At 44.2% G+C, this 84,150-nt stretch carries 88 protein-coding genes, 1 tRNA gene and 1 pseudogene (1 of these 90 cut by a window edge); 34 read left to right on the top strand and 56 right to left on the bottom strand.

The window, feature by feature from the left end; all coding sequences use genetic code 11:
- The first annotated feature begins 210 nt into the window (after positions 1-210).
- The 3 genes from B3V51_RS00915 to B3V51_RS00905 all read left to right on the top strand — a co-directional run bounded on the left by B3V51_RS00915 (position 211) and on the right by B3V51_RS00905 (position 4,622).
- On the top strand, positions 211-1,344 hold the full coding sequence (locus B3V51_RS00915) for an extracellular solute-binding protein (protein ID WP_071003425.1): 1,134 nt from the start codon (positions 211-213) through the stop codon (positions 1,342-1,344).
- A 161-nt stretch (positions 1,345-1,505) separates the two neighbouring features.
- Positions 1,506-3,182: an ABC transporter permease gene (locus B3V51_RS00910; protein ID WP_286707810.1), complete on the top strand. Its 1,677-nt coding sequence runs from the start codon at positions 1,506-1,508 to the stop codon at positions 3,180-3,182.
- Between the two features lie 114 nt (positions 3,183-3,296).
- The gene (locus B3V51_RS00905) at positions 3,297-4,622 is read left to right on the top strand and encodes an ABC transporter ATP-binding protein (RefSeq protein WP_071003793.1); all 1,326 of its coding nucleotides are present in this window, start codon (positions 3,297-3,299) and stop codon (positions 4,620-4,622) included.
- A 33-nt stretch (positions 4,623-4,655) separates the two neighbouring features.
- Here B3V51_RS00905 and B3V51_RS00900 read toward each other — a convergent pair whose 3' ends face one another.
- Together B3V51_RS00900 and B3V51_RS00895 are read right to left on the bottom strand one after the other, a co-directional pair.
- Positions 4,656-5,507 (bottom strand): methyltransferase domain-containing protein, encoded by an 852-nt coding sequence (locus B3V51_RS00900; RefSeq protein WP_071003429.1) that lies wholly within the window; start codon positions 5,505-5,507, stop codon positions 4,656-4,658.
- A 56-nt stretch (positions 5,508-5,563) separates the two neighbouring features.
- Entirely contained in the window at positions 5,564-5,845 is a 282-nt protein-coding gene (locus tag B3V51_RS00895; protein WP_058025545.1) for a hypothetical protein, read from the bottom strand.
- A 572-nt stretch (positions 5,846-6,417) separates the two neighbouring features.
- Between B3V51_RS00895 and gyrA the strand changes: the two genes are divergently transcribed.
- From gyrA to B3V51_RS00865, 6 genes are all read left to right on the top strand, one after another.
- The gene (gene gyrA, locus B3V51_RS00890; RefSeq protein ID WP_212563737.1) at positions 6,418-9,159 is read left to right on the top strand and encodes a DNA gyrase subunit A; all 2,742 of its coding nucleotides are present in this window, start codon (positions 6,418-6,420) and stop codon (positions 9,157-9,159) included.
- 141 nt (positions 9,160-9,300) lie between these two features.
- On the top strand, positions 9,301-10,371 hold the full coding sequence (gene rarD / locus B3V51_RS00885; RefSeq protein ID WP_212563736.1) for an EamA family transporter RarD: 1,071 nt from the start codon (positions 9,301-9,303) through the stop codon (positions 10,369-10,371).
- Positions 10,372-10,608: 237 nt separating this feature from the next.
- Positions 10,609-11,235, top strand: coding sequence for a hypothetical protein (locus B3V51_RS00880; protein WP_212563735.1), 627 nt, complete (start codon positions 10,609-10,611; stop codon positions 11,233-11,235).
- Positions 11,236-11,436: 201 nt separating this feature from the next.
- Entirely contained in the window at positions 11,437-12,105 is a 669-nt protein-coding gene (locus tag B3V51_RS00875) for a glutathione S-transferase (RefSeq protein ID WP_212563734.1), read from the top strand.
- Positions 12,106-12,206: 101 nt separating this feature from the next.
- On the top strand, positions 12,207-12,479 hold the full coding sequence (locus B3V51_RS00870; RefSeq protein WP_075106295.1) for a hypothetical protein: 273 nt from the start codon (positions 12,207-12,209) through the stop codon (positions 12,477-12,479).
- 32 nt (positions 12,480-12,511) lie between these two features.
- Positions 12,512-13,651: a ribonuclease Z gene (locus tag B3V51_RS00865; RefSeq protein ID WP_212563733.1), complete on the top strand. Its 1,140-nt coding sequence runs from the start codon at positions 12,512-12,514 to the stop codon at positions 13,649-13,651.
- A gap of 59 nt (positions 13,652-13,710) precedes the next feature.
- On the opposite strand, the gene B3V51_RS00860 is transcribed toward B3V51_RS00865, so the two are convergent.
- Positions 13,711-14,655 carry an ATP-binding protein gene (locus B3V51_RS00860; RefSeq protein ID WP_058025551.1) on the bottom strand — a complete coding sequence of 315 codons (945 nt, stop codon included), beginning with the start codon at positions 14,653-14,655 and terminating at the stop codon, positions 13,711-13,713.
- A gap of 81 nt (positions 14,656-14,736) precedes the next feature.
- Between B3V51_RS00860 and B3V51_RS00855 the strand changes: the two genes are divergently transcribed.
- Positions 14,737-15,759, top strand: a complete 1,023-nt coding sequence (locus tag B3V51_RS00855; protein WP_228724611.1) for a serine/threonine-protein kinase — start codon at positions 14,737-14,739, stop codon at positions 15,757-15,759.
- Positions 15,760-16,391: 632 nt separating this feature from the next.
- Here the strand turns inward: B3V51_RS00855 and B3V51_RS00850 are convergent.
- The 13 genes from B3V51_RS00850 to B3V51_RS00790 form a co-directional block, all read right to left on the bottom strand.
- Positions 16,392-17,555: an Arm DNA-binding domain-containing protein gene (locus B3V51_RS00850; RefSeq protein WP_286707809.1), complete on the bottom strand. Its 1,164-nt coding sequence runs from the start codon at positions 17,553-17,555 to the stop codon at positions 16,392-16,394.
- Between the two features lie 483 nt (positions 17,556-18,038).
- Positions 18,039-18,236: a TraR/DksA C4-type zinc finger protein gene (locus B3V51_RS00845; protein ID WP_286707808.1), complete on the bottom strand. Its 198-nt coding sequence runs from the start codon at positions 18,234-18,236 to the stop codon at positions 18,039-18,041.
- Entirely contained in the window at positions 18,233-18,478 is a 246-nt protein-coding gene (locus B3V51_RS00840; RefSeq protein WP_286707807.1) for a hypothetical protein, read from the bottom strand. Before B3V51_RS00840 ends, B3V51_RS00845 begins: the two co-directional genes overlap by 4 nt.
- Complete coding sequence (locus tag B3V51_RS00835; RefSeq protein WP_286707806.1) at positions 18,475-18,753, bottom strand: hypothetical protein; 279 nt, start codon at positions 18,751-18,753, stop codon at positions 18,475-18,477. Before B3V51_RS00835 ends, B3V51_RS00840 begins: the two co-directional genes overlap by 4 nt.
- The gene (locus B3V51_RS00830) at positions 18,754-18,930 is read right to left on the bottom strand and encodes a hypothetical protein (RefSeq protein ID WP_286707805.1); all 177 of its coding nucleotides are present in this window, start codon (positions 18,928-18,930) and stop codon (positions 18,754-18,756) included.
- Complete coding sequence (locus tag B3V51_RS00825) at positions 18,927-19,193, bottom strand: hypothetical protein (protein ID WP_286707804.1); 267 nt, start codon at positions 19,191-19,193, stop codon at positions 18,927-18,929. Before B3V51_RS00825 ends, B3V51_RS00830 begins: the two co-directional genes overlap by 4 nt.
- A 26-nt stretch (positions 19,194-19,219) precedes the next feature.
- On the bottom strand, positions 19,220-19,495 hold the full coding sequence (locus B3V51_RS00820; RefSeq protein WP_286707803.1) for a hypothetical protein: 276 nt from the start codon (positions 19,493-19,495) through the stop codon (positions 19,220-19,222).
- A gap of 19 nt (positions 19,496-19,514) precedes the next feature.
- On the bottom strand, positions 19,515-22,262 hold the full coding sequence (locus B3V51_RS00815) for a toprim domain-containing protein (RefSeq protein WP_286707802.1): 2,748 nt from the start codon (positions 22,260-22,262) through the stop codon (positions 19,515-19,517).
- A 29-nt stretch (positions 22,263-22,291) separates the two neighbouring features.
- Positions 22,292-22,483: an ogr/Delta-like zinc finger family protein gene (locus B3V51_RS00810; protein WP_075106284.1), complete on the bottom strand. Its 192-nt coding sequence runs from the start codon at positions 22,481-22,483 to the stop codon at positions 22,292-22,294.
- A 12-nt stretch (positions 22,484-22,495) separates the two neighbouring features.
- The gene (locus tag B3V51_RS00805) at positions 22,496-22,657 is read right to left on the bottom strand and encodes a hypothetical protein (RefSeq protein ID WP_286707801.1); all 162 of its coding nucleotides are present in this window, start codon (positions 22,655-22,657) and stop codon (positions 22,496-22,498) included.
- Entirely contained in the window at positions 22,650-22,928 is a 279-nt protein-coding gene (locus B3V51_RS00800) for a hypothetical protein (RefSeq protein ID WP_286707800.1), read from the bottom strand. Before B3V51_RS00800 ends, B3V51_RS00805 begins: the two co-directional genes overlap by 8 nt.
- A 34-nt stretch (positions 22,929-22,962) precedes the next feature.
- On the bottom strand, positions 22,963-23,397 hold the full coding sequence (locus B3V51_RS00795) for a hypothetical protein (protein WP_286707799.1): 435 nt from the start codon (positions 23,395-23,397) through the stop codon (positions 22,963-22,965).
- A 24-nt stretch (positions 23,398-23,421) separates the two neighbouring features.
- A complete protein-coding gene (locus tag B3V51_RS00790; RefSeq protein WP_286707798.1) occupies positions 23,422-23,622 on the bottom strand; it encodes a hypothetical protein in 201 nt (66 codons plus the stop codon).
- Positions 23,623-23,751: 129 nt separating this feature from the next.
- Between B3V51_RS00790 and B3V51_RS00785 the strand changes: the two genes are divergently transcribed.
- Positions 23,752-24,204: a helix-turn-helix domain-containing protein gene (locus tag B3V51_RS00785; protein WP_286707797.1), complete on the top strand. Its 453-nt coding sequence runs from the start codon at positions 23,752-23,754 to the stop codon at positions 24,202-24,204.
- 56 nt (positions 24,205-24,260) lie between these two features.
- Here the strand turns inward: B3V51_RS00785 and B3V51_RS00780 are convergent, their stop codons facing one another.
- Positions 24,261-24,965, bottom strand: a complete 705-nt coding sequence (locus tag B3V51_RS00780) for a hypothetical protein (RefSeq protein ID WP_286707796.1) — start codon at positions 24,963-24,965, stop codon at positions 24,261-24,263.
- A 191-nt stretch (positions 24,966-25,156) separates the two neighbouring features.
- Positions 25,157-25,324, bottom strand: a complete 168-nt coding sequence (locus B3V51_RS00775; protein ID WP_286707795.1) for a hypothetical protein — start codon at positions 25,322-25,324, stop codon at positions 25,157-25,159.
- Between the two features lie 129 nt (positions 25,325-25,453).
- On the opposite strand from B3V51_RS00775, the gene B3V51_RS00770 reads away from it, so the two are divergent.
- The 5 genes from B3V51_RS00770 (at position 25,454) to B3V51_RS00750 (ending at position 28,670) form a co-directional block, all read left to right on the top strand.
- Positions 25,454-25,732: an Arc family DNA-binding protein gene (locus B3V51_RS00770; protein ID WP_286707794.1), complete on the top strand. Its 279-nt coding sequence runs from the start codon at positions 25,454-25,456 to the stop codon at positions 25,730-25,732.
- Positions 25,733-25,927: 195 nt separating this feature from the next.
- Positions 25,928-26,752 carry a hypothetical protein gene (locus tag B3V51_RS00765; protein WP_286707793.1) on the top strand — a complete coding sequence of 275 codons (825 nt, stop codon included), beginning with the start codon at positions 25,928-25,930 and terminating at the stop codon, positions 26,750-26,752.
- Between the two features lie 300 nt (positions 26,753-27,052).
- On the top strand, positions 27,053-27,907 hold the full coding sequence (locus B3V51_RS00760; RefSeq protein ID WP_201585241.1) for a hypothetical protein: 855 nt from the start codon (positions 27,053-27,055) through the stop codon (positions 27,905-27,907).
- Positions 27,885-28,334 (top strand): hypothetical protein, encoded by a 450-nt coding sequence (locus tag B3V51_RS00755; protein ID WP_286707792.1) that lies wholly within the window; start codon positions 27,885-27,887, stop codon positions 28,332-28,334. The genes B3V51_RS00760 and B3V51_RS00755 overlap by 23 nt, the downstream gene beginning before the upstream one ends.
- A 60-nt stretch (positions 28,335-28,394) precedes the next feature.
- Positions 28,395-28,670: a hypothetical protein gene (locus B3V51_RS00750; RefSeq protein WP_286707791.1), complete on the top strand. Its 276-nt coding sequence runs from the start codon at positions 28,395-28,397 to the stop codon at positions 28,668-28,670.
- Positions 28,671-28,689: 19 nt separating this feature from the next.
- Here B3V51_RS00750 and B3V51_RS00745 read toward each other — a convergent pair whose 3' ends face one another.
- The 27 genes from B3V51_RS00745 to B3V51_RS00615 form a co-directional block, all read right to left on the bottom strand.
- Positions 28,690-29,697 carry a contractile injection system protein, VgrG/Pvc8 family gene (locus B3V51_RS00745; RefSeq protein WP_286707790.1) on the bottom strand — a complete coding sequence of 336 codons (1,008 nt, stop codon included), beginning with the start codon at positions 29,695-29,697 and terminating at the stop codon, positions 28,690-28,692.
- The gene (locus B3V51_RS00740; protein ID WP_286707789.1) at positions 29,694-30,119 is read right to left on the bottom strand and encodes a phage tail protein; all 426 of its coding nucleotides are present in this window, start codon (positions 30,117-30,119) and stop codon (positions 29,694-29,696) included. Before B3V51_RS00740 ends, B3V51_RS00745 begins: the two co-directional genes overlap by 4 nt.
- Before the next feature lie 20 nt (positions 30,120-30,139).
- Positions 30,140-32,680 (bottom strand): phage tail tape measure protein, encoded by a 2,541-nt coding sequence (locus B3V51_RS00735; protein ID WP_286707788.1) that lies wholly within the window; start codon positions 32,678-32,680, stop codon positions 30,140-30,142.
- A gap of 79 nt (positions 32,681-32,759) precedes the next feature.
- Positions 32,760-32,876: a GpE family phage tail protein gene (locus B3V51_RS00730; RefSeq protein ID WP_286707787.1), complete on the bottom strand. Its 117-nt coding sequence runs from the start codon at positions 32,874-32,876 to the stop codon at positions 32,760-32,762.
- An 8-nt stretch (positions 32,877-32,884) separates the two neighbouring features.
- A complete protein-coding gene (locus B3V51_RS00725; RefSeq protein ID WP_286707786.1) occupies positions 32,885-33,211 on the bottom strand; it encodes a phage tail assembly protein in 327 nt (108 codons plus the stop codon).
- 82 nt (positions 33,212-33,293) lie between these two features.
- Entirely contained in the window at positions 33,294-33,821 is a 528-nt protein-coding gene (locus B3V51_RS00720; RefSeq protein WP_286707785.1) for a phage major tail tube protein, read from the bottom strand.
- Positions 33,822-33,859: 38 nt separating this feature from the next.
- Complete coding sequence (locus B3V51_RS00715; protein ID WP_286707784.1) at positions 33,860-34,459, bottom strand: phage tail sheath C-terminal domain-containing protein; 600 nt, start codon at positions 34,457-34,459, stop codon at positions 33,860-33,862.
- 12 nt (positions 34,460-34,471) lie between these two features.
- Positions 34,472-35,056: a hypothetical protein gene (locus B3V51_RS00710; RefSeq protein WP_286707783.1), complete on the bottom strand. Its 585-nt coding sequence runs from the start codon at positions 35,054-35,056 to the stop codon at positions 34,472-34,474.
- Positions 35,056-36,009 carry a hypothetical protein gene (locus B3V51_RS00705; protein WP_286707782.1) on the bottom strand — a complete coding sequence of 318 codons (954 nt, stop codon included), beginning with the start codon at positions 36,007-36,009 and terminating at the stop codon, positions 35,056-35,058. Before B3V51_RS00705 ends, B3V51_RS00710 begins: the two co-directional genes overlap by 1 nt.
- 3 nt (positions 36,010-36,012) lie before the next feature.
- Positions 36,013-36,450, bottom strand: coding sequence for a hypothetical protein (locus B3V51_RS00700; protein ID WP_286707781.1), 438 nt, complete (start codon positions 36,448-36,450; stop codon positions 36,013-36,015).
- Positions 36,426-36,980, bottom strand: a complete 555-nt coding sequence (locus B3V51_RS00695; protein WP_286707780.1) for a hypothetical protein — start codon at positions 36,978-36,980, stop codon at positions 36,426-36,428. Before B3V51_RS00695 ends, B3V51_RS00700 begins: the two co-directional genes overlap by 25 nt.
- 37 nt (positions 36,981-37,017) lie before the next feature.
- A complete protein-coding gene (locus tag B3V51_RS00690) occupies positions 37,018-38,007 on the bottom strand; it encodes a phage tail protein (RefSeq protein WP_286707779.1) in 990 nt (329 codons plus the stop codon).
- A 21-nt stretch (positions 38,008-38,028) separates the two neighbouring features.
- Positions 38,029-38,559, bottom strand: coding sequence for a phage tail protein I (locus B3V51_RS00685; RefSeq protein ID WP_093071400.1), 531 nt, complete (start codon positions 38,557-38,559; stop codon positions 38,029-38,031).
- Positions 38,552-39,442, bottom strand: a complete 891-nt coding sequence (locus B3V51_RS00680; RefSeq protein ID WP_093071401.1) for a baseplate assembly protein — start codon at positions 39,440-39,442, stop codon at positions 38,552-38,554. Before B3V51_RS00680 ends, B3V51_RS00685 begins: the two co-directional genes overlap by 8 nt.
- Positions 39,439-39,828: a GPW/gp25 family protein gene (locus B3V51_RS00675; RefSeq protein WP_286707778.1), complete on the bottom strand. Its 390-nt coding sequence runs from the start codon at positions 39,826-39,828 to the stop codon at positions 39,439-39,441. The genes B3V51_RS00680 and B3V51_RS00675 overlap by 4 nt, the downstream gene beginning before the upstream one ends.
- Positions 39,821-40,429 carry a phage baseplate assembly protein V gene (locus tag B3V51_RS00670; protein WP_286707777.1) on the bottom strand — a complete coding sequence of 203 codons (609 nt, stop codon included), beginning with the start codon at positions 40,427-40,429 and terminating at the stop codon, positions 39,821-39,823. Before B3V51_RS00670 ends, B3V51_RS00675 begins: the two co-directional genes overlap by 8 nt.
- An 84-nt stretch (positions 40,430-40,513) precedes the next feature.
- Positions 40,514-40,957: a phage virion morphogenesis protein gene (locus tag B3V51_RS00665; protein ID WP_286707776.1), complete on the bottom strand. Its 444-nt coding sequence runs from the start codon at positions 40,955-40,957 to the stop codon at positions 40,514-40,516.
- Positions 40,958-40,959: 2 nt separating this feature from the next.
- Positions 40,960-41,391 carry a phage tail protein gene (locus tag B3V51_RS00660; RefSeq protein ID WP_286707775.1) on the bottom strand — a complete coding sequence of 144 codons (432 nt, stop codon included), beginning with the start codon at positions 41,389-41,391 and terminating at the stop codon, positions 40,960-40,962.
- Entirely contained in the window at positions 41,388-42,014 is a 627-nt protein-coding gene (locus B3V51_RS00655; RefSeq protein ID WP_286707774.1) for an N-acetylmuramidase family protein, read from the bottom strand. Before B3V51_RS00655 ends, B3V51_RS00660 begins: the two co-directional genes overlap by 4 nt.
- The gene (locus B3V51_RS00650) at positions 42,011-42,322 is read right to left on the bottom strand and encodes a hypothetical protein (RefSeq protein WP_075106257.1); all 312 of its coding nucleotides are present in this window, start codon (positions 42,320-42,322) and stop codon (positions 42,011-42,013) included. Before B3V51_RS00650 ends, B3V51_RS00655 begins: the two co-directional genes overlap by 4 nt.
- Positions 42,309-42,716, bottom strand: coding sequence for a hypothetical protein (locus B3V51_RS00645; RefSeq protein WP_240365226.1), 408 nt, complete (start codon positions 42,714-42,716; stop codon positions 42,309-42,311). The genes B3V51_RS00650 and B3V51_RS00645 overlap by 14 nt, the downstream gene beginning before the upstream one ends.
- On the bottom strand, positions 42,707-42,913 hold the full coding sequence (locus B3V51_RS00640; protein WP_093071408.1) for a tail protein X: 207 nt from the start codon (positions 42,911-42,913) through the stop codon (positions 42,707-42,709). Before B3V51_RS00640 ends, B3V51_RS00645 begins: the two co-directional genes overlap by 10 nt.
- Positions 42,913-43,365 carry a head completion/stabilization protein gene (locus B3V51_RS00635; protein ID WP_240365225.1) on the bottom strand — a complete coding sequence of 151 codons (453 nt, stop codon included), beginning with the start codon at positions 43,363-43,365 and terminating at the stop codon, positions 42,913-42,915. The genes B3V51_RS00640 and B3V51_RS00635 overlap by 1 nt, the downstream gene beginning before the upstream one ends.
- 106 nt (positions 43,366-43,471) lie before the next feature.
- The gene (locus B3V51_RS00630) at positions 43,472-43,768 is read right to left on the bottom strand and encodes a Gp49 family protein (protein WP_093071410.1); all 297 of its coding nucleotides are present in this window, start codon (positions 43,766-43,768) and stop codon (positions 43,472-43,474) included.
- Between the two features lie 2 nt (positions 43,769-43,770).
- Positions 43,771-44,532, bottom strand: a complete 762-nt coding sequence (gene gpM, locus B3V51_RS00625; RefSeq protein WP_286707773.1) for a phage terminase small subunit — start codon at positions 44,530-44,532, stop codon at positions 43,771-43,773.
- 45 nt (positions 44,533-44,577) lie between these two features.
- The gene (locus B3V51_RS00620) at positions 44,578-45,597 is read right to left on the bottom strand and encodes a phage major capsid protein, P2 family (RefSeq protein ID WP_286707772.1); all 1,020 of its coding nucleotides are present in this window, start codon (positions 45,595-45,597) and stop codon (positions 44,578-44,580) included.
- 42 nt (positions 45,598-45,639) lie between these two features.
- The gene (locus tag B3V51_RS00615; protein ID WP_286707771.1) at positions 45,640-46,476 is read right to left on the bottom strand and encodes a GPO family capsid scaffolding protein; all 837 of its coding nucleotides are present in this window, start codon (positions 46,474-46,476) and stop codon (positions 45,640-45,642) included.
- Between the two features lie 173 nt (positions 46,477-46,649).
- Here B3V51_RS00615 and B3V51_RS00610 point away from each other — a divergent pair, with 173 nt between their 5' ends.
- Both B3V51_RS00610 and B3V51_RS00605 read left to right on the top strand, forming a co-directional pair.
- Positions 46,650-48,437, top strand: a complete 1,788-nt coding sequence (locus B3V51_RS00610; RefSeq protein ID WP_201587894.1) for a terminase large subunit domain-containing protein — start codon at positions 46,650-46,652, stop codon at positions 48,435-48,437.
- A complete protein-coding gene (locus tag B3V51_RS00605; protein WP_240365220.1) occupies positions 48,434-49,447 on the top strand; it encodes a phage portal protein in 1,014 nt (337 codons plus the stop codon). The genes B3V51_RS00610 and B3V51_RS00605 overlap by 4 nt, the downstream gene beginning before the upstream one ends.
- Positions 49,448-49,854: 407 nt before the next feature.
- On the opposite strand, the gene B3V51_RS00600 is transcribed toward B3V51_RS00605, so the two are convergent.
- The 3 genes from B3V51_RS00600 to B3V51_RS00590 all read right to left on the bottom strand — a co-directional run bounded on the left by B3V51_RS00600 (position 49,855) and on the right by B3V51_RS00590 (position 53,372).
- Positions 49,855-49,939, bottom strand: a tRNA-Leu gene (locus B3V51_RS00600).
- 219 nt (positions 49,940-50,158) lie between these two features.
- Positions 50,159-51,919, bottom strand: a complete 1,761-nt coding sequence (locus B3V51_RS00595; RefSeq protein ID WP_212563732.1) for a sigma 54-interacting transcriptional regulator — start codon at positions 51,917-51,919, stop codon at positions 50,159-50,161.
- A gap of 82 nt (positions 51,920-52,001) precedes the next feature.
- Positions 52,002-53,372 (bottom strand): two-component system sensor histidine kinase NtrB, encoded by a 1,371-nt coding sequence (locus B3V51_RS00590; protein WP_212563731.1) that lies wholly within the window; start codon positions 53,370-53,372, stop codon positions 52,002-52,004.
- 135 nt (positions 53,373-53,507) lie between these two features.
- Between B3V51_RS00590 and rimO the strand changes: the two genes are divergently transcribed.
- From rimO to B3V51_RS00530, 12 genes are all read left to right on the top strand, one after another.
- Positions 53,508-55,103, top strand: a complete 1,596-nt coding sequence (gene rimO, locus B3V51_RS00585) for a 30S ribosomal protein S12 methylthiotransferase RimO (RefSeq protein ID WP_212563730.1) — start codon at positions 53,508-53,510, stop codon at positions 55,101-55,103.
- Between the two features lie 172 nt (positions 55,104-55,275).
- The gene (pyrH, locus tag B3V51_RS00580; RefSeq protein WP_071003450.1) at positions 55,276-56,001 is read left to right on the top strand and encodes a UMP kinase; all 726 of its coding nucleotides are present in this window, start codon (positions 55,276-55,278) and stop codon (positions 55,999-56,001) included.
- 111 nt (positions 56,002-56,112) lie between these two features.
- Positions 56,113-56,667 carry a ribosome recycling factor gene (gene frr, locus B3V51_RS00575; RefSeq protein ID WP_075106244.1) on the top strand — a complete coding sequence of 185 codons (555 nt, stop codon included), beginning with the start codon at positions 56,113-56,115 and terminating at the stop codon, positions 56,665-56,667.
- 273 nt (positions 56,668-56,940) lie between these two features.
- A complete protein-coding gene (gene uppS / locus B3V51_RS00570) occupies positions 56,941-57,699 on the top strand; it encodes a polyprenyl diphosphate synthase (protein WP_071003453.1) in 759 nt (252 codons plus the stop codon).
- Between the two features lie 176 nt (positions 57,700-57,875).
- Entirely contained in the window at positions 57,876-58,685 is an 810-nt protein-coding gene (locus tag B3V51_RS00565) for a phosphatidate cytidylyltransferase (RefSeq protein WP_071003455.1), read from the top strand.
- 189 nt (positions 58,686-58,874) lie between these two features.
- Entirely contained in the window at positions 58,875-60,083 is a 1,209-nt protein-coding gene (gene ispC / locus B3V51_RS00560; RefSeq protein ID WP_212563729.1) for a 1-deoxy-D-xylulose-5-phosphate reductoisomerase, read from the top strand.
- A gap of 117 nt (positions 60,084-60,200) precedes the next feature.
- On the top strand, positions 60,201-61,577 hold the full coding sequence (gene rseP / locus B3V51_RS00555; protein ID WP_093068839.1) for an RIP metalloprotease RseP: 1,377 nt from the start codon (positions 60,201-60,203) through the stop codon (positions 61,575-61,577).
- 262 nt (positions 61,578-61,839) lie between these two features.
- Positions 61,840-64,254: an outer membrane protein assembly factor BamA gene (gene bamA, locus B3V51_RS00550; RefSeq protein ID WP_286707770.1), complete on the top strand. Its 2,415-nt coding sequence runs from the start codon at positions 61,840-61,842 to the stop codon at positions 64,252-64,254.
- A gap of 146 nt (positions 64,255-64,400) precedes the next feature.
- On the top strand, positions 64,401-65,417 hold the full coding sequence (gene lpxD, locus B3V51_RS00545) for a UDP-3-O-(3-hydroxymyristoyl)glucosamine N-acyltransferase (protein WP_058023666.1): 1,017 nt from the start codon (positions 64,401-64,403) through the stop codon (positions 65,415-65,417).
- A gap of 52 nt (positions 65,418-65,469) precedes the next feature.
- Entirely contained in the window at positions 65,470-66,006 is a 537-nt protein-coding gene (gene fabZ / locus B3V51_RS00540) for a 3-hydroxyacyl-ACP dehydratase FabZ (RefSeq protein ID WP_058023665.1), read from the top strand.
- A 173-nt stretch (positions 66,007-66,179) separates the two neighbouring features.
- Entirely contained in the window at positions 66,180-66,959 is a 780-nt protein-coding gene (lpxA, locus tag B3V51_RS00535) for an acyl-ACP--UDP-N-acetylglucosamine O-acyltransferase (RefSeq protein WP_212563727.1), read from the top strand.
- 317 nt (positions 66,960-67,276) lie between these two features.
- The gene (locus B3V51_RS00530) at positions 67,277-68,629 is read left to right on the top strand and encodes a sodium-dependent transporter (RefSeq protein WP_071003465.1); all 1,353 of its coding nucleotides are present in this window, start codon (positions 67,277-67,279) and stop codon (positions 68,627-68,629) included.
- 124 nt (positions 68,630-68,753) lie between these two features.
- Here the strand turns inward: B3V51_RS00530 and tgt are convergent, their stop codons facing one another.
- Positions 68,754-69,905 carry a tRNA guanosine(34) transglycosylase Tgt gene (gene tgt / locus B3V51_RS00525; protein WP_212563726.1) on the bottom strand — a complete coding sequence of 384 codons (1,152 nt, stop codon included), beginning with the start codon at positions 69,903-69,905 and terminating at the stop codon, positions 68,754-68,756.
- Positions 69,906-70,004: 99 nt separating this feature from the next.
- Between tgt and B3V51_RS00520 the strand changes: the two are divergent.
- Positions 70,005-70,316: pseudogene (locus B3V51_RS00520) on the top strand (SOUL family heme-binding protein).
- Positions 70,317-70,425: 109 nt separating this feature from the next.
- Here B3V51_RS00520 and asd read toward each other — a convergent pair.
- The gene (gene asd, locus B3V51_RS00515; RefSeq protein ID WP_286707769.1) at positions 70,426-71,559 is read right to left on the bottom strand and encodes an aspartate-semialdehyde dehydrogenase; all 1,134 of its coding nucleotides are present in this window, start codon (positions 71,557-71,559) and stop codon (positions 70,426-70,428) included.
- A 455-nt stretch (positions 71,560-72,014) separates the two neighbouring features.
- On the opposite strand from asd, the gene B3V51_RS00510 reads away from it, so the two are divergent.
- Entirely contained in the window at positions 72,015-73,145 is a 1,131-nt protein-coding gene (locus tag B3V51_RS00510) for an endonuclease/exonuclease/phosphatase family protein (RefSeq protein WP_212563724.1), read from the top strand.
- A gap of 534 nt (positions 73,146-73,679) precedes the next feature.
- Here the strand turns inward: B3V51_RS00510 and B3V51_RS00505 are convergent.
- Entirely contained in the window at positions 73,680-75,074 is a 1,395-nt protein-coding gene (locus B3V51_RS00505; RefSeq protein WP_212563723.1) for a peptidylprolyl isomerase, read from the bottom strand.
- 156 nt (positions 75,075-75,230) lie between these two features.
- A complete protein-coding gene (locus tag B3V51_RS00500) occupies positions 75,231-78,275 on the bottom strand; it encodes an LPS-assembly protein LptD (protein ID WP_212563722.1) in 3,045 nt (1,014 codons plus the stop codon).
- Between the two features lie 379 nt (positions 78,276-78,654).
- On the opposite strand from B3V51_RS00500, the gene B3V51_RS00495 reads away from it, so the two are divergent.
- Together B3V51_RS00495 and murU are read left to right on the top strand one after the other, a co-directional pair.
- Positions 78,655-79,770 (top strand): aminoglycoside phosphotransferase family protein, encoded by a 1,116-nt coding sequence (locus tag B3V51_RS00495; RefSeq protein WP_414706357.1) that lies wholly within the window; start codon positions 78,655-78,657, stop codon positions 79,768-79,770.
- A 49-nt stretch (positions 79,771-79,819) separates the two neighbouring features.
- On the top strand, positions 79,820-80,563 hold the full coding sequence (gene murU, locus B3V51_RS00490) for an N-acetylmuramate alpha-1-phosphate uridylyltransferase MurU (RefSeq protein WP_212563720.1): 744 nt from the start codon (positions 79,820-79,822) through the stop codon (positions 80,561-80,563).
- Positions 80,564-80,757: 194 nt separating this feature from the next.
- Here the strand turns inward: murU and B3V51_RS00485 are convergent, their stop codons facing one another.
- The 4 genes from B3V51_RS00485 to B3V51_RS00470 all read right to left on the bottom strand — a co-directional run.
- Positions 80,758-80,907 (bottom strand): hypothetical protein, encoded by a 150-nt coding sequence (locus B3V51_RS00485; protein WP_156770998.1) that lies wholly within the window; start codon positions 80,905-80,907, stop codon positions 80,758-80,760.
- Positions 80,908-80,999: 92 nt separating this feature from the next.
- Positions 81,000-82,016: a cytochrome d ubiquinol oxidase subunit II gene (gene cydB / locus B3V51_RS00480; protein ID WP_212563719.1), complete on the bottom strand. Its 1,017-nt coding sequence runs from the start codon at positions 82,014-82,016 to the stop codon at positions 81,000-81,002.
- Positions 82,016-83,494: a cytochrome ubiquinol oxidase subunit I gene (locus B3V51_RS00475; protein ID WP_212564536.1), complete on the bottom strand. Its 1,479-nt coding sequence runs from the start codon at positions 83,492-83,494 to the stop codon at positions 82,016-82,018. Before B3V51_RS00475 ends, cydB begins: the two co-directional genes overlap by 1 nt.
- 467 nt (positions 83,495-83,961) lie before the next feature.
- Positions 83,962-84,150: the final stretch of an esterase/lipase family protein gene (locus tag B3V51_RS00470; protein ID WP_212563718.1), read on the bottom strand. It continues 2,283 nt past the right edge of the window; only the last 189 of its 2,472 coding nucleotides appear in the window; its start codon lies beyond the right edge, outside the window — the gene reads right to left on this strand; the stop codon is at positions 83,962-83,964.

Genomic DNA, 84,150 nt, shown 5'->3' with positions numbered 1-84,150 from the left:
GTCAGTGCCATGGTCGAATGTTCAACACGCCCTAATAAGCCAAATAATTTCAGCATCTTGGGTTAGATAAATGTATTGATAGTTAATCTCATTTCTATTAGTATGTTGTTTCCATGATTATGGTCCAACGAATCCCAACAAATAGGGGCTTTGACCATTTTATCTCACTATTTGCCGTCTCTTTTTTATCGCATTACTATGGGGAAAACCATGCCACTGAACACCATCCGCACTAATCTATTCACCACCAAGCCTGTATTGTCTGCTGCCATATTTGGCCTGATGTTGGGAATGGTTGGCTGTAGCAATTCTTCTACAACCGAAGACAGCGTGGAGACAGAGACAACAGAGGCTGGTACTGAAACTGAACAGCAAGCAGCTAATGATGACGGTGCGACCAGTGCAGATGGTCAAACAATTACTATTTATTCTTCACGTAATGAGCAGCTGATTAAACCATTGCTAGATCGCTATACTGAACAGACTGGTGTCAAGATTGAACTTGTCACAGACAAAACTGGCCCACTGATGGCGCGCTTGCAAGCGGAAGGTCAAAACACTCCAGCTGACATGCTACTGACGGTGGACGCGGGTAACTTATGGCAAGCGGCTCAGCAAGGGTTGCTACAGCCAGTAGCGTCGTCTGTGCTAGAGGCCAATGTCCCTGCAAAGTATCGCGATCCAAAAGGTCAGTGGACAGGTCTATCACTGCGCGCGCGTACGATTTTTTATGACCCAAGCAAAGTTAGCGCCGATCAATTATCGACTTATGCAGATTTGGCGGATCCAAAATGGAAAGGCAAACTATGCTTGCGTACTTCTAAAAAGGTATACAACCAGTCACTTGTGGCCAGCATGATAGAGCATTTGGGTGAAGAAAAAACAGAAGCTGTCATCCGTGGTTGGGTTGATAATCTTGCCACTGACGTGTTCAGTGATGATACCGCCATGCTAGAGGCGATTGCTGCTGGTCAGTGTGAAGTTGGTATCGCCAACAGTTACTACTATGGCCGCCTATTAGACGAAAAACCAAACTTCCCTGTGAAAATATTCTGGGCAAACCAAGGCACCACTGGTACACATGTAAACGTTTCAGGCGCGGGCGTGGTTACAGGGTCAGATAATCCAGACGGTACGCTTAAACTGATTGAGTGGTTGTCATCTGATGAGGCGCAAGGCCTTTACGCCAGCTCAGACAAAGAATTCCCAGTCAAAGAAGGGGTGGATGAGTCAGAAATGCTCAGATCTTGGGGCGAGTTCAAAAAAGACGATATCAACGTACAGAAATTTGGTGAGCTACAAACTCAAGCCATTCAAATGATGGACAAAGCGGGTTATAAATAAAAGACTGCCAGTCATCGTGATACCAAGCTCAACATCATCTTTTTTAAAGACAATTTGCTAAAATCTGATGATGAAATGTTTAGTCATGAAACAATGAACGTTTTGAGTTTGGTAGGCGCTTAAAAAGTCTCGATGAGTGAGTATGACACGGTAATGATACTATGATCACAACGCCAGATGCGTCTGTTAGCGAGCAAGATCCAATCAGTAGCAGAGCTGATGACAATCAGACGGTCAGTCAAGACCATGCCCTTCGTAAACGTATTATCTCGAAATCAGTCTTAGGGCTGATTTCGTTGTTTATGCTGGTGCCGATTTTGATCGTGTTGTTGTCGTGGACGCAACCAGTCGCAGACATTTGGACGCATATGGCAGAGTATGTCCTGCCGCAAGTGCTCAAAAATACGGCGATTCTACTGTTTATGGTGACGGTTATATCGGGCACTATCGGTACCGTTCTCGCTTGGGTAACCAGCATGTACCGCTTCCCTGGTCAGCGGTTTTTTTCGTGGGCGCTCATGTTGCCGCTTGCCATACCGGCTTACGTATTGGCGTTTGTCACCATTGGTATTGTGGATTTTAGTGGGCCGTTACAGACAGGACTGCGCGATTTTGGTATCACGACAGCGATTCCCTCAATACGCAATGTATGGGGCGCTGGCTTAATTTTATCGTTGGCATTTTATCCCTATGTGTATTTGCTGGCGCGTCAGGCGTTTTTGTCACAAGGTCGACGGGCTATTGAAGCAGGGCAGATGCTAGGTTTGAGCCGTAGCCGCGTGTTTTTTCGGTTGGCATTACCGCAAGCACTGCCTTGGATTATCGGTGGCTTATTGCTGGCAAGTATGGAGACATTGGCAGATTTTGGCGCGGTTTCGGTATTCAATGTCGATACGTTTACCACCGCTATTTATAAGGCGTGGTTTGGCTTTTTTAGTTTGACCACAGCGGCTCAGTTAGCAGCCTTGCTCATCGGTGTGATCTTTATCGTAGTACTGTTTGAGCAGTATTGGCAGGCCAAGCGCGGCAACTCGATTACGCAAGGCAGCAACCAGCGTTTCGACGCCAGTACTCCTGCCAAAATAGGGATGAGCTTGCTATGTACGTTTGTATTTTTGCTGGCTTTTCTAATACCGTTCTTGCAGCTGATTTATTGGACTGCACTGAATTTTCGCCAAGATTTTGATGCGCGCTATATTGATTTTGTGACTAACAGCCTCATGATTGCTAGTATGACCACAGTTTTTATTGCCTTTTTGGCAGTGATTATTGCGTGGATCAAGCGGCAATATCCTGATAAATCGACTAAACTGATGACCACGCTCGCTAATTTAGGCTACGTCGTGCCAGGTACAGTATTGGCAGTGGGTATTTTTATTCCTATTGCGTGGCTAGACAATCAAATGATTGCTTTTGGTATCACCTCGCAGCAGGTGCTCTCAGGCAGTGTGATCGTTATGCTATTGGCATTGTCGACGCGTTTTATGACGGTGAGTTTTCAGCCAGTGGATCGGCAGTTACAACGATTGACCGTCAATCAAGAGGCCGCAGCGAAACTGCTTAGTGACAGTGCGTACCAGCGTTGGCGTCATGTGATGCTACCTGTGCTTAGCCCTGGGGTACTAACGGCATTGTTAATGGGATTTGTCGAAGTGATGAAAGAGATGCCGATCACATTGATGACACGCAGGCAGGGCTGGGATACACTGGCGGTGCGCGTGTTTGAGATGACAAGCGAAGGCATGTGGGGGCGGGCAGCATTACCAAGTTTATTGATTGTACTGGTCGGATTGCTTCCTGTTTGGATACTATTGCGTCAAAGTGACAAACACAGCTAACCGCCATTGCTGCTTATAAATGTGTCATGTTTAATGGTGCTTGATCCAACTTATATTATCATTTTTACTGCTTTATCCAACATTGTATTTACTAATAGCGAACTGGGATTGTCTATGTACACTGATTCAATGAACGACTCGTCAGACGCTCAGTCAGTAAAGACTGGAGCACGTAGTACTCCTGTCAAAAAATCACCAGTCGTGCAAACTCGGACAACCCAGTCTCAATGTAGCAAGCCTGTAGAACAAGCCGATACTGCGCGCCAAGATACTGAGAGCACTATCGCGACCAATCCATATTTTAGTGTACAAAACCTAATTGTCGGCTATGACGATACTATTGTAGTTAATGGCATGTCGTTGATGCTTGAGCAAGGAGAGATTGGTTGCTTCTTGGGCTATAGTGGCTGCGGCAAGACCACGGCATTGCGAGCGATTGCAGGACTGGAGCAAAGCCGCGGCGGTACTATCCATTTAAACAATCAACGTCTAACGGAAAAAACAGCTCGGGACTCTTTTGCCGTGGCACCAGCCAAGCGCGGCATGGGGATGGTGTTTCAAGATTATGCGCTTTTTGGTCATTTGAGCGTGGCAAAAAACATTGCCTTTGGCCTCAATAAATGGTCAGCGGCTGACAAAAAAGCTCGTGTGGCTGAGATGCTAAGCCTGGTCGAACTGACGGAGCATGCGGATAAACGTCCAAATGAGCTGTCCGGTGGTCAGCAGCAGCGTGTGGCACTTGCAAGGGCGCTTGCACCGAAGCCTAAATTACTACTACTTGATGAGCCATTTTCTAATCTGGACGTGGTATTACGTGAATCCTTGGCAATGAATGTCCGTGACATTCTCAAACGTACCAATACTACGGCAATCTTGGTCACTCATGACCAAAACGAAGCGTTTGCGTTAGCAGATAAAGTCGGGGTAATGGATAAGGGCAGATTGGTACAGTGGGCAACACCAAGCGAGCTGTATCATGAGCCTGTCAGTCCTTTTGTCGCTGAGTTCGTCGGCGAAGGCGCGATGATAGACGGTATCATCAAAGAAGGTCGTGTAGAGACGGCGCTTGGCAATATCTATCGCCGCATGGAAGTCTATGATCAATCAGGACAACCACAGTACTGCGAATATGATTATCCAAATGGTACCCCAATCAAGGTACTCGTGCGCCCTGATGACATCATTCATGATGATGATAGTACGCAGACAGCCTTGGTGATTGGGCGAGTGTTCCGCGGTGCCAACTATTTGTACCGTCTACAGTTAGATGACGGACAGTCCATATTATCACTGGTTGCTAGCCATCATAATCATGAAATTGGTTCACATATTGGTATCTTGCCGTTATTGGAGCATGTGGTCGTGTTTGACGAAAAAGAGGTCAATGCCACCACTTGGTCAGAATATGACAGATCATCGAGAGTTGATGAAGACGTTTAGCAGCCTTCACAGCTTTTGAGCGGTTGTCTAAGTTTACCGTTTAGCCAGAATATGCAAATACCGTCCAAGCCATTTGTATGGCTCTAATTGTGAGTAGCGCAGCTCCATCCTTATCACCGCCTCTGGATCGTTATGCCCGCCACGCTTGAGCGGTGCATAGTCATGAAATACCCGTAGACCACTGCTACGTACCGTCTGATAGTCATGCGCCTTCAACCAAGACTCCACTTCTTCTTTAGCAACGGGATGATTGGGTGTGAGGCTTTTCTTATTGTCCGCCTTATAGTCCGTATTATCGAGTAAATTAAAATTTCCCATGATGAGGTTGCGATAATCAAAGCTTGCAGGGTTATAAAAGCACAAAGATAGCGCGCCATCATCGGTTAGATATTGATCAAAGAAGTCCATGACGGCAGCAGGCTCTGCCAACCATTCAAGTAGCGCGTGCGATAGGATCAAATCAAACTTATCGTTTTCTTCTTTACCTAGCGTTTCTTCAAGTGTTTGGTATGGACAGACGTACCATGTGATATCCAGCGCTTGATCGATTTGTTCAGCGTTTGCTTTTGCCTTCTCAAGCATATTTGCTGAGATATCGTTGATGACGACGCTATGACCTTGAGTAGCAAGCTCTATGGCAATTTGTGCAAGCCCTGCACCCACATCTAAGATACGCAGCGGTCGTCCAAGCGCTTCACTCATTTGTGTACTATATTCAACAATATCACGGCGTAATACCGCCAATCGGATTTCACCTTTTAAACCGCCATAGACCTTTTTTTCAAAATGATCGGCAATGGTATCGAAGCTACGATCTGCTCGTGTGTCTTCTGGTGCGGTGGCTTGGTTTAGGCCAAGTTGGTTGTTTTGATGTTCAGTGGTCATAAGGCGTTCAGATCAATAGCGGAGAGGTTGAGAGCAACAAAAATATTCAGTATAGCTTAGCGTTTCAAACGTCTATTAATGACCCATTTAAAGACGATCTTGGCTAAAACAATAATGACAAATACGACGATAACAAATACCCACATACCGTTGCCTTGTAGGTTTTCTTGATAGGCTTTTGCTAAATATGCTGACAAAGCCATGGCGACTAAAAGTGCTCCCCAACGGACATAGGGTACAGCGCGATTGTTATGGTTAGGAAAACTAGCAACATAATCGCTCGAAAAGCTATATAGCACCATTGCTAAAATCCAAACAATCGCAAGAATGATATCCATAATAAAAGTAGCCTGTTAGGTCGTTATTCGAGTTCTATAAAAGATGAGTTAGTGTAACGCTTAGGATTTTTTTGTCCAGCGTCACTAAAAAAATAGCCTCATTGACCTAATTTAAATCATCATATACTTATGAAACCCATTAGCTCATGTTAGAACAATTGGTAGGCTCTGTTCAGCTAAGATGGACGGAGTATCTCTTTGCTCAGCAGGTTGTAAGTTCGTCTGTAAAAATGGCAAAATCAGCCAATCAAAAAAAACCTGTCATTAGAATTATTTTAGAGTGTATGGGTAATTCAAAATATCACTGCAAATGAACCGCCTAGCTTGATTTTAATGGTGGTCAGAACCCCCTAAATCAGCAAATTTGTGCTAAAATAGCTTCTTTTATTAAACATTGTTTTTAACAAAAACCGTATCACTATTTTCCTATTGTTTTGCATGTGTAGCAGTGTTTTTTTATGGTATGTATTTTGATCATGACTGCCCATTTATGTGGCAGTATTTTTATATGATCTGTGGGTGCCATAAGCGATGTGTCAACGTTAGAAAAAAATGTGAGTGAAGGAGTGTATATGAGCGAATCGGTCAGTCCTATTGGCATCGTAGATGAACTAAAGCAATCCTATCTGGATTATGCGATGAGCGTGATCGTCTCGCGTGCGCTGCCTGATGTGCGTGATGGGTTCAAACCTGTACACCGCCGTGTGATGTATGCCATGCACGTGTTATCAAACGACTATAATAAGCCGTACAAAAAGTCTGCCCGTGTGGTTGGTGATGTGATCGGTAAGTACCATCCACATGGCGATAGTGCTGTCTATGATGCCATCGTCCGTATGGCGCAGGATTTTAGCTTGCGCTACCCAATGGTTGATGGTCAAGGTAACTTTGGTTCGATCGATGATGATCCTCCGGCAGCGATGCGTTATACCGAAGTACGTATGACCAAGCTGACTCATCAGATGCTGGCAGATTTGGACAAAGATACGGTCGATTGGGAAGACAACTACGACGGCTCTGAGCGCATGCCAAGCGTGATGCCAGCGCGTATCCCTAACCTATTGGTCAATGGCGCGACAGGTATTGCTGTTGGTATGGCGACCAATATGGCACCGCATAACTTGACCGAAGTGATCAATGCTTGTTTGGCGTATGCCGAAAACCCACAAGTTTCAGCCGAAGAGCTGATGTCACATATTTCAGGTCCTGATTTCCCTACAGGCGGTATTATCTATGGCCGTGCAGGTATCTTAGATGCTTACCGCACGGGTAAAGGCCGTTTGCATATTCGTGGTCGTTATCATATTGAGCCGATGAGCAATACTGGCGTCAACCGCGATCGTGAGCGCATCGTATTTACCGAAATCCCTTATCAGGCGAATAAAGCCAAATTGATTGAGCGTATCGCAGAGCTTGTTCGTGATAAAAAAATCGAGGGCATCAGTGAGATTCGTGATGAGTCTGACAAAGACGGTATGCGTATCGCTATTGACTTGCGTCGCGGCGAGACTGCCGAAGTTATTGTCAATAACTTGTTCTTGCAGACGCCGCTTGAGTCTAGCTTTAGCATCAATATGGTCGCGCTAGACAATGGTCAGCCAAAGCTATTGACCTTGCGTCAGCTTATCGCTGCATTTGTCCGTCATCGTCAAGAAGTGGTGACGCGCCGTACGATTTATGAATTGAACAAAGCCCGCGTTCGTGGTCATTTGCTAGAAGGTTTAACGGTTGCATTAGCCAACATCGATGAGATTATTGCGACGATTAAAGCGTCTGCAAACCGTGGACTCGCACGCGAAAGCTTGTTGAATAATACATGGGGTTCAGGTAGTGTCGTTGCGATGCTCACGGCTGCTGGCAGTCAATCAGTACGTCCTGAGTTTATCGAAGGCGAAGATCCTAAAGCGCCGTTTGGTCTGATCGAAGGCGAAGAGCGTTATCGCTTGTCACTTGAGCAGGTCAATGCGATTTTAGACATGCAATTACATCGTTTGACGGGTCTTGAGCAAGATAAATTGACCGAAGAATACCAAGACTTACTACGCGAAATCACTCATTTAGAGTCTATTCTGGGTGATTTTGATAAGCTTATGAGCATTATCTCTAATGAGATGATTGAGATTCGTGATAACTTTGGTGATGAGCGTCGCACCGACATCATCGATTCACGTATGGATTTCAGCCGTGAAGACCTGATTCCTGAGCAAACCGTTGTGATGACGGTGTCGCGTACTGGCTATGCCAAGACTCAGCCAATTGATGACTACGTCGCACAAAAACGTGGCGGCAAAGGTAAGTCTGCAACGGCAATGAAAGAAGATGATGTGATTGATCATCTGGTCGTGACCTCAACGCACTCTACGGTATTGTGCTTCACTGACAGTGGCCGCGTCTTTAGCTTACGTGGGTTTGAAGTGCCGATTGCCAGCCGCGGTGCTCGTGGTCGTCCGTTGGTCAATCTAATTGGTTTAAATAGCGACGAAACCGTTACGACGATATTGCCGATTCCGCAAATGTCTGAGGAAGTTAGCGGCCGCTTTGTCTTCTTTGCAACCGCCAATGGCACAGTCAAACGTGTTGAGCTTGAACAGTTCGCCAACATTCGCTCAAACGGCCTAATTGCAGTGGGTTTAGAAGAGGGTGACAAATTGGTCAGCGCTCGTATTACCAACGGCAATCAAGAAGTGATGCTATTTGCCTCTAGTGGTAAAGCGATTCGTTTTGATGAGAATGATGCTCGTGCGATGGGCCGTACAGCGAAAGGCGTCCGCGGTATGCGTTTGGCTACTGATGAATTTATCAAATCATTGGTCGTGATCGAAGATGATGTACATGAAATCCTAATTGCTTGTGAAAACGGTTTTGGTAAGCGTACCCTTATCGAAGAGTTTAATACGCAAAACCGTGGCGGTGGTGGTGTCATCGCCATTAAGACCAGTGAGCGTAATGGCGCATTGGTGCGAGCGACTAAGGTTGACGCTACCGATGATATTATTTTAATCTCTGACAAAGGAACGCTAGTACGTACGCCAGTTGAGCATGTCGCGAGCTCTGGTCGTAACACCCAAGGTGTCACGCTCATTCGTCTGCCAAAAGATGAAAAATTGGTCGCTATGGCGCGTGTTGAGCACGAAGAGGGTGATGATGAATTAGTCGATGCGATGAAAGAAGATGGCACGTTTGAGGTGGAAGGTCAGGAGCAGATAGATATCGATACCGCAACTGACAATACTGCTTTGAGCGATGCCAACGACGCTATCGATATTGCCAACGATTACACATTGGATAATGATGCAGTAGACGATGACGAGTAATAGTCTTGGTAGTTAGCTTTTCAGTCTAGTTTCTGATCATTGTCCTAGAAAAAAGCCTCTGACGTTGTCGTCGGAGGCTTTTATTTTTTATTCACTTTTTCTTAATAATGTACACAGGGTTTTACTTTTAAGGCTGTTGTTATGCTTACGACCAATCAAACTTTTCAGGGAACTGTCGCAGCGGTATCGTCGAGTTTTTTATTCTCGATGATGTTTTTGTTTGGACTGTTTATGCTGCCCTTAACGGGGACACAGGTAGCCTCATGGCGCGTGCTGATGATGTTGTTAAGTTTGGTCATCTTGCTCAGTTTGACCAAGCAATGGCAGCATGTCTTTGATTATATAAAGACGCTTAAGACCTTGAAAGAATGGCTGATATTTATATTGCCTGCTCCGATTTTGGGCGGCCAGATTTGGTTGTTTATGTGGGCACCTGTGAATGGATTTGGACTGGATGTCACCTTGGGCTATTTTTTATTGCCACTTGTGATGATTGTGCTTGGTCGGTTTTTTTATCGTGAGGATATGAGTGTCTTGCAGTATGCGGCAGCAATACTGGCAGCGCTCGGTATTGGCTACGACATTTTTCAATATGGTTCGGTGTCTTGGGTGACGCTATTTGTATGTTTGGGCTATCCGCCGTATTATCTATTGCGCCGCACACTTGCTGTACCGCCCGTTACTGGCTTGTTGTTTGATTTGACATTGCTGACGCCAGTGGTATTGATCATGCTTTATTTCACTGGTGGTTTTAGTGTGGCGGCACAAAATATGAAGTTTTGGTACCTACTGCCATTGCTGGGTGCCTTTAGTGCACTGGCAATGTCGCTAACGATGATTGCGAGTAGCAAGTTGCCGGTCTCGCTATTTGGGGCGCTGAGCTACATAGAGCCGCTACTGTTATTTGTGTTGTCCATTACCGTTCTGAGTCAAAGTCTTGATGAAGGTGGCTCGCTCTTTATGTACGGCATGATTACACTTGCCCTAGTGGTCATGATAATCGATAGTGTGATAGGCTATCTCGTTCGTCAGCGTAATAACCGCTTGCATGGCTATAGAGAGCCGCAGGTCGGCGGCTTTCCGCCGCGCCGTCATTTTATCAATCAGCGTATTGATGGTGTGCTAAAAGCGCATCGCTTTCGCAAAATCCGTCGCTATCAAAAAAAGATGGATAAGATACAGCAAAAACTCGAACAACTTGATGCAAAATAAGCACTTATATACATTAAATTTACTGGATGTAGAAATTAATGCACTAGATGCACAGTAGCATTGCTTATCTATTCCGACTTTGACATCATGCCGCCCATAATGTAGCAAGATACATTAAAAGCGTTTATCTTAGATTGTGCGACGACCTTATATGCAAAGGCCTCAGACGTTATCGTCTGAGGCTTTTGTTTTTTTAAAATTGCAAAGGATGTGCCCCAATCTCTAAAGGCTGTTGTGATGTTGACTACTAACCAAACTTCTCAGGGTGCGATCACGGCTGTGGCTGCAAACTTTTTATACTCATTGCTGTTCCTATTTGGCTTGCTGCTGCAACCGCTATCAGGAACACAAGTGGCTTCGTGGCGCGTGCTCACGATGTTTTTTGGTCTGGTGCTGCTGGTGGGTGTGCTAAAACAGTGGCAGCATATTTTTGATTATCTAAAAACCTTAAAAAATGCCAAAGAGTGGTTTTTATTCATACTACCCACACCGATTTTGGGGGCGCAAATCTGGATGTTTATGTGGGCGCCAGTCAATGGTTTGGGTCTTGAGGTGACGTTGGGCTACTTCTTATACCCGATGATCATGATCGTGGTCGGTCGCTTTCTTTATAATGAAGATATGAGCTTGCTACAGTGGGCGGCCATTATATGCGCAGGTCTCGGTATCGCTTACGATATCTTTGAATATGGTGCGATCTCTTGGGCGACTTTGTTTGTCTGTTTGGGCTATCCGCCGCGCCGCCGTCTCAAAAATCGCCATATCAAAGGCGTGCTAATTGCGCACCGCTTTCGCCAAATCAAAAAATATCAGCAAAAGATCGATAAGATGACGCGCAAGATTGAAGCACTACATGTAGAATAATGCGGATGATGACCGTGTCCTAGATATATGTAGAGCTGACTTGTCAGGCCGTACTTTCGTCACAGTTCTACAAAGTTGCAGTGTCAAAGGGGCAAAAATTACGCTATTATCGAGAACAGTGGTGTCATGTTTAATTCAAAACGTGGCGCCATATTTAAGAGATTATGGCTGATTTAAAACAATATATCACTAGGACGGTTTATGTTAACTCTGCATCATTTAAACAATTCGCGCTCGTTTCGTATTTTATGGCTACTAGAAGAGTTGGAGCTGGATTATGAGCTGACAACCTATGAGCGTACGAAGGCCTATCTTGCACCTGAGAGCTTAAAAAAAGTGCATCCGTTGGGACACACGCCGGTGCTTGAAGTCGGCGATCGCGCTTTGGCTGAGTCCGGTTTTATCATTGAATATTTGCTCAGACACTATGATAAAGAACATCAATTTAAGCCTACTGATGATAATGAAGCGGCATGGGAAGATTATACTTTTTGGTTGCATTTTGCCGAAGCCACGGCGATGCCACAATTAGTCATGCGTCTGGTATTTAGTAAAGTCGTTGAACGATCGCCTATGCTCATCAAGCCGATCAGTAAAGGTATTCGCAAACAAGTTGAAGATGGCATGATCAACAATAATATTATCAACAACCTAAATCTGATGGAGCAGCATCTCCAAGACAGTCATTGGTTTGCAGGGGAGACGTTTAGTGCCGCTGATATTCAAATGTATATTGTGGTAGCCGCCTCTAATGCGCGTGCAGGTATGGATCAATCTAAATACGCCAATCTATTAAATTGGCTCAAACGCTGTCAAGAACGCCCCGCTTTTAAGCGTGCTGAGGCAAAGGGCGGAACACCGCAGTTTTAAAAGATACTTGTATAAACACTTAAACACCTCTCAATACTTGAGGTGATATTAGATAAAAGGTTTTGTTTATTTATAAGCAAAGCCTTTTTTAGGATAAAATAATGACAGACTTGAATACATCGCATCATGCAAAAACAAAGAAAGACACAGATGCTAAGCAGTCGCTAGATCATAACTTGCAAAATAGGCAACTGGTTGATAATCAGCAAGTATCTATCAAATCTTGGTCACAGAAGCTGCTGGTTGTGATTCTGTGCGCCGCTAGTTTTTATGGTGGCTGGAAATCTTATGAATCTAATATGGTTAATGAATGTACAGCCAATGGTGGACAAATGGTTGACGGTCAAAAAACCATGATATGCCAACGGTCCTAACCCGTGCCTCTAATAAATAAAAGACATGACCTATGCTGAAATTAACCTTTTTGGGCACCTCCGCAGGCGTGCCAACTAAGCAGCGTAATGTAACGGCATTGGCAATCGAGTGCTTGAATCCTCATGCGTCTGGTTCATCAAAAGGCAACCAGCCGCATAGCAACAGTCAAAATAAAAAGTCGCGCCCGTGGCTACTCATCGATTGTGGCGAAGGCACACAGCAGCAATTACTGCATACCAAGCTCTCCTTACGTCAATTGACGGCTATTTGTATTACCCACGTCCATGGCGACCACTGTTATGGCCTGCCAGGGCTGCTGGCGAGTGCCGCGATGTCAGGTCGCCGTGAGCCATTGACGCTCATTGCACCAAAAGCCATCTCGGCGCTGCTTGATGCCTTTATCCTACATACTGAACTATATCTGCCATTTACCCTCAACTTTGTGTCGATAGAGGATCTGTTGTCGCAAGAAGTTAATAAAGGTAAAGTAAAAATCGACTTGGATAATCAACATCAGCTGATGATAGAGGTTTATCCGTTATCGCACCGCGTGCCATCTCATGGGTTTGGTATCACGCAGACCATTATCCGTCGCACGCTCAATACAGGTAAACTCATAGCGGATGGTGTTCCAGCAAGTGCGCTGTGGGGCAAGCTACAACAAGGCAAAAATGTCATCACTGAGGATGGTCAGCACTTACATTCGGCAGACTATGTTCATGATGATGTGCAGCGGACAAAAGTAGTAATAGCAGGGGACAATGACACGCCAGAGTGTTTGAGTGAAGCAGTTATGGATGCGGATTTGTTGGTGCATGAGGCCACTTATACGCATGAGGTCATGATGGCCATTCAAGCCCGCAACCCTGACTTTGATCCTATGCATAGTAGCGCGCACATAGTGGGCACATTCGCGCAAAAGATGAGCTTGAAAAACATCATTTTGACTCACTTTAGCGCTCGTTATCAGAGCTTTGATAATCCAGATAGCGAAACGCCAAATATGGCCTATATTCGCTTAGATGCGCAAAGTGTCTACCAAGGCAATATATGGCTGGCAGAAGATTTTGCTCAATATAGCGTCAATGGGGCTACCGACTTGGTAGACAATCAAGCGGGTAGTCAAAAGGAGAGTCGCGTGCAGTATGTAGGCTCTGCACGCAGCAATTAGGCATAACTGTAAAGAGATAGTTTCAAAGATATGGCTTAGCGGCTGATATGGCTTAGCAGCTATGATTTACGGTCTTCAATAGCCAATTGTGTTTTGCCACTCCAATAACGGCTGAATTGATAAGCCACCCGACCTGAGCGTCCACCGCGTTCAGATGCCCAGCGCAAGGCGTCCATTCTGATTTTGTCAGGTAGATTTTCACCGTCCACATCCATTTCAATATCAGTATCAATGCGAGCTGAAATTTTCCGTTGCTCTAAATTTAGATAATGCTGCACAATCTGTAAGTATGTCTGCTGATCCATAGGATGAAAGGTCAAGGATAAGCCAAATCGATCTGATAACGACACGGTCTCGTCAATGGTCTCGTAAGGATTGACTTCATCCGTCTGCCCATTATAAATATCAAGATTGTCCTTCATCATTTGTGGTAGCAAGCGACGGCGATTACTGGTGGCATAGACCAGTAGCTTGTCTTGCTCAGAGTCTAGCGCGCCATCAAGCACGCTTTTTAGCGCCCGATAACTCTCATCTTGACCGTTAAATGCCAAATCATCACAGTAGACGATATAGCGACAAGCGCAGTCCGCTGGCAGCGCATTAATCGCGGCACGAATCTTGTCTAGCACCTGTAGATCATCACGCGCAATCTCGATAATGCGTAACCCTTCACTGTGATAGGCTTGTAGTAATGCGCGAATCAGCGAGGATTTGCCGGCACCACGTGTCCCTGTCATCAGGACGTGATTGGCAGGATAGCCTTTGAGAAACTGGCGGGTGTTTTGTACCAGCTTTGCTTTTTGCACATCAATACCTTGCAAATCATCCAAACTCAAAAATAAATTGACAGACAAAGGCTGTAGGTGACCAGTACGTCCACCGACCCAGCGATACGCAAGCTGGCTTGGGTCAATCTCAATGGTTGGTGTGACGTGCTCTTGCAGATACTGGCTAAGCAATGCTAATAAAGGGGCGGGCAGGGCATAATTGTTAGACTGTGACATAATGACTCTAGCGGTAAAGTGGCGGTTGGGTAAAACGATAGTGCGCGATTGCGACTCTATAATATGATGAGAGATAACACTGTGAAAAATAGTGCCAGTAATTTGCCTATTAAACAAGCCTTGCAAGCGCAATCTGGACAACTATTGCCAATCATTACCCAAGTATTGTCAGAGTTACAATATGCCCAAATAGTGCATCAGCGTATCAGTCAACAACTCAGAGAGGGAAGCACAGAGCAAACCCAAGAGAGCAAAACGCAAATTACCAAACAACGCAGCAAGCAAAGCTGCTATCAAGGTATAACGCGTGCACGCCATGTAGAGTATGGTAGCGTGATAATTAAATGGGAGCTATGTGCCACTTCAGTTAGACTCCAAAGTGTCTCAGATTTAACTCATGAAATAAGCGTGTTGCAAGCGTTATATAATTCGCAGAAAATCCAAGTTAGCTCTATTACGCCACCTCTATTGGCCTATCACAATGTAGAGGTCGACACATTAGAACAGAGCCAGCAGTTAACGGTATTGGTCATGCCTTATTATGAAAGCGGCAGCTTAGCCAAGCTGTTGAATCACCATGTGTCATTAACAGACAAGCAAAAACATGATTTGATTAAAGAGTCTGCTCATTTAGTCTGCAACCTACACAACGCTGGCTGGCTTCATAATGATATTAAACCTAGTAATATTTTGCTCAGTGATAATCTAACAAGTTACGCCGATAGTGATTGTATAGTGCCTGACTTACTATTGACAGATTTTGCATTAGCCCAAAGAAATGATCGACCAAACGCAATAAATTTTTCTGGCGGAACACCAGCATATTTGGCACCTGAGCGTTGGCAAGGACAAAGAGCAACGAGACAAAGTGACATCTATGCCTTCGGTATCATGATGGTTGAGATATTGGTAGGGAAGCGACCATTTATTATAGACCCTCAAAGTAATCAGTCCATGACAGATTGGGCCATTCAGCACTGCCAGCAGCCTATTCCAAAATTACCGTTAGGGTATGTTCGCTATCAAAGTATTGTTGATAAAGCATTGGCAAAGCGAATAGAGAAAAGGTATCAGAGTATGGATGAGGTGATAGCAAATTTATAAAGGTTATAACTAGAAATGCTAAATGACAGACACAAAAAAACCTGCTAAAAAGCAGGCTTTAATATTTGGTCTAAGATGTACTATCCGAAAATGGTGGGGCTGGAGAGACTCGAAACCTCTATGATTATTAATTGCAGGGTTTTGGGGTTGCTAAGTACATGATATTGTTAGAATGTAGTGTTGGGCTAGGCAGGAAGAGCTATCCCATAGGAATCCCACGTAAGATATAAGCAGATCCTGAGCGTGCCCAGCGCACCATCTTATTTTGATGTTTTTAAATTTTTGGGGGTGGTATGCAAACTAGGTAATATAGGTAATCATATTGATTTTATTAGGTTTTTTATGTAATTTAGAGGTAATTATTAAGTAATCCAATACACAGCTAAAAGGTATTAATCAAGAAACTATAAAATGTATATAAATCATATACTTATACTATAGATGTAATAATAATTACTTTTGATTACTATATTGAGGTATTTATAAATAATAATAATATCAAATACTTATATCTGATTTATTAAGCTATTACTATGATTACCTCATATTGCTACCCCTGTGGTATTTTATTACTTAAACCTATAAATGAGGTATAAAAAAAGCCCTATATTTAGGGCTTTTTGCTGATTGCATTATTGGCTGTTGTCTAGTGCATTGGCTAAGTTGCGGATGATATGGCGCGTGTCACTGGGAATGAATTTGCCATAGTGTTTGTGGATCATGTCTGTATTTACGTGGCCCAGTTGGTTGGCTAACCATTCGGCGCTAATAATGCCTGTTGATAATACTTGGCTTGCATAAGTATGACGACCATTATTTAAAGCGCGATAGGGTATGTCGCATTTATCAAGGTGGCGTTTCCAGCGTTTTTCAAGCTGTGGGTATGTGTAATGGCTACCGGTGCGCGGGTTGTACCAAAGCCACGTTAGATACTGTTCTTCATAGGTGTGGTTGTCTCGCTCAAGTACTTTGACTGCGTGTGGGGTTTTATCAGTTAGTAATTGGCGTTGATTGTCCAAGGCATTTGCTACGATCGGTAGTAGTTCAATTTGCCGTTTACGTCGCCGGTTCTTAGTCGCCTTATGAATGCCTTTCACAAAGCCACGTCTGATATATGCTGTTGCCTGATCAAAATCAATATCTTCTATGGCCAGTGGCATGAGCTCATGACTGGATAGACCTGACCATAACATGACCGTCCATAAGTTCCGAAAGGTCGTGTCCGTTTCGGTATTGATGATTAATGCGATTTCTTCACGAGAGAATGGCTCAATGTCTTTGGGATCTTTTGCGTTAAGCTTAATGTACTGGCTTGGATCGTTAGGGTTTTTTTGATGACGTGCCCAATAACTCCATATTGATCGCCATAAACCTAGTATATCGACAATCGTTTTCGGTGATAGATTGATTCTAAGCACTTTGTATACCCAATATTCGACGTCTTCAGCACTGATTTTGCTTATTTGCTTATTTTGCCAATATGGCGTGATGTGGTTGGCCACTTTGCTGGTGTAGGTCGTCCAAGTCGTTGGGGAGACTGTGCTTTGCTCGGCATTCTCCCAAACTGGGATGTAATAGCCAAAATATGATGCTTGTCGCTTTGGTGATGATGGGAATACGGTGTCACGGTTAAATATACCCATTTGTATCTGTTGCTCAACCATATCCGCTATTTTTTGGGCGTTAGCCTTGTTTGCTGCGGTTGGTGGCGTGTTCAGTAAGGTTTCGCTGTCCTTTTTGCCGTCGATGTACCAGATAATACGGATACTGGTTTTTAGGGGTTCAATACTTGCCATTATGTCGTTAATCCTTGCGCTTACATGCTGTTTAATAGGCTTAAACACCTGATATACCTAGCTTTTACAACATTTTTGCGCTATAATAAAGGTCTGGTTTGGTAACTATGGAGCCACTGAAAAGTTCTTGGTTTGGGGCTTTTGGCTCTAACTGTTTGATAAAACAGCCTTCACAATGGTGAGGGCTGTTTTTTTTATACCGATTGTACTGCTTTCATTTGATAAACCTGTCATCAATAATTATTGAAAAAGGGTTGTCTATGTTGAGTTTCATTGTCTTGGCTTTTTTGTGCGCTAGTCTGGTCAGTTCGTCTATGCCATAGGGTTTATTGTTATGTAAGATGACGCTACCCTCTGGCAGTTTTTTGATGGGTGATTTTCTGCCCATGCGATCACGGTTTAGATGCTCATTGACCATACTTTCATCAGTTGCTATGCAAACTTTGTCACGACAACGATATAAGTTTAATGGTAGAGGCATGACTACCTCCGCCGCTCAATGACACTTTGGCAATCAATGCAGCGGGTGACGCCTCCCAAACGCCGACGGCGCTCGGGAATATCTTCACCGCATTCGACGCATTCAGCTAGTGATGGCGTATCAAAGCGTTGTGCCTTGGCTAGGTTTCTATTTAACTCTTCTTGCGCCTGGTCGTTGGCGCGGTCGATAATGTCGCTCATTGGTCTTTTCCTATTTTTATTTCAGTAAGTGATTCAAATTTACGCTCTTTAAAAATTTCGACTTCACAGCGCATTTCAATCTTGTCTTTGTTGATGCTGTAATGCTTGCGTTGATAAAGCTCGCGCTGCTTGTGCGTTGGGTGCATTGAGCAGTCGATCATCTGACCGCTCACAGTGTCGAACGTCAGCCAATGTAAAGGGCTTTCACGGTTGTAAGGGAATAGGGCGCGGACTAGGTTCATCGACTTGTCTCCGTTTTAATTGCCATATCAATAACTATATTTTTTGCATTACCCATCAGCTCAAGGAATATCTCTTCTTGCTCGTCATCAAGATAGCCGGCGTTGTCGATGACTTCTTTCATGGACAGAGATAATTCGTGCTCACGCTGGACTGGTGGAATGGTTCGGATAAAGGTTAAAGCCAATAGTTCAAAAACTGCGTCAAGTTGGAGCTTCGATGCTTCTTGCTGCTGGTGATGTTCTATCGCCATTTGCATTAATTTATTTAAGTCCATTTATTTGGTTTCCTTATGCGTAAAGTGGCCAACTGGAGCAGGGCACTCTTCATTGATAATTTCTAGTTCATAACAGTGACCGCATAAATCCGCATGAGGTGCTTCGCTTTGACCAAGCCAAAGCTCGCAGCCACATTCATCGCAATCACCGTCACTACCTTTAAAATCGTATGTCATGTTCTTAATCCTTTTTTCATGTAATAGTGATGCCCGTCTTCTCTTAGAGTTGCTATTTCAATCAGACCTTCTTCGTAAAGTCGCTTCGCATAAAATCTAATGATTGTTAAATTTAAATGAACCTTCGCAACGATTTGCTCAGGGCATAAAGGTTCGTTACTAGCATTGATAATTCGCATAATGAACAACAACTCGTTAGCACCTAACGCCTGCATAGAATTAAATTCTTTTGAATTTTCAATATTTTTAAAATCGCATGTCATGGTTTGGGTTCCTTTTTGGTTTGGTGTCAAAGACTGGCTTTCTCTAGGGATAAGGGGATTAGATCCACAGGTACAGCAAACTCCCATTTATTGCCGTCCTTACAGACAAACATGCCGTCTTCATCTTCTTTAATAATGAGCGTCACTCCTGCAGGACTGTTTACATAGGTGCACCAGTTAAGAGCAGCTTCATCACTCTCATCTGATATGACGCAATGAACTCCGCCACCTTCATATTTCTTAAGCATTGCTCTAGTCAGATCACTGCCTTTAATTTCGTTTTTTGAAGTTTGTAATGTCATGATGTTTATTCCTTTGTAATTAAGTGAGACTTAGGTTTTTAGGCATTTCAAACACCCAGCAACGAATGCTACGGCCCGTGATTTGAGACGCTACCGTCTTGTTTGCTGCCACAAACTTGAACTGCCTAGACTGGCGCAGCGCGTGATGCATATCGGATTGTGGCGGTAGGTCATAGCGGTACTCATTCGCAAGCTGATAGATCTCTGGCATACTGATCGCTAATAGATCTGGGTTTTTGCTGTGGTTGATATGCAAGCGGCGGATATGATGACCAGCACCTTCGATTGTGTTGGGCGCTGCATTCAATCGTTCGAGCACATCAAAGAACTGGATATTGAGCGGATGCTCGGTATCAAGCGTCTGATCGCGTTCGGTTGCCATGTTAAATACTTCCTGCTTGACGGCCCCGTCCAAACGTTGCAAGTCTGGCAATACCAGTTTCATCGCATCAAACATGGCGAGTATCTGCGCGTGGCAATGAGCAACACGAAAAGCTTTGACACCGCTGTCTTTTAACCAATTCTCATGCGCTATTTTGGTATCAAAAAATACCTGCAGTATCTTGTCTTCCATCTTGAGGATATCGACTAAAAAATGACTGACATCTTCGGTCTGTAGTGCCTCAATGCGTCTGGCTGCTGCTTCAGAATCTCGGGTCTGGTTGTCCAATCCAAAGAATAGGTGGCAAATACGGCTTAGCACTGCCTTGGACGCCACCACGGGCAAATTTTGACTGATGACGATAGTGCCGCGAAACGGTGGCTCGTAGACTTCATTGCCTGCAGACTTGACGCCGCGTGTACCAATCGTGCCGCCGTCGTATAGGTTTTTAAGTTCGTCCCAATTGAACTGGCTATTACGTCCTGTACCAGCCCCATCGCGGTCTGACTCGATAAAGACGCTGGGCATGTTTGAAGTCTGTGACAGTGAGCGCAGGCGACCGGCCTTAGTGGTTTTGTTGGGATCGATACCCTCGTAGCCATCACGACCTATCAAACGCCAAAAAAAGCTAAGTAGGGTTGATTTACCAGTCCCAGGCTCGCCCACAATCTCCATAAATGGATAGGATTTTTGACGCTCGCGGATCTGCTGAGCAAACAGGCTACCCATAAAACCCACTAGACTAATGACTCCTTGGACGCCCCAACCAGTTATGATGTCCGCTAGCCAATTTGCAGGTTCTTTGGGTTTGTCGCCTATGCGAATATTTGGACTGGCCGCTAATGTCTTTAGGCTTTTATTATTGGGCAGGTCAAAATAGTCGTCTTTATTGAGCGCGTAAGTCACACCATGACGGATTGCGATATCGTTAAAAATGTAAGTCTGATGGTCTTTGCTATAACCAATAAAGTCGATGGTCTCAACGGTTTTGATGCCGTTAATCATGCGTCCTAACATAATGTCGAGCTGCTTTGAATTGCCTTGATAAATGACGCCAGGCGCGACTGATAATAGGCGCTTTTTAAACTCACCAGCGGCCGACAGTTGGCTACCGGTAAAGGTATTTTTAGTGTCGCCTTGTGATGTGCGAATACGAAAGAAGTACCAGCTCTCATCTGTCACTAAGTTTTGCTGATAATAGAGTGCTTGCGGCTGACAGTTCATGATTTGGGTGACAGTCATGCAAGACTGCATCAAGTCGTCATGCCAAAGCTGTACGGCTTCTTTTAACTCTTCTTCAGTATTGAATAAATCTTCTGTCGGTTCGCTGTCTGCGTCCATTTGCTTGGCTTTATCAAAGCTTTCGCTGTCTACTTTTACCCAGTAGGTGCAACTGTTGAAAAACATATAAAAGCTAGTGGTGCCATACTGGTTGTACGTCAGTAGCGCCTTGTCCTTTGCTGTCTCAGCAATAAGCAGCTCACCATAAAAGCGGTAGCGTTCAAGGTCTGTCTTGGTGAGTTTTCCCGCTTTGTGTAGGTCGTTCCAGTCTGCTCCGTCGCTGTACTCACTTGACTGCGCGGCGGTGACATCCCAGCCGTTTTGGCGTGCGGTGGCCACCAGTTTGTCAGTGGCTTTGCGTCCAGCGTGGTCGCTATCGAGTGCGATGATAAGCTTGGGCAGTGGCTTACCAAGCTCTGCCATTCGCGCTTTTATTTGTGCTAAGGTGTGCGCTGGGAAGTTACCCGCGGTGATGTTGCTGATAGCATGTAAGCCGTTCTCAGTCAGTGCCATGGCGTCAAAGATGCCCTCTACTATCCATAGCTCTTTTACATATGACCAGACGCCTTGCTGTAGGTGTAGCTTTGGCGGTAACCAAGCATGACCTTTAAATTTAAAGCCTGTTTGTACACGGGCCTTTTTTATATTTGCGGCGGGTTCTATCAGCCGTTCCCAATAGCCGATGGCTTGGCCATCGCTTGTGATGTTGAAGCGCACGCTGGGGCAGGTGAAGTCGGAATAAAAGTCTTTGAATACTTCTTGGGTATAGCTGCCTTGCCATTTGACAATATCAAAGCCACGTCCCGACTGAAGATAAGCGTCAGCCGTGGCATTTGGGTTGCTGGGTGTTGGTGGGTTTTTCTTCGTCCAATTGGCGAATATGTCTGGGTAAATATCGCGAGTAGATGCTTGGTAATTGCATTTATTAGAGCGGCCACACTGGATCGTCCACGGCGCATCAGCACCGGTGAACAACTCCTTTTTGCCGCATGATGGGCAGCGACCATAACGCAAAAACTGATGGTCGCTTGAGAATTTGAGACCATAATCTTGCACGAGGCGAGTGATTAGCTCGCTACGGGTATCATCTTGCATGGTTTGCATAATATTGCTCGTCTGGTTTGGTAGTTTGGTTAGGCATTTGCGCTGATTGGTTTGTCTTTCTGCACGTCTGGCTTGACTATCGAGCGTACATACTCTTGCTGAGTGACGAATATGTGTCCGCACTCATCGTTTTTGCAGCGGTGCTCTATATCGCGTAAGTAATCAGTAATAACGCGGGTACGCAGGATTAAACAGTTGGAATGACAAGCTGGACAGCGCATATATGACCTCTTTTAGTGTTTGATGATGAGTTGTAGCTCTTTATCTGTTTCAGCGAGTGCTTGTCTCAGTGCCCAAGCGACAAACTCATCGACGCTTACTCCATACTCGGCAGCCTTACGTTCAAGTAAGCGCTGCTCTGCAGAGGTTGGGTGGATATAGACATCGTTAGGCATGGCTGGTGACTCCTGAGGTACTGACTGGTGCCGCCGTCATCGCCCAAAAGTGACCTAATGGCATCTCGACTGTGTTTTGTGATGGCAGTATCATGGCGATAGGTTGTTCGCGGAACATCAAGTCATGGATCTTGCTCATTGCTAACTGGCGGACGAGGGTGGCGAGCTCCACACCTGAGCGTTCGGCATGGGCCAGTAAGATTTGATAGTCATAATGATCGACACTGACTTTGATGGCGTTATCGCGTAGTTTTTTGGTGTTTGGGTTCATGGTTTGGTTTCCTTCTGGGTTTGGTCTTAGTCAATTAGCTTATAAATCTTTTAAAACGGCTTTTGCTTGAATCTTGTTTTAGCAGACCGTCAATCTGTTGAGACACTAAAAGTTTATGCTCTGTGTTTTTTAACTTGTTTTGAACATCAGCAAAAATCTTTAATTGTCTTGCTTCAGCTTCATTTAACTGCTTTTGCGGATTGGTAATAGGTTTTATTCCATTCTTAATTGATGATGATTGGTTACCAATTAGGATAAACGTAATATCAAAACCTAGATGCCATAGGTTGACCAGTAAAGAAGAAGGGATGTCGCGCTTTCCTTCCTCGTAGTTCTTATAAGTCGTTTGAACAATGTCTAGTGATTCATAAACGGTAACTGCTTTTAGACCTAAACGTTCACGCTCTATTTTTAAACGTTCGCCTATGCCTCTTATGTTTTCTTCAGGTGGTTTGGTATCAGTTGTCATGATTTGGTTTCCTTTTAAGTTTGATTATTGATTCTGTTCGGCTAGTTCTATTTCACGACCTTTTAGGTAGCGTCGGAGAACAACAAAGCCCATTGAGCGCTGTTCTTTGTCAGCAGCTTCTTTCAGATCAGCATGAAGGTCTGTTTCTAAGCGTAAAGTCACGCCAGTACGCTTTGATTTATTCAAGTGTCCTTTTTGGGTCGGCTTTAATGTGGTTTGTTTCATTTTGGTGGTATCCTATTGTTATAATGCGCTTACACTTAAAGCGCATCAACCGAATGAGTATATTATTATACTCACAAATGATTGATAGTCAATATTATATTAACGATTGATAGTATAAAAGGGGTTTTTATGATTATTGAAGACATTGGTAAGCGATTAGAAGAAGAGCGTCAGCGTCTAGGGATTAAGGCTGTTGACGTTTATTCTGAATTGGATATTCATCAGAATACTTACAAAAACTATGAGATGGGTAGAAGGGAAATGCCATCATCACTGCTGGTCACTCTTTGGAATATGGGGTTTGACGTGATTTATATATTGACGGGGCAGAGAATAGGTGATATCGCAACAGATGTGATAAACAACGGTGAAAGCTACGTCCCAAGCTATCATCAGCGTCTAATTCATTTACCTGAAATTATGGACTTGGATAATCCATCGGATAGGCTGTTGGGTGCGATGTATCACGCAGAGGAAGCGTTGGTACAAGCCGGAGCAAATGCCAATGAAGACTATGACTATAAAACACTGGCAACATTGGGACTGGGGTTAATCGATACAGTTAAACGAGGCAATCCATAAGAAGCAGGCACAAAAAACCAGTCCGCTAAGACTGGTTTTTTACTGCTATTAAATTATTAGAATGCATTATCCGACATATCTTTTTGACTGTGTACCAAGTCCAGCAGGTCACTACTGGTGACACTGATACGGGCATTCGGGTCTGCTACGTGCAGTGTCTCTGCCATCTCAATGATGATACTACGCAGTGATTGAATGGTGTCTCGATCAATGGTCTGCTGTTCATGTAGCTTTAATGCTTTGTTTTTCCAAGCTTTGGCATCTGTCTCCCACTTGCCAGGCTTGACTGGTGCCTCTGCAAAGGTTACTTGGGATAGTTCGAGCGCAATCTCGTCTGTCTCAGATTTTTCTATTGGAATTGCCTTGTTAGAATGACCATACTCTAAACGTATTGCATCAATTCTCTTACCATCCAACTCAGAATTAAAAACGATAGTGGAAGGCTGTAGCAGCTTTGGTTCTTCCAAATCGTAGAGAGCGTCAATAATCTCCATATGCGTGATAAGTTTGCCACAGTGTGACTGTATGAGCTGCTGTACCTGATAGATATCCAGTGTCATCATTGTTGGATGAGTAGGTGTATGGTCGGTTTTGATACTGTGCTGACGTTCGCTAACAAATAGCGCATTAAATAAATTGCGTATTATGCTTTCATGGTTTGCGCTAGTATCGCCTTTCATTATGTAGTCACCGCGATTGTTAGCTTTGGTGAGTGTTTTAGCTTTAGCGGTAGTTTCTTGTGCTGTGTTATACTTTGACATACTGATTAACTCCATGAGTTATTTGGTTAAAGGAATTAACTTTAGTTAGGTTGATTTCTTTGGTGTTAAAGGCAGACCGGTTACTTTGGCGAGTGCGGTTTGCCTTTTTTATGCGCTGACATAATTGCAGGTGGCGATATAGCAACTGCTGACTGCGGATATAAGTGTTGATCTGCTGGGTGGTATTCGGTCTATTTAGCATTATCTTTTTCCTTTTGTGCGGCTTTACATGCTTTGTCCAGATGCATCGTAATTTCGGCTGATAGCGTGCGGTAGTTTTCGGCGGCGTGGACTTTTAGCCAGTGGTGCAGCTCAGGGTCTAGCTTGAGCTTATAATCAACGGTTTTTTTTGCTGCCATTTTGATTTCCTTTTAATCGTGGTAATATTAAACCTTATAGGTTTATAAAAGTACCTAGTAGGTACGTTTGTAACTTTATTCCTTTATACTTGTGTTGTCAACACCTAGTAGGTACGTAAGGCTAAATAAATGACTCTACAAACTGAACCCCAGTACAAATTAAGGCTTCCAGAAGAGCTAAGGGACAAAATCAAAGAATCAGCAAAAGAACATGTCCGTTCAATGAATGCAGACATTGTGGCGCGTCTTGAAGCCAGTTTTGCCACTGAAGAGTCACCGCCAAAGCCCATCAGCGTACCGTTCGATGATAGTTTTCTTAAAGATGCTGGGCTGACTCGTGAGCAGTTTGGGGCGTTTGTGCGGAAAAGTATTTCGGATAGTCTAAAAGAGGACAAAGGGAGCGATTAAGTATGGCTACAGACTATATGACACTATGGATTGAGCACTTCTTGCAACATGCTACGTTGGTTACAGACTTGCCATTTGGGTGGAGTGTCTATCGTGAAGCGGTAGACTGGGACTGACAAAAGTTAAATATTTATTGTGATAAACGCTATGGTTTGATAGATTGCTAATTTATTACACAATTGTAAGGAAGTTGGCATGGGCATGTTCTTAATCAGTTTGGTTGCCTTTTTATTATTACCAGCGTTGTTGATTTATTCTCTGATAAAACCTGCTAAATTTAATATTCGTACTAAGAAAAACCCTAATGGCAAGTGGTCGCGAGGCAAGTTCTCTGCTGCCATACTAGCGGTATGGGTTGTCTCTATTGGTATTGGCATTGCTATTACTCCCGACCAAAATACAGCTATAGATGTCGATGAAGTCGTTGCCGAAGTAGGCATTGAACCTGATGATTATGAAGTAAAAGATAATGGTGCGATTGAGGTAAAGTCACAAGCCGACGATACGCTTGAAGCTAAAGAAATTGAACCTTTCGAGCCTGTTTATGTAGAAAAATCTACTGACAAAACTTTTGGTATTACTCCGCTCGAGTTTAGTCGTCAATTTAGCGCTGAGGCTAAAGAGGTTGGATTTGGTGAAGTGCCTTATGGGGATTTTGAGACAATCAAAGGCGCTGTAAACGATACCTTTTCAACAATGTTGAGCGAAGCTATAGCAATGAATGGCACTGTTGATAAGAATGGAGAGCTAAAAGGTATCACCTTTATTATGGGTAAAACACAAAATGGTGATAGAGAGGGTTTGAATATGGCAATGATGGCAGGGCTCTCTGCTCGTGCTATCAGTCCTGATGTGCCTAAAGAAGAGAGCGCTGGAACAGTAATGAAGGTGCTTGCAGAAGCTCTTAATGGGTATGAAGAAAACGGCGAAGGGGAAGCCAGTAAAGTAGTAGATGACGTTAAATACACTGCTCTTGCAAGTAAGACTATAGGTATATGGATCACAATTGAACCTGCTTAAACTTTAACCTCGCATTCAGTCCTAGTCTGATAGCCACTGCCTGATAGGTAGTGGCTATTTTTTGTTGTATTAGATAAGACGCCTTAAACATCCACTGCCATATTTAAAAAAGGAAATATTTAGATTGACAAAAGTCAAATAGTTATTGCTGAAAGTGTTGCACGGTGATACGCTTTAGCTAATATCAATCTATTATGAGTCAGTTGATACAGGCTCATTTTTTTAGTGCTGTAAGCGACAGGGAGTGACGAGTCTTAGCACCTGTCCTATTGATGCTCAACCCCATACACAGGATAATAAATGTCTACCACAGTCGAATTTTACCAAGTAAATTTTTTTGAACAGCCTGAACCAGATGAACAGGGAAATACTGTAACTGTCAGTGGTTGCTTTGAAACATTGTTGACTGGTAACTATAGTTTTAAAGATAGCTATGAACGCGACTTATATAAGTTTCAAAAAATTGATAACCAATATGTATGTGGTGTTTTTCGCAAAGTAAGGACAGGTGAGCCTATTAAGGTTGGTAAAGCGTGTACTGATGGCTGGGATGTTGCTATGGCTGATGATGAAGGAAAGTTTGAAACCAATCATCTAATTTATATTCCTAATAAACGAATACTTGCTTATATCAGAAACCAACATGGTAATCATTACAAAAGACTTGAGGACTGTCTGACTCAAGCGTTTGGTATTAGAGTAGAGTTGTCACCTCTATTAACGAAAGGCACATTGGAAACTTTATTGAGTAATAAGTCTGTTACTAAACTACAGGCTAATATTCCTGTAAAACATGACTTAATACCTGAGTATGCTGATGACTGGAGTAATGAAACCATTCAAGCTGCGAGCAAGTCTGGAGCTGAAACGGTAAGAATAGAAACAAATATTAGTTTGAAAACTCAGACACCAGGCTCTATCAATCATCCCTTAAAAGCTATAAAAAACTTTTTGGGTTTTGGAGCAACTACTGCTAGAGTGCAAGTACTAAATATAGACGGTAAAAAAGACTGGATCGACCTAATTGAAGATAAGATTAAATATACTTTTAAAGACTATAAATATTTGAAAGAGACTTTACCTGATAAGAGTATATACGAGAAAATAATTTCTGCTTACTTGGATAAACTTGATGAAATTAATGAAGCATATTAAACCTTATAGCTGGCTACTGTATGGCGCAGTATTTGGTAGTGTTGTATGTTATTTTTTCAAAGAGTTTTTACTATCCCAAGATTCTATTTTTATTAATGATATATTTAAAGTATTGATTCCGCTTTATGGAATACTGCTAGGTTTTTTGTTGACTCTTATAGCTATAGTGGTAAGTTTGGCAGGAACAAGGTTGGTCTCAAATTTAATTAGAACCAACCATTACAGTAACTTATTAACAAACAGCAAATTACTTGCACTGCTTTACTTTATTACTCTGATTATCTCTGTTATTGGTTTATTTGTTCGAGATAATCAATCTCTTGTTTTTATCACAGTTATTTTTCTATCTATTGTATTGGTTTTTTACTCTTTGCGAACCGCATATAAGTTTTTTCAGATATTTCATAATATAAAGCCTGAAGTATGAATGAAAAATTAATTATTTTGAAGTATGTATGTTGGTTTTTATTAAGGATTTAAATTAGAAATGAAAGAATTTATTTTAGGTGTATGGTATTCCATTATACATTGCTCAATGTATTCAGTTCGAGGAGTGACTCGCGCTTCGATTATATTATTAGCAACTATTTTTATTGCTAGTATGATGCCTAAAGATATAGCTATTTTCACTCAGCACATTTCGTTAGAGTCATATCATTTTGCAGTATATGCAATTGGTATGGTTTTAGCTTTAGAGGTTTTAGTTACAACATGGATCAGGGACTATAAACGTGACTATATTCCTCGATGGCTATTGAGTTAAGCTGACCTTGCTACTATTTTTACCCAGCCTCACACTTAACCCTAGTTTGATAGCCACTACCTGATAAATCATGGCTGATTTCAATGACTGTCCAAGCGTGAGCATCAATATACGGTCTGAAGCCACTGACCGTCACTGGGCTGTCAGCGATGATATCAGGACGCGCAGTTGCTAACGTCAGTTCAAAGCTCGCCATCTGGCGGGCTTTTTTATTGGCACTTGATTTTGCCTTAGAGACTGCCTCTGATTTGCTCTTAGCGGGTTTAGTCAGTACATGAGACTTGTCATTGGGTAGGGCGTCCAGTGGTTTGGACTTACCGTCTTTGACACTGATATGCTTGGTCTTACCAGTTTTATCATCATGATAGCTTGCTGTCGTCTCGTCATAGTCGCTGGTACGATCGGCGCGACTATAGCGATGGCTGTCCCCAGACTGACGAGTGATGGTGACTGCTCCCAATGCCGCCCCTGAAGGTGATCTTGCATTGGCAATCGGTTTGATAATCAACCGTCCAGCCTTAATCGTACACATCAAATCATGGTCCTCACAAAGCCTGGTCAGTAAATTGATATCACTCTCACGGTGCTGATCGATATGATCAATCATCGTCGCTGCTACCGTAGCATCAATGGCCAATATCAAGTCATGACGTTTGGCCACACTCGATGCTATTTCCCCAAGCTTGTGCTGATGATAGCTGTCACTGCGCTTTACCTTCAGAGATGACTTGAAATCGGCTGACTTGGCGCGTATCTGCAGCTGGTCAGGTGTGCCACTGTGCTCAGCTTGATCAATGGTAAATGTGCCTTTGTCTATCATATCGCCAGTATCAGGCATCGCGAGCCATAGCCTTATCTCATTGCCATTGGTAGGTAAGGGCAGCGCCGCGTCATGATCAGATAGCGTCAGTGATAGCTCATCCGCTTCAGTACCACGCTTGTCTGTCATTGAGAGACTAATCAGACGCTTCTCAACCTGCGCGGTACGATCAATACCTTCGATTGTGAGCTTGAATAAGTTAGTCATACGTCTGCTCGATCCTGATCTAAGATGGCTACTTGCTCACGCTCGCTATCATCTGCCAGTTTTAGTGCTAAGCTAAAGCTAATTTTGCGAGCAGTGCCATCTGACAATAAGTGTGATTGAGTCTCACTGATGTCAGTGATGTAGCACATGCCATAGTAGTAACCATTGCCATTCATGAGCGCGTAGGTCTTACCAGTGGCGGCCATATCACGTAATTCATCTAACGACACAATACCGTTGGTGATTTCTGGGTATAGTGTGCCTGATAGCGATATGTCGTCGTTATCTTGGCCGATATACTGCATATGTGGTCTGGTACCGACCGCGTTGCCGGTGCCAAAACGATAACCAGACTTGCGCGATATCTCATTAAATGCCGCGCTGGTGGTCTCAAATACGAACAATCCTAAACTGGCTAACATAACTTAATCCTTATATGCCCTTAATCAATATCAGATAAGCGGCTACGCTGACGTGCCATTTGATTGCGTTGTTCTGCTGCCAATGCGCGCTGAACTTCACGCGCTACGGCTTGCGGATCGGTTGCGCCATGGATATTGATGGTAATATTGCCACTACTCATACCGCCCATCATTGCCATACTAGACTGGCCGCGAGGCGGTAAGATAGATTTTCGGCTGTCAATTTGCATGGGGATATAATCAGATACTTTGCTGACAACTGACCCAACCATCTGTCCAGGCGCTGAATTACGAATACGACCAGTAACGTTTTTTACCGCATTGATTGCTCGATTTGCATTGGCTAATACACCATCGCCTAAACCTTCCATCATGAAGCCACCATAGCGGGTAAATACACGGCTCGGACTGTGAATGTCCATTCCTTTTGAACCCGTAAATGCTCCTTTGATACGCCCTACGACACTACTAATAGAATTAATAACCGCTTGCGCTCTGCCTAAGATGCCGTTTTTTAGCCCTTCGAGCATATTGACGCCGTACTGCCTGAAGGTCGCACCCAGTCCAGCCAAGTAACCCCAAACTGTAGCGAATGCCGTCATGAATGATGCGACTGGATTGAAATTAGATATAAAAGATTTAAGCGCCTGAATACCCGTATTGAATATGGCTTTGATACGTTCCCACAGCGCCGCAAACATCGGCCCTAGGGTGTCCCAGTTCTTATAAATGGTAAAGGCCAGTACTGCCAGTGCTAAGCAGAGTGCCAAAATAGGGTTTGCCATTAGCGTCAGCGTCAATGCTCTGACAGCACCGCCAATCATGCCAAATGATTTAGCCAACATTGATAATGGCGTTAGAGTTGTGGGTAGCCCTAGCGTAACCAATGATGCTCTCAATAGTGCCATAGGGCCTAAAATAGTTAGCATGACTGCGCCTAAGCCGCCAATGATGACCGCACCAATGGCCAAAATAGCAAATAGTTGACCTAGGACAGCCATTAACTGCGGATTCGCATTAGCGAACGCGGTCAAACGTTGGGTCATGATAGTGATCGTCTGAATGAACTCACGTAGCGCACCGCCGTTTGCATCAAAAATAGAGGTTCTAAGGGCATCAATGGCTGAGGTCATTGACTTAAAGTCACCAACGGTATTGTCGCTCATGGTTTTCGCTAAGTTACCAGCTTCGCCTTGGGCGTTTTGTAACTCACCAATGAGATTTTGTAGCGCACCGCTACCAGCTTGATCTACGAGAATGGCTAAAGCACCACCGGCTTCTTCTCCTGCAATGCCTTTGAACAACTCTGATTGTTCTGCATTACCCAAATTTTTACTTTTATCGTGAATCTCTTTTAATATATCTGGCATTTGGCGCAAGTTGCCATTTGCATCAGAGGTCTTGACACCTAACCTATCAAGTGCCTCTATCGTTGCTTTTGGGCCAGCGGCCATACGCGACATAATCGCACGCATCGCTGTACCGGCCATACTCGCTTGGATACCTGCATCGCCCAACTTACCAGCCATTGCTGCTGATTGCTCAAGTGATACACCTAGTAGTGCCGCGCCTGGTGCGGCGTACTTCATGGTTTCGCCAAGCATTTCAATATTTGTGTTAGAACGGGTGAAAGTACCTGCCAATACATCACTAAGATTGCTCATTTTAGAGGGGTCGATCTTCATGCCTGAGAGAATATTTGACGCGATATCAGCTGTTCGGTCTAACTCCATGCCACCAGCTAAAGCAAGATCAAGCATCCCCGGCATAGCAGCTTTCACAGACTCAGGTGTAAAACCAGCCATCGCTAAGAACGTCTGTCCAGCCGCGGCATCGGCTGAAGTGAACTGAGTCGACGCGCCTAGCTCTTTAGCTTGTGCAACAAGCGCTTTATACTGTGGACTGTTTTTATCCAGACGGGTGACTGCTTGAACTTTACTCAGGTTCTGCTCTAGGTCTAAGCCTGGTTGAATGAACCGTGCACCAGCATAGGTTGCTGCTGCACCGCCTACGGCCAGTCCTAGGGCTTTGTTCCGCATATCACCCATTTGCTGTGATTGACGTTCAAGCTGTCGAACCTCGTTCATCCGCCGCCGCTGCTCTGCCAGCTGCTGATTGGTGCGCTCGATATTACGCGCAAGCTCACGCTCATGATCAGATAGATTATTGGTGCTAATACCTGCATCTGATAAACGACCGCGTAGCTGCTGTAAATGCTGCCGTTGACTATCAAGGCGAGCATTCAAGCGCTGTGATTCACGTCCTGCAGCCTCAAATTGACGAATCAATGTGGCGCTAGGATTGGCCGTATCGCGCATTTGCTGCTCTAACTGCTGTAGTCGGGCACGGCTACGAACAGCGGCCTCTGAGGTTTCGGCTAGCGCTTGTTTTTGTTGTCTGAAACTGTTGATCAAGCCTTGCTGTGACTGAAGTTTACGCGCTGCTTGTGCTGTCTCACCAAACTGACGACCTAAGCGATCGGCTTGGCTACTGAGTGAGCGCATGGGTGCAGTCATGCGGTCGATAAGTTCTATCTGTGCTCGAAAGCTTAGGTCTGCCATGTATTTGCGCCCACTTTATTGTTGATATCAATGATGCTGATGTTGTCCTGGTTCCCTCATTCGTGAGGGAACCAAGTTATCATTCATCAGGGTTGTTACGGATACGCGCTCGTTCGCGCCAATCAGCAAGCTCTTCGATCGTCATGTGATACATCGCCTCTGGTGTCCAGCCGAACACCAAGGCGATGTCTGCCATGCAGTCTTCTACGCGGTTGGGATAGCTGCGGTTTCTGCTTGCAACTGATGTTTCGCCTTGGTAAAAAAACTGGCAATAGTTAACCCCACGTCCATCAAATCAGCGGCATCCATGTTTTTGACTTCATGCTCATGGATAACTGGGTTGCTGATGCGAGGGAGTACTACTGCTAGGGCATCGACTTTGGCCATTGAAATGTCAATGAGTGACTGGCCACGCAAATCGCCACCCATCGGACGACGCAGGGTAAACTCTTTAATCTCTTTGGCCTTATCGCCAGTACCGCGAATGATAGGGTAGTCTAGTTCGATAGTTGGCATATCATTGTTGTTCATGGTGTATCCTTAATCAGTAATTTTTAGTCGATGTTTTAATCAAATAGGTGTCTGGTTTGGTCACTTGATTTGCATGATCGGTTTAGACGGTGGTAAACATTCCCATGGCTTCACGGATCTCTTTTAGGCGGTCTTCACCATTGACGATACACTTCATCGCCATGGCATCAATTTCAATGATGTCTTCACCGTCTACGACCAGCCTGTAATACGCCAATGAGTACTTGAACGACTCTTCTGTGTCGTCGCCTAACTTGGCGCTACCAGGGTCAATTTCCTCTAAGCGACCACGGCAATAGATATCGACAGCTGCCACACTACAATCATCATCGCGTTGATAGGCACCTGAATAAGACAATACGACCTTGTCAATACCAGCACGCGCAAAGTCGCGGTACAAATCTGCTTCGTGACCACCGCATTTGATGGTCATTTCCATCGCTTCTTGGCCCAAGTCAACCTTGACCGGCATATCCATACCACCAGCGCGATACTCTTCGAGCACGCGAGTCAGTTTGGGCAGCTCAATCTCTGGGATCTGACCTTGGTAGCGCTTTTGGTTACCAAGGCCTTTGTAAGCCATGAAGTTCTTTAATTTACGAGGTAACATAGGGGTTCCTTTTTAGTAATAGGGTCGTCAGGTGGCTATTAGGCCGCTGCTGCTACCAAGTCGGCAAAGTTGACCAGGTATGTATCTGTGATCGTCTGATTTAGGTTAAGGTTCTCTAGGTTAGGCACTGGGGTAAAGTCATAATCTAGATACAGCTTGCCTTGCATGAGCAGCGTTTCGCTGTTTAGCTCGGTGTTGTACCAGCATTTCGCACCGATTAAATAACCGAAGTTAACCATCTCCTGCAGCTTGGCATTGATGGCACGAATGATGTCACGGACAGTCGTTGGTGATAGTGGCTGATCAATGAACTGAAAGCAGCCATTGATGATCGTGTCCAGCAAAAACTGCGAGGTACGCACGACCGGCTCAAACATATACTCAGGCTGATCAGAGCAGGTATGACTGCCCCAAAAGCGAAAGCCGTTGTGTTGAATGAGGCTGGTCACGTCATTCGCGTTTAGGTAGCCGACCTCAGTATCAGGATCTTCTAGATCCCAGGTACGTGGATATTTGATACCACTAACAGTATCAATGGCAACGTTGGACAGCGACTTGACGAAGCTATACTGGTGCGTCTTGTCTAAGTGGGCGCGTAAAGCTGCGGCCACGGCGATGATTGGGGTTGTTTGGGTCATAATTTTCCCTTATTAATTGGTTAGGAATAAAAATCGATTTGCAGTACTCATACCGATTACGTTCAGCTTTAAAGGTTCATCATCTGACTTTGTTGTGTCAGTTACAAGTACATGCTCAGCACCATAACGCTCGCGCTGTAAGCGGTAGCACAGACGATTGTGATCAGTCACATAAGCAAAAATAATGTCGCTATTACCGATGTTAAACTTGCGCTTATCATCAAGTGACAAGCGCGGATTGGTGATATTCGGGTATAGTGTCAGCACGTTTTTAGCCACGCTTGCGTCATACCAATACAGTTTGGCCACGCCGTTTTCGACGTATGCGATTGTTGGGCGCATGTTTTGATCAAAGCTAAAACTCATCTCAGTGACATCACCTGCAAACGCTAAGACTGCGACTGGCTCAGCACCGCTACGCTGTAGATAGATACCTTTACCTTTGACATAGCCATACCAGTAGTACTGCATAGGCTCACTGGTATCAGATAGGGCGATGCCACCAAGCTCCCAACACTTTGTCGCTGTCTGCGACTTATTGCGTGGTGGTAAAAACGAGGCACTATCAAGTTCAGTAAGCGTATTGTCGGGCAACATTACAATTCACCCTCATAGCGTCCCCAACTTACTTCAAATGGGATAGATAACGTATCTTTATTTGTTTTGGTTAATGGTGCATCGTCAGACACCCGCCCAAAGCGCATTTGAAAAGGGAAAAAGGAAAAGTATGATGGGCTGCTAGTGAAAACTGTTCTTATAGCAACATTGGCAACGGTTAGACCAAAAGACAGCAACCCTTTTCTTTTATTAGTTAACGAGGTATAAGTATCTAAAGAAAAAACACCTTCTTCAACACTTCCGCCAGTGGGGTAATGTTCTTTAGCACCTAAGTCGGCGGTGCTATACGCAAAGCGACCGCCCGCCACGGTAGATATAGCAGCCGAAACATTATGGGTGCTTGTCCCAACTCTAGCCGGACGTACTACCACGTTATACGGTACGCTACCACCGGCACCATCTTTTACATCAACCACAAACGATTTGTCGTTAATGTCTATAACTTTATGGATTCGATAAACTATTTCTAAGGTTTCTCCAGCCTTTATGCTTATAGTCGTGGGATTTCCTAAGGCATCTTTTATTAATGCTCTTGTGGTTAAGTAGTAATTAGTTAACGTACCCTCACTTGCTAAACCTACTTCGGAAATATTCACATCGGATAATCCAGTGAAACGATATGCACGCTGCTCCCATATTTTATAAAGCCCATCGCCTGAATCGTTAAAGGCATATTCGTTAGCATTTGCTGGCGATTGAGTTATCGACTCTATGGCTACAGCAGTATCTAATGATATTTGCGTAATTGCAGGGCTACTATTACCGCTACCGATAAGGCATTTACTATTAAAATACCCACCTTTACTCCCCCCAAAAAATTCTAGGCCCTGGTTTAATACAAGGTTTCTTACAAAACCCGTGTCTATCTTTACCGAACCGTCAGCGCGGGTAACTACTGCACGAAATTCACCGGCTATGCCTAAATTTAGCATTGTCTATGTTCCTTTATTTAACGTTATATCTAATGGCGTGACTGTCGACTGATAAGCATCATCTTCACCCGTGTACTGCTGAACTAAAACTCTCTTGAGCGTTAGATCTAATGGCTTAACCGACGGTTTATAAGCATCACCATCAATATTCTTACTCATGAGTAGCGACTTCAGCGTAATATCAAGCGGCTTGACTGACGGCTGATAAGCGTCGCCGTCATCAATATTTTTATTCATAAGCAGTGAGCGTAATGTAATATCGAGAGGCTTAACGCTTGGCTGGTACGCATCACTGTCAATCGTTGTGTCTTTTAATATCCGTCTCATCGTGATGTTTAACGGCTTAACTGTGGGCTGGTAAGCATCGTCTTTTTCCACAAGTACGGGGTATGGCTTACTTGCCCATAGTCGCCGTGTTACTTTCCCGCTGGAACGCCCCATTCGCCTTCAATCAGCATCAACTCACGCGCGGCGAACGTATCGCGATAAGCGGCAATATCTTCTTTGACCGTAATCAACGTACCGTCTTCTGCTCGTGGGGACGCATACACAAACGCACGGCGTTTCTTGGCGATCTCAATCAGCTTACGTGTCATATCTGGGGTATCAATTTCAGGCGCAATCAAAATCTTGGGCGTCACACCAAGGCGTGATTGAGAGCTAAGCAAGGTATCAACGGTAGCGATATCTACTGGCTCAGACAGTCGCAACACGACCACACTGGTATTCTGGATAGATTTGATTGTCTGCAAGCATTGGCTGAGCAAAGAATCTTTAGCGCCAGCTTTGGTGACATCATCTGTCGTGATGCCTGTCAGCAATACAGGGGTATCAAGCGGGTATTTAGCATCATCAGCATCAATACTGGTGCTCACCAGTGCAATGGTGCTCATACTGACCGATTTGATAATCGGTGTGATATTACTGGTCTCAGTAGCAGTGACGCCGTGATGGTAAGTAGTTAATGCCATGGTCTAGATCCTTTTTTTGTCTAAAATAAATAGTGTTTTAAGCAGTACGTAACCACTTGCCAACCACTTTTGATGGCTGAATGTTGTTGTGCGGTTCACCGCCGCCTACAGCGTTAGTCTTGATATTTGCAGCGCTGGAACTGGTGTTCTGAGTACCAGCGCGAGTACCACCATCAATACTGCCACTATGCATATCAACGGTATGATCATGATTTGGAATCTGTGCAAGCGTCAGAGTTTCCTCATTTTCACCAAACTCATTACCGATAGTTTTATAGTCAGATGGATCATCAGTTTTGGTTGATAGGCCTACTAGCGTGCGACCTTCTGCGAATCGCTCCCACGTACCATAGCCATGATGAGCCGCCACCGCAGACGCATCCAAATGATTGATGGTTGTCTGATAAATATCGCCAACTTTATATGGCTGCAAATCTAAAAGCCCCGCGATGCCTTTCTCTATATCGTCTATACGATTTGACAGTAATTGAAACTGGGTAGCCATAAGCTCATCCTGTAATTGATTGATAATATCGTGTAGTTCACTCACTAAAGATTTCAAAGCAAAACGGTCGGCAACCCAATCGCGAGTAGCGATGACCACGTTGCTGTCCGTTTCAATGACAACAGTCGCAAGGTTGTCTGCAGTAATCGTAAATATAAGCTCCATATCACCGCCAGCGCCCTCGGTCAGCGTTGGGCGATAACCGCCGTGAAAGTTACCCACGTAGACAAGCTTGCCACTACTATCGGTAATTCCCACTTCATGCAGGTTAAAGCCGCCTACATTGGACGGTACAACTGCAGATACTTCAGCTGTCGTGTCATTGACGATCTTGATAGAGGTTACGGCTACTTTTGCTCTTTGATTCACCAGGCTAGTCTGAGTCAAACGCGAATCAGGCAGATATGGCTGATCGTTTGCATCACCCAACACCACATGCGTCAATGCAAGTTGTGAGTTCGCTTGTGCATTTGCAATAAAAGATTTGCCGTGGTCAGTGAGTAATACATAGTAGTTGGCCATTATTGTTACCTAAATAGTTACCTAAGCGTTTGGAGTTGATAGATAAGTGACATTGCCAGTCCGACAAGCGCCGGCAACATAAAATTGAGAGCCATTCACGACACTGGCATCAATAGAGAACTGATCACGGGCAGATTTAACACTGTCTAGCGCGGTATAGATCTCTTGTTGCTGCTGCACACTCACACGACCGCTAGTGATTTTTACTGTAAAGGTATAAGGCGTGCCTTTTGGATATAGCTCATGCCATGCAAGCAAACTATGACCTATGCCCAGGTTTTCCATTGCTTGTGCGAGTGTGTTTTTAGTGCCGCGCTGCGCGTTAAAATCTCTTGCACCTTTCACCACATCACGCTTTTTTGCTTCTGGCCATTGACCGTCCCAATATTCGACACGGCGTGACCAAGCAAGCCACGGTAAAAAAGCTTCAGGGCAGCTATCAGCATCAATCAAACGAGCAAAGGTAACAGGTAACGCATCAATACGCTGCGTCTGCTCATCCAATGCTTTTTCCAGCTTGGTGCTGTTTTTCGGTAGTAGCCCCTTAGACATCGCGGTACTCCACAGCACTGATCGTCACGTCGACACAGTTAGCATATTTGCCATCTGGCAAACTGATATCAGCAGTAGGTTGTAAGAGGCTGACACGTTGGACACCCGCTTGATGTAAGGCGTGATATAAACCAGATAGCGTAACGTCATAACCCAAGTAGCGTACTTGCTCGATATATTTATCAAGCTGTGCACGGGCTGCAGCAATCACCACGTCTTTATCTGGGCCCGGATAGAGTGTCAGTTCCGCTTGTAGGCTCCAATCCTCTGGCTGACCAGCCGCAATACGCACGCTATCGGTAAAAGGCCGGCGCTCATCAGTATCAACGGCCAGTCTTACTTGTTCACGTAGTGCATCGCTAGCGATCGCATCATTATGGCTTTGAACATAGACAGTCACGCGACCAGGGGAGGCTGTGACAACACTTGCATCACGAACATCACCATCAGCGGATAGCGCCCAAAATAAGTAAGCGCCTTTGCTACCTGCAGAGGCGCGTTCAGGTTCTAATTGGACACGGCGACGTAAGGCAGTGTCAGATTCCATGACATCCGGGATCGGCGGGACAGCATTGGGATTGCCAGGCTTAACCAATAGACGAGTCACACCAACGCCAGCGGCAAGATGATCAAGCGTTGTGCCAGTGGTATAAGCAAGCAGCATTGATTTGGCTGTTTGGTTGATATGATTGGTCTTAGACATCAGACGGTAAGCAAACAGTTCAAGGATCTTGGTCAATGGCTCGCTTTCAAGCGTCAATGCAGCAGCAAGTTGTGGATCTTTGGCTATCAATTCAGCTTTAAGGTCGGCAAGCTCTGCTTCAAAATCTAAAGGCGTTAAAATATCAGGGGCAGGTAGCCCAGATAGATCAATACGACTCATAGCGCACCGCCTAATGACAGATAAGTACGTTCAATCTTTTTACTAATCACATAACGATATTCAATCATCAAACTGGCCACGCCTTGTGAGGCACTGTCGTCAGTCATCAGCTCAATGCGAGTTGGTGTGACACGAGTTTCCCAGCGCATTAATGCATGAATGACGGAGGCACGAAGCTGCATAATGAAATAGGCATTAATAGGCGAATCAATTAAGAATGGTAGCAATGAGCCGTAATCGCGGCGCATGACACGACTACCGATAGGCGTCATCAATATATCGCGGACGCTTTGTAAGATATGATTGGTTTGGTCAATACGCTGACCAGTACTGCGTGACATGCCTTTGACATTGATCACAGTGACGTTGTTATCTTGATTAAGCATTAACGCCCCCAGAGACAGATGATCCGTTCTCAACGTTTTTATGGCCATGTTCTAAATATGGTTGGTCATTAATAATTAATTTTCCGTTTTGATTGATGGTTTGACCGTTCAAGGTATAAGACTGGCAACCAATAGAATAGGACTCGCAATTAACATCAAAGTTATTACAATCAAAACTGACATCGCGAGCAGATATTTGCACGCGGTTGGAAATAAGCGTAGTAGTAGAATCATCAAGTAAAGTAACCTCTAGGTTATGTGTCGCGTGGTTATAGATAAATGTCGCGCCATCATCACAATGAAGCTCAAACGTATCGGCATTGGCAGACGGCATTGGCTGATCATCATAATCAAACGATGTCGTTACCAGTCCAGTCGACAGCTCACCAGTCTCGCTAATAACTAAGACTTGCTCACCAACACACGGTGGATTCCAGATTTTGACCTTGCCGATGCGAGCTGCTGAAAACTTTAGCCAGTCGGTCTCTAACCCATCTATCTGTACTCGGCAACGAGCATTAGCATGATCAACGTCTGTGACAATGCCTCGATTGATAAAACTTTGGAGCCGGCGCTCGTTTTCGATAGGGGATGTATTCATGACGTTATCGTCACTCATTGCGATTTTTGATACAAAACAAAAAAGCGTGGATTGAGTAAATACACGCAAAAAAGAGCAGGGCATCTAATCAGCGGTTAATGACTCGCGTAGTACTCGAATAATGATATGTCTGTCAGCACGAGAGATACCGATCAGCTCGCGTTTGGGGTAGGGGAATTTCTTAGAACTATCAGGACGGACAGTACTGCGTTGGCCCTCGTGATGTATGCGTGCGATCTTAGCGGCGCTACCTTTGAAACCAATTTGGGCATAGCGGCTGGTTGCATTAAATTTAAGATGACGCGCTTTGGTCAGCTCGCGAAACATGGGGTTGTTAGAAGCTTTCAATGGATCTACAAAATCGCTACCATCAGGATCGGTTTGTGCGCGGATACGCTCTCGATTGACCGCTCGCAATTCCATAGCGAGAGTGCGATTGACTTTTTTTAACTGTTTATTATCTAGCTGACTCGTTATTGCGGTCGCCCATTCAGGTAATGCAGTGGCCAGTTCAGTTAAATCGCTCATGATTATAGGTTTGGATTATGTAAAGGTTTTGGCAGGTGTAGGATTGGACGTGGACAAGCATTAAACACGTAGTTACCAGTGTCATCAGTAGATACCTGGACAACTTCTTCGACTTTGATAGTAAAGACTACGGTGGTCGTATAGTTGCTCAATATATAGGATTCAAATTCAATCGGTGATGGCCCGTTTGGTGGGACTGGATCTTGATTCTCTTGATACCATGCCAAAATAGCGACAATGACTAAATTGGCGTCAATGCTCTCGGGGAACTCATCAATCTCGACTAGCAATTGATAGTGTTGACGGTGGCTCAATGATTGACCAGTCCATTTCAGTGAGCCCTTTTCCACGCTAATGATTAACTGGTCAGGGTTCTGGGCAAAGAACTCGACTTTATCGGTTAAGAATTTGCGTAGGCTGTCGTCAAATATCATTTCGCCAACTCTTTATCCCAGTATTTGGCACGGTCACGCATTTTAGTGTCATATTTATTCTTCTTATAATCGCGGCCGTTATATATCTCTGCAAACATGGCCCAGTCACGGCTACGAATGGCATTGAGCAAGCGTTTATCTGTCTCGATAAAGCGACAAAATGCCTCTAACTGCTCAGGCTCGCCTTTGGATAGCGTTAGCACAAAATCAACAGCTGACTTATAGCCAAGACGCTCCCAGTGAAAGCCCATAAGCTGAAACATGCCCCAACTTGCTGACTCTAAACCTAAGTCTTTATCAATGCGACGGGCTTTAGCAAGTCGATCATGTTCAGCAGTACCGCCACTATAGCCACCCGTACGAGTATTGACCACATCAGGGCTAGTACGAACATGATCAAGCGCTTTGTCACGGCCAAACTTTTTGTCTAGCAATCGATACATAATATGGCGCTCAAACAGTATTTTAATACGCCATTGGTTGTCATCTTTGTCGAATAAGAACCCATCGCCGCGCGACTCAACATCACTGACCGCGCGGATAGCAGCTTCATCACAGCGCAGTCGGCGAGCAGCGACTTTATAATCACAGTCAATCAGTGTCATCGGTTGGGTAGGGCTCATACAAGATTATCCTTTTTTGATTGATTAATAGCGCTAATGAACACGCCATAACGCGCCCAAAAGGCTCTTAATTTAAAATAAGTAGTAGCGGTTGCAGCAGCGGCAAGCATACGAAATATGGGTAGGGCCCATACACCGTCCCGACCAGTGGTCTCATCAAATGCCAAGCCGACACAGCTCAGCGCGAAAAATAAAATAGTGAGCGTAACCAGTGAGCCAAGCTCGCGATGATATTTAATGATTGTCATAGCACAAACGATGGCAATGACAATGATAGATAAAGTCGATAACGTCTCAAGAATGATCATGATTGTCCGCCTCGTTGGCTGGTTTATCTTTGAATAAAAAAGGGAAAAAATGACGCAAAGCAGACATTAGAAGGGGTCGTACATTGTCATTCACAAAGTCATAAAATGTGACAAACAATTCTCGTCCGACCATGCCATAAATGACTGCGTAGCCAGTGGCATAGTTGCCACCCGTCAATAGTTTTGCAGTAATATCCGACAGCATCACTGCAAGCAATACACCCGCAGTCGCATTTTGAGATCGCATCCGAAAAGGCTCGGCGCGGATCAACAATAGACGAATGCAAGCGCCACCAGCAGCAGCCCAGATAACAGGCAAAGTAATCAACAACCATTGCAGATGGTTACTCATAACATCATCAATCGTTAATACCTGAATTTGAGTTACGTCCATAATTGAATGACCTGCTTTTGTGTACGTTCGGGCGCGTCTGGCAATTGGATATCAACGCCGGTAGGCAATACAAGATCGTAACCAACCAGATGCGGATTGAGATCCATAACTTGTTCAGTAACGCCGCCAGTGAAGCTGAAATAGCGTAAGCAGATCAAATCTACTGTGTCGCCTTGCAATGTCGATACAACACGCATCAGATAAGCTCAATGGTTGAATGCGGCTCATCTTTGATATCAGCAATTGCATTGCGTGCATTGCGATAGCAGCTATCGATAGTTGGTGTTAACTCTTTGCTGCGTGAGGTTGCATCACGACCAGTGTCATAATCACGGTAGTGTTCAGTGAGTTTTGCTTTAGCAAAGTTATAGACAGCTTTTTTAAAGCTGAAGCACTTATCTGTGTCTTGAGCCAAGTCATATTCTGCTAGAGTCAGGACGCCATGTTCATGTAGAGCGTTGGCAGTCCAACCCTTCAGCTCACGACAGACGTCATTTGCAGCGTCAGTTAACGCATATTTCATTCGTGCTGGTGTTACCGTACCGTCAAGCTTCATCGCTTCGCTAAAAACACGTACTGACAGATTAGGCATAAATGGCGGAGTAGTGACAACATCATCACTGACTGGATTGACAGCACTAAAACCCATAACAACTCCAAATATTGATAAGAAAAATAAAATAGGGTGAGGCGGTGGTCATAATTGTCATGTGCAGTATCAACTGAATGCAGTTATGAGCCGCCTCGGCTCGCGGCTACGAGTTGTTGTCGCCTAGTAGTTCAGGCGAATCTGGATTGTTCTTGTCATGCAAAACTTTTGAAAGCCAAAGTCCGTAAGGCTCCCACATCTTGTCGAGTGCATTTTGATAAGCGATCTTTTCACCCATTGCTTGGTTATATCGAGAAGGATCTACACAGGCGCTTTCACCTGTAAAGACGAACCCAGACTTAGTTTCAATCTGGCAGTGAGTAAGCTTTGCGCCTAGTCGAGTAAACGTAACACCATTAGGTACAATTTCAGACGTTAAAAACTCAACAGTGATAACTTGCATAATTATGATTCCTTTAGTACTTCAGACGAATCGGATTGAATAGCCTCAATCGTTGGTGGATCTAGTACTATTTCTTGAACTGCAGGTGCTTCATCTTTAGGTTTGAGCTCAGCATCTTTTAGCTGTTTTTCAAGACGTTTGATAGAGCCTTTTACACCACTATTTTCGTCAAACTTCAGCGCATTTTGAAAGTTATCTAATGCAAATACTGGATTGACAGCCTCAGTCAACTCACCTACTTGACGTGCGAGTTTTGCACGTACCTGATCAGGCATGTCTTCTTCAGCTGTTATGGTTGATGCTCGCAATACTTGCGCGATTTGCTCATCAGTGATCTCACCACTGGCAGCCAGTTTTTTGGCAGTGTCAGCAATCTCTTCAGCGACTACCGTTGCAAGCGTGCGCTGGTGTGCGTCGGGCATTTTGAGCTTATGAGTCATCGCATAGTCAGCGATATCAAGCGCACGCTCAAAGCTACCGATATCGATATGCCAAAGCATAAGCGTGGTCAATAGATTGTCTTGATCGCCTTTGCCAGATGCCAAGCTTGCGTTGATCCATTCGTCGTAGTGTCCGACCAATTCGCGTTTTAGCTCAATCTTGGCTTGGATTGACTGCTTAGATTTGAGCAGCTGCTTGTCTTCACGTAGTTTTAATTGCAATAAGCGGTAGGCGCTATTAGGGCCCACCGTGATATTCACTACTTCTTTTTGTGCCAGCGCGGCCTGGCGATGTCGCTGCGCTGGGGTCATGTTGTCGCTCATAATTCCCATCCTTCGTTAATTTTCATCCGTCCCATCCTTCAGTCATTAGACAAGCTCAACATTTTCAATCAAGCAGCCAGCTTTGTAGTTTTCAACCACATACGCTTCGTTGTCTGATTCGTAAAAGGCGACGCGGTCATACTCTGGCTCATCTTTATGATTGCGGCGGCGGCTGCCTTCTTGATAGTAAATTGATAGATTATCTAAAGGTGTGATCAAAATGCCGTCAGCAGGGAAATTTGGCGGAGTTGGTTCAATCGTAATACCACCCACTTTATCGAGCATTAATAAGCTATTGACCGCGATAACCTCGCTTGGCGTGTTGTTGTCATTGACCATGTTGAAATCACGGCTTTGCTTGAGGTTACGACCCAAAATCACGCGCAAATCACTATCATCACGGACGATAGGATCAATCAGCTGATCAACACAGTCTTTAACCAGAGCATCAAGGTTTTTATAGCTAGTGGCAGACGCGCCAACAGAGACTTTGCTGGTACCCACTTCTGATTCAGTCATTACTGACTCAGGTGCGTTATCACGGTATTTCTGCAACCAGCCGATATTGACATCTTGCAACAACGGATTGACATCAATGTCAGTATCAGCGGCGACATGAGTGCCGTTAAAACCGACAGTGATACGATCGAGCGCTTGCTGTTTTAGTACCGCGTCACGAATTTTCTCTTGGAACTTTGGGTCACGCGCCCAGCTGTCTAGCTTGTTGTAAGGGATAGCAGTATCAAAGTCTGTCTTTTCACATACATAAGTGTAAATAGGGCCCACTTCACCAACGTTTTTCGGTTCACGGCGCTTACCGTTTTTGGTGTTGGTACGGCTTGCGATACCGCCACTAATACCAAGCCCAAGCGCTTCACCTTTTTGATCGGTAACAGGGATGACGTTAATCTTTTTCAAAAACTCGCTTGATTCTTGAACTCGGGTTTCAACTTTTTGTTGTACTGATGGCTCGACCGTGTATTGCTCGGTAGCGCTTGGTACGCCATTTAGCTCTGCTTGATTTGCAAGATAGCCATTAAACTGCTGACGGGTAGTATTTTTCATATTGTGTTTGTCCTAGATAATTGATTTTAGTTGCCGTTTAGCCTAACAGTCAGACTTGACATAATCAGATGAACCGGTGGCAGCCGGACGCTGGGTATAATTGTCTTCAGGCGTATTATCAAGATTGTCTTGCACGCTCTTTAAAGACGTTTCAACTTCGTTTTGCTTTTCAGCAAAATCAGATACCGTGGTGTTCAAATGACCAATAGAGGCGTTGATCGTGTCAATAGAACTTGCCATTGTTTGCATAACATCTTGGAAGCTTTTGATGGTTGCCGGCAGTTCAGCAAAAGCTTGTGCGGTGGCCAGCTCTTTGTCTTTATCTGTTTTAGGTGTGACAGGTGCGGCAAACATATCTTTGACGGTTGCAAAGACTGATTTTGGCTCTTCTTTATACTCCCAAGCGCTTTCGGCAGTGGAAATGTAGGTGTCAGGGTTTTGTTTGCGAGCAGATAAGGGGCTATCGTCGGGGTTCTGTTGGCAAAACTTCATATAGCTGGTGCCAAGTGAGGCAGGACTATCGGTACAAGCTAAACCAACCATATAAGCTTCTTTGGTATCAGCAAATTCTGGATAGAACTCAATAGAGAAATAAACCTTTTGCTTCGACTTGGCGAGCGCGATCAATTCAGGCGTTGGATCAACTTCTGCCAATAGATATAAATGATCATCAACTTCTTCAGTCGATAGCGATATCACATCGCCATAACAGCGAAAGTCAGAATTTGGGAACATTGCACGGTAATGTTCTAAATTTACCCGTGCACCGTATACTTCTGGATTATAGCCGGCGGCCATTTGGGTGATCTGTTCGCGAGTGATTTCACGGCCGTCCGTAGTCTGTCCGGCGCGTGCAACTCGAAAAGTTTTGGTAGTCATAGACGGTCCATGAGTTAGATAAAAGGGAAGTCATTTTTAAAGCTTTACTTTGACCTATTGCGATATGCAAAAACAAAACAAAAAAGCGTGGATTGAGCAAATACACGCAAAACAAGCATGATATAGAGAGGCTGATAAACCAAAGTAGCGTCATACCCTTATGAGCTGCGTTAATGTCTGCCCTTATCACCCTACCGACTGGAGAGAACCCCAAAACCGTTGCCCGTGGTCTCTATTGGCAAGGTTGGAGTATCAGCGCGATTGCAGAAATGATCAGTACGCCGCGCACGACCGTAGATGGATGGAAAAAATCAGACGGTTGGGATGAAGCAAAGCCTCTAGATCGAGTAGAGTCCACGCTCGAAGCGCGATTGGTACAGCTGATTAACAAGGACGATAAGACTGGTAAAGACTTCAAAGAGATTGATCTGCTTGGTCGTCAAGTAGAGAGAATGGCCAAGATCCATAAATATAAAGAGTCTGGCAAACAGTCGGATCTCAATCCCAACCTATCCAACCGTGGGCGCAAAGCAGGACAAAAAAACCCTTCAAACGTCATACAAATAGATGATATCGATAAGTTCAAAGATTCATTCAGAGATTGCTTATTTGATTATCAAAAAGTCTGGTACAGCGCAGGTCTCACTAATCGTATCCGTAACCTATTAAAGTCACGCCAAATTGGCGCAACTTGGTACTTTGCGCGTGAAGCTTTTCTTGATGCCATTGAGACTGGCCGTAATCAAATATTTTTATCCGCATCCAAGGCTCAGGCGCGTGTATTCCGCGAATACATCATTGCATGGGCGATGGAAACTGCAGGGATCGAGCTGACCGGTGATCCAATCACGCTAAACATAGAAGGCCCAGAAAAGGACTACAGCGCAAGCCTGTATTTTTTGGGTACAAACAGCCGTACCGCGCAGTCGTATCACGGCAACGTATACATGGACGAATATTTTTGGATTCATAAGTTTATTGAATTCAGAAAAGTTGCATCAGGTATGGCCATGCACAAAAAATGGCGTCAGACATACATATCAACGCCATCATCTAAGCAGCACCAAGCATATAAGTTTTGGACTGGCCAACTGTATAACCGTGGCCGTAAAGGTGATGACCGAATCGAAATAGATGTGACGCCGCATAACCTAAAAAATGGCAAGTTGTGCGGTGATAAACAATGGCGGCAAGTCGTCAATGTCTATGACGCTATGAACGGTGGTTGTGACCTGTTCGACATTGATGACTTGCGGATGGAATACAGCGAGGACGAGTTCAATAACTTGCTGATGTGTGAATTTATTGATGACACGTTATCCGCTTTTAGTGTCAGCGAACTACAGTCATGCATGGTCGATACGTTAGAGATATGGGATGACTGGAAGCCTTATACGCCAAGGCCACTTGGTAATCAGCCAGTATGGCTTGGCTATGATCCGTCATTGAGCCGTGATAGCGCTGGACTTGTGATATTAGCAGCACCAAGTACACCAAACGGCATGATACGCGGCATTGAGCGTTTGCAGTTTAAAAACCCAGACTTCGAAGCACAAGCAAACGTCATCAGAGAAATGACAGAAAAGTATAACGTTGAATATATAGCTATTGACGTGACCGGCCTTGGCATTGGTGTTTATCAGTCAGTGATTAAGTTTTATCCGCAAGCTGTCAAGCTGCATTACAGCCCAGAGTTGAAGCAGCAATTTGTCCTAAAGACAAAGGACGTTATCAAAAAAGGCCGCTTAACTTTTGACCACGAATGGACGGATGTAGTAGGCGCGTTTACTTCGATACACAAAACAATCACTAGCAGCGAAAAAGCGGTCACTTATAAAGCCGACCGCAATGAAGATACTGGCCATGCGGATCTAGCATGGGCATTAATGCACGCACTACATAGAGAGCCTTTGGCAATTGCTCAAGGTGAAGACGAATCCGCACTGGAGATATTTGAATGAATGAAACAGAAAATCATGCAGTGGTAGAAATGCCGGGCATGGAGGCTTTTACCTTCGGCGATCCCATCCCAGTGATGGAACAATGGCAAACTTTGTATTGGGGTGAATGTCACAATCATCAACTATGGTATGCGCCGCCATATGATCCAGATGCTTTGTCTAAGACGATGAGAGCATCACCACATCATAGTAGTGCTATCTTTGTTAAGCGCAATATCTTGGCCAGTACTTTTATACCGCATCCTCTACTATCACATCGTGATTTCAGTAAGCTTGCACTAGATCATTTGACGTTTGGCAACGCATACGTTGAGCGAGTACAGTCACGATCAAAAAAAACTATGAAGCTAAACGTGCCATTGGGTAAATACATGCGCGTCGGCGTCAATGGTGACAAATATTATTTTGCCACGCACAGCTGGGCAGAGCCACATGAATATAAAGCAGAAAACATCTGCCATATAATTGAGCCTGATGTTAATCAAGAAGTGTATGGTGCGCCTGAATATTTGTCCGCATTGAATGCAGCATGGCTTGATGAGTCAGCGACCTTATTCAGACGTAAGTATTATTTAAATGGCAGCCACGCTGGGTACATCTTATACATCAATGACCCAGCAACGAACAAAGAAGACATCGATGCAATCCGTAAAGCTTTGAAAGATAGCAAAGGCCCTGGTAACTTCCGCAATCTTTTTATGTATTCGCCAAACGGTAAAAAGGATGGAATCCAAATCTTACCGATCAGTGAAGTCAGTGCCAATGATGACTTCTTTAAAATCAAAGAAGCGAGTCGAATAGATATTGCAGCTGCTCATCGAGTACCACCTCAACTGATGGGAGCATCACCAACTAATGCGGCGGGCTTTGGTGACCTAATCAAAGCGGCCAGAGTTTTCGCAGTCAATGAGCTTATGCCTTTACAACAGACCATGCTACAGATTAATGATTGGCTAGGTGAGGAAGTCATCAGATTCAAAGACTACTCGCTACTCAAAGATGAAGATTAAATAACCAATTTTAAGATCAATATATCCGCTCTAAATCGAGCGGATTTTTTTGGCTTTCAAAAAACGCAATCGAAGCCCCGCCTCGCCCACGATAAAAAAACATGGTTTTCGACGACCATGACGATCATGGCGGTGGCTTTGCCGTAACTAGGGAAAGGGCAGATAACCAGCTGTTTGAAATGACGAGATATGACGGATATTTATACTCAATCCCACGCTAAAATATCTGGGATGTAGAAGTTAAGGCGCTGTACGTGAATAAAAACAAGGTTTGCGGGTGATAGGTCAGTTCTGTGCAATCCCACGATCTATCCCATCGTGGGATTAGACTCAAATTGCAGACATAAAAAAACCTGCTCGAAAGCAGGTCTAGTATAGGTTTGAGAACTTTTATCACTATCCGAAAATGGTGGGGCTGGAGAGACTCGAACTCTCACACCTTGCGGCGCCAGAACCTAAATCTGGTGCGTCTACCAATTCCGCCACAGCCCCATTTTCCGTTACTCTATCATCAAAAGCGATTAAATTCAAACGCTATCTAGACAGTTAACTGATTCGGTAGTGCGTCTCAGTGGTTGGCTATTATATAGAGTTTGAATTTTTGGTCAACCCCTATTTGCGATTATTTTTAGTTATTTTGCATTTATTTTTACCTGATTTTATAAATAATTGATATTAATGGCTTTTTAATATTGCGTTTTAAGCCTTTATTTACTCTTTAGACGGCACTCTGGGTGCAGAGATATCTAACTGCTGTAATTTACGGGTTAGGGTATTGCGACCCCAACCAAGTAAGCTTGCTGCTTCTATCTTTTTGCCACCACTATGGTTGAGTGCTGCTGTTAGCAAGACCCGCTCAAACTCAGGCGTGGCCGTTTGTAGAATATCAGTTTCGCCTGTATTGAGAGACTGCTCAGCCCAGATAGCAAGAGCTTTTTGCCAATTTGGACTGGCAGGAGTGTGAGTGACTTGATTATTTTGGCTGTGATTATTCAAGTCATCGTTATTTTGCAGCTGAGGGTTTTCTGCATTTGCTTGTGGTGACGAGTCGTGTTCTTGGTCTAGCTCTGAGTCTAGAGGCGTGTTTTCTAATAGCTCTGGTGGCAAATCTGTCGCCATCACGGTGTCGCCCGTGGCCATCACTGTCAGCCATAGGCAGACATTCTCAAGTTGACGCACATTGCCGCGCCAGTCAAAGGTCTGCATCATCTGTAAGGCCGCAGGATGCAAATGTTTCGGTGTTGTGTTCATTTGCTCAGCTGCCGACTGCATAAAGTAGGTCGCTAATGCAGGAATGTCTTCGGGGCGTTTACGCAGTGGTGGCAGCGGTAGACGAATGACATTGAGACGATAAAACAAATCTTCACGGAAACGATTTTGTTTGACTAATTCTTCTAAGTTCTGGTGAGTAGCGGCGATGATACGGACATCTACTTGGATCGGCTGCTGTCCACCAACGCGATAAAACTCGCCATTGGCCAGTACGCGTAACAGACGTGTTTGGGTACTAAAGGGCATGTCGCCAATTTCGTCCAAAAATAACGTACCGCCATTAGCCTGCTCAAAACGTCCTTGACGAGTTGTCGTTGCACCAGTGAACGCGCCTTTTTCGTGACCAAATAATTCAGACTCAATCAAATCATGTGGTATGGCTGCCATATTAAGTGCGATAAATGGTTGCTGTTTGCGCGGTGAGTGCTGATGCAAGGCACTGGCAACCAACTCTTTACCTGTTCCTGACTCTCCAGTAATTAAGACTGAGATGGGGGACTGCGCCAATCTACCAATGGCACGAAACACAGTTTGCATGGCTTGTGACTGACCGATGATACCGCTCGGATTGCTATTAGCTTTAGAGGCAGTTGTCACCTCAGCTTTATTTTTGCTGTGTTTAGAGTGTGTACTGGTAGGTGCTTCAGGTGTTATCTCACTGTCAGCGAGCGCGTCAGTCGCGATATGGGTATCAGACTCATTCGAATAATGGGCTATCGCCATATTTGGCTGGTAGTTGATCGCTTTATAGATAGTGGCAACAGCATCATCTAGGTCAAAGGGCTTTGGCAAGTATTCAAACGCACCGGTCTGATAGCTATTAATCGCAGAGGTGAGGTCTGAGTGCGCTGTCATAATGACAATCGGCATGTCCGGAAAGTGCTGGTGTACCCAGTCACTAAATGACAATCCATCCATCATTGGCATACGAATATCAGTCAATATTACGTCTGGCAGCTGTGTGGCTGATTCTTGCTGTTTTAGCGCATCATTGAGCCGAGTCCATGCTGCCTGCGCTTGGGTAAAACTGATAACGGTCAATCCAGCATCTTCAAACGTATCGGCCAATACCATACGCAGCGCTGCATCATCGTCGATTAACCAGAGCGTTGCAGGCTGATCGCTGGGTGCATTATTGACGGTGACTATTGGAGAGTGTGCATCGCTTTTAGGGTTTTGGTTGTCACTGTATTGGGTCATGTATCGGGCCTAATGAGCAATTGTTATTGTCGGTTTGGGATTGGATGCCTTACAATTTAGCAGTTTTATGCCGCCATGTGTTCTATGATTCAGTGACGGGCTGGGTAAAAGGCAGATATAGTGTAAAGCGTGTTTGCTTGCCGTTCGCCTCCTCTGTAGAGCTCACATCAATCATACCATGATGATGGCTGATAATATCTTGTACGATAGATAAGCCAAGGCCAGTACCTGCTGCACGGCTGGTCACCATCGGAAAAAATATTTGTCCGATAAGTGCCGGATCAATGCCCGAACCATTGTCAGTGATAGTGATTTGCAGCACTTGCTTGTGCTGCTGCCCAACAATCGTATGCTGAAAGGCAACGCGCGTTTGAATGTGCAAGGTTGGCTGATAAGCAGTCTCTCTATCGGTCTGCACATCGGTTAATGGTAACTCCTTAGACGCAGAGAGCTTGTTCTGCTGTAGCGTTTGCTCAAACTCAGTCATAGACTCACACGCATTATTCATAATATTTAAAAATACCTGAATCAATTGGTCTTTGTCAGCACACAACTCAGGCAATGACAAATCATAATCCCTCTGTATCGTCACTTGTGGGTATTGACTGACTACCAAGGTCAAAACATGCTCTAGTGGTTCATGGACATTCAGCGTTTGCCAGTTTGGCAGCTGATTTGAGCCAAGCAGTTGAGCAATCAGATGTGTCAAACGGTCAGTTTCTGAGATGATAATATCGGTATAGTTACGCAGCTTTTGATTCATTTTTTGCAAATCATCGTTTGTGCCAGCGCTAGTGTCCTGTGAGATACTGAGCGCGTTAGAGTGACTGTTAGCCGCCGTCGTATTCGCATCACTGAATTTAATAAACTGTCGCTGTAATAACTGCGCTGCACCCCGAATGCCCGCAAGTGGGTTTTTGATTTCATGCGCGACCGACCGTAGCATGTGACGAGCAACCGCATATTGCTGCTGCTGGCGCTGCTCCTCTGAGATGCGACTTTGGCGGTCTTTGCCCCACATCTCGATAATAAAATACGACTGCTGCTCGTAGATAACAGGCGTCACGCTATAATCGACCGAAAGTAGTAGGTTGCCATTCAAAGGCGTCTGGATGACGTGATCATGGTCAATGAAAGGCTGTTGGTAGTTTTGTGCTTGATTGAACCGCTCTGTCAAAGAATAGAGGGGTTCATCCAGAGGTTTGTTTTCATTATCATCACTGACATTGTCGATAGAAGCATTTTCTTTTAGTTTTAATTCATCGGGTGCCAATAGCGTCAAGATAGACTGGTTAATTAACCTCCCACTACTAATAGCCAGTAATTGCTCCGCTTGAGCATTTAAACGGGTTATCGATAACTGATCATTGACCCACAAAATAGCGGTGAATAGATGCTGTGATACGAATGCTAAATCAGGGGTGGTTTTGGTGGTGATAAAATCAGCAGTCATGGATATTGCCCAGAAAAATAGGATGTTTGAATCAATATTTAACCATAAATCAAGACTATAGAGAGGCAAAACTGGTGATTTTTGCAAAAAAAACGTACAATGCGCTCAGCCAATTTATCTCTAGCAAGGTCAGCCATGTCCAAAACTTCTACCGAGTCAGTGAACACGACAACGACAGCCCCTACGTCAGCCGTAAAAGACACTGCCACTATCTTTAATCCTGCAAAGCCATCAATACCGCAAGAGCAGAGTCAGACAGATGTCAGTCAAACACATACTGACCAGCCTTATCATCATAAAGCCAACCACAATCAAAACCGCAGCATTACTCAAAGCAGCCACGCTACTTCAGCCTCGACGGCTAATGCAACTGCCACGATGCCAGTGAGTGCAGCGCCAAAGATTGGGTTTGTGTCACTAGGTTGCCCCAAGGCCTTGGTCGATAGTGAGCGTATCATCACTGAGCTTAGCCGTGATGGCTATCAAGTTGCAAGCGACTATGACGGTGCAGATTTGGTCGTGGTCAACACCTGCGGCTTTATTGAGTCAGCGGTGCAAGAGTCACTTGATGCGATCGGCGAGGCCATTAGCAAAAACGGTAAAGTAATTGTCACCGGTTGCCTGGGCAAAGAGGCGGACAAAATCCGTGAAATGCATCCCGCTGTACTCGCAGTGACAGGCGCGCATGCCTATGATGAAGTGATTACAGCCGTTGCACAACACGTGCCAAAGCCAAATCGCAGCTTGGATGCCAATTACGACCCAAAAATAGACTTGATCAATGAAGCGGGGGTCAAACTGACGCCCAGTCATTATGCGTATCTAAAAATCTCAGAAGGCTGTAACCACCGCTGTACGTTCTGTATTATCCCAAGTTTGCGCGGTGATCTCGTGTCGCGCCCGATCGATAATGTCATGAACGAAGCCATGGCGCTCAAAAAAGCGGGCGTGAAAGAGTTGCTTATCATCTCGCAAGACACCTCAGCGTATGGGCTGGACCTCAAATATAAGACCAGCTTTTGGAATGGCATGCCGCTCAAGTCTAAGTTTTATGATTTATGCCAAGCCTTGAATGATCTAGGCATTTGGGTGCGTCTGCATTATGTTTATCCATACCCACATGTAGACAAAGTCGTTGAGCTAATGGGCGAAAAGAAACTGCTGCCTTATCTCGATATTCCGTTTCAGCATGCCAGTCATCGTATTCTAAAAGCAATGAAACGTCCTGCACACAGCGAAAACACCTTGGCTCGTATCAAAGCATGGCGTGATATCTGCCCTGATATCGTGATTCGTTCAACCTTTGTGGTTGGCTTCCCGGGTGAGACTGAAGAAGATTTTCAGTGCTTGCTTGATTGGCTAGTAGAAGCGCGACTTGACCGCGTGGGTGCATTTACGTATTCAGAAGTAGAAGGTGCTGTCGCCAATGATTTGCCAAACCATGTGCCTGAAGACGTCAAGCAATCTCGCTACGAGCGTTTGATGGCGCTGCAACAAGAGATCTCAGCGCAAAAACTACAAGAAAAAGTCGGCAAAACCTTAATGGTATTGGTTGATGAGATTGATAGTGATGAGAATATCGCTATTTGCCGCAGTTATGCTGATGCGCCTGAAATTGATGGGCATGTCTATGTTGATGATATTACTGCTCAAGTCAAAGTTGGGCAGTTCCTGACCGTGACGATTGATGATGCCAGCGAATATGATCTATTTGCCAGTTATCAAGGTTAAGTGTTCGACAAGATATACGAGTGAAAATTGCCCAATGGCGGGCAGTTTTTGCTACAATTAGCGCAATTTAGCCTGTTTAATACGCTTGTCCTTAAGTGCAGCGTTACGGGCAAACTTGATTTGTGTTTTACCCATAATTTTCTTTATAATTTCATGATAATAAGGTGACCTCATGTCTGACAAAAACCCGCGTTACGCCCGTATCTTGCTAAAACTCTCTGGTGAAGCCTTGGCTGGTAGCAAAGACATGGGTATTGATACCGAAGTGCTCGATAAAATGAGCTTGTCTATCGCTCATTTGCGTGGACTAGGTGTTCAGGTTGGTATCGTGGTTGGCGGTGGCAACTTATATCGCGGCGCACAATTACAAAAAGAAGGTTTGGTTGGCCGTGTGACGGGTGATCAGATGGGTATGCTAGCCACTGTCATGAATGGTCTGGCGATGCGTGATGCGCTTGAGCGTCGTAATATCAAAACGCGTTTGATGTCTGCATTGCCAATTGGTGAGGTCACCGAAAGCTATAGCAGTCGTAATGCGATTCGCTATCTCAAAAATGGTGAAGTGTGTATCTTTGTTGCTGGAACAGGCAACCCATTCTTCACCACTGATACGGCTGCTTGTTTGCGTGGTATCGAGATTGAAGCCGGCTTGATTTTGAAAGCGACTAAGGTTGATGGCGTTTATGACAAAGACCCAAGCCTCCATACTGATGCCAAAAAATACGACGGGCTCACCTTTGATGAAGTGTTAGAGCAGAAACTTGGCGTGATGGATTTGACGGCTATCGCGCTATGCCGCGAGCATAACGTACCGCTACAAGTGTTTGATATGACCAAACCTAATGCATTGCTAAATGTCATCATGGGTGAAAACGAAGGCACACGCGTTTTTCATTAATTAATTCCCTGAATTGATGTAGCGTTGATCGGTCACTTCAGAGAGTAGCTAATAACAAATATCCCAATAGCAAATAAAAAATTTGTCGATAGCGATAAATAAGGACACACAATGATTAAAGAGATTAAGCAAGACGGCGAAGCACGCATGCAAAAAACGTTGGAAGCGCTTGAGAGCACTTTCAGTAAAGTTCGCACTGGACGTGCACACCCAGGTATGTTGTCAGGCGTGATGGTCAGCTACTACGGTGCACCAACCCCCCTAAACCAAGTCGCCAGCGTCAACGTTGAAGACTCACGTACGTTATTGGTTCAACCGTTTGACCGTACGATGGTACAAGCAGTAGACAAAGCCATTCGCGAAGCAGATTTGGGCCTAAACCCAATGACAGCGGATGTGATTCGTGTGCCCATGCCAGCGTTGACCGAAGACACCCGACGCGATATGCAAAAACTTGCTCGCGGAGAAGCAGAGAGCAGCCGTGTGTCTATCCGTAATATTCGCCGTGATATGATGAATGACATCAAAGATCTAGCAAAAGAGAAAGAAATCTCAGAAGATGATGAGCGCCGTGCTAACGATGACATTCAAAAAATCACTGACAAGTACATTGAAACTATCGATAGCCGCCTCAGCAAAAAAGAAAGCGATTTGATGGAAGTTTAATACTGATCCATTTGGTATTTATAGCAAGAATCAATTCGGTAGATTATCTGTAATTTAGCAGCCAATACCTTGTAGTTATTGGCTGTTTATTATGACATGGATAATATGATTTATTAATGTGAGTGCAGTTTACTGATATTTCTCAAATATATTGTAAGCTATAAAAATTTTCATCGCTAAATTATGATAAATTTGTGAATTATTTACATGGCGCTTTTAATCGTCACTGCACACGTTATTATTATTTTACCTTAACAATAAGCAAGTTTGCCTATGTCCACTTCAGCCGTTACGGCTCCTAACATTCTTCCTCGTCATATCGCTATTATCATGGATGGTAATAACAGATATGGCAAAGCCAATAACCTGGGTAAAGGTCAAGGTCACATAGCTGGTAAAACTGCTTTAGACCCTATCGTAGAATATTGTGTCGAGACCGGTATTGAAGTACTGACTGTTTTTGCTTTCTCTAGCGAAAATTGGCAGCGACCACCTAGTGAAGTTGCACTATTAATGCAGTTGTTGGCATCGACCATTGATGAGCAAATGCCGCGTATGAAAAAATACTGTATTCGCTTACGTTTTATCGGTGATCGCAGTCAGCTTAGTGAAGAATTACAAGCGTTAATGGCGGATGCCGAAGCAGAAACTGCAAGCTTTGATGCCATGACATTAGTCATTGCGATTAGCTACGGTGGACAATGGGATATTGCTCATGCAGCAAAACAGCTGGCACAACAAGTGCAGGCAGGTGAGTTGAGGGCTGAAGATATTAGTGCAGAAATGCTCGGTGAGCAAGTACAACTGGCAGACGCTCCAGCAGTAGACATGCTGGTTCGTACCGGTGGTGATTATCGAATATCGAATTTTTTATTATGGCAAGCGGCCTATGCAGAGTTGTTTTTCACGCCAACTTTATGGCCAGATTTTGTTCCAGAAGAGCTGGCTTCGATGATGGCTGAGTTTGCACAGCGTCAACGCCGTTTTGGTAAAACCAGCGAGCAGGTAGGGATAGAGCAGCATAGTCGCTGATGCAATAGTAGCCATAAAAATTCAGACAGTATTCTCTAGGTCGCTAATACCGCTTGCTTACGAGATGATAAACCGTTTTAATGAGGGTCAATGCTATTAATGGGCACAGGTCTATCAACTGTTATAATGCATTTTTTTTGACTGTACCTTCTTCATTATTATAAGGCTCGATAAGTATGTGGCAACGAATTAGAACGGCAATAGTTCTCGTTATTATCGTTGGTATTGCAATGTTTGCGAGCCAAACCCCTATTTTATTCGCACCGCTTTTAGCCGTTGGCGTCATTATCGCAGCTCATGAGTGGGCGAAGTTGATGCCGAAGTGGCGTCAACCTATTGTCTTTGTGCTATTAGTTTTAGTGATAACTGTCGTATCGCTTATGTTGAAGGTGACTTGGTTATTCTGGTGGACGGCCTCGCTTGTCATATGGCTGATGGCATTGTCTTGGGTACGTGCATTCCCAACACAGACAAAATGGTACGGAAAACATCTAGCGTTGTTGGGTGTGGTTATTTTGACAGCCTCTATTACTGCGATTTTTTACCTCTGGCAGCTATCAGCATGGTGGCTACTTTATGTGTTTTTATTGGTCTGGTGTGCTGATAGCGGTGCTTATTTTGTTGGTCGTAAGCTTGGCCGTCGAAAAATGGCACCCAATGTCTCACCCAATAAGAGTATGGAAGGATTGGCCGGTGGTTTGATTACAGGTCTACTGGTAGTCGTTGCGATCAGTGTGTTTAAGCTACAACTGACGGGCGCATCGCTAGTCGCCTTTGTGGCACTATCGGCGCTAACGATTCTGGCTTCTGTGCTTGGTGATCTTTTTGAATCAATGCTCAAGCGCCGCGCTGATGTCAAAGACTCTGGTACCATCTTACCAGGACATGGTGGTGTACTTGATCGTATTGATTCATTGCTATCTGCAACTCCGATATTTGCACTTGGCTTTTGGGCGATACAGCAGCTAGGTTTGATTGTGGTATAAGACTTTGATTGTGGTATAAAACAAAGTCACTTAGCTGATTTTATGATGTGATAAGTAAGCGAAGTGACCGTTTTGATTAGTCTTTTACAACGGTCTTATTTGTTACTACATAGTCTTATTATCCTTTATATTTTTTAAACCTCATTTATTCTTTTCTCCTTCTCTAAATATTAAATATCATAGGCATTAATGGTTATGACGCAACGCATCGCCGTACTAGGCGCGACAGGCTCGATTGGCGATAGCACGTTAGCAATATTAGCGGCGCAACCGCAACATTATGAAGTTTACGCATTGTCAGGCTACCACCGTTTAGATAAGCTGTTTGCGCTTTGTCAGCAGTTTTTGCCTAAGCGTGTCAGCGTGCCAACAGCCGCTGTGGATGATTTTGCCAAAAAGCTTAAAGCAGCAGGGGTTGATAGTGATGTAGTAGGGGGCGAGGAAGGTCTAGTAGATATAGCCACTGATTCACAAACTGATACGGTCGTTGCTGCCATCGTAGGCGCAGCAGGACTGCCTTCTACCTTAGCCGCAGCACGCGCAGGTAAGCGTATTTTGCTCGCCAATAAAGAAGCGCTGGTGATGGCAGGGCAGGTCATGATCAATGCGGTCAAAACACATAATGCTACGTTGTTACCCCTCGACTCTGAGCACAATGCTATTTTTCAGTGCTTACCACTCGCTATTCAGCAAGACAACACCCAAATTCATCAGCCAAATCATGGTGTACGCAAACTGTGGTTGACGGCTTCAGGTGGCCCATTTTTGCAGCAGTCTTTTGAGCAGATGCAGCAAGCAACTGTCGCAGAGGCAGTCAAGCACCCTAACTGGTCAATGGGCCAGAAGATATCTGTCGACTCAGCCACAATGATGAATAAAGGGCTTGAGTTGATCGAGGCTTGTCATTTGTTTGATCTGCCTGAAAATAAGATAAATGTGGTCATTCATCCACAAAGTATCATTCACTCAATGGTAGAATATAGCGATGGTAGCTTTTTGGCACAGCTTGGCAGTCCAGATATGAAAACCCCAATTGCCCATGCGCTCAGTTACCCGAGCCGTATTGATAGTGGCTCACAGCCATTAGATTTATATGCACTTAGTGGTTTGGAGCTCATTGAGCCTGATCTGCAAAAATTTGCCTGTCTACGCCTTGCTCGTCAAGCAATGCAAGCAGGTACGCAGGCGACTATTGTACTAAATGCAGCCAATGAAATTGCAGTGGCGGCTTTTTTGGATGGACAAATTCGTTTAACTGACATTGCTGATATCAATGAGCGTGCCTTAAACGATATACAGCTGCCACCATTAAACGAAACGGCTGACATAGAAGATATATTGGCCATTGACAAGATAGCGCGTCACCTTACTGATAAGCTTGTGGCAAAATTGGCATAATCGTAGCAATCATTAGCCATGAATAGCCTCTTGGTTAAAAAATGGTACTAATAAACGATATCAGTGAAGATGTTGATGTTGATAAAAGATACTAAGCAACAATACTGAGAAAAGATCATGACGTTTTTATTAACGCTTCTTGCGGCAATATTTGTCTTAGGTCCACTCATTGCCTTACATGAGTGGGGGCACTATATTGTGGCACGGATGTGCGGCGTCAAAGTATTAACATACTCTATCGGTTTTGGCCCTAAACTATTTGGTTGGACCAGCAAAAAAAGTGGCATCGATTATCGTATCTCAGCATTGCCACTCGGCGGCTATGTCAAAATGCTTGATGAGCGTGAAGGCAATGTCGCAAAAGATGAACAGCATCTTGCGTTTAATTATCAGCATCCGCTCAAGAAGATTGCGATTGTCGCCGCTGGGCCTATCATGAATTTCATCATTGCTATTGCGCTCTTTTGGGTGTTGTTTATGACGCCGTCTGAGCAATTGGCTACCAAAATTGGGCAAGTACTGCCAGATACCCCAGCTGCGATGGCGCAGTTACCTGTCGGTGATAAGATTGTTGCGATTGATGGGCACGATGTACAGACGTGGGAAGGTATCAATTATCGCCTTGCAGGACGGATGGGTGAGACAGACAATGTGAGTATTACACTACAGTCAGATGCTCAAACCAATCAGTCGATCAAAACCTATCAAGCACCAGTCACACAATTTATGCAGGGTGATGCACAAGGTAAAGATGCATTGACCAGCTTTGGTATGTTACCGTGGCAGCCACAGATTGCCCCGATTGTCGGTGAATTGGCGCCTGATGGTGCAGCTAGCCGTCAAGGTCTACAGGTGGGCGATCGTATTACCGCCATCAATAATCAAAACATTGACGATTGGATTAGCGCCACGCGTATTATTCGTGATAATCCCGAGGTGTTACTTGATTTTACCGTATTGCGTGATGACAAAACGGTGCAATTGCAAATTATGCCGCAAGGTAAAAAAGACAATTTGGGTAATAATTACGGTCAAATTGGCGCCATGGTTGATCAGACTGAGATTGTTATTCCTGATGCCTACAAAACCACCGTGGTTTATGGCCCTGGCGAGTCATTGGTCAAGTCGTTCGAGAAGACTGAGCAGCTAGCCGTGATGACGGTAAGCTCGATGGGAAAAATGCTCTCAGGTATGATTGGTCTGGATAACTTGTCAGGTCCGATTACCATTGCCAAAGTCGCCAAGCAAAGCTTTGATATCAGTTGGCAGATGGTATTATCGACGGCTGCATTGATTAGCCTGAGTCTTGCTGTATTGAACCTGTTACCGATTCCAGTATTGGATGGTGGTCATATCGTTTATCATTTTATCGAACTGATTCGCGGTAAACCGCTCTCTGAAGGGGTGCAAATGGTGGGGTTAAATATCGGTTTACTCTTACTGGCAGGTTTCATGGTGTTAGCAATTGGTAATGACATCAGTAGGCTGTTTTGATCGGTTAATGAGTAATATAATCAATAAAGCACAATATACTAATGGTTTAATAGCTCTTACGCTTTGATTGTTGCTATTATACGCAAGATACTTTGTGTCATAGCCTCTGTACTAATCGTAATTTTTAGTTTATTTTGTGATTCTTTTTATATAAAGTGTTCTGAGTCAGCCATGCATGGAGTTGCGACTTTGTGCAAATGGGCTGGACAACATATGCTTTTTAACTTAACTTTAGCAAGTTTTTTATTGACGGATAGTGTTTATGCGTACGCCTTTATTTATGAGCGCGGCTGGGTTGCCGTTAGTTGTAGCGATGATGAGTATGCCGGTACAGGCTGCAGAATTTGTAGTGACTGACATCGGTTTCAATGGCTTACAACGCCTAACCCCTGATAGCCTCTATCCGGTTCTACCTATTACGGTAGGAGATACGGTCAATGACAGTAGCTTAGCGGCCAGTATCAAGGCACTGTATGCCACTGAAAACTTTGCTGATATTCAAAGCCGTGTCGAAGGTGGCAATCTAAGGTTTGATGTTATTGAACGTCCGACTATTGCCGAAGTGAATTTTGAAGGTAATAAGCTCATTCCCAAAGAAGGGCTTGAGCAAGGACTTGGGAATGCTGGACTGTCTGTCGGTAATGTACTGAAGCAATCGACCCTGCAAGGCGTTGCTAATGAGCTGCAACAGCAGTATATCAGCCAAGGTTACTACAACAGTAATATTGAAGTAGATCAGACGGTACTTGATGGTAACCGCGTCAAACTTGATGTGCGCTTCATCGAAGGTAAGCCTGCCAAAGTTGTTGATATTAATGTCATTGGTAATAAGCACTTTAGCGATGAAGAGATCAAAGATGTCTTTGCGGTAAAAGAGTCTTCATGGACACGCTTGCTATCAAAATCTGATCGATATGCACAAGAAAAACTGGCCGCCAGTTTAGATAATTTAAAAGCATTGTATCAAAACGATGGTTATGTGCGTTTCGCAGTAGATAACGCGGTACTCAATATTAGTGAAGATAAACGTAGTGTGTTCATCGAAGTCAGTTTGAGTGAAGGTGAGCAGTATCAGTTTGGTGACGTCAATTTCTTAGGTAAGCCTACTTTTTATAACGACGAACTAAAAGAGTTGGTGACTTTTGCGCCTAATGAAAAATATTCACAGGCCAAACTGGATGACACCACAGCTGCGCTCAAAAGACGCTATGGTAACGAAGGGTATTATCTAGCTCAAGTTAGACCCGTACCACGCATTAATGACGACACCAAAATGGTTGACGTGGATTATTATATCGATCCTGCACGTCCTATTTATGTTCGCCGTATCAACTTCACAGGCAATCTCAAAACTCAAGATGAAGTATTGCGCCGTGAGATGCGTCAGTTAGAAGGCTCTCTTGCCTCTAGCGAAAAAATCCAGCTTTCACGTACACGTCTTATGCGTACCGGTTTCTTTAAAGCTGTTAACGTTGATGTAAAACCAGTACCCAATCAGCCAGATCAAGTAGATGTCAACTATACAGTAGAAGAGCAACCTTCTGGTAGTTCAACGATTGCAGCAGGTTACTCGCAGAGCGGCGGTGTTACTTTTCAGTTGGATTTGACCCAAAATAACTTTATGGGCACTGGTAACCGCGTTAAAGCCGCACTATCACGTTCAGAGACACGTGATTCGTATAGCTTAGGATATACCGATCCATACTTTACAGAAAATGGCGTCTCACAAGGGGTGAGTGCTTATTATCGCGAAACCAAATACGACGACAGAAACGTTAGTAAATATGTCACCGACGCTTATGGTGCCACGCTGAACTACAGCTATCCTGTTGATGAAACCAAGCGTGTCAGTGCTGGTCTAAATGTCGACAACACGACAGTACGTGGTGGTCGTTTCCTCGGCATATCAAACGCACAAGAAATCATCGATGATGGCGGTACTGTTGAAGACTTCACTGGAGATTTCGAAGGTCGTACTGGCTTTAAAAATGATTATCAGACCTACAACTTATTACTGGGCTGGGATTATAGCACCTTAGATCGCCCTGTATTTCCAAATAAAGGCATGAGCCATACGGTCGATGCGACCATTGGTCTTGGTGATGCCAGTTATCAGAAACTGGTTTATCGCGGCAATATCTACTATCCGATTTATAAAGATTGGGTGGCGCGTGGTTATACCAAGCTTGGCTATGGTAATGATTTGCCATTCTATGAAAACTTCTATGCTGGTGGTTATGGTTCGGTTCGTGGTTATAAATCATCAAGATTGGGTCCTAAGTCGCAAAGCTATAATGATGCCATCAATGATAGTGTTCGTTATAAGGACGAAAAAGTAGGTGGTAATGCGTTAGTTACTTTTGGTACCGAATTGATTTTACCGATGCCGTTTAAAGGCGATTGGGCAGACCAAGTACGTCCAGTACTATTTGCTGAAGGTGGTCAGGTATTCGATACAAGTGACAAAGAAGACCGTACCTTCGTTAATCCTGGCACTGGTGAGGATACAGGTGTACCACTATTGACCCAAGACAACGAATTCCGCTTTAGTGCAGGTGCAGGTGTGACATGGTATACACCAATTGGTCCAATTTCACTCAGTTATGCCGTACCTTTTGGTGATAAAGAAGGCGACGAAACTGAAAAGGTCCAGTTCCAGATTGGTAATACATTCTAGATCGCTAATATTATCTAAATATATCTAATCGTTCTCAAATATTTGTCTAAGTAAGTTAGAATGTCATTAGTTTCCAGTAGGTCGTCAAAACACATTGTTATTTTGACGACCGTTTTATATATAACAATAGTCTATTAATAGTCATTATGATAACGATTGAGCAACTTATCACTCGGATTGAGCAGCGTCAGCCCATTATCAATAAGGCTGATATTAGTGCTGAGCAGTTACGTCACCCATTCAACAGTGTTGGAAGTTTAACTACTGCTGACCAAAAGCAGCTAAGCTTTTTGGCAGACCCTCACTATATCTCTAGTTTGTCCGGTAGCCAAGCAGGTGCAGTATTGGTCACCCAAGCGTATCGTGACCAAGTACCTGAGTCGGCCTTAGCGTTGGTTGTCTCTGACCCATACCTAGCTTATGCCAGCGCCAGCCAACTATTTGCCCGTCAGTCACTATCTGCTGGAATCCATCCTAGTGCTGTGATCTCTGATAGCGCTGTGATTGGTGATGAGGTTAATATTGGTCCTTTTTGTGTCATTGGCGACTATGTGCAGATAGGAGCGCGTAGCTCACTTGATGCCCATGTAGTGATTGAGGCGCATTCTGAGATCGGTACTGACAGTGTTATCAAGTCGCAAGTGGTTATTGGCCATGATTGTGTCATTGGCAATTATGCAAGATTGCATGTGGGTGCGAGCATTGGTGCCGAAGGGTTTGGCTTTGCTCCTACCAACAACCCTAGTGTTTCAGGCTGGGAGCGGATCGCTCAGCTAGGCCGTGTGATTATTGGTGATCATGTACGCATTGGTAGTCACACCTGTGTCGATCGCGGCGCCATTGATGATACGGTTATTGGCAATCATGTTATCATTGATAATTTGGTTCAAGTTGCTCATAACGTACGTATTGGTGACGGTACTGCCATTGCCTCCCAAACGGGTATTGCCGGTAGTACGACGATAGGTAAACGCTGCATTATTGGCGGTGCTGTTGGTATCACAGGGCATATCGAAATTACAGATGATGTGGTTTTATCAGGTATGACCATGGTTACCAAATCTATAAAAACTGCTGGTTCTTACTCTTCTGGAACTGCTGCTATGCCAACTGCTAATTGGCGCCGTGCAGCGGTACGCTTTCGTCAGCTTGGTCGTGATTAATGCGAACACATACAAACAATAAACATCCAAAACATAGCAAGGAAGCCTCATTATGAGCAATGACCATATAGATATCCCAACTGATGAAGACATCAAAAGCTTGGCTGAGCAAGGTCTTACCCTGCCACTAACGTATCATACGATTAAGCATTATTTACCACATCGTTATCCTTTTATGTTGGTCGATAGAGTGGTCGCTTGTACACCAGGAGAGTGCATTACGGGTATCAAAAATGTGACCATTAATGAAGAGTTTTTTAATGGGCATTTTCCTGACGAGCCAATCATGCCAGGGGTATTGATGGTAGAGGCAATGGCACAGGTTTCAGGCATACTTGGGTTCATTACCGCAGGTCTGACTTCAGAAGATGGCTATCTGTATTTGTTTGCTGGTGTGGATAAAGTGCGTTTTAAGCGCCGAGTCATTCCTGGTGATCAACTCACCATTCGTGCCAAGACAGTGATGCAGCGCCATGGTATTTATAAGTTTGATTGTACGGTGCATGTCGAAGACGAACTTGCTGCGAGTGCTCAAATCATGATTGCGCGTCAAGAGCAGCAAAAAATCAAAGACAGTAAAAGTGCCTAAGTTTGTAATAAGTTAGCATTCATAAAGCGCTATATCGAATCGATCTTCACAATTATAATGAGCTATTATATTGATATTTAACAAAGCAGCGGATATTGGCCTCATTCATGAAGCCAAACTGGCTGTATTTGGCTGACTATTTATTTGCATTAAATGATACAAGGGCCCACATCATGAGTCAGATTCACCCTACAGCACTCATCTCACCATCTGCACAGATTGATGAGACTGCCATCATTGGTCCCTACTGTATCATTGGTGATGAAGTGTCAATTGGACCACATACTGTGTTGCATAGGCATGTCGTTGTCACAAAGTTGACGCGTATCGGTGCACACAATCAATTCTATCAGTTTGCGAGTGTTGGAGAGGATCCTCAGGATCTAAAGTATGCAGGTGAGCGTACTTGGCTTGAGATTGGCGATCACAATACGATTCGCGAAGCTTGTAGCCTACATCGCGGTACTGCACAAGATAGTGAGCTAACCAAGATAGGTAGTCATAACTTGTTGATGGTCAATACTCATGTGGCGCATGATTGTGTGATTGGCGATCATAATGTGCTGGCAAATAATGTTGGTGTTGCAGGTCACGTGACTATCGGCAGCCATACAATCATCGGTGGCAATTCAGGTATTCATCAGTTTTGTACAATAGATGATTACAGCTTAATCGGCGGTGCTAGTTTGATTTTAAAAGACGTCGCAGCGTTTACGATGGTGTCTGGTAATCCAGCAAAAGCTCATGGTCTAAATATCGAAGGCATGCGCCGAAAAGATTGGTCGAAAGAAACCATTGATGTCCTACGCCAAGCGTATCGTACTATTTTTAGATCGGGTCTGACGACAGCGCAAGCTTTAGAGGTTCTGCAAGGTGAGCTACTATCTCAAGAGCCAAAAGTTCAATTGTTGATTGATTCACTACAAAAAAGTCGTCGCGGGGTGGTGCGTTAAACGCATATTGAGCTACGATAGAAGCTAGGCTAGATAGTCGTTTTTTACAGTTTTAATCTGCCTAAATTTTATTAATAAAAGATAATATTGCTAAAAGCCATAACCAATTGTTATGGCTTTTTATATTTATGAGTGCTTGACTTTTTTGGTCGCTTAGCAGAAACTGAGCGTTTATGATATTGTAAACAATTCTTTCTTAATGTTACGGGGCACTCCATATTGAAGTGTTTACTAAATAGTTTGATAGTAGTAGTGACTATTTATGATGATCAAGGAGGATTGTCAGTAGCGTTATTTGAAGTACGAGGACGCAAAAAATGGCTATCAATAAACAAGAACATGCGCAATGGAGCTCAAGTTTTGGCTTCGTGTTAGCGGCAGTAGGTTCAGCAGTAGGTTTGGGAAATATATGGAAGTTTCCATATATGGTGGGTGAGAGCGGTGGTTCAGCTTTCGTTATCGCTTATTTATTCTGTATCGCGCTAGTCGGTTTTCCAATATTAGTTGCTGAATGGCTCATTGGTCGCCGTGGACAAAAAAACCCAGTCAACACGTTTGCGGATGTGGCTGCTAGCGAAGGTAAATCTCGTAGCTGGACCATCGTTGGTGCTACTGGTATTTTGGGTGGCTTTTTAATTCTATCCTTCTATAGTGTGATCGGTGGTTGGGCACTTAACTATATCACCAAAGTGGCGTCAGGCAGCTTTACAGGTCAAGATAGTGATTCTGTGGCTGCGACCTTTGATGCGATGCTAGCATCAGCCGGTACATTGACGATTTGGCACACTGTATTCATGATTTTAACGGCCGTTATCGTTGGTATTGGTGTAACGAGTGGTATCGAAAAAGCAGCCAAGATTTTGATGCCACTGTTGGGTGTGATCCTTTTCGTTATCGTTGGTTATAACATAATGAATGGGGGTTTTGGTGAGGCAGTTGCTTATTTGTTCACGCCAGACATGAGCAAGCTGACGGCTGACGTTATGCTTGCAGCATTAGGTCATGCCTTCTTCACGCTATCGATTGGTATGGGCATCATGGTTGCTTATGGTTCGTATTTGGGCCGTGAAGTGAACTTGCTAAAAACTGCACGTACCGTTGTTATTTTGGATACGGTTATCGCTTTGGCGGCTGGTTTAGCCATTTTCCCAATTATCTTTAGTAACGGTCTAGATCCTGCGTCGGGTCCTGGTCTGATCTTCGTCAGCTTACCGATTGCTTTTGGTAGCATGAGTGCGGGTATTATCATTGGTGCATTGTTCTTTTTGCTTATTACCTTTGCAGCTGTCACCTCATCTATCTCATTACTAGAGCCAACGGTTGAGCTACTAGAAGAGCGTACGTCGATGAGCCGTACCGTATCGACTATCGTTGCCAGTACTGTGATTTGGCTATTAGGCATTGCCGCATTGCTATCGTTTAACCTATGGTCTGAATTTACTATTATGGGTAACGGTATCTTTGATGCCCTAGACAAGATTACCAGTAAGTTCCTGTTACCTCTAACAGGTCTTGCGGCTATCGTATTTGTTGGTTGGAAAATGGATCAGCGTAGTATTCAGCAAGAGCTTGGTTTATCTAATGCGACATGGCAGCTTTGGCAAATTGTTGCAAAATTCATCGCGCCAATCGCTGTGATCGTGGTATTTGTTACCTCACTGATGGGCTAATAGTTATTTACAATGATTTAGACATGTAAATCATTGAGTGATAAAAGCAGCACACATAAAAAGGGCTTAAGAATTATCTTAAGCCCTTTTTATGTCTAATAATATCAATAAATACTAAAATGGATTAACGCAAGTTTAACTCAGGAATGGTTTGTCCACGCTTATTATAAAATTCGCTAACGAATTCATCAAACTGGTCTTGCTCGATGGCATCTCTGATACCTTGCATCAAACGTTGGTAATAGCGTAAGTTGTGAATGGTGGCTAGCTGAGCACCCAGCATCTCTTTACATTTATTAAGATGATACAAATAAGCACGGCTAAAGTTTTGGCAAGTGTAGCAGTCACATTCAGGATCTAATGGGCCTTCATCATTGCGGTATTGGCTATTGCGGATACGTACCACACCAGCATTGTCTGCATCGCCCGTCACAAAGTAATGGCCATTACGCGCGTTACGAGTTGGCATCACACAGTCAAACATATCGACGCCGCGGCGTACGCCTTCAACTAAATCCTCAGGCTTACCAACGCCCATTAGATAGCGCGGCTTATCTGCTGGCATATCATCAGGCAGGTAGTCTAGGACGTCCATCATCTCTTCTTTTGGCTCACCAACCGAAAGACCGCCGATAGCATAACCATCAAAGCCGATATCTAGCAAACCTTCGAGTGATTGCTGGCGCAAATCGGGATACATACTGCCTTGTACGATACCGAATAATGCGTTGGTGCTACCCAGTCTATTGTGCTCATCAACGCAGCGTTGTCCCCAGCGTAGTGATAGCTCTAGAGATTTCTTTGCTTTATCATGAGTCGCTGGATAAGGGGTGCATTCATCGAACTGCATGACAATGTCTGAGTTCAAGCTGTACTGGATTTGCATGGATTTTTCAGGAGAAAGAAATACTTTGGCACCATCGATAGGCGATTTGAAGTTAACACCTTCTTCGGTAATTTTACGCATTGCACCCAAGCTAAAGACTTGGAAGCCGCCTGAATCCGTCAAAATAGGCTTGTCCCAATGCATGAACTTATGCAAGCCGCCAAATTTATCAATCACTTCCGTACCTGGGCGTAACCAGAGGTGAAAAGTGTTGCCTAAAATGATATCAGCACCAATGGCTTCGATATCACGTGGCAGCATACCTTTGACCGTACCATAAGTCCCAACAGGCATAAAGGCAGGCGTCTGCACGTCGCCATGATTGAGATGAACGGTGCCGCGGCGTGCACGCGTTGCACCGCTGGCTGTTTTATGTAAGACAAATTGCATATGTTAACCGATATATGAGCTATGAAAATGGCGCTAATTATAGCATTGTTAGGGATTTTTTGGATATTGATATTCATTCTGTCAATATAGTCAGTCAGTATGCAGCAAGATGACGGAAAGTGGCGCGTACAATTCGCGATGCCCAGTAAATATACGATGGAGACGTCACCAAAACCAAATAACCCAGAAGTCGAAATCGTCGAAGTACGAGCTCAAAATTATGACATTATCAAATTCTCAGGATTTACTGGAAGTGATAAAGTAGATAAAAGGACATAAGAACTGCGAAATTGGATGCAAAGCAAACATTTAACGCCTACAGGTGAGCCAGAATTGGCACGTTACGATGAGCCATGGGCATTGCCATTTTTACGTCGTAACGAGGTAATGATTGCGTATGAGCAAAAGTAATACAAGGATACTAGGGCATATAGTCATTGTTCTTAGCCATTTAGGTTCTTGACCGCACAAAAAAGACAGCACTTGCTGTCTTTTTTATCTGATATTTTGGTTATTCGATTTAGTTGTTTTGCTCACGAATGATATTCAGCATACGGCGCAATGGTTCTGCTGCGCCCCACAGTAGCTGATCACCAACCGTAAAGGCACCTAGATATTCAGGACCCATTTTAAGCTTACGTAAGCGGCCTAATGCAACTGTTAATGTACCAGTCACTGCGACTGGCGTTAAGCGATTCATAGTGGCTTCTTTGTCGTCTTCGACCAAGTCTAACCACTCGTTGCCGCTATTTTTTAGGGCGGCTTCAATCTCTTCTAGAGGGATATCTTTTTTGAGCTTGATGGTTAGACCTTGTGCATGGCAACGCATTGCCCCGACACGTACACACATACCATCGATAGGAATCGTGCTAGCTTCGTCATTACCAAGAATTTTGTTAGTCTCAACACCGCCTTTCCATTCCTCTTTTGACTGCTTATTTTCTAACTGTACATCGATATAAGGAATCAAGCTACCGGCAAGCGGCACACCAAAGTACTGTGTAGGGAAGTCTGCTGAACGCTGTGTCTGAGCGATTTTCTTATCAATATCAAGAATGGCGCTAGCAGGGTTGGCCAGCTCATCTTGTACAGCGTCATGCAAAACACCCATACCTGAGATAAGCTCACGCATGTTATTGGCACCAGAGCCACTAGCCGCCTGATAGGTCATCGCGCTGACCCATTCGACCCAACCTTTATTAAATAACTCACCGATAGCCATCAGCATCAACGATACGGTACAGTTACCACCGATAAAGTCTTTTTTGCCACTGGCTAGGGCGTCATCAATGACGCTGCGATTGACTGGATCAAGAATGATGATGCTATCGTCTCGCATGCGTAGCGTACTTGCCGCATCAACCCAATAGCCAGTCCAGCCACTATCACGTAGTGGTTGGTGAACTTTTGACGTATAATCACCACCTTGGCAAGTAATAATCACATCACAGGCAGCGAGTGCTTCAATATCATGAGCGTCTTTTAGTTGGCCAGTTTTAATACCGTCGAATTTTGGCGCATCACCACCAGCATTACTGGTTGAAAAAAAGACAGGCGTAATACCGTCAAAGTCATTTTCTTCTTGCATACGTTGAATCAATACTGATCCTACCATGCCGCGCCAGCCTACCAAGCCTACTGTTAAATTACTCATGAAATTCAGTCCTATTTACAATTATTTGTTGCATCACCAACCGATAACAATGCCGTGAATGGTACAAAAAAGCAAGGCGTTTTGGCTATTATTTACTCGTTTTCCATACACTATTAACTATGTGTACTATAACTTTACGTTATTATTAGAGTCGTGCTTAGGTATTGGCAAAATATATTTGGTTGCCTATAAAGAATAAGGCTTTCGATAAAATACTTATTATTTTGATTGGGTAGGTATTGTAAATTTTTATGGCAGTTGTTGCAGAATCGCGACTCATATATAGGCGAAAATCTTATGAAATGCTAAAGTAAGCTTCTAGCATTCATACTTGACGTCAGTTCAGTTAGAACTCAGTTCAGTTAAGATAATGATGTGCGTTGTCATGGAATGAATGGCACAGCACATGTCATTATTGGCCCCATTATCATCTCAATAAACGGTTATCACATACTATGGATCTCTCACTATTATATTACAGCTTACAATGGCTAGCAGGATTCATCGCGTTTGTAACGATCTGGGGTTGGGTGCCACTGGATAATTGGTGGGTACGTGGCGTCGAATTCCCACGCATTCAGATAATGGTACTGGGCATTATTGCTTGGATTGGCATGATCATGTTTTTCTCAGAGTGGCAACTGGGACAATGGTTGTTATTTATAGTGCTTAGCATCACGTTAGCGTTCCAGTTAAGAATGGTATTGCCGTATACTAAGCTATGGAAAAAAGAAGTTCAAAAAGCGAAAAATAAGCCAGAAGGGGAAGCACATCAATTAAAAATCATGGTGTCAAATGTATTAACACCCAATAATGAAACACAAAAATTGGTTGATTTGGTCAAGCATAGACAGCCCGACATTTTAATTACGCTTGAAACTGATAAAAAATGGGAGAAAGCCTTACAGCAAATTGAGTCTGATTATCCATATACAGTGAAGGTTCCGCTGGATAATCTATACGGTATGCACCTGTACTCTAAGCTTGAGCTCATAGATCCTGAAGTGAAGTACCTAATGATTGATGACATACCTTCTATTCATACGCAGTTACGCTTGCAAGGTGGTCGAGTGATTTGGCTATACTGCTTGCATCCTATGCCTCCAAGTCCAACTGAGGCTGATAAATCTACCACGCGTGATGCTGAGCTGTTGATGGTTGGCAAACACATCAAAAAAAATAAGCAAACCGCGATATTGGCTGGTGATCTCAACGATGTGGCATGGTCAAAAACCACGCGCCGCTTTCAGCGTATTTCTGGGCTGCTAGATCCTCGTATTGGTCGACACTTTATCAACACCTTTCATGTCAAATATCCGTTTCTGCGTTGGGCATTGGATCACATTTTCCATAGTGCTTGCTTTACAGTAGTTGATATCAAACGTATGCCGTCTATAGGATCTGATCATTTTCCTGTCATGACGACTTTACAATATGAGCCAGAAGAAACGAGTAAGCAAGAAGGTAACGCTCCTACTGCAGAAGCAGAAGATGTAGCAGAAGCAGATAGCAAGATTGAAGAAGGTAAAAAAGAAGGCAAGAAAATGTCAGATGAACGCAAACAAGCGCAAGGCAGTTTTAGTTGATAAGAAGTGCGACGTATAGGTTAAAGTTTACTCTTATAACGTAAGCATATGCTTACGTCAAATAAGGTCTTTAGCTTCTATTCGTACCAAATTGATTGTCCTATAATACATTCATCAACACAAGGATACGCAAGGATGCAGTGTTGAGACGGTATCAATAAAAGAACAGGTCAGCCCGCTGTCTTATACGTTACTGTTTATGACTTAGGATGAGTCAACATGGAAGAGAGATAATAACAATAACATGAAGCACTGAAGCCCCGAACCAATCGCCCTAGGTTCGGGGCTTTTCTTTGTGCATCCTCTATCGATTTGTAATATTCTTGCTATAAACAGCTAAATAGATTGGTTTAACCGTCTGTTAAGTTAATTGTACTTAGGCGGTTTGCTATCCATTATTCTAATTAACTGGCAGTTAATTTCTAAATAAAAAAAGGGTATATGCATTGGCATATACCCTTTTTCTGTGCAAGCTAATTAGTATTATTAGCGTTCAGTGTATTAACTTATGACCAAGCAGTTGAACGTAAGTCTTTAACCGAGTACTTGGATGTAAGCACCTGCACGCAATTCTTGCAACCAGTCTTCTTGTGCTTGAGGCGCTAGGCGTTGATACAAAGCTTGGCGTGCCATATTGCGACGATATTGCTCGCTCACATCCTGCTGACGCTTACCGTCAACCTTTAAAATATGCCAGCCGAATTGAGTTTTGAATGGAGCAGAGTAGTCACCAACGGCTGTGTTTTTCATTGTGGCTTCAAATGGAGCCACCATATCTTCTTCACTGACCCAATCAAGATCACCACCGCGTCCAGCCGATCCTGGATCGTCTGAATAGGTTGATGCTAAGGCAGCAAAATCAGCGCCATTACGCAGTTGCTCATACAAATCATTAATTTTCTGTTCAGCCAGTGCATCTGTCTGTAACTCATCGACTTTTACTAAGATATGACGAGTGTGCCACTGCGGAATCAGCATGGTATCACTGGCTTTTTTATCAGCCAGCTTAACGATATCGATACCTTCAGGCGTTAGTAACGGCTCACTAACTGCACCAATATCGAGATTGGTAATTTTGCTTGATAGCTCTGTCGGCAGGGAGGCCGCTTTGTGAAAGCCCATATCGCCACCTTGAATAGGGATAGGATAGCTACCTTGGCTTGCAGCAACAGCTTCAGAGACATTGACATTTGGTTCAAGTAAACGAGTACGCAAATCCTGTGCAACTTTTAGCGCTTCCTCACGTTGAGCTGCTGACAGACGGCTGTAGTCATCTATATAAGGAACGCGTACATGCACAGTTTGGTATTCACTTTGGTTCAAACGTTTTGCTTCAGGCGACGCCAAAAATGCATCAATATCTTGCTCGCTAATGCGTACTCGGCGACTGATTTGACGCTGCTGCAGCTCTTGAATAGCAGCATCTTCGATCAGTTGAGCACGTAATGCGGCATAACTACCAAGACGCGCGGCATCTAAGCGTTGCTGTAATGCTGAGATGCTATTAAGCCCTTGAGATTGAGCAATTTGAGCAAGGCGTTGATTGATCTCGGTCTCATCAGGAGATAGGCCGACACGTTTTACCATTGATAGTTGCAATTCACGCAAGATAAGCGCGTTTAGTACCTCAGACTGTAGTTGTGCTGAGTTTGCAATTGGCTCGCCTGCCGCTTGTGCACGGGCTTGGGTTTGTGTAATGGCATCAACCAATTCGCTCTTCAAGATAGCGTTTTCATTGACCAAAGCCACGATGCCATCAGTACTATTGGCAGGTGTCAAACGATCGACGGTATTTTGTCCAGCCGGATTCGACGTTTGTGCTACTGCAGGTGCCACCGTGGCTGCTTGAGCGCTCAAAGTGAGCGTAAGGCTGACCCCTATAGACAGTAGTACAGCGCGGCTGGTTTGACGTAAAGAAAAAAATCTCATGATGCTCCTCATCAATGTCATCGCATCGGATGGTAGTTGGTCAACACGATCCAATACTTTTAATCATTAAATACCCGACAGTGTTGTCCATAATTGGATTGTAGATAGTGCTTTATACATTTTTATATAAATAATATTTTACTTCAAAAAATCTCGTTAGTCTTTCCATGCAGTTTGGACAGGTTCAAAGCCTAATATCTTATCAGAGAGCAATCGTGTTAAGCGGCTACTGCCACTACCAAGCCCATTCAACCGTATCTCTGCCATAACCGCTTGTGTTGGTTCATCTTTGACGTTTAAGTCATTATAGTAACGACGACCATAAACTGCAAAACCAAAGCAGCAATCTTCATAATCAACGCCGATAAGTGAGTCGAGCATCTTATTACTATTATAGTCATATTGACCTTGAGCCAATATCCGCCAGCTATTGTTGATAGGGAAAACAGCAGAGGCGGTAAATGCGGACAATGGCAACTGATCCGTATTTTCATCACGCTGACGCTTGACATAGCCCACATTGAACAAGCTATTGTCTGATGGCTGATAACGTAGCTCAGTCGTGATATAGCTCAAATCATAGTCGTTAGTCAGCGCACCACTCACATCAACCCAAAAATTATTGTAAGGTTGGGTGCTGGTATCCCATACCATGCCTGAGGAAGAAGAGTTGAAAACTCGTTGTTCATCATCAAGCGTGACACGACCATCATCTATATAGAACTGTTCTGCAATGCTACCATCAAAACGTGTCACACCCGTTGCATCGATGTAACGATAATTGACACCAGGCGTAATAGAGTGCAGATCCTGCAAGCGGTCATGGCCTAAAAACCAACTGTCTGAAAATAGCTGCTCATAGTTAATAGACGCAATACGAGTATTAAAGTTAGGAATATCATTTTGGTTTTTGTACGGTGAATACGTGTATTTCACCCGCGGGCTAAGCAGACGATAGCCACCCATGGTGTCATCAAAAGCGCCAAAGGGTGAGCCTGCTTGGTAGAAATTCAGACCTGCATCAATACTGGCTTGTGGCACAAATACGGATTGGCTACCATCTTCTTCACTGATGTTATTGTCTGCCAAGCTGTCTTCATCATAGGAAGTATAAAGGTGCTGTAGGCTTAGCTTCGGTCTAATATAGCCCCAAGACTTCTCCATCGGATAGACGGCACTTATTTTGTTATAAATGCGTGCGCCGCTCTTTTCATCCTCAGAGCCATCATCAATAGACTTCTTAAAATAGGCAGAATCATGTACACCAGTGATGTCAAAGTTCTTCGCCCACGGCAGTCGATAGTTGAGCTTTAGTTGTGGTAGGCGTGAATAGGGTTTGTCTTTATCCTCTAGAGCCTCACCATTATCAGTAAACGCATCTAACGTTTGAAAGGTTTCTACTTTTAACTCACCATCGACGTAATCATTATAATAATTAACTCGAGCACGCCTTGGTAGGTTGATGGTGTTATCTGATAAACCTAAGGTATCAAAATCATCAAGATAGTCTGCATCTGATACATAGCTATATTTGGCATCACCACTTAATCGCGGAATACTTTTCGATGACCAATAATGATCATAAAAAAAGCTTTTACGATCTTCGTCATTATATTCTTTGTCATTAGGCAAGTATGAACCGTTAAAAATGCCTTCTCCATAGTTTTCGGTCAAATAACGAAACTCACCTGAGAGCATAGGATTACGATCAGTATATACATGCGTATTGAGCGTGGCATCGTAGTTGGGCGCTAGGTTGAAGTAATAAGGAACATCAATCTCAACACCGCTCTTACTACTCACGCTCGCACTTGGTAATAAAAATCCGCTGCTACGACGACTGTCTATTGGGAAGTTAAAGTAGGGCAGATAAAAGACCGGTACGTCAGCAATGCGAAAAGTCGTATTATAGGCTTCACCGCGCCCTGTATCAGTATTCAAATCGATACTTTTGGCATCAAGTTGCCATTTACGGTTGGTGGGTGGACAGGTGCTAAACATCACCTCGTCCAACTCGTACTCACTATCATTGGGCTTATTCAAGCGTTTAGCGTAGCCGTGTGCTTGTAGCCCAACACTAGCAAAAGCCACATCGTTGGCTGTTGATTGTCCAGTTTCAGTATTATAATTTAAGCTGTCTGCAACCCCAATCAAACCATCTTTTTTTGCTCTTTCATTAAAGCTGGCTTGAGCGTTGCTCGGTGCATTGCTACGTTGCAGTGATTGTCCTGTCGCCTGATCGGTAAACATGACTCTACCTTGTGCAGCAGCCACGCCATTGCTTAGATCAATCACAACTTTCTCTGCTTCGATATGCTGGGTGCCCTGATCGACTTTCACATTACCTGATAGCTCAGCATAGTTGATATTATTGTAATAACCGTAGTCTGACTCTGTGAATAAAGGTGCTTGATTGTTGGGAATACTGTCGACATCAGGTACGGGTTGTCCATTTGCACCGCCAGCTTCATTCACAGCACGCTGATAATTAGGGTTGCTCTTTGGATAGACCCATTGACCTTCACAGCGTTGTGCACTATCTATAGCGTTTGGCAATAATCGTAAGTTTTTACCGACTTTTGTAATGGTCTGCGCTGTAGGCGCTAAAGTACTCTGTATGTTATCTGACTCAGCATCTTCTATATTATCCACGTCATTTGAGACAGGAGTCTCTGGTGTAAGCTCATAGAATTCTGCCAAACGCACTAGACTGTCTTGAATGCTCTCATCATTGATATCTAGCTGGCGGTTATCCGCTACGGTATTTTCAGGTGTAGCTATAGCATTAGCGCGTGTGTCGCGGCTTACCTGATCGCTATCTGGCATATTTGATGGTTGTGTCGAGGCGGTATCAGAAGACTCATTAATCTCTGTGATATTCAAAACATCATCGGAGGCGCTGTCTTCTAACTTAGCATCGCTTGCGAAACGGGTGTCATCAAAATCAGAGGCAGGAGTCGCTCTTTGAGAATTATCGAGCTGTGAGCGCGCGTCTTTATAACGGATATCGTTGTAATCACTGCTTTGAGTGACATTACTGTTATTGGTATCAGGAAGGTAGCTGCTCGTACTACCAGCACTTGATGGCTCAGTTGTCTGTGTGTCAGCATCGTTGATGGCAGCATTAACCGTTAGGCTAGATAAGCCTAAGGCACCAAATAAGATCAAACGAATGCTTTGGTAAAGCGGAGAATATAACAAGGGCACACCTATGATTGCAGAGCCTATTGGATTGCGATACTGAATTGCATAGTCGTATTATTCAACAAGACCAAGTTGTTAATGAACGGCTAAAAAATCACTCATCGATAGCGTCATCTCAAGAATTTGGCTGTTTTACATATAATGACGACTAATCATAGTCAAAAAAAACCAAATCAGCTACACTATTTACCAAAATTTATAATATAGCCAAGCTGCTTTTAAATGAGCTAAAAATTTCAGCTTATCGTTAAATTACTGAATGATATCTTGATATGTCTACTAACGCAGTTGTTGCGGCTTAAGATATGACCATTTTAGCAAGTATTTGCCTGACTTATCACTACTTTAATTATTTATGATTTATATTTAACCTGTGATGCCCATTATGACTGATAAAACCACTATAGAGCCTGACATGACCGATAACAATAACGACAATCGCCAACAACAACTCGAGCATTGGTTGCAGCAAGTATTTGTAGATAAGCCCTTTGATCTAGACAGTTTACCGGGTGACGCGAGTGCGCGCCGCTATCATCGCATTCAACTGCTAGAGGCTGACGGATCAGGAGATACGCGTCATATCGTCATGGATTCTGCTGATGAGCAAGATGCCATGCGGCAGTTCATCAATGTTGCCAAACTCATGTCGCCTGCAATCAATGTGCCGACGCTCATCGCACAAAATTTAGAAAAAGGTTTTTTGGTGCTACAAGACTTTGGTGCAGTAGAGTTTGCTCATTTGCTGAATGATGCAACACCAGAGCAAATCAATGACTACTATCAACTTGCCATGCAGACGTTAGTAGCGCTGCAAACGGTACCAGTCGAGACTGCAAAATCTCAGTATCAGCTGCCAGATTACGATACGGCGTTATTAGATCGCGAAATGAATCTGTTTAGCGAGTGGTTTATCCCTTATATCGGCGTAGAGCTGAATGAGGAGGTGTGGGAAAACTTAAAATCGGCACTCATCAATGAAATCCTGCTACAGCCACAAGTCATTGTGCATCGCGACTATCATAGTCGTAACCTCATGCAAGACCAAGCGGACACATCGCGCTTGGGTGTGATTGATTTTCAGGATGCCGTCATCGGCTCTTATACTTATGATTTAGTATCATTGGTACGCGATGCTTATGTTGAATGGCCAGAGCACCAAGTATCTGCATGGATTAACGACTTTTGGCAGCTACAAAAGCAACAATTTCTAACCACAGCCGATAATGTGGTTCAGCTTGAAAACGACGTTAATGTAATGGGCGTACAGCGTCATTTAAAAGTACTAGGGATTTTTATTCGATTATCTGAACGCGATGGCAAAGATCGCTATTTGGGTGATATTCCCAAAGTCATGCGTGATTTAATTATTGAATTAAACTGGCTGGCTGAACAAGGTAATGACGCGACCAAGCATGCCGTCCTACCTTTTAATCAATGGCTAAAAGATGCTGTTCTACCTGCATACAAAGGTAAGTTTGCTTCAGCCTAGATGATGCTTAATCAAATTGATAAACTAAATAATAAAAATAGGAGTAAGCATGTCTAACTCGACGATTACACAAGCCATGATTTTGGCTGCTGGTAAGGGCACACGTCTGCGACCATTGACACTAGATACGCCCAAGCCTTTGGTCGAAGTGGGCGGTCAGCCACTTATTGTCTGGCATATTAAAGCACTAAAAGCGGCGGGTATTACCGATATCACGATCAATGCGTCATGGCTGGCGGATAAGCTGATGGATACCTTGGGCGACGGTGCGCAATATGGAGTCAAACTACATTGGTCAGTAGAAGGTGATGAGCCGTTAGAGACGGCAGGTGGCATTTTTCAGGCATTACAGTCAGGCAAGCTGCGAGACGAGCCATTTATTCTCGTCAACTCTGATGTTTGGACGACCTATGATTTTGCTCAGTTGCGAGACTATACATTAGGCGCGGATCAGCGCGCACACCTGTTGTTGATTGACAATCCAGAGCACAATGATGGTGGTGATTTCGCTATTAATAATGGTCTTGCCAGCGAGCAGCCAGTTGGCGATGCAGTCAAGTTTACTTTCGCTGGTATTAGCGTGATGTCTCCTACGTTGGTAGAGGGATTGGTATCAGGACAACCTGCCGCATTGGCGCCACTACTTAAGCAAGCGATGATCAAATTCCAGATTACTGCTGAAGTGATTACTGATAACTGGATCGACGTCGGTACAGCCGAGCGCTTGACACAAGTGAATGAATTTATTGAAAAAAACGATATCGATAATCATCAAGGTCGAGTAAATTCATAAGATAAGCAAAAATACACTGGTAAACACAAAAAAGCAGCGTTGATCGTTCAACGCTGCTTTTTTACACAGATGATTTCTATATCTTGTTCAATCTTTACCAATAGAAATGAAGAGTGAATACAAGGGCTGGTAAATTGAGCGCGTAGCACATAGGTAACGACATTGTCTGATAACCGTATTGTCTGATAACCGTGTTAAACGCCCATTGCCAGCTTAATCAATTGGGCAATCGTAAAGATCGTCAAAAATCCTGCGGCATATAAGCCCAGAAACCAAGCCCATTGTCTTTGCTTTTTACTCAGTCTTTGCTTTTTACTCAAATGTTTTTTACTGAGATTTTTCATAAAGACCTCTTATCTGACAAATTGAGCACAGGTGCCACAAAAATGTGTAGCACCTGCTTATCTCACTACTAGCTGCTTGTCATTTACAATGACTAGTACATATGTTCGTGATCAGTTTTACCCTTGAACACATAGTACGCATAAGCAGTATAACTTAAGATGATAGGTAACATGATGACCGCACCCACCAGCATAAATGATAGTGATGTATCAGTCGCTGCCGCCTCGTAAACCGTCATCTGATACGGCACAATGTATGGGAATATGGCGATACACACACCAATATAACCCAATAAAAAGAGCAATACCGTCAATAAGAACGGACGATATTCACGCTCAGTGGTCAAGTCTTTACGCATAATAAAGAACACAATCAGCGCAATAATTGGCATCGGCGCCAGATAAGGCAAGCGTCCGAGTGTAAACCAATCTTCTAGCGCATCGATGTCTGAAAAATACATAAAGATGGTCACGACAATCATCGCAGCAACCAACGCCATCAACAGCCAGCCTGAAACCTTACGCGCCCACACTTGCAAATCGTGCTCGGTCTTTAAAATGAGCCACGTTGAGCCAAGCAGTGAGTAGCCGATAATCAAAGCTACGCCGCTGACCATAGAAAATGGGGTCAACCAATCAAATGGGCCGCCAGTATACAAGCGATTGCTCGCCTCAAGACCATGTACTAAAGAGCCGAGCATCACGCCTTGGAAGAAAGCGGCCAGCAATGAGCCAAAGAAAAAGAAGCCGTCCCAAATGTAGCGATGGGTGCTCGATTTAAAGCGAAACTCAAAGGCAATACCGCGTAAAATCAAGCCCGCCAGCATTAAGAATACAGGTAGATATAGCCCTGTCATAATGATGCCATAGGCCACAGGAAAGGCAGCAAATAAGCCGCCGCCGCCCAGTACCAGCCACGTCTCATTACCGTCCCAAAAAGGCGCGATAGAGTTCATGATACGACTGCGGTTTTTGTCTGAGCCTGCAAAAGGGAACAGCATGCCACAGCCCAAATCAAAACCGTCCAGCAAGACATAAATGAATACGGCCAAGACAATCAAGCCACCCCAAATCAGAGGCAAATCCAGTACATCACCAAAGTTAAACATTAGCGTAGGCCTCCGTCATCAACGTCATCTGCGGGTTCATCGGCATCTGTAACATGTCCTTCAGGATTGCTATCGCCACTCAGCGTGCGTCCTTGACCTTCGGTTACCGAGTGCTCATAGAAGTTATCATCACTAGGATCGGTATACGGTTTCGGCCCTTGTCCAATCAAACGCAAGATATAGAAGCTACCTGCACCAAAGACAAAGGTATAGACCACAATAAAGCCAATCAAGGTGGTGGCAACTTGCTGCGCTGCCAGTGGTGACATACTCTCAGCAGTACGGATAACACCATAAACGGTCCACGGTTGGCGCCCTGTTTCAGTCACAAACCAGCCTGCCAATAGCGCGATAAAGCCAAGCGGTGTCATCATCATCCAAGCACGGTGAAACCACACACTATCAGGATTGAATTGCTGTTTTTTGAAGTATTTATAGACACTAAATAGACCCACAAGCACCATTAACATACCAATGGCAACCATAATACGGAAGGCCCAAAATACAATAATAACGTGTGGTTGGTCTTCTGGTGCCCAGTTTTTGAGACCCTTCACTTCACCATCTAAAGAGTGAGTGAGAATCAAACCTGTGACATAAGGGATCTTGACCTCATATTTATTGGACTGCGTTTCTTGATCAGGAATCGCAAAGAGACGTAATGCTGCCCCGCGCTCATCTTCCCAAATGCCTTCCATCGCAGCAACTTTAGCAGGTTGATGCTCAAGGGTATTTAGCCCGTGCTCATCACCGATTAATACCTGCGCAGGTGCCACAAAAATCGCCATCAGCATGGCCATACCCAGCATCACGCGCCCATGCTTACGATGTTCAATATGTTTTTTGGATTGCAAGTAATACGCGCCAATCCCGCCGACGACAAAGGCCGTGGTTAAGAATGCGGCGGTCATCATGTGCGCGTAGCGGTAGGGGAATGAGGGATTAAAAATAATTTCAAGCCAGTTGGTAGGATATAGCAGACCATCAGCACCAACGATAAAGCCTTGCGGCGTCTGCATAAAGCTGTTGGCCGATAAAATCCAAAAACCTGAAATCATCGTACCAATAGCCACAATCGCTGTCGAAACAAAGTGCATGCGTTTGCTGACGCGCCCCCACCCAAACAGCATAATGCCCAAAAAGGAGGCTTCTAAGAAAAAGGCCGTCAATACTTCATAGGCAAGCAGTGGCCCTAAAACGTTACCTGCCTTGTCAGAAAAGACCGCCCAGTTGGTACCGAACTGATAGGACATGACCACGCCTGAGACCACACCCATCCCGAAGACCACGGCAAAGATTTTTACCCAGTGTTTGTACACTTCAGCAAAGATAGGATTGCCCGTTTTTAGCCAACGGAACTCAAGCACCGTCAGCCAGCTGGCAAGTCCAATAGAAAAAGCGGGAAAGACAATATGAAAGGAGACAACAAAAGCAAACTGGATACGCGCAAGCGTCAGCGCATCCATTTGATCGATCATAAACGTAGCAAACATAAATGGTTACTCTTATCTGTTAGCTTCATAGCGCTGTCTTCCGTACAACGCTCAAGTAACTGTCCGTAACGGTACATAAATCAAGGTGACAATGATTACGGGCAATGGCTCTTAGTGGCGTAAAACTTTAACGACATCAGGCATAAATTGTGGCTAAGGTTACGACTCACTGTTTAGCTGAATTGAATAATTTATGTCCCTATAAACTCATATACTACAGGTATGTGCTATGCATATATTATGCGCTTCCCTAGATATACACGCAACCCATCGTATTTGGAAGCAGTATACCTTGTGGTCAACAATATCCGTCACCCTCACCCTTAAAAATAAAATTAACTTTATGAATAACAATGACTTGGGAATAGCGAGTATTTTTTCATAAAACATCTGTTCTGTTTATTACTTGCTTGCCCATGCATTAAAATGTTCCCCAATAACAAAAACACACATCATTCTTGTAACTGTTTATGCAAAATCCGTCGCAGTGTCAAAATCGTTTGTGGATTGGTTTGAATACTATGACCGCCATTGATAACTGTTTCAGAGGCGGCGCCATCTAGGTGAGCACTGGTATAGGGAACAATGCCATCTGATAAACGTTGGGTTAGGGCCTGACTGATATTTTTATCAACAGTGAC

It is taken from the genome of Psychrobacter sp. UBA2514 (assembly GCF_002341255.1).
GTDB lineage: Bacteria > Pseudomonadota > Gammaproteobacteria > Pseudomonadales > Moraxellaceae > Psychrobacter > Psychrobacter pacificensis.
This window is presented reverse-complemented; position numbering and strand designations above follow the sequence as displayed.

What these genes read in the sequence shown, in the direction of transcription:
- B3V51_RS00900 (WP_071003429.1), bottom strand. Translation starts at nt 5,507, where the DNA reads ATGACCACTGAACATCAAAACAACCAACTTGGCCTAAACCAAGCCACC.
- B3V51_RS00595 (WP_212563732.1), bottom strand. Translation starts at nt 51,919, where the DNA reads ATGACCCAATACAGTGACAACCAAAACCCTAAAAGCGATGCACACTCT.
- B3V51_RS00800 (WP_286707800.1), bottom strand. Translation starts at nt 22,928, where the DNA reads ATGAACCCAAACACCAAAAAACTACGCGATAACGCCATCAAAGTCAGT.
- B3V51_RS00710 (WP_286707783.1), bottom strand. Translation starts at nt 35,056, where the DNA reads ATGTTGCCCGACAATACGCTTACTGAACTTGATAGTGCCTCGTTTTTA.
- B3V51_RS00755 (WP_286707792.1), top strand. Translation starts at nt 27,885, where the DNA reads ATGAAATTAATGAAGCATATTAAACCTTATAGCTGGCTACTGTATGGC.
- B3V51_RS00495 (WP_414706357.1), top strand. Translation starts at nt 78,655, where the DNA reads ATGCCCATTATGACTGATAAAACCACTATAGAGCCTGACATGACCGAT.
- rimO (WP_212563730.1), top strand. Translation starts at nt 53,508, where the DNA reads ATGTCCAAAACTTCTACCGAGTCAGTGAACACGACAACGACAGCCCCT.
- B3V51_RS00720 (WP_286707785.1), bottom strand. Translation starts at nt 33,821, where the DNA reads ATGTTACCTCGTAAATTAAAGAACTTCATGGCTTACAAAGGCCTTGGT.
- B3V51_RS00795 (WP_286707799.1), bottom strand. Translation starts at nt 23,397, where the DNA reads ATGACAACTGATACCAAACCACCTGAAGAAAACATAAGAGGCATAGGC.
- B3V51_RS00750 (WP_286707791.1), top strand. Translation starts at nt 28,395, where the DNA reads ATGAAAGAATTTATTTTAGGTGTATGGTATTCCATTATACATTGCTCA.
- tgt (WP_212563726.1), bottom strand. Translation starts at nt 69,905, where the DNA reads ATGCAATTTGTCTTACATAAAACAGCCAGCGGTGCAACGCGTGCACGC.
- B3V51_RS00530 (WP_071003465.1), top strand. Translation starts at nt 67,277, where the DNA reads ATGGCTATCAATAAACAAGAACATGCGCAATGGAGCTCAAGTTTTGGC.
- B3V51_RS00865 (WP_212563733.1), top strand. Translation starts at nt 12,512, where the DNA reads ATGCTGAAATTAACCTTTTTGGGCACCTCCGCAGGCGTGCCAACTAAG.
- B3V51_RS00810 (WP_075106284.1), bottom strand. Translation starts at nt 22,483, where the DNA reads ATGCGCTGTCCAGCTTGTCATTCCAACTGTTTAATCCTGCGTACCCGC.
- B3V51_RS00660 (WP_286707775.1), bottom strand. Translation starts at nt 41,391, where the DNA reads ATGATATTTGACGACAGCCTACGCAAATTCTTAACCGATAAAGTCGAG.
- B3V51_RS00650 (WP_075106257.1), bottom strand. Translation starts at nt 42,322, where the DNA reads ATGATCATTCTTGAGACGTTATCGACTTTATCTATCATTGTCATTGCC.
- B3V51_RS00505 (WP_212563723.1), bottom strand. Translation starts at nt 75,074, where the DNA reads ATGAGATTTTTTTCTTTACGTCAAACCAGCCGCGCTGTACTACTGTCT.
- B3V51_RS00670 (WP_286707777.1), bottom strand. Translation starts at nt 40,429, where the DNA reads ATGAATACATCCCCTATCGAAAACGAGCGCCGGCTCCAAAGTTTTATC.
- B3V51_RS00735 (WP_286707788.1), bottom strand. Translation starts at nt 32,680, where the DNA reads ATGGCAGACCTAAGCTTTCGAGCACAGATAGAACTTATCGACCGCATG.
- B3V51_RS00685 (WP_093071400.1), bottom strand. Translation starts at nt 38,559, where the DNA reads ATGTCTAAGGGGCTACTACCGAAAAACAGCACCAAGCTGGAAAAAGCA.
- B3V51_RS00675 (WP_286707778.1), bottom strand. Translation starts at nt 39,828, where the DNA reads ATGCTTAATCAAGATAACAACGTCACTGTGATCAATGTCAAAGGCATG.
- rarD (WP_212563736.1), top strand. Translation starts at nt 9,301, where the DNA reads ATGCTTACGACCAATCAAACTTTTCAGGGAACTGTCGCAGCGGTATCG.
- B3V51_RS00715 (WP_286707784.1), bottom strand. Translation starts at nt 34,459, where the DNA reads ATGACCCAAACAACCCCAATCATCGCCGTGGCCGCAGCTTTACGCGCC.
- B3V51_RS00705 (WP_286707782.1), bottom strand. Translation starts at nt 36,009, where the DNA reads ATGCTAAATTTAGGCATAGCCGGTGAATTTCGTGCAGTAGTTACCCGC.
- B3V51_RS00620 (WP_286707772.1), bottom strand. Translation starts at nt 45,597, where the DNA reads ATGAAAAATACTACCCGTCAGCAGTTTAATGGCTATCTTGCAAATCAA.
- uppS (WP_071003453.1), top strand. Translation starts at nt 56,941, where the DNA reads ATGTCCACTTCAGCCGTTACGGCTCCTAACATTCTTCCTCGTCATATC.
- B3V51_RS00765 (WP_286707793.1), top strand. Translation starts at nt 25,928, where the DNA reads ATGGGCATGTTCTTAATCAGTTTGGTTGCCTTTTTATTATTACCAGCG.
- B3V51_RS00730 (WP_286707787.1), bottom strand. Translation starts at nt 32,876, where the DNA reads ATGGCAGACATCGCCTTGGTGTTCGGCTGGACACCAGAGGCGATGTAT.
- B3V51_RS00850 (WP_286707809.1), bottom strand. Translation starts at nt 17,555, where the DNA reads ATGGCAAGTATTGAACCCCTAAAAACCAGTATCCGTATTATCTGGTAC.
- frr (WP_075106244.1), top strand. Translation starts at nt 56,113, where the DNA reads ATGATTAAAGAGATTAAGCAAGACGGCGAAGCACGCATGCAAAAAACG.
- B3V51_RS00760 (WP_201585241.1), top strand. Translation starts at nt 27,053, where the DNA reads ATGTCTACCACAGTCGAATTTTACCAAGTAAATTTTTTTGAACAGCCT.
- B3V51_RS00590 (WP_212563731.1), bottom strand. Translation starts at nt 53,372, where the DNA reads ATGACTGCTGATTTTATCACCACCAAAACCACCCCTGATTTAGCATTC.
- fabZ (WP_058023665.1), top strand. Translation starts at nt 65,470, where the DNA reads ATGAGCAATGACCATATAGATATCCCAACTGATGAAGACATCAAAAGC.
- B3V51_RS00825 (WP_286707804.1), bottom strand. Translation starts at nt 19,193, where the DNA reads ATGACATGCGATTTTAAAAATATTGAAAATTCAAAAGAATTTAATTCT.
- B3V51_RS00910 (WP_286707810.1), top strand. Translation starts at nt 1,506, where the DNA reads ATGATCACAACGCCAGATGCGTCTGTTAGCGAGCAAGATCCAATCAGT.
- B3V51_RS00615 (WP_286707771.1), bottom strand. Translation starts at nt 46,476, where the DNA reads ATGACTACCAAAACTTTTCGAGTTGCACGCGCCGGACAGACTACGGAC.
- B3V51_RS00775 (WP_286707795.1), bottom strand. Translation starts at nt 25,324, where the DNA reads ATGGCAGCAAAAAAAACCGTTGATTATAAGCTCAAGCTAGACCCTGAG.
- B3V51_RS00680 (WP_093071401.1), bottom strand. Translation starts at nt 39,442, where the DNA reads ATGAGTCGTATTGATCTATCTGGGCTACCTGCCCCTGATATTTTAACG.
- B3V51_RS00820 (WP_286707803.1), bottom strand. Translation starts at nt 19,495, where the DNA reads ATGACATTACAAACTTCAAAAAACGAAATTAAAGGCAGTGATCTGACT.
- B3V51_RS00895 (WP_058025545.1), bottom strand. Translation starts at nt 5,845, where the DNA reads ATGGATATCATTCTTGCGATTGTTTGGATTTTAGCAATGGTGCTATAT.
- pyrH (WP_071003450.1), top strand. Translation starts at nt 55,276, where the DNA reads ATGTCTGACAAAAACCCGCGTTACGCCCGTATCTTGCTAAAACTCTCT.
- B3V51_RS00640 (WP_093071408.1), bottom strand. Translation starts at nt 42,913, where the DNA reads ATGCGTGTTGTATCGACATTGCAAGGCGACACAGTAGATTTGATCTGC.
- B3V51_RS00845 (WP_286707808.1), bottom strand. Translation starts at nt 18,236, where the DNA reads ATGAGCGACATTATCGACCGCGCCAACGACCAGGCGCAAGAAGAGTTA.
- B3V51_RS00725 (WP_286707786.1), bottom strand. Translation starts at nt 33,211, where the DNA reads ATGAACAACAATGATATGCCAACTATCGAACTAGACTACCCTATCATT.
- rseP (WP_093068839.1), top strand. Translation starts at nt 60,201, where the DNA reads ATGACGTTTTTATTAACGCTTCTTGCGGCAATATTTGTCTTAGGTCCA.
- B3V51_RS00635 (WP_240365225.1), bottom strand. Translation starts at nt 43,365, where the DNA reads ATGGGTTTTAGTGCTGTCAATCCAGTCAGTGATGATGTTGTCACTACT.
- B3V51_RS00565 (WP_071003455.1), top strand. Translation starts at nt 57,876, where the DNA reads ATGTGGCAACGAATTAGAACGGCAATAGTTCTCGTTATTATCGTTGGT.
- B3V51_RS00510 (WP_212563724.1), top strand. Translation starts at nt 72,015, where the DNA reads ATGGATCTCTCACTATTATATTACAGCTTACAATGGCTAGCAGGATTC.
- B3V51_RS00840 (WP_286707807.1), bottom strand. Translation starts at nt 18,478, where the DNA reads ATGAACCTAGTCCGCGCCCTATTCCCTTACAACCGTGAAAGCCCTTTA.
- B3V51_RS00745 (WP_286707790.1), bottom strand. Translation starts at nt 29,697, where the DNA reads ATGACTAACTTATTCAAGCTCACAATCGAAGGTATTGATCGTACCGCG.
- B3V51_RS00695 (WP_286707780.1), bottom strand. Translation starts at nt 36,980, where the DNA reads ATGGCATTAACTACTTACCATCACGGCGTCACTGCTACTGAGACCAGT.
- B3V51_RS00785 (WP_286707797.1), top strand. Translation starts at nt 23,752, where the DNA reads ATGATTATTGAAGACATTGGTAAGCGATTAGAAGAAGAGCGTCAGCGT.
- B3V51_RS00805 (WP_286707801.1), bottom strand. Translation starts at nt 22,657, where the DNA reads ATGCCTAACGATGTCTATATCCACCCAACCTCTGCAGAGCAGCGCTTA.
- gyrA (WP_212563737.1), top strand. Translation starts at nt 6,418, where the DNA reads ATGAGCGAATCGGTCAGTCCTATTGGCATCGTAGATGAACTAAAGCAA.
- B3V51_RS00830 (WP_286707805.1), bottom strand. Translation starts at nt 18,930, where the DNA reads ATGACATACGATTTTAAAGGTAGTGACGGTGATTGCGATGAATGTGGC.
- B3V51_RS00870 (WP_075106295.1), top strand. Translation starts at nt 12,207, where the DNA reads ATGACAGACTTGAATACATCGCATCATGCAAAAACAAAGAAAGACACA.
- murU (WP_212563720.1), top strand. Translation starts at nt 79,820, where the DNA reads ATGTCTAACTCGACGATTACACAAGCCATGATTTTGGCTGCTGGTAAG.
- B3V51_RS00665 (WP_286707776.1), bottom strand. Translation starts at nt 40,957, where the DNA reads ATGAGCGATTTAACTGAACTGGCCACTGCATTACCTGAATGGGCGACC.
- B3V51_RS00770 (WP_286707794.1), top strand. Translation starts at nt 25,454, where the DNA reads ATGACTCTACAAACTGAACCCCAGTACAAATTAAGGCTTCCAGAAGAG.
- B3V51_RS00740 (WP_286707789.1), bottom strand. Translation starts at nt 30,119, where the DNA reads ATGTTAGCCAGTTTAGGATTGTTCGTATTTGAGACCACCAGCGCGGCA.
- B3V51_RS00790 (WP_286707798.1), bottom strand. Translation starts at nt 23,622, where the DNA reads ATGAAACAAACCACATTAAAGCCGACCCAAAAAGGACACTTGAATAAA.
- B3V51_RS00630 (WP_093071410.1), bottom strand. Translation starts at nt 43,768, where the DNA reads ATGCAAGTTATCACTGTTGAGTTTTTAACGTCTGAAATTGTACCTAAT.
- asd (WP_286707769.1), bottom strand. Translation starts at nt 71,559, where the DNA reads ATGAGTAATTTAACAGTAGGCTTGGTAGGCTGGCGCGGCATGGTAGGA.
- B3V51_RS00690 (WP_286707779.1), bottom strand. Translation starts at nt 38,007, where the DNA reads ATGGCCAACTACTATGTATTACTCACTGACCACGGCAAATCTTTTATT.
- B3V51_RS00880 (WP_212563735.1), top strand. Translation starts at nt 10,609, where the DNA reads ATGTTGACTACTAACCAAACTTCTCAGGGTGCGATCACGGCTGTGGCT.
- B3V51_RS00875 (WP_212563734.1), top strand. Translation starts at nt 11,437, where the DNA reads ATGTTAACTCTGCATCATTTAAACAATTCGCGCTCGTTTCGTATTTTA.
- bamA (WP_286707770.1), top strand. Translation starts at nt 61,840, where the DNA reads ATGCGTACGCCTTTATTTATGAGCGCGGCTGGGTTGCCGTTAGTTGTA.
- B3V51_RS00915 (WP_071003425.1), top strand. Translation starts at nt 211, where the DNA reads ATGCCACTGAACACCATCCGCACTAATCTATTCACCACCAAGCCTGTA.
- B3V51_RS00655 (WP_286707774.1), bottom strand. Translation starts at nt 42,014, where the DNA reads ATGAGCCCTACCCAACCGATGACACTGATTGACTGTGATTATAAAGTC.
- B3V51_RS00475 (WP_212564536.1), bottom strand. Translation starts at nt 83,494, where the DNA reads ATGATCGATCAAATGGATGCGCTGACGCTTGCGCGTATCCAGTTTGCT.
- B3V51_RS00905 (WP_071003793.1), top strand. Translation starts at nt 3,297, where the DNA reads ATGTACACTGATTCAATGAACGACTCGTCAGACGCTCAGTCAGTAAAG.
- B3V51_RS00605 (WP_240365220.1), top strand. Translation starts at nt 48,434, where the DNA reads ATGAATGAAACAGAAAATCATGCAGTGGTAGAAATGCCGGGCATGGAG.
- B3V51_RS00835 (WP_286707806.1), bottom strand. Translation starts at nt 18,753, where the DNA reads ATGGACTTAAATAAATTAATGCAAATGGCGATAGAACATCACCAGCAG.
- lpxD (WP_058023666.1), top strand. Translation starts at nt 64,401, where the DNA reads ATGATAACGATTGAGCAACTTATCACTCGGATTGAGCAGCGTCAGCCC.
- B3V51_RS00610 (WP_201587894.1), top strand. Translation starts at nt 46,650, where the DNA reads ATGTCTGCCCTTATCACCCTACCGACTGGAGAGAACCCCAAAACCGTT.
- gpM (WP_286707773.1), bottom strand. Translation starts at nt 44,532, where the DNA reads ATGAGCGACAACATGACCCCAGCGCAGCGACATCGCCAGGCCGCGCTG.
- B3V51_RS00485 (WP_156770998.1), bottom strand. Translation starts at nt 80,907, where the DNA reads ATGAAAAATCTCAGTAAAAAACATTTGAGTAAAAAGCAAAGACTGAGT.
- B3V51_RS00645 (WP_240365226.1), bottom strand. Translation starts at nt 42,716, where the DNA reads ATGGACGTAACTCAAATTCAGGTATTAACGATTGATGATGTTATGAGT.
- B3V51_RS00860 (WP_058025551.1), bottom strand. Translation starts at nt 14,655, where the DNA reads ATGTCACAGTCTAACAATTATGCCCTGCCCGCCCCTTTATTAGCATTG.
- B3V51_RS00700 (WP_286707781.1), bottom strand. Translation starts at nt 36,450, where the DNA reads ATGGGGCGTTCCAGCGGGAAAGTAACACGGCGACTATGGGCAAGTAAG.
- cydB (WP_212563719.1), bottom strand. Translation starts at nt 82,016, where the DNA reads ATGTTTAACTTTGGTGATGTACTGGATTTGCCTCTGATTTGGGGTGGC.
- lpxA (WP_212563727.1), top strand. Translation starts at nt 66,180, where the DNA reads ATGAGTCAGATTCACCCTACAGCACTCATCTCACCATCTGCACAGATT.
- B3V51_RS00780 (WP_286707796.1), bottom strand. Translation starts at nt 24,965, where the DNA reads ATGTCAAAGTATAACACAGCACAAGAAACTACCGCTAAAGCTAAAACA.
- B3V51_RS00815 (WP_286707802.1), bottom strand. Translation starts at nt 22,262, where the DNA reads ATGCAAACCATGCAAGATGATACCCGTAGCGAGCTAATCACTCGCCTC.
- ispC (WP_212563729.1), top strand. Translation starts at nt 58,875, where the DNA reads ATGGTTATGACGCAACGCATCGCCGTACTAGGCGCGACAGGCTCGATT.